The sequence below is a fragment of the Agrobacterium sp. CNPSo 2736 genome, from assembly GCF_004005385.1.
GTDB classification, from domain to species: Bacteria; Pseudomonadota; Alphaproteobacteria; order Rhizobiales; family Rhizobiaceae; genus Agrobacterium; species Agrobacterium leguminum.
The window spans coordinates 1-115,343 of the sequence record NZ_RZTX01000008.1; the positions used below are offsets into that span (position 1 = coordinate 1).

The following is a 115,343-nucleotide window of genomic DNA, read 5'->3' on the forward strand; positions in this document are numbered from 1 at the left end:
GTTATTATGATCGATCGCCATCAATTTTCATCGCTTTTTTCAGCCCACTTCTCAATCAGATTCCTTCTCGCTCCACCAATAAATAATCCACACCCCATATAAAAACCTATATAACATTATCCAGTTACAAGCGGCTCGAATTGCCTGTCCGCAAAACAAACAAAAATCCGCCAATTAAACTCCCTCCCTCTGTCCTTAATGGTTCGCTTACAATATTTTATATGTTTTACATCACTCCAGCATAAAATATATGTTTAATAATGACCCTTCCGTGTGCCTCAAGTCAATGGCGCGCTGCGATCAATCGGTCGCTCACGTCTATAAGCGGTATTTCATTCCATCATTAAAGTATAAAAATAATAATATATGTATTTGTTGGATTTATGTTAGTAAAATATTCCAAGCATAAATGCCCTGCAAACATGATTGCCGCGCTTCCTGTCGAACGTTCGAAAACTGTTTTGCCAGACGGTGCGATTGTCGAGATCGTTGTGTGGTAGGTGCTCGAACCCGGTAGCCCCACCTGTTCAAGTATCGACTGTTTTATGGCAAGGACGGCAGGCGTATCGTCGGTTTCGACAACGAACGCGGCAAAGGCGATCCATCGAAACATGGGCCTTTAAGCCAGCCGATTACCATTCAAGAACTTGTCGAGTTCAGCGGTCCGGGATCTGGATAACTGAACTTCCTCAGCAAACTCAGGCCAACGGTCTACGGCCGCTCTCACCTGTTCTATAACTTCCCGCGCATCCTGATCTGAAATCGAGGCCCCTCTGGAGACCGCCAGAAGGTGAGACACGCCGGGATTCCTGCCTTCCCCGGCTATTGCGGCGCTGTGCTCTCCACCTGGTCCCGACGAAAAAGTGAGATCGTATGCGGGTGCCAGAGACCAGCGACCATTCCCGTCCATAAGGAAGGCGTGGTTCTTCGCATGGTCGTCGCGATTTCTGGCATAGACATTGAACACCATGTTTCGGAACACCTTCAGGACTTCCGTAGCGTCGCGGGTCATTATGTGAGTAAGCTTGTGCAGTTGCTCATAGTTCACACTCGCTTCACGATGGCTGGCATTCAGCAGGCCGCTTGCCGTGTGCATGTGGAGCCTGCCGACAGGGGTCCTGTCAAAACGTTTCGTCGCAAAAAGCCGTCGTCCTTTCCTGGTCGCCAGCAACAGGGTGTCGGCCATCGTCAGTCCTGCAGCGACGGCCATAAGCGAATAGGCTTTTTCTTCCGCACCGATCTCCCGCGGATCATCGGAACTCGGCGCCTTGACCATCCACCTTTCAAACCCCGGATCCAACCGTTGGCCATAATCCAGAACGCACCTGTTTTCCGCCTGGTTGAAGCCGATCATAATCTTCGGCCGCGCACCAGCGGATCCACCCTGCGCGCCCTGCAAGCTGTCAATATCAGCCACGTCCATTTCAGCCTGCACCAACTCGACCTGATCAGCGAACCAGTCGAGATCGGTGACGGCCTGAGGCTCCTGGTCGTCTGGCAATTCAGGAACATATGAGAGCGCGCCCATTCCCGTTCTGCCCACTGCCGTCAGACGGTCGAGCGGGGTAAGCCGGGTATAGTCGATGCCCGCCCGCTGAAGACGGCGGTCCAGCAACAAACGACCCCAACCATCCGGCAGGCTGTCGTTGAACAGCCCGTGAAGCCCGTCAAATGGATCGCGAGGCGCTGCAATCAATCCAGTGGAGGCCATCATATGGAATGGTGAAACCAAAAGGGGCGCAGCCAGAAACTCCGCCGCGTACTCGAAATACGCCCTCCGTTCCCTGCCGCTCCAGGCAAGCGTCCCGAGCTTTCTCTCATTCCCTTCGAGCTCCAGATAAACGCTCATCTTCTGGATTGACGTGAACTTCATTTACGGCGCACACGCTGCTTGAGAGGACGATCAATGACATCATCGATATTCTGTGGCGGCCGACCTGGAAACAGCCGTTCGAATTCTGCTTCCGCCTCAAGAGCAAAGGCAATTTTCACCAGACTTTCGAGGGAAATTTTGCCGGTTTCCTCAAATAGCCTCAGCGATCCGTAGGAGACATTCGATCTCGCAGCCAATTCGCGCTGGGTCAATCCTTGCTGAATCCGTCGGCGCTTCATTCTGTCCGCCAGGTCCCGGATAACCTCCATAGGAGAAGACATCTTAAATGCCAACATATTATCACCCATGCGTAAATAATACCACTTAATGCCAATATAATAGCACTTAAAAGAAATCGCAACTCACATGCATGCTCAGAAAACTCGGCTTTATAACTCGTGGCGTATTTCCGTATTGATGCCACGGGCGATGGCAATTGATAGCGAACATACAGGTGAAGCAAGGGGTGGCCGTACCGACCATCTACCTCACAGCGAAACTGTCTGGAACTCTCGTGGCCAGCTTCAGGGACAGTGCCCTGACGACCGGTTGCCAAGGTAAATGGAAGCGGTTATAAGGATTTTTTAATTTCCTTATAACGACTGCGCCGGTTATCGTGATTCCGGTTATAAGGAAAATAACAAAACCTTATAATGACGCAAGTCGCCGCAAGGATCGCATGTCTTGAAACAGATTGACCTCTCATACAGGACACTATTCGCGGAACTGGCGCAGCGATCGTTCGATGCGCAGTTCTCCACCGACTTCCCTCATAATGGACGGTTCGTGAACGTCCCAGTTAAAGGCAAGAGCTATTGGTACTTCGAGTATCCGACCCCCGATGGTGACAAGCGGCGCTATGTAGGGCCGGAGGCAGACGCGGAAATAACCGCGAGGGTACACGCCCACAGGGAAGTCAAAGACGACCTCAGGGAGCGGCGTCGGCTCGTTAACGCCCTTACGCGAACTGGTGGCATGGCGGCGCCTGAACGTTTTGCCGGCGAAGTAACGAAAGCTCTTGCAGACGCCGGATTGTTTCGCCTTCGAGCGCTTATCATAGGCTCGGTTGCGTTCAACTGCTATTCAGGGCTTCTCGGGGTTCGCCTCCCAAATGCCGCGCTCCAGACGGGCGACGCCGACTACGCCCAGGATTTTGCAATAAGCTCAGAGGTCGGGGACAGCCTGCCACCAATCCTCGACGTCTTGCATACCGTTGATCCGTCCTTCAGGGCGGTACCACATCAGGTGGACAAGGCGCGTGTGGTCGCCTTCATCAACTCGGACAACTACCGCGTGGAGTTCCTGACGGGGAACCGCGAATCTAACGACCATACGGGCAAGCCGTCACCCATGCCTGCTCTTGGCGGCGCGTCGGCGGAAAACCTTCGCTTTCTGAACTATCTGATCTACGAGCCCGTCAGAACGGTGCTGCTGTACAGGGAAGGCGTCAGCGTCAACGTCCCCACTCCCGAACGCTATGCCGTTCACAAGTTGATTGTCGCGTCTCGCAGGCGCAACGATGCCCTGGGCAGAGCAAAGCGTGACAAGGATCTTCAACAGGCATTCCTGTTGTCAGAGGCCCTGGTGGAAACCCGGCAAGGATATTCGCTGGCCGACGCCTGGAACGAGGCGTGGGAACGCGGTCCCGCATGGCAGGAAGCGATCACTTCAGGACTTGCCATGATGCCGGATAAAGCCAGATTGCCTTTGGCAGTCGCGCTTGGCGTTTCTGCCGCTGATTTGGGAAAAAGATGAGGGCCAACCTTGGTGCAAATCCTCGAACTTCCCGTCCCGCCAAACGGGTTCTATCGACTTCACAACGGCAGTTGCGGTCTCGTCACCTGTTGAACATCCATACCTGCACCTGTTCAGTAACGGGGCATCGTCCCGCTAGCGTGCTAATTGCAAGGTCAGCAGGACACCGACCAGTACAAGAATGTCAGCGGCGCGATCGGCCTCAGTGGCGGTGGGCTGAATTCCGTCGGTTTTTCCTATGAGAAAAAGGACAAGCAGGGCGAGACCCGCACGACGCTTGATGCCTCCGGTGATCTGAACGCCACCATTCGCGATGCGGACAAGGCGGCAGCCGAGCAGATTCTCGCCTCCATCAACAAGGATGCATCGAAGTATCAGGAAATCATCAAGGACAGCTACACCAAACTGTCGGGTGAACTCGATGTTGAAGCCCTGCGGAATCTGAAACGTAATCTCGATTTTGCTCTTCGATACAGCCAGGCGCAGGATGCCGCCGTCCCAGGCTGGATTGCGGCAAAAGAACCGCAGGCTATCGAACAGTATCGTGAGGCAATCCTCTATGGCGGGCGACACCTACCGAAGCCGAAGACCCCTCGTGGCCCGCGCCAATGCGAGAGCGTATCGGCGAGCTTGGGGCGAACGCGTTGCCACCCGGCCAGCCACTATTTTGGCTGGCTTCCGATACCGGGTATCACTCGACTCGGAATATTGACCTTTGCGTCAGTGGCTACGAACCGGTAGGACGGTTGGTGGCAAGTTGGCGCCTTGTTGTGAAACCCTGCGTGTCGGTCATGCAGGACATTTCCAAGCATTGTGATTTCGCGAGAGAGCCACTTGAAGACGCAACAACACAGAGATTACAAGATGCACATGAAACCTGCCGTCGTTTTTTCTTGGTGTGCCGCAATTCTCGCAGCCACCCCCACATATGCTCTTAACGATCAACAAGATCATTTTGGGAGTGCGGTTGTCAGAACCGTAATCGGCGGGAATACTGATGCACCGCCAATGCAAAACGGCGCGTTGATTGCCTTCAAGATTGATCTGCCCACCGACAGAATTGAGTACATCGCTGATGGTCTTCACCGCTTCTCGTTCGGATGTGAAAACCATGGCGAAAAATTTTACTTCACACTCTATCGTCGCACACGGGGGTTGTCTCCAACAGTTCCGGGGGCGGTCACGATCTCTACCGCTTCAAGCTCCATTACCGGGGAGGCTCAAGTCGCGTCGGGAATGGTCGGTAGTTTAGATTTTCCCGACGTTCTAAAGTTACTGCAAGCACTGGCCAAATCTCCAAGCGACATCCGTTTCGATGTCGACGGCGAAATCTATAATTTTCCGACGCATGAGGTTCCAAGCGAAATATACGCCCGCATTCTCAAACAGTGCAGCTTGCCAAACTCATGATTGATTGCTGCCGTTCACGATTTCGTCCCGGGTAGGTAATCATGGGCTCTGCGAAGTCCAGATCCTCACTCGCAGCGGTCACGACTGGAAGCATCGTTTTCCGACCATAAAGACGGCGGCAGAGAGATTGCCCGCTCCCACAACCAACATGACGGCGAAGCCGTCGTCATGGCCACCAAGGGTCGATCAGACTTCCGTCTGCGGCAGGAAGCGCTCGGCCGCCGATCCGGCAAAGCCAACTCGAACGCCGCTATTTTCACGGCCCTTGATCTTCTCTTTTTCGACGGTCGCGATCTGACCTCAATGCCACTGTCATCGCGCCGGCATTTGCTCGAAAAGTTTTTGCACACCAAGGTGCTCGGCATCATGTTTTCCGAGGCCATCGATGCGGACGGTGAGCACTACTCGCTTCCATCCGCGAATTCGGTCTCGAAGGCATCGTCACAAAGCATCGAGGCAGTCACGATCGCTCCGGCCGCTTGGGCGACTGGCTCAAGAACAAATGCGCCCAGAGCGATAGCGTCTTCATCGTCGGCTATGAATCATCCTCAAGCCTGGTCGGAGGGATCGGAACGCTTCTGCTGGCAGCAAATAACGGTGATGAGATCGTCTATGCCGATTCAGTCGGAACAGGCTTCAGGGAAGCGCAGGCCACCAATCTCCGCGTCACCCTCGACAGGCTGAAGCGTAAGCGATCGCCCCTCGCCTGCAACGGCTCCCGTAAGGATATTGTCTGGGCACTGCCAACCATCCTCGCCGAAATCCATTGTCGCGGCTGGACACATGAGGGAAAACTACGGCACGCCTCTTTCAAGGGCGTTCGCGATGTGCAGGATAACACCGATGTCTTTCGGATCGAAGACGTTCTTTAGTTGCTAAGAAGTGAGACGACGAAATATGAAACTCAGAGCCGCAAAACGTCGTCCATGTCTCGTTATGCTTTTTCTGTTTCTACCGGTTGGAACAATAGCTGCTCAGGAACTGACGGAAGGACAGCGTGAGGAAGCTGCGTTGCTCGACGTCTTTCAGGCCAAAGGCTTTTCAGGTGGTGAGGCGGCTCACATGCGAGATATTGGAATCTTGATGTTCATGAACCGTTTCTGCGGAGAGGACCACACATCGGCAGCCTATGTCAGAAGAATTTTCAAGAACGAGAATGATTTTAAAGTATACGGCGACAGGGCGGACGACTATTGGACGAGCGCCGACCAATATGCGTCTTTGCTCGTCAGATATGCGGACAGTGGTCGACGACAGGAAATCTGCGCGATGCTCCCGAAGCCCGCAAAATGAAGCTGTATGTACATGAATTCGAAATGCGCCGAACAAGCAGCTTACACGGAGTTTCTGGCCGAGGTCTCTCCATTCCTTGATCCTCACACGGTGCGAGATGCTGCCATTTTCGATTACGGGCAATGGGAATTGCCATTTGAAGCAGTTTTAATTGCCATTATGGACAAGCCGAGAAATCAGGTGAGGTTTGATTTCACCCGCGCCGCTGTGTTGGCTGAAGCCGCAAATATAGTGATCGAAGGAGTATTAGATCCGGCGACCTGGCAAAAATTTGTGTCGTGGAACGAGAAGCGGTGACAATCGCCGCGGCGCCGTGGAGGCGGCGCGTCTGCGGCCGGAGTGAGCGCCAGCGACGGGGACCGACGGAGGAAACCAGCGCTCCCAAGTAGCGCCGTAGGGTTTTCCGGAACCGGCGGAACCCTTTATAAAAATCAGTCATATCCTAAAAACGCGGTCCCGTATCATTTGGGAAGCTTTGTCGCCGCACCTCGTAGGATTCTTTCCGCTGCCTTGACTACACTTTCGTCTTGATCTTTGGCCTGTGTCTTCAACCATTCAACTGTGGTCTTTTCCAAATAGAGAGAAAGGCGCTCCAGTCCTTCGGGAAGGTGCGCCTTTCTTGTGCCAGGACGTGATGCCCCAAACTCGATCAAATCAGGATATATCAATACGGCAATGCCACATGCGGCCGTGCCCAGACGATCGCGAATTGCTTCAAAACTCCGAGTACCCAATTGCTGAGTATTCGTAAGCCAACCATTCCGGCGAGCGCGCGCGTTGCTCTTCTTGTCCAGGACGCAATATCGAAGCAAGAGAAGGCTCTTGCAGCGGGAGCCACTTCACGACCAAATATCAGACCAAATGATCTTTACTTTCAGATCATATGGCCTATATTGCGAATGTCAGGAGGCCACTATGCAAATCGCCGCTAAGCCCCGCAAACCCGCGGAACTCAATGCCGTTGCACTCAAGGCCTATGCCAAGGTCACCGATGCGTGGTCGCTGAGCCTCAGGGAAGCAGCGGGCCTCGCCGACATGTCGGAGAGCACATGGAAGCGCGCGCGCAAACCGGGGTTTACCGGCGAATTGACGAAGGACCAGTTGCTGCGCCTCAGTGCCCTGATCGGGATCTACAAGTCGCTCGAACTCTACTTCTCTGAGCAACTCTCCAGAAGCTGGTTCACGCGCCCGAACATGGGCCCTCTTTTCAGCGGCGCGCGGCCGGTCGACACCGCCATCGATGGCGGCCTTCCGCAAATTCTGGCGATCCGAACCTATCTCGACGCGCTGCGGGGCGGCGCATGAGGAAAACCGAACTGTCGGTTCGAGGACTGGTCCGCCTGCTACCCGCAACCTACCACAAGCCGCCGGCGCTTCGCGGTCTGGTCGACAGCGACGAGGAACTGGAGGTCCTGGCCGAGATCGAAGGGTTGACCAGCGCCCGGTTGCTCGCCGAGCGCGGCCGCAATCCGCATCTCGATCCGCGAGAGCTTGCCTGGCGGCGGCGCAACCGTGATCTCAGGATCTACGGCGACACGCACGTCAATGCGGCCTTCACCTATACGCGGGTAGGCGGCAACCGCTTCAACTCCGAAGATCGCGGTGCATGGTATTGTGCCTGGGACGTGATGGTATCGGTCGCGGAGGTCGCATGGCACAGAACCCGCGAACTCCGTTTCACCGGCTCGTTCCATGACAGCGCCCGCTATGTCGAACTGATCTCCGACTTTATCGGAGAATTCGATGACCTGACCGATGAACCCGAACACGCCGCGCTCAACCCAGACCCAGAGGTCGGCTATCTCGAGGGACAGGAACTGGCTGCCCGGTTGCGAAGAGATGGAAGCCGCGGCCTCATCTATCCCTCCGTCCGTGCGCTCGGCGGAAACTGCCTGGTTTGTTTCGATCCGGGGGCTGTCCAGAACGTCCGGCCCGGCGCGTCCTGGGATCTTATCTGGCAAGGCACGCCGGACTATTCGATCGTCGCCATCTCGTAACAGCGACGACGCACAAGTTTCTGCGAGATGGTCGACTGCCGGTTACAACATCACCCACTCATCTTCGGCAATGAACCCACCAATCTGGCGTTTCCAGAGGCGCGCAAACAGTCCGTCCTGTGTTGATTATCGCACGAATTTGACCCACTTTTTCATTTCGGAGCGATCCGCCCACACCGCCAAAAAGAGGCTTCCAGCCAACACCAAGGAGCTTGTATCATTGAAGATCGACAGCGATGTCCTCGCGCATTTTCAGGCGGGCGGTCAGGGCTGGCAAGAACGCATCAACGACACCTTGCGAGCCGCAATGAATGTGTCCAATTAAGCCCTTGAGGGGATGGAACCCATGACCCTGGCGGGGCCATCCGATTACGGGTCGATCGGAAAGACGAAGCCGGCCTTGACGCGGTCCATGACGACCATCGTCTTGAACCCCTTGATATCGTGGTTCTCGTAAAAGAACCGGCGGGTGAAGACCTCGTAGTCCTCCATGTCCTTGGCCGTGATCACCAGGATGAAATCGGCATCGCCCGTTACGTAATAACCGATCATGACTTCCCGCGTGGCGCGAATGGCGGCTTTGAAACGGTCGACAATATCGGCCCTTTCCCGCTCCAACGAGACGAGAACGATCATGGTGATGCCACGTCCGACGGCCTTGGGCGAAACGATTGCCACATCGGCTTCGATCACCCCCTCATCACGCAGGCGCTTCAACCGACGCTGGCACGCGGTTGGCGACAGGTTGACGATTTTCGCCAGCTCTTCCGATGTCAGGCGATTGTTCTTCTGCACGGCGTCAAGCAGCGCCCGGTCGGCTCGGTCAATCTGGGTCATGCGGGATTCCTGCATTTGGATGTCGAATTAAGCATTATTCCTGCGTCGAAGCGCGCTTAAACGCCGCCGATCAATCATGCAGCGCAGTTAAGCTTCTGGCAAATGAAAAGGGAACTTGCCGATGGAAGCTATCGCCAGCGCAGCGCTTAAAAACCTTCACCGACCGGAGCTGATCGAGCATCGTGCCTTTCTGGATGGGCAATGGGTGGCGCGTAAGGAGACGCTGGGCGTTGTCGATCCGGCAAGCGGAGATCACCTGCTCGATGTCTCTTCCTGCTCCCTGAACGACGTGGACGCCGCAGTCGAGGCCGCCGGCAGAGCATTTCTCCGGTGGCGGGACATGCTGCCCGTCAAACGCGGCGATATCCTGCGGACATGGGGCCGGCTGATGCGTGACAATGCCCGCGACCTCGCGACCATCATCAGCGCCGAACAGGGAAAGCCGCTTGCGGAATCGCTCGGCGAAATTTCCTATGCTGCCGCCTTTCTCGACTGGTTTGCGAGCGAAGGCGAAAGATCCTATGGCGAGACAATTCCAAGCCACCTCAAAGGCGGCAATCTTTCCGTGCGGATGCAGCCGATCGGCGTCACGGTGGCCATCACGCCCTGGAATTTCCCCTCAGCCATGATCGCCCGCAAGGCCGGCGCGGCCCTTGCTGCCGGTTGCACGATGATCGTCAAACCGGCACCGGAAACGCCGCTTTCGGCCCTGGCACTGGCAAAACTGGCGCAGGAGGCGGGCATGCCGGCCGGCGTGTTACAGGTTCTGCCGGGTGAAGCCGCACCGCTCGCGCGCCGCCTGCTGGAGCATACCGAGGTACGGGCATTTTCCTTCACCGGCTCGACGGAGGTGGGACGGCTCCTCCTCACGCAATCGGCGGCGACCATCAAAAAAGCCTCGCTGGAACTTGGCGGCCACGCACCCTTCATCGTCTTCGCCGATGCGGACCTTTCCCAGACCGTGAAGGGCTGCCTCGCCGCCAAATTCGCCACATCGGGACAGGATTGCCTCGCGGCAAACCGCATCTATGTTCAACGCGGGCTTTATGACCGTTTCATTGAGCGGTTTGCCGATGCGACCTCCAGACTGACCGTCGGCCATGGCCTTGAACCCGGTATCGACATCGGGCCGATGACCCGCCCATCCGTCGCCGAGAAGTGCCGTCAGCAGATTGCGCAGGCGCTCTCTTCCGGCGCGCGTCTCGTCTGCGGCGGGCAGGACAGCCCGCTCGGCGGCAATTTCGTCACCCCCACCGTGCTGGCCGATGTGACCGAGGACATGCTGATCGGGCGCGAAGAAACCTTCGGTCCGGTCGCCGCCATTCTGCCCTTCGCTGACGAGCGGGAGGTGGTCCGCCGCGCCAATGCCACGGAGATGGGGCTTGCGGCCTATGTCTACACCAACGATCTCGGCCGGGCGATGCGCCTGACGGACCAGCTGGAATACGGCATGGTTGCCGTCAACACGCCGAAATTCACCGGCGCGCCCATTCCATTCGGTGGCTGGAAACAATCCGGCCTTGGTCGCGAGGGCTCGCGTCATGGCCTCATGGAATATCTCGAACCCAAATATGTCTGCTTCGGCAACCTGGCTGCCTGAAAGGAACTCGCCTATGACCATCGACATCAAAAATATCGCGGAAATGGATCGAAATGCGGTTCTGCATCCCTTCACGCAGCTGAAGGATTTCGCCAGCGGCAAACTCGGTGAACCGACCATCGTCGAAACCGGCAAGGGCATCCGCATTCAGGACGCGCATGGCAAGCAGCTGATCGATGGCTTTGCCGGTCTTTATTGCGTCAATGTCGGTTATGGCCGCACCGAAGTGGCGGAAGCCATCTCCCGTCAGGCCTATCGGCTTGCCTATTACCATTCTTACGCCGCCCACACGACGGACGAACTGGCGATCCTTTCCGACCGGCTGGTGAAGATGGCACCCGGCAAGATGAGCAAGGTCTTTTACGGCATGTCGGGCTCGGACGCCAATGAGACCCAGGCGAAGCTCGTCTGGTATTACAACAACCTGCGCGGCAAGCCGCAGAAGAAAAAAATCATCTCCCGCGAAAGGGGATATCACGGCTGCAGCGTGGTTTCCGGCTCCATGACCGGCATGAGTTTTTATCACGACCACATGGACCTGCCCCGCGCCGGCGTGCTGCACACCGGCGTTCCGCACCATTACTGGGGCGCGGAGGCCGGTGAAACCGAGCTGGAATTCTCCAAGCGGCGCGCCGACGAACTGGAAGCGCTCATCCTGCGCGAAGGCCCTGACACGGTAGGCGCCTTCATTGCCGAACCGGTGCTCGGCACGGGCGGCATCACGCCGCCGCCGGAAGGCTACTGGCCGGCGATACAGGATGTTCTCAAAAAATACGATGTCCTGTTGATTGCCGATGAGGTGATTACCGGCTTCGGGCGTACAGGCTCCATGTTCGGCTCGCAGCATTACGGTATCGAGCCGGATTTGATCACCGTCGCCAAGGGTCTGACATCGGCCTATTTCCCGCTCTCCGGCGCCATCGTGGGGGAGAAAGTCTACAGGGTGATGGAGGAAGGGGCCGATCGCGTCGGCGCATTCTCCCACGGCTACACCTATTCCGGCCACCCGATCGGCGCGGCTGCGGCAAATGCCGTGCTGGACATCGTCGAAAAGGAAGACCTGCCCGGCAATGCGCGGGCCGTCGGCAGCTATTTTCAGGAGCAGTTGAAGGCGAAGTTCGCGCAGCTTCCAATCGTTGGAGAGGTGCGCGGCGTAGGCCTGATGGGCGCCATCGAATTCGTGGCGGATCGTGAAAAGAAGACGCGTTTTGCCCCTCATCTCACGGTCGGTGCGCGCGTTTCGAAGGCTGCCCGCAACGGCGGCCTTATTGCGCGCGCCATGCCGCATGGCGATATTCTGGGCTTTGCACCGCCGCTCGTCACAACGAAGGCGGAGGTGGATGAAATCATCGCCATCGCCGAAGCGGCCGTGCGCAGCGTCATGGACGATCTGGTGCGGGCTGGCGAGAAAATCTGATCGCCAGCCTTGGCGTTTAACGGTCACAGCTGCTGCCCATTCTGACAGCAATGACATGACAACTGCGCCTATTTGCGGCGCAGTTGTCATCTGCGCTGCATAAGGCTTCATCTTTTCGCAGAAGCATGCATAATGTCATGAAATTACCTTCGTCGAAAACGAGACAATTTCATGCGTCGTCAAGCCAATCCGCTCAGCTCCGATCCGGTTTCCGCAAGCAAACCGGTGGCGTGGCGGCCGACTCTCGCCAAGCAGAAAGGCGAAACGAAACATTCCGCACTGACGGAACGCATCATTGCCGATATCGACGCCGGCGTCCTGAAGCCGATGGACCGTATGCCGACCCACCGCGATCTCGCCCGCGAACTCGGCCTTTCGGTCCAGACCGTCAGCCTCTCCTACAAGGAGGCCGAGCGGCTGGGTTATCTCAGCGGCGAAATCGGCCGCGGCACCTTTGTGAAGACGCGGGTGACGGACCGCGCGGGCCGTATGATGCTCGATCACAGCCCGACCGAGGTACTCGATCTCTCCATCATTCGCGGCGTTTATCTCGACGACCATGAAAACGCCTCGCGCGCTATCCTCCGCGAATTGGCCGATGGCGACAATTCGGGCTTCATGCGCCCCTGCCGGCCGGTAGCGGGCCTCGACAGCCATCGAGAAACCGCCCGGATCTGGCTTGGCATGATGGGCGTGACCGCCGGCGCGGAGCGTATTCTCGTCACCAATGGTGCTGCGCACGGCATTTTCCTTGCCCTGAGCTGCATTATCCGCTCGAACGACGTGGTCCTCTGCGAGAACCTCACCGACCACGGCATTATCGGCCTGTCGAACATTCTGGGCTTCAGCCTCAAGGGCCTGCCGACCGACGAAGAAGGCATTCTGCCGGACGCGCTGGAGGCCGCCTGTGCAGCCGGTGGCGTCAGGGCGGTGGTGCTCATTCCCACCCTCAACAATCCCACCGGACATGTTTCCGGTGCTGCACGCAGACGGGCGATTGCCGCGATTGCTGAACGGTACGGCGTCTTTGTCATCGAGGACGAAGTCTATCGCCCGATCATCGAGGATGACCTGCCATCCATCACCGAAATGCTGCCCGATCTGGGCTTTTTCGTCACCAGCTTTACCAAGACGGTCCTGACCGGGCTGCGCGTCGGTTATCTCGTCGTGCCGCCCGCCTACTCCATCCGGGCCGCCTCCATCCTGCGTGTATCGAGCTGGAGCGGAACCTATCTCACGGCCGAAATCGCCACGCGCTGGGTCGAAAACGGCACCGCGCGGCGGCTGCTGGATGTCCAGCGCACCGAAGTGCGTGCGCGGCAAAAGATCGCCACGGACATATTGGGCGACCATATCGCCTCCAGCCACCCCCTCTCCTTCTGCGCCTGGCTGAAGGTTCCACCGCGCTGGACGGAAGACGGCCTGGTGCGCGCGCTCACAAACCAGAACGTCGCGGTCACGCCGTCGGAACCATTCATTGCCGGCCCCGGCCATGGCGGCGGCATCCGCATATGCCTCGGCGGTCGCCTCAATCACTCAAGCCTCGTCAAAGCCTTGACCACCGTGCGGCAGACCTTCGAGCAACTGCCGCCGGTCTACGATATCGGTTCAATCGGCTGAGGCAGCTGCCCGAAAATCATTGAATCATTACAATATAATAATTGACATGATTTTACTTCGCTCTCAACATGACAATCATGAAGAGCGAAAACCTGTCCATATCTGCCGATAAAAACCTGCTTCCGGTCTCACTGGCCGCGATAGAGCGGGCGGCGGTGCGGCTTGCCGGACAGGTGGAGCGAACACCGCTTGTTCGCTCGGACAATCTGTCAGAACGCTGTGGTCATCCCGTTCATCTCAAACTTGAAACCCTTCAGCCCATCGGCGCCTTCAAACTGCGCGGCGCGATGAACGCTATCCTCTCGCTTGACGAGGAGGCACGCAGGCGCGGCCTCGTCACCGCCTCGACAGGCAATCACGGCCGGGCCGTGGCCTATGCGGCCCGCAAGCTCGGAATTCCCGCCACGATCTGCATGTCGGCGCTCGTACCGGCGAACAAGGTTGAGGCGATCCGCGCGCTCAGTGCGGAGATCCGGATCGTCGGCAGGTCACAGGATGACGCGCAGGAGGAAGCGGAGCGCCTGACTGCAAGCCGTGGCCTGACCGCTATCCCTCCGTTCGATGATGCTGACGTCGTGGCCGGTCAAGGCACGATCGGTCTCGAGGTTGTCGAAGACATGCCGGGACTGGCGACGGTGCTCGTTCCTCTTTCCGGCGGCGGGCTTGCGGGCGGCATCGCCGTTGCGGTGAAGGCGCTGAAACCACGGGTACGGGTCATCGGCATTTCCATGGAGCGGGGTGCGGCCATGCAGGCGTCGGTCGCAGCCGGCCGGCCCGTCGCCGTCCGGGAGGAAGAAACGCTGGCGGATTCGCTGGGCGGCGGGATTGGACTGGAGAACCGCGTGACATTCGCGCTTTGCCAGCAACTCCTCGATGAGATCGTGCTGGTTTCCGAAGACGAGATCGCAGCCGGCATCCGCCATGCGGCGCGCGAAGAAGGCTTGACGGTGGAGGGCGCGGGCGCCGTTGGTTTCGCTGCCATCCTGTCCGGCAAGATCGACATCAGCGGCCCGACCGCCATCATCGTGTCGGGCGGAAATATCGATCCGGCGGTGCACAGGGCGATCATCGACGGGGGAGCCGCATGAGCCGCATCACCATCCTGACCGAAAAAGACCTGCGGGCTGTCGTGAAGCTCGACCTTTCCGCTGTCGATTGCGTGGAGCGGGCCTTTGCGGCGCTCGCAACGCAAGCCGTTGCCATGCCGCCGATCCTGCGGCTCGATATTCCGGAGTTTCGTGGCGAAGTGGATGTGAAGACGGCCTATGTGCCGGGCTTTGACGGTTTCGCCATCAAGGTCAGCCCCGGTTTCTTCGACAATCCGAAACTCGGTCTGCCCAGCCTCAATGGCCTGATGATCCTCTTCAGCGCAAAGACCGGACTGGTGGAGACCCTTCTCCTCGATAACGGCTATCTTACCGATGTACGAACCGCCGCGGCCGGTGCTGTCGCGGCGCGGCATCTGGCCCGCAAGGACGCGTCCGTCGCCGCGATCTTCGGGGCGGGCATGCAGGCGCGTTTGCAGCTTGAAGCCCTGATGCTGGTGCGCCCGATCAGATCGGCGCGGATATGGGCGCGCGACCATGACAAGGCCAAGAGACTTGCGGGCGATTTCGCCAGCGAACACGGCATAGAAGTCACCGCCATGGCCGATCCACAGGCTACAGCGCAGGGCGCCGATATCATCGTGACAACGACACCCGCCGAAAAGCCGATCCTGTTTGCCGACTGGCTGGAAGAAGGCCAGCATCTGACAGCCATGGGATCGGATGCCGAACACAAGAACGAGATCGATCCGACCGTATTCGCCAGAGCGCGCTATGTCGCAGACCGCATCTCGCAAACCCGCATTCTCGGTGAGTTGCATCATGCCATCGCCGCAGGCCACGCCGCATCGGATCAACACTTCGCCGAACTTGGGGACGTCATTGCCGGCAAGGTGCAGGGCCGTGTTTCGAACAAGGACATCACCTTTGCCGATTTGACCGGCACCGGCGTGCAGGACACGGCCATCGCCAATCTCGCCTTTGCCCGCGCAAGGGAAGCCAAGAGCGGTCAAACCATCGAAAACAGCATAAAAATGGGAGACGCAGCGTGAGCGTAACGCTGAACTTTACGCGCGAGGAATATGCCGCGCGCCTGTCCAAAACCCGCAATGCCATGGAAAAGGCGGGCATCGACCTTCTGGTCGTCACCGACCCGTCCAACATGCATTGGCTGACAGGTTATGACGGCTGGTCCTTCTATGTGCATCAATGCGTGCTGGTGCCGCCGGAGGGCGAGCCGATCTGGTACGGTCGCAAGCAGGATGCCAACGGCGCCAGGCGCACAGCCTATCTCGCCCACGACAATATCGTCGGCTATCCGGATCATTACGTTCAATCGACCGAACGGCACCCGATGGATCTGTTGTCTGAGATCATCGAAGAGCGCGGCTGGTCCGGCCTGACGGTCGGCGTCGAGATGGATAATTATTATTTCTCGGCCGCCGCCTTCGCGTCTCTGCAGAAACATCTGCCGAACGCCCGTTTCAAGGATGCCGCCGGTCTCGTGAACTGGCAGCGCGCGGTGAAGAGCCCGACCGAACTCGACTATATGCGCAAGGCCGGCAAGATCGTCGAGCTGATGCACAAGCGTATCGTCGATGTCGTTGAGCCGGGCATGCGCAAATGCGATCTCGTGGCCGAAATATACGATGCCGGTATTCGTGGAACCGCCGAATTCGGCGGCGACTATCCCGCCATCGTGCCGCTGCTTCCTTCGGGTGCAGACGCGTCCGCGCCACACCTGACATGGGACGACAAGCCGATGCGCTCAGGCGAAGGGACTTTCTTCGAAATCGCCGGCGCTTATCGCCGTTATCATTGCCCGCTGTCGCGCACCGTCTTTCTCGGCAAGCCGACACAGGCGTTTCTCGATGCGGAAAAGGCAACGCTTGAAGGCATGGAAGCCGGTCTTTCCGCAGCGAAGCCGGGCAACAGCTGCGAGGACATCGCCAATGCCTTTTTCGCCGTCCTGAAAAAATACGGGATCATCAAGGACAACCGCACCGGCTATCCGATCGGCCTCTCCTATCCGCCGGACTGGGGCGAGCGCACCATGAGCCTTCGCCCGGGCGACCGCACGGAGCTGAAACCCGGCATGACATTCCATTTCATGACCGGACTGTGGCTAGAAGACATGGGCCTCGAAATCACCGAAAGCATCGCCATCACTGAAACCGGTGTCGAATGCCTTTCCAATGTGCCGCGGCAACTCTTCGTGAAAGGCTGAGACGATGTTGAAGACCGCGCTTCGCCCCTCACCGATCACGCCCACCGTCGATTTTGACGCGAAGGGCGTGCAGCACGGTCATCTGCGGCTGCCATACAGCCGCGATGACAGCGCCTGGGGCTCGGTGATGATCCCGATCTGCGTCATCGCCAATGGCGAAGGGCCGACAGCGCTTTTGACCGGCGCCAATCATGGCGACGAATATGAGGGACCGGCAGCACTCTTCGAACTCGCCCACACGCTCGATCCGGCAGACGTGAACGGGCGCGTCATCATCGTGCCGGCGCTCAACTATCCGGCCTTTCGAGCGGGAACACGCACCTCGCCCATCGACCGGGGAAACCTGAACCGCAGTTTTCCCGGCCGCCCTGACGGCACGGTGACGGAGAAGATCGCCGACTACGTGACCCGCCATCTGATACCGCTTGCGGAAATCGTTCTCGATTTCCATTCCGGCGGCAGGACGCTTGATTTCCTGCCTTATGCCGCAGCCCACGAATTGCCCGACAAGACGCAGGAGGCCCGGTGTTTTGAAGGGGTGGCGGCTTTTGCTGCCCCCTATTCGATGAAGATGCTGGAAATCGATGCCGTCGGTATGCTCGACACGACAGTGGAGGAGATGGGCAAGGTCTTCGTCACCACCGAACTCGGCGGAGCCGGCACGGCGAGCGCAAAATCGATCGACATTGCCCGGAAAGGCACCGTCAATCTGCTGCGCCATGCCGGCATCCTCGCCGGCGCACCGGCGCCTGCTCCAAGCCGCTGGCTGGACATGCCATCCAGCGATTGCTTCACCTTTGCCGAAGACGACGGGCTTGTCGCCTTTGTCCGCGATCTGGGAGATGCGGTCACGGCGGGTGAAACAATCGCCCGGGTTTATCCCGTCGGCAAAACCGGCCTCGCGCCGGTCGATTACCGCGCCTCCATCAATGGCGTGCTTGCCGCGCGCCATGTTCCAGGCCTCATCAAGGCCGGCGACTGCCTTTCCGTCATCGCCACGGTCACGGAGAATACCTAGCCAAAAATCATCGTGAGATCCGAAAACGGACCACGTAACCCAACCAGAGGAGTAAGAACATGCGTATGACCAGACTTGCCGGGCTTTCCGCCCTCGCGCTTACCATCGGCGTGACATCCGCCAGCGCCCTGACTGTCGAGGAAGTCAAAAGCCAGGGCTATATCCGCGCCGCCACGGCCAATGAAGTGCCCTATTCCTACATGCAGCCCGACGGCACCTCCGCCGGTATCGGTCCCGATGTGGCCAATGCGGTTCTGAAATCGATGGGCATCGAGGAGGTCAACTGGACGGTGACGCCCTTCAGCACGCTGATCCCCGGCCTCAAGGCCCGTCGCTTCGATTTTGCGGCCGCCGAACAGAACATCTCGCCCGAGCGCTGCAAGCAGGTCGCCTTCACCGAACCGAACTCGTCCTATGGCGAAGGCCTGCTGGTGAAGAAGGGCAATCCGAAAAAGCTCACCACCTATGCCGATATCGCCAAGGACCCCTCGCTGAAGGTGGCCGTCGTGTCGGGCGCCAACAATGTCGACTTCCTGCGGGCGGTCGGCGTCAAGGAAGAACAGATCGTTTTCATCCCGGCCAACGCCGATGCCATTCCGACCGTCCAGAGCCGCGCCGATGCTTATGCAGCGACGGAGCTGACGGTTTCGGAACTCGCCAAGGGGCAGGCCAATGTCGAGCAGGTCAAGCCTTTCACCGACCCCGTCGTGAAGGATGCGCCAGTGCGCAATTACGGCGGTTTCGCTTTCCGGCCGGAAGACAAGGAGCTGCGTGACGCCTTCAACGCAGCACTCGTCGAATTCCGCAAGACCGACGATTACAAGAAAATCCTCGCCAAATACGGCCTGTCCGAACAGAGTATTGCGGCGGCGGCCGAAAAGAAGGTCGCCGATCTCTGCGCCGGCAAATAATGCCAGCCGGCGCCCGGCCATAACCGGGCGCCGTTCCTCGGGAATTCGGGAAAACGCCAGATGGACATGACCGCCTATCTGCCGATGTTGTGGCAAGGCGCCATCGTCACCATGACGATTACGCTCGCAGCCCTTGTCGTCGGCACGGTGCTCGCCTTTTTCTTCGGCATTCTGCGCGTCGAGGGTGGACCGATCCTGTCGACCGTCGCGCTTTGTTACACGGAAGTGTTCCGCGGCACCTCGCTGCTGGTGCAGCTTTTCTGGTTCTATTACGCGCTGCCGCTGGTCGGGCTGAGTTTCGATCCGATCACCACCGGCGTGCTGGTGCTTGCCGCCCATGCCGGCGGTTACGGGGCGGAAATCGTTCGCGGCGCGCTGTCCTCCGTCTCGGTACAGCAGCTGGAAGCCGCACGAGCGCTGAACTTCACGCGGAAGCAGACGCTGTTTCGCATCTCGCTGCCGCAGGCCGTTGTCGAGATGATGCCGGCCTTCGGCAATCTCGCCATCGAAACGCTGAAGCTTTCCTCGCTCGTGTCGCTGATCTCGATTGCCGACCTCACCTTTGCGGCACAGTCGATCCGCAACCTGACGCTGGACAGCGCCAGCATCTATTCGATCACGCTGCTTTGTTATTTCGCGATGTCGCTGATCCTGATGGTCGTCATCCGGGTGATCGAACGCTTCGTGCGGCGCGGCAACGTCTTCCCGCGCACCCGCCATTCGTAAGGATATCGGCTCATGATGTATGGTTACGAATGGGACACGACCACCTGGCTCACCTACACGACCTCCATCCTGCCCATCATCCTGATCGGGCTTACGGTGACGCTGAAGGCCGCCGCCGCCGGTTTTGCCATTGCGCTGGTTCTGGGGCTCGTCTTCGCGCTGCTGCGCCGCAGCCGCGTCAGGATGATCTCCTGGCCGACCGCGCTGATTATCGAATTCCTGCGCGATACGCCGCTTCTGGTGCAGCTGTTCTTTCTCTATTACGTGCTTCCGGATTTCGGCATTGTCCTGCCGGCGTTTCTGACCGGCGCGCTGGCGCTCGGCCTGCAATATGCCGCCTATACGTCCGAGGTCTATCGCGGTGGCATCGAGGCGGTGCATTACGGCCAGTGGGAAGCGGCGACGGCGCTCAATCTCACGCGCATGCAGACCTATCGGGATATCATCATCCCGCAGGCCATTCCGCGCATCGTTCCGGCCATGGGCAATTATCTTGTCGCCATGATCAAGGAAACGCCGGTGCTTTCCGTCGTCACTGTTCTGGAAATGATGGGGCTTGCCAACATGATCGGCGAGCGCACCTTCGAATATCTGGTGCCGCTGACGCTTGTGGGCCTGATCTTCCTCCTTCTGACCATAATCTGCTCGGCAGGCCTCAGCCGCCTGCAAAGGGCGCTTCCAAAAGCAGGAATACCCTTGCGATGACCAACAACACCAACCAGCCGCTGATCGAATTTTCCGATGTCACCAAACGCTTCGGCATTCTGACGGTGCTCGACCAGTTTAATTTCAGCGTGGCGAAGGGCGAAAAAGTCACCCTCATCGGCCCTTCCGGCTCCGGCAAGTCAACCGTCCTGCGCATTCTCATGACGCTGGAGCCGTTCCAGGAGGGAAAGCTGACCCTTGCGGACATGCCCTACCATGAGCCAGGCGGCAAAGGACCTTTCAAGGCCTCGGAAAAACATCTGCGCCAGATCCGCAACCACGTCGGCATGGTCTTCCAGAGCTTCAATCTCTTTCCCCATATGACCGTCCTTCGCAACATTGTGGAAGCGCCGGTGCGGGTTCTGGGCATCAGCCGCGCAGAGGCGGAGGCGCGCGCAGTCGAATTGCTGAAGATGGTCGGGCTGGCGGACAAGAAGGATCATTATCCGGTGCAGCTTTCCGGCGGACAGCAGCAGCGTGTCGCCATTGCCCGTTCGCTTGCCATGCGTCCGCGTGTTCTGCTTTTCGATGAGCCGACCTCGGCGCTCGACCCGCAACTGGTCGGCGAAGTGCTGTCCGTCATCCGCGACCTGGCCCATGAGCATGACCTGACGATGCTTCTTGTCACCCATGAAATGCGTTTTGCCCGGGAAGTCTCGGACCGCGTCTGTTTCTTCGACAAGGGCCGCATCTGCGAACAGGGGAAACCGGACGAGATTTTCGGCCAGCCGAAAGAAGACCGCACACGCGAATTTCTCGCTTCCGTCTTACGGTGACCCTCGTGCAATCAGTCAGCGGCGGAGGACAGAACCTTTCCGTCCCTGCCCTGCACGATACCATGCGACGGAACCGGTGGAGCATCGGCAGCAGGCAGGGGCGCGATTATCAACCACGCACCGGGATAGTCCTTGCGAAGATGCCGGGGATTATAACGAATATTGCTTCCGGCGGCATGGTGAAGCGTCCCGAGCGTTGCGTCTTTCGACAGGACACCTCTTTTGATCTCGTGGAGTTTTCGCTCGCCATCAAGGGCAAACGTTGCTTCGGAAAGATCGAAACTGTCGATGTGAACGGTCTGGTCCTGAGCCGTATCGAGAACCCATTTATCGGAATCGACGAAGCCATCGGTATAGACGTTGCCGGTGGAGGTGCGCAGGGACGTGCCTTTCGGCACGGTGATGCCGTCAACAACATTGCCATCGGAAAGAGTGCAGTTGCTGAAAGCGGAGATGCCGCCATCGGGCGAAAGATCGAACTCCACCGGTTGCGTCGCGTCGCAGCGCCAGCCGCTCTGGTTGGTCACGCCGTTGCCGGTAATCCGCATGGTCTGCGGGGTAAAGCCCACCGTTTCGTAATTCTCGTTGGTTTTTATCGCGATATAACGGGCGATTTCGACGGCATCGATATCCGCCACCCGCACCGGATGCGGAAACACGGCCCGGTCGAAGGCTTCCCTGTCGTTGGCAATGGCCAGTTCGAGTTTCGTGCCCTTGGGCATGTCGATCTGGCCAAGACGCGCCGGCTCTAGCAGTTCCGGCCGATGGCTTGCCGCCCTCTCTTTGTCATAGGCGCGCATCTGCAGATAAAAATCACCGAACCGAAAGAGGGTGAAAAGCGCGACGGCGGTTACCAGCCCATAGGGCAGGATCATCGGGCGCTTCCAGCGGCCTGCCACATATCGTACGAACAGCGAGAGCGTCCAGACGATCCATATGAGGGTCGTGATGAGCAAGAAGGCAAGAAGAAGCAGCGCTTCGACGGACGGGAGGGCGACAGGGATCATGCAAACCAATGGTCTTGGGCGGATCGTTTTGATCCTGAAGAGACATCAGTGCTTTAGCCCACAAGCGGTTGTCTTTTCAACTCGGCGATGGCGGGCAAACATAGCAATGGCTGCCCGGGCGACAGATGGCCGCCGCCCGGTCAGTCCACTTATGGGGCGTCAGGCGCCAAGGACGAAACGGGAGAATGCCAGGGCATTGCGGGCATCCTCGTCCATTTTCGCGAGGTCGGCGCCGCCGCTGAGATCGCGCCACACCTTGATGTCGGAGCCGATCGTGCCGCCGGTCTTGACGAAAGGCTCCATGACGACCGCGCCGGTGTAATTGATATCGCGAAGGGCGAGGCCGATTTCGTGCCAGGGCATCCTGCCCTTGCCCGGTACGCGGCGATTGCTCTCGCCGGTATGGAAATGCCCCAGCAACGGGCCGGCCGTGCGGATGGCCTCGCCAAAACTGTCTTCCTCGATATTCATGTGGAAAGTATCCAGCATGACTTTCACGTTGTCCTTGCCGACATCCTTGACGAAAGCGACGCCTTCGGCCGCCGTGTTGAGAACGTGGTTTTCGAAGCGGTTGAGAACTTCGATGCAAAGGTTGATGCCGAGGTCATTGGCGAAATCGGCAATGCCGTGAATGCCTTCCACGCCGCGCGCATAGTCACCCGCCTTGTCGACCGGCTGCGAATAGTCGATCGGCCAGTAGGAGTGCAACGCGCCGCCAATCGTATGGATGTCGAGCTTGGCGACATTGGCAAGGGTGCGTTCAAAGAACGCCTTGCCGGCTGCGCGAACCGCAGCATCCTCAGACGACAGGTTCTTCGTTTTCGAAGGGCCGATGCCGGCGGTGAGGATGATGCCGTTATCCTTCGCGCTCTGCCTGATGACGGCGAGTTCGGCGTCACTGTATTCATTGATGTGGTGGGCGGCGACTTCGATGATATCGAAACCGAGCCTGGCGACCTTCTCGATATAGGGGCCGAACTTGGCGCTCCACTCATGTTCCCAGTAAGAGTAATAGATGCCGTGTTTCATGGGGGTCTCTTTCGCTTTTCTGTTTCGCTTGACTTTGGGTGGGAGGCGCAGCCCTTCAGGCAGGTTCAGGACGCGGCAGTGCTTCCCGGATTTCCGATGCGGAGGTCCGGCTCCGTGCTTGTGGATGTGATGAAGCGGCCATTGGGGAGATCGTTTTCCTCCACCTTCCGGTTGATCTCGCCCTCGCCGAGACCGAAGCTCCGCCAGCGGTCCCGCAGTCTTGCACGCAGGTCGTCCTCGTCGACATCGACGAAAATCGTGAGATCGAAGATCGGCTTGAGGCGATCCCATGGCGACTGGCCGGCGAGGAGATAGTTACCCTCGCAGACGATGATATCGACGGATTGCGGGATCAGACGGCCACCGGCGCGGGCGATCTCGATGGCGCGGTCGAAGACGGGAACGGCAACGACATCGTCCTCATTGGCCTTCAGACGCTCAAGCATGTGGCGCAGGCCGTGGGCATCGAACGTATCGATGGCGCCCTTGAAGGGACGGCGCTTCATCTCTTCCAGAACGGCATCGTCATAATGAAAGCCATCCATCGGGAACAGTGCGGCGGACACGCCTTCGCCTGCGTTCAACGCATCGACCACGCATTCAGCGATGGTTGATTTTCCCGATCCGGGCGCACCGGCAATCGCAATCATCACACGCCGGCCCTTTGACCCTTCCAGTCGCTGGAGGGCAAGGCCCGCAATCTCGCGGGCATTATCGTCAATAGTGTTCAAGGTGCTTGCCCCGATAATGAGTACTTTCAGAAAATGCGGTACTGGTTTGCCTTGTCGCGCAGGAATGACAGTCCCCTGTCGAGAACCTCATCGGCGCTGGGCGCAACCGGCCGCCAGGTCGAAATCGCGCCCGCCATCTCCCTGGGCATCGCGGCGAAGCTTTCAAGCGTCAGCACGCCCTTGAAGCCGATGGCTGCGAGCGCTGAAAACACCTCGTCCCACGCAACATTGCCGCAGCCCGGCGTGCCGCGGTCGCTTTCCGACATATGCATGTATCTCAGATGGTTGCGGGCGGCGATGATGCCATTGGCGATGCCCTTTTCCTCCATATTCATGTGGAAGGTATCGAGATGGATGAAGACGTTGTCGGCGCCGATGCGCTCCACCAGCGCCACCGCCTGTTCGGCGGAATTGAGCAGATGGTTCTCGTAGCGGTTGACGGTCTCGATGCCGAATTGCAGGCCGTGTGTTTTTGCGTGGCCGGCAGCCCGCGAAAGCGCCCTTGTCAGGTTGTCATATTCACCCTGTGTCGGCGGAAATCCGGTTCGCTCATTGGTGCCGCCGTAGGTAACACCCGTCAGCGCTTCCGCGCCCATATCGGCGGCCTTGTCGAGCGCAGCGCTCAGGTGATCGATTGCCGCGTCGGGACGCACGGACGCCCAGGCGGGCTCCGGCAGCACCAGCGAGCATACGGCGCGCAAGCCGTATTTCTCCAGCAGGGCGCGCGTGTGTTTTGCATCGACGGCAGGGATATCGATAAGCGGGATTTCGATGAAATCCTGACCGTAGTCCGCGGCAGCGGCGATGGCCCGTCTGGCGTTTTCGTGGTCCCAGTTCAGGGACCACATCATTGCGTGAACACCGAAGCCTTTCACGTCATACCTTCTTTCTGAGAGATGCGAAGTAGCTTGAAAACAGGCCGCGCGCCGCCATGACGACAATCATCAGCACGCCCCAGAGCGCCGTTGCCAGATGCTGGTTGGCGCCAAGAAGATTGAGGCCGGATGACAGCAGTTGCAGAACGATGAGCGCGACAAAGACGGGCAGCACCCGACCGAAACCGCCGAACGGATTGATGCCGCCGAGAAAGGCCGCCAGCACCGTGATCAGCAGATAGGATTCCCCGTGGCCGACACGGACGGAGTTGAAACGCGCAAGCATGATGATGCCGGCAACCGCACACATCAGGCCCGAGAGCGTGTAGACGAGAACCTGAATCTTGCGCGTATTGAGGCCGGAATAACGCGCGGCTTCGATGTTCGAGCCGATCATCAACAGGCCGAAGCCGAGCTTGGTTCGTGTCAGCAGCACATGCCAGAGGCCGACGCAGACGATGAAGATCAGAAGCGGGATCGGCAAACCGAGAAGCGTGCCGTGACCGAGCGGCGCCATATAGGCGGGGAAACCGGAGACGTCTCCGCCACGGGTGAGAAATTCGCCAAGGCCGCGCAGAAAGATCATCATCGACAGCGTCACCAGAATGGGGTGCGCGCGGGTGTAGGCAATCGCCGCTCCCGTCATCGCTCCGGCAGCGCCGCCGGTGGCGAGTGCAGCAAGGCAGGCGAACAGGAATGCGCTCGGCGGCGCATCCACCCCGCCATGGGCCTGCAACACCCAGGCTGCGGCGAGACCCGACAGATTGGCGGCGAAGGTGACGGACAGATTGATGCCGCCCGTCAGAAGCGGCAGCAGCATCGCCAGTGTCAAGAGACCGAGTTCCGGCAGCTGGAAGGCGACCGAACCGAATGTCGCGAGCGAGAGAAAGTTATCGGCAAAGGTTCCGAAAATGAGCATGACAGCGATGAAAGCAATCACCGGCCCGGCCATGTCGGCACCGAAAATCGCGTTGAATTTCCGAACGAGACTGTTCATCGCTGTGCGCTCCCCTTCTTCGCGGATGTCCGTAAGGCGCTCGGCAGGAGCTTGTCGAACCGGGTGGAAGAGAGCGTGATGGCGATGAGGATGATGGCCCCGACGATCATCTTAAAGGCAAAGGGAGAAACGCCCATCAGATTGAGGCCGTTCTGGGTGATCGACACCATCAGCACCCCAAGCACACAGCCGATGACCGACCCCTTGCCGCCGCCAAGCCGCGCGCCGCCGAGAACGGTTGCGGCAAGAACATCCAGCTCGCGGCCATAAAGCGCGTTCGGCACCGCCTCCTGCGCATAGTGCGCCTGCATGAGCCCGGCAATGCCCGCCATCAGGCCAAGCCAGCCGAAGGAAATGTAGTGCATGGCGCCAATATTGATTCCGAAGCGGCGTGCGCCTTCCGGATTGTCGCCGAATGCATAAAGTTTGCGCCCGACAGTGGTGCGCGAAATCATGAACCAGGTGGCGAGGCAGCAGAAGATCATGACCACGACCGGCAGCGTCAGCTCGACCCAGGAACCATCGGACATCTCACGCTCGTAAAACACCACGCGCGTCGACAGCCATTCCGGCAGGTCGTAGATCGACACGCCCTTGGTGAAGAACATCAACAGCCCGAAGAAGATGTTGAAGGTGGAGATGGTCGCGACGATGGAAATGATGTTGAGCCGCCAGACGAGGAAGGCGTTGACGAAGCCGAGACCGAGGCCAACCGCGCCGGCAATGATGAAACCTTCCGCCCAGTTGCCGCCGCCGAGCGCATTGAGCGCCAGCACCGTCGCATATTGGACGACGGAGGCCGCGACCGCGAAGGAAATGTCGATACCGCCCGAGATCAGCACCACGAGCAGGCCGACCGCAAAGATGATGTTGACCGCCGAGACATTCAGCACATCGAAGGCATTGGAGATGGTGAGGAACCGGTCGGTGGCGAATGACAGTCCCGTGCAGAGCAGCACCATGACGACAAGCAGCGTGAATTCGGTTGTATGTCCGAGGATGAGCCTACGCATAGATGGCGGCCTCCAGTTCGGTCAGCGACAGGCGTCGCGGATCATAGGTGGCGTGGAACCGGCCTTCGACCATGTGGATGACCCTGTCTGTATTGAAATAAACTTCCGGCGGCTCGTCGGAGATCACGATGATCGAAAGACCTTCTGCGGCGAGCTTGCGGACGATTTCGAAGATGCCGGCGCGGGCGCCGACATCGACCCCCACGGTCGGCGCGTCGAGGATGAGGATTTTCGGCCCAATCGCCAGCCACTTGGCAATCGCCACGCGCTGCTGGTTGCCACCCGAAAGCGTGCGGATCGGATCTTCCGGCAGCCCGATCTTGACGCCGAGCGCCGAAATCCAGCGGGAAACGACATCCGCCTTTTTAGACGGTGAGATGAGGCCGCCGCTCAGCAGCCGGTCGAGCGAGGCCATGACCAGATTGTCGGCAATGGACTGCGGCTGGTTGAGACCAAGCGAAAGCCGGTCTTCGGAAAGATAGGCGACGCCCGCCCGGATCGCATCGCGGTTGGAATGAAAATCCACCGTCTTGCCGTCAATCAGGATTTCACCCGATTGCGGCCGATGCATGCCGAACAGTGTCAAAGCCAGTTCCGTGCGGCCGGCTCCCAGAAGTCCGGTTATGCCAAGCGTTTCGCCCCGCCGCAGATCGAACGAAACATCCTCGAACTCGCCGGCCCGGCTCAGCCCGCGCACCGAGAGAACGACGGGCTTGTCATCGTGATCGGCGGCGATGACGGCGCTGTCGAAATTGCGGCCGGTCATCAGCTCAGTCACCCGAGACTGGGTCATGCCTTCAACGGGAAAGACGCCGACAAGCGAGCCGTCTCGCAGCACGGTGATGCGGTCTGAAATCTCAAGCACTTCCGCAAGGCGGTGCGAGACGAAAACAACCGCGACACCGGAGGCCGACAGGTTGCGGACGATGTCGATCAGATAGTCGGTTTCCGACTGCGTGAGCGACGCGGTCGGTTCATCCATGAAAACCAGCCGCGCTTCCCCGACCAGCGCGCGGGCAATCGCCACGATCTGACGCTGGGCGATGGGCAGTTCCTTGAGCGGCTTATCAATATCGATCTCGACGCCGAGCCGGGCCAGCGCCTTTTCGGCAGCCTGTTCGATGGCGCGCTTGTCGACCAGCCCGTATTTTCCATTCACCGCGTACTGGAAGCCGATATTTTCAGCCACCGTCATTTCATCGAACAGCGCCAGATCCTGCCAGATCACCTGAATGCCAAGCGATTGCGCAAGCGTCGGGTTCATCGCGGTGATCTGCTTGCCGTCGAAATAAAGTTCAGCATCGCTTTCGGGCGTATAGACGCCCGTGATGACCTTGATCAGCGTGCTTTTACCGCAGCCGTTTTCGCCGGCAAGGCAATGCACTTCACCCGGATTGACCTCGAAAGAAACACCCTTCAGCGCGCGGACGCCGCCGAAGGTGACTTTGACATTTTTGAGGGACAGGAGCGGTTCTGCGCTCATGATAACGTAAATCTCCTTCGCCGCGGCAGCATTGCAGACGTGGCGCTCGGCATGTTTTCCAGATGAGGCGTCGCGCGAGTATGACACCTCGCGCGACGCCCTTGGCCTTGGGGAGGATCAGAGGCCCATGGAAACGAGCTTGTCGATGCTTTCCTTGTCGATCTTCAAAAGCTGGTCGACGACGATGGTGTTACCCTCGGGATTGATGGTGCCGAGACCTTCGATATTGTCGCCGGCCTTGGGTGTCTCGCCCTTGGCGATACGGTCGGCGAGCGTGATGAAGACCTCACCGGCCTGCTTCGGGTTCCACATAAAGCCGCCCGTCAGCGCGCCCGACTTGATGAGCTTGGCGCCCTGCCCCGGCGAGAACGGGCCGATGACGAAGACCTTGCCATCCTTGCGCCGCTCTTCCACGGCGCGTCCGGCACCGATCGGCCCCTGCGAACCGAAGGCGAGGAAACCGCTCAGGTCGGCATTGGCGGACATCAGGTCAAGCGCCGTCGAACGGCTCTTGTCGAGGTCCTCCGCTACGCCGTAGCGATCGCCAACGAGCTTCATGTCCGGATAATTGGCCTTGATGTAAGCGATGGCGGCATCCGCCCAGGCATTGTGAAGCGGAACCGTAAGCGAACCGACGAAGACGGCATAGGAGCCCTTGCCGCCCATCTTTTCCGCCAGCAGCTTGCCATGCGCTTCGCCGAAACCCTTGGCGGATGCCAGTTCGAAATCCCAGTCGGCGCCGAGTTGCTTGGGCGATTCGTGGGTGATGACCTTGATACCGGCGGCCTGGGCCTTTTTTAGCACCGGCTCCAGCACCTTCGCATCATTGGGCACCACGCCGATGAAATCGACCTTCTGGGCAATCAGGTCCTCGATGGCGCGGACCTGCAGGGCGGGATCGGCGCTGGTCGGGCCGACCATGAAACCGTCGACGCCGAGCTTCTTGCTCTGCTCCTTGATACCGGCCTCCATGGCATTGAACCACGGAATGCCGCCGATCTTGACGACGACGCCCACCTTCGGCCCTTCGGCGAAGGCTGCGGACGAAAGCAGCGCAAGCGACAGGCCGACCGCTGCAGCAATAATTTTCTTCATCATGTTCCTCCTCAAAAAAACAGGCAAACGAAACCCGCCGCAGCCATTTCTTCATCTGGCGCGTTCAAAATTTCTCATCTCGCTTATTCGAGACTCTCCCTTGCCACTCCCACAGCAACCATCTTGCACAATCGATATTGCCAAGTTGCACAATCGATGGTGCAATAACCATATCATGAAGCTCCCTTCCGTCAAGGGGACGCGTGCTCTAATAATCGGAATCAGTTGGGGAGATCACAGTGACGGGCATAAGTTCCAAGAAAGCCACCATTTATGACTTGTCGATATTGTCGGGTGCATCAGCTTCGACAGTGAGCGCCGTGTTGAACGGATCGTGGCGCAAGCGCCGGATTTCCGAGGAGACTGCCGACAGGATTCTCTCGCTCGCCAAGGCGCATCGTTACACTACCAACCTGCAGGCGCGCGGTTTGCGGAGTTCGAAATCCGGCCTCGTCGGGCTTCTGGTGCCCGTTTATGACAACCGGTTTTTCTCCTCGATGGCGCAGACATTCGAGGGGCAGGCGCGCAAACGCGGCCTGTCGCCCATGGTGGTCTCCGGGCGACGCGATCCCGAGGAGGAACGGCGCACCGTCGAGACCCTGATCGCCTATTCCATCGATGCGCTCTTCATTGCCGGCGTGACCGATCCAGATGGCGTGCACCAGGTCTGCGCCCGCGCGGCGCTGCCGCATGTCAATATCGACCTGCCCGGCAAATTTGCCTCCTCGGTCATTTCCGACAACAGGCACGGCGCGGAAATACTGACATCGGCGATCCTTGCCCATGCGGATAAAAACGGGCCTCTCGGTCCCGATGACGTCATCCTGTTCGGCGGTCATGACGACCACGCCAGCCGCGAGCGTATCGACGGCTTCCATGCCGCCAAGGCCGCCTATTTCGGGGCGGAGAGCGGAGACGATATCGAGATCACCGGTTATTCACCGCATATGACAGAGCTGGCATTCGAACGTTTCTTCGAGCGCAGGGGCCGCCTGCCCCGCTGTTTCTTCGTCAATTCATCGATAAATTTCGAAGGCCTGCTTCGTTTCATGGGGCGTCATGACGGTGAGGCCTTCGGCGACATCGTTGTCGGCTGCTTCGACTACGACCCGTTCGCGTCATTCCTTCCCTTCCCGGTCTATATGATCAAGCCCGATATCGCGCAGATGCTCGAAAAGGGTTTCGAACTGCTGGAAGAGAACCGGACCGAGCCGGAAGTCACCATCATCGAACCGAAGCTCATCCCCCCGCGAACCGCTCTCGAAGGCCCGCTCGACGACATATGGGACCCGGTTGCATTGCGGCGCATGGCGAAGTGAACGCGCAAAATCCCGATTGACCTCAAGCGCGCTTGAGGTCGTACCGATTGCATGGTGCTTCACCATTGCAACGGGATAATGATGATCGAAAAACTCATGAGGATGCTGGAAGACGGACGGGACAGCCCGCTCCTGCGCTTTTCAATCGCAAAGACGCTCAAGGCGGCCGGGCAGTTCGAAGACGCCGCTTTTCATCTCCAGGAGGCCGTCCGGCAGGATCCCGACTATTCGGCGGTCTGGGCCGAACTCGGCGAATGTCGTGCACGGCTGGGAGATGACGACGGCGCCATTGCGGCATGGGTGGAAGGCATCGCGGTGGCCGTGAGGCGTGGCGACATTCAGGCAAAGAGGCAGATGGAGGTTCGGCTGCGACGTTTGCGGTCACGCGCCCTGAAGGGCGTCAGTTGATGAGACGCGCATCACGGGCGCAACTCGGCCGCGTCGCTGCCAGCACAATCGAGCCAATACGCTAAAAATTCACCGGGAGGTTAGCCAGACTTCATAAAACTGGATATGATCGCTGGGAAAATCACGGGAGGCGGCTGTCGAGGGCCGGTGGTTTATGGGTTTTTCCGATCACATCAAGGAAATTGAGCGCGTCCGACGGGGCGGGAATACCGGCCGCGACGCGGTGGTGCTCGAATCCTGGCGGCGTTGTCTCGATACCTATCAGCTTGATCCGGCCAAGGCCCGCGAAGCGGTGATCGTTTCCGAGACATGCCTACGTGAACATCGCCAGCGGGCGGAAGACCTTGTGCACATCGCCCGTTCCGGCCTGGAGCGGCTATACCAGCAGGTGGCCGAGCAGAATTACGTTCTTCTTCTTTCGGATCAGCAAGGGGTGACGGTCGAGTTTCTGGGCGACCCGTCATTCAACAACAATCTGCGCAAGGCCGGGCTTTACCTGGGCTCGGAATGGTCGGAACCGCGCGCCGGCACCTGCGCCGTCGGCGCCTGCATCGCCACCGGCGAAGCGCTGACGATCCACCAGACCGATCATTTTGATGTGACGCATACGCCGCTTTCCTGTACCGCCGCCCCGATCTACGATACCCAGGGCGCACTCACCGCCGTACTCGATATTTCACTCCTAAGTTCGCCTATCCTCAAGACCAGCCAGAACATGGCGCGTCATCTGGTTTCATCGACCGTGCGAAGGATCGAACTGGCAAATCTGATGGCCAGCAGCCGTCATGATCTCGTGCTGCGCTTTGCTGGCGCGCCCGAATTTCTGGACGTCGACCCCGAAGCGGCTCTGTCCGTCGATGGCTCCGGCCGGATAACGGGCATGACGCATGCCGCCGCACGCCTTCTCGCCGCATCGCACGGGCTTGACTGGCGCATGCCGGAACGTCTCCTCGGAGAGCGAGTTGAGGAGTTTTTCGAGGCCGGCTTTGATGAGCTTGCCTCTCTCACCCGGTCAAGCCTGCCGCGGGAGCGGCGCATTGTCGTGAAGGATGGCACGGTGCTTTATGCGCATGCGATCGAACCGCAACAACGCCGGTCGACCGTGCCGCTTGCCCGTCCAAAGCCCCGGCCCGTCATGAAAGAGATCGGCGGCGATGGGCCGGCGGTTCGAAACCTCAGACGCAAGGTGGAAAAACTGGCGCCCGCGAAACTGCCGATCCTTCTGCAGGGCCAGACCGGAACCGGCAAGGAACATCTCGCACGCATCATCCATGACGCCAGCGGTGTTACAGGCCGCTTCGTCGCCGTCAACTGCGCCGCCATTCCCGAACAGCTGATCGAAAGCGAATTGTTTGGCTATCTGCCTGGGGCCTTCACGGGCGCGTTGGCGAAGGGACGCAAAGGGCTGGTGGAAGAAGCGCAGGGCGGGACGCTTTTCCTCGACGAAATCGGCGACATGCCGTTTGCGGCGCAAAGCCGGCTGTTACGCGTATTGGCCGAAGGCGAAATCCTGCCTGTCGGTGGCGCCACGCCTCAGAAGGTGGATTTCAGGGTGATTTCCGCATCGCACCGCCCGTTGAGCGACATGGTGCGGACAGGAGATTTCCGCGAAGACCTCTATTACCGCCTGAATGCGGCTGTGTTGACCTTGCCCGCACTAAACGAGCGCGATGATTTCCCCTGGCTTCTCGATAAGATTCTGGAAAAACATGGGCTGCCCGGTCGTCCTCTCACACTTTCCAACGCAGCGAGGATGTCGATCCTTGGCCATCGCTGGCCCGGCAATATCCGCGAGCTGGACAATGCGATAGCCTTTGCCGCCGCCCTTTGCGACGACGGGGTGATTACGGTGGAAGACCTTCCCGATCATCTTGCCGCCACCGCATCAGCCCCGATGATTGACAGTCGCGGGGCCGATCTCGGCGCGCTTCTGGCGGCCTGCAACGGCAATGTGTCGGAGGCCGCACGCCGGCTCGGCATCGATCGCACGACGATGCACCGGCGAATGCGACGCCTCGGCATCGGAAAACCTCACTAACAGGTGAGGCATATGCCACGGCTGTTGCGCCACAGCTGTGGCGTCATACAAAACCGGCATTCTCGTAGAACCCCGCAATTTCAGGCTTCCAGCACGGCAAACCGTGCTGGCACGGGCATTGCACCTTCTCTGGCATCAGGAGCCATCGAGGAGAAAACATGCGCGCGCTCAGATTTCATGCAGCCAGGGACCTGCGGGTTGAAGACATTCCCGAGCCGAAACGGCCTGGGCCGGGGCAGGTTCTCGTCCGCAACCGGTTCGTCGGCATCTGCGGCACCGATCTGCATGAATATAGTTACGGTCCGATCTTCATCCCCACCGAACCGCACCCCTTTACCGGCGCACATGGCCCGCAAATTCTCGGTCACGAATTCGGCGGTGTCGTGGAGGCCATCGGCGAAGGCGTCACCTCGGTCGGCGTCGGTGATCGCGTCTCGATCCAGCCGCTCATCATGCCGCGATCCGGTGACTATTTCGCCGACCGTGGCCTCTTCCATATGAGCACGCAGCTGGCGCTGGTCGGTCTCAGCTGGGAAGGCGGCGGCATGGCGCAGGCAGCACTCGTCAACGAATATAACGTTCAGAAGATTCCCGACGAGATGACAGATGAAGAGGCCGCACTCGTTGAACCCTCAGCGGTTGCTGTCTATGCCTGCGACCGCGGCGGCGTCACCGCCGGCAACAGCGTTCTGGTCACGGGCGCCGGCCCGATCGGCATGCTCACGCTTCTGGCCGCGCGTGCGGCCGGCGCTGCCCAGCTCTTCGTGTCCGATCTCAATGATGCCCGCCTTGAGCTTGCCCGCAGCATCGTCCCCGACGTCATCACTATCAACCCAAAGCGCGACAATGTCGGTGATGTCGTGCGCGCGGCAACGGAAGGCAAGGTCGGCTGCGATGTCGCCATTGAATGCGTAGGCAATGAACATGCGCTCAAGGCCTGCGTCGATGCGGTGCGCAAACAGGGCGTCGTCGTACAGACCGGGCTGCATCCGCATGAAAACCCGATCGACTGGTTCCAGGTGACATTCCGCGACCTGGAGATCAAGGGCTCATGGGCCTATCCGACCCATTATTGGCCGCGGGTCATCCGACTCATCGCCTCCGGCCTGCTGCCGGCGACGAAGATCGTTACCAAGCGGATCACGCTCGATACGGCCGTGTCTGAGGGCTTCGATGCCCTGCTCGATCCCGCCGGCACTCATCTGAAGATCCTGATCGATCTTTCGAAATAGGCTTTCCGCCTCCGCATGCCGGGAAGAGGAGCCCGGTATGCGGGAGCCGTTGGCTTTCGGGGCGGCGACTTCGCCGCTCCACGATCAGACCAAGCACCATGGAGGAGATGAATATGCTTGATGTCAGTCCCGCCACCAAAATCGACACGGTTCTTTCCAAGCTCGGCAATGCGCTGGAAAATGGAGACATAGACACCGCCGTCAACCTGTTTCAGGCCGATTGTTACTGGCGCGATCTCGTAACCTTCACCTGGAACCTGAAAACGCTGGAAGGGCGAGACCAGATCCGCGACATGCTGACGAGCCAACTTTCCGCCATCAAACCCTCGGGCTTGGTGCAGGATGTGAAGGAGCAAGCCTCGGAAGGCGATGGCGTCACCGAAGGTTGGTTCGAGTTCGAGACCGGAGTTGCCCGTGGTTACGGCCATATCCGCCTCAAGGATGGGCTGATCTGGACCCTGCTTACCACCATGAGTGAACTGAAAGGCCATGAAGAGCCGAAGGGTATCCGGCGGCCCATGGGCGCAGAACACGGCCACGACCGCAACCGCCGGACCTGGAAGGAAAAACGCGAGGCCGAAGCCGCCGAACTCGGCTATTCGGAGCAGCCCTACGTCGTCATCATCGGCGGCGGACAGGGTGGTATCGCGCTTGGCGCGCGTCTTCGCCAGCTTGGTGTGCCGGCGATCATCATCGAAAAGAATGAGCGACCCGGCGACAGCTGGCGCAAGCGCTACAAATCGCTCTGCCTGCATGACCCCGTCTGGTACGATCACCTGCCCTACATTCCCTTCCCGGAAAACTGGCCGGTCTTCACGCCGAAGGACAAGGTGGGAGACTGGCTGGAAATGTATACAAAGGTCATGGAGCTGAATTATTGGGGCTCCACCACCTGTAAGTCGGCCCAATATGACGAAGCGACGGGCGAATGGACGGTGGTTGTCGACCGCGCCGGCAAAGAGGTCGTGCTACGGCCGAAACAGCTGGTACTGGCGACCGGCATGTCGGGCAAGGCGAATATCCCGAAATTTCCCGGACAGGATGTCTTCAAGGGCGAACAGCAGCACTCCTCTCAGCATCCAGGCCCCGACGCCTATGCCGGCAAGAAGGTCGTGGTAATCGGCTCCAACAACTCGGCGCATGATATCTGCGCAGCGCTCTGGGAGGCGGGCGCCGATGTCACCATGCTGCAGCGGTCCTCCACCCATATCGTCAAATCGGACTCGCTGATGGATATCGGCCTCGGCGATCTCTATTCCGAGCGGGCAGTGGCAAACGGCATGACAACGCGCAAGGCCGACCTCATCTTCGCCTCCCTGCCCTACAGGATCATGCATGAGTTTCAGGTTCCGATTTACGACCGCATTCGCGAACAGGACGCCGATTTTTATGCCGCCCTGGAGAAAGCCGGCTTCATGCTCGATTTCGGCGATGACGAATCGGGCCTGTTTATGAAATATCTGCGGCGTGGATCGGGTTATTACATTGATGTCGGGGCCTGTGACCTCGTGATCGACGGCTCGATCAAGCTCAAATCCGGTGTCGACGTCTCGCATCTGACGGAGAACGCCGTGGTGCTGAAGGATGGCACGGAGCTACCCGCCGATCTGGTGGTCTATGCGACCGGCTATGGTTCGATGAATGGCTGGGCGGCTGATCTCATTTCGCGCGAGGTGTCGGAAAAGGTGGGCAAATGCTGGGGCCTCGGCTCCGACACCACCAAGGATCCCGGCCCTTGGGAGGGCGAGCAGCGCAACATGTGGAAACCGACCCAACAGCAGGCGCTGTGGTTCCACGGCGGTAACCTGCACCAATCGCGGCACTATTCGCAATATCTGTCGCTACAGCTCAAGGCGCGGCAGGTAGGGTTGAAGACGCCCGTCTATGGCCTTCAAAAGCCGCATCATCTGTCCTGATCAGAGCCCGGGGGCGCAGGCCGATCTCGGCGCCCCCGGGCGACAGGCATGTCTTCCGTCTAAGTCTTCTCTACGTTTCCAAGCTCGCTCAATATGGCAATCAGCTGCGGCGCCGTTTCGCGGATTTCCTTGAGATGGATCGCGCTCAGATGCGCCATGACCTGCTCGGCCTTTTCCGTCAGCTGTAACGTCTGACGGCGGCGATCGGCAGGGTCTGGTTCGCGCGTGATGAGGCCGCCGCTTAACAGACGACCGGCGAGCTCGGTTGCCGAATGGGGCGCGATCAGCAACCGTTCCGCAAGTACCCCTACCGTCATGACCTCGCCCTCCGGCAAGCCCTTGATGGCTAGAAGCGCCTGATGCTGCTGCGGCGGCAGGCCCGCCGCCTGCGCGGCCGAGGTGCTGAAATCCATGAATTTCTTGAGTGTGTGGCGAAAGACGGCAAGCGCCTCATATTCCGATTGGGTCGGCAATGTCATATTTCGCAAGCCCTTATCCTGGTCGCCTCTCATTCTTCTTTAGCCCGACTATCCGCGAATGAAAATCGCCGGATATTTTGAGAGATTACAAATCCATTGATTTATATCGTATTACGATATATTTATCGCGCCACTATTTTCGTGCACCCAAGGATAAGCCGTTGACCCAAGCCTCTTCACCCTCCAGATCAAGTCAATTCGACAGCGGTTTTCCAAGGCGGCAAGCCGGAGATTTCACGACGGACAAACGCGTGCTGCTGCTGATCGCCATGGCATGCATCGTCGGCTCGCTCGGGGCCCTTGCCGCATGGCTTCTGGTCAGCCTCATCCAGCTTGTCACCAACATTGTCTGGCTTGGCAGGTTCAGCACGCACGAGGTCAGTTTCGCAGACATACATCCTTCCCTGTGGATGGTCGTGGCGCCGGTCCTCGGCGGTATCGTCATCGGGCTGATGGCCCGTTTCGGTTCGGAAAAAATCCGGGGGCACGGCATTCCGGAAGCGATTGAGGCCATTCTCATCGGCGGCAGCCGCATGTCGCCGAAAGTGGCGCTCCTGAAGCCTCTCTCGTCCGCCATTTCGATCGGTAGCGGCGGGCCCTTCGGCGCGGAAGGCCCGATCATCATGACGGGCGGCGCGATCGGCTCTCTCTTTGCGCAATGTTTCCACATGAGCAGCGCGGAACGCAAAACCCTGCTCGTGGCAGGCGCCGCCGCCGGCATGACGGCGATTTTCGGTTCGCCGATCGCCGCTGTCATGCTCGCGGTCGAACTCCTGCTATTCGAGTGGAAGCCGAGAAGCTTCATACCGGTTGCAGTCGCCGCTGCGGTTTCGATTACCTGGCGGCCGTTCTATTTCGGCACCGGTCCGCTATTTCCCACGGATTTCGCTTATGATCTGCCATGGTGGGGGCTTGCGCCCTGCGTCCTGATCGGCGTGCTCGCCGGCCTGCAGTCCGGATTGATGACTATATTGCTCTACAAGATCGAAGATCTTTTCGAAAAGCTCCCCATCCACTGGATGTGGTGGCCGGCGCTCGGCGGCCTCGCCGTCGGCCTCGGCGGCCTGATGGAGCCAAGAGCGCTCGGCGTCGGTTACGACATCATTGCCGACCTTCTCAATAACCATATTGCCGCTCAGGCCGTCCTCACCATTCTTCTGGTCAAGTCGGGAATATGGCTCATCGCCCTGTCCTCGGGCACATCCGGCGGCGTGCTCGCGCCGCTTCTCATCCTCGGCGGATCGGCGGGTTATCTGACAGGGACATTCCTGCCCGGCGAGCCCGCCCTCTGGGCGTTGCTCGGCATGGCCGCCATGATGGGTGGGACAATGCGCGCACCGCTGACCGGCATCTTCTTCGCGATTGAGATCACTGGCGATCTCAGCACCGCGATCCCGCTCATGATAGCCACCGTGGCCGCCTATTCCGTCACCGTCCTTTTGATGCGGCGCTCGATCCTCACGGAAAAGATCGCCCGGCGCGGCCAGCACATCACACGCGAATATGCGATCGATTCCTTTGAGCTCACCCGTGCGTCCGAGATCATGATCCGCAAGGTCGACACGCTGCCTGCCGGGATGATGGTATCGCAGGCGATTTCCTTCTTCACCGGCTCGCAGGAAACGCACCGGACATATCCGGTGGTACAGCCCGAGGGAACGCTGGTGGGGCTTGTGTCGCGGGCAGACATTCTCTCCTGGCAACAGGAGCAGCATGGCGGCGAAGAAACATTGGCCGACAGGCTGGCTGACCGTGAAATCCCGGTTGCGCACGAAAACGACCCCGTTGGGTTGATCGCCGACCTGATGCTTAGCGCCGACACGGGCAGGATCGCCATTGTAGACAAATCCTCGAATAGTCTCGTCGGTCTCGTTACGCGCAAGGACCTGCTTCATCTGCGCCAGGCGCAGCAGAGGTCTGAGCAGGAACGGCAACCCTTCATCGGAACGGCAATGACAAATCGCCGCCAGCCTGCGACGACGCCCTGAAACAGGGCAGACCTTTCCGCTCGCCCGCATGGCACCCGAAAGCGCCGACCCGCCTCGATGAGACGGGCCGGGCATTTTTACGGCTGCGGCTTATCGGATCGCCAGAACCGATAAAGCTCGGCGACATTTCCGCTTGTCATGAGCGGCATTGCCGCCTTCAGCCGCGCCGCCGGCCAATCCCACCATTTCATCTCGAGCAGCATGGCGATGCTGTCGTCATCGAACCGCTTGCGGATCGTTTTTGCGGGATTGCCGCCGACGATGGCATAGGGTTCGACATTCTTCGTCACCAGCGCCCGCGTTCCGATCACGGCGCCATCGCCGACCGTGATGCCGGGCATGATGATCGCTTCCGAGCCTATCCAGACATCGTTGCCGATGACGGTATCGCCCGCCGGCAGATAACCGTTGCCGGCATTCTCGAATTCCGGCACCTCCGGCATGAAGAAGAACGGGAAGGTGCTGATCCACTCGTTGCGATGGCCCTGATTGCCGGCCATGATGAAGGCGGCGCCCGAACCGATCGAGCAGAAGCTTCCGATCACCAGCCTGTCCGCACCTTCATCCGGCAGCAGATAACGGGCGCAATCCTCAAAGCTGTGGCGGTGATAATAGCCGGAATAATAGCTGTATTTCCCGACCACGAGGTTCGGGCTCCTGACCTGCTTGTCAAGCGTGATGCCCCGGAACGGGCTTTCGAAGTAATTTTCCATTGGAGTAATCTCACTGCATATGTTCGCATTCGCTTGCCTTCAGACAAGCCGACGCCGAGCGCCAAGCCTGTCGGCTTTTCGCTCGATGCTCCTCGCGCGGCGGCGGGAGCTAGATGCAGGTGATACTCGATGCTTTTATCATTCCGTCTGGTTATCGCAAAAAGGGGAAAAGGCCAAGCCGAGACATGTCGCCAGTCTCCCACGGCTTAATCGGAGTACCGCAGGCCCATAAAAAACAGCGGGGATTTCTCCCCGCTGTCCGCGTTCATTCGGCATTTTCAGTGCATCGCCAGCGCGGAGCCTGTAGCCCACGCACTGCGATAATCACGGCCTCAGTAATGGACCGACTGCGAATCGATCGGCGTTACCTTCGGCGGGGCGAACTTCGTCAGGTCGATCCCTTCGACGGCAGAGCGATATTCCTCGATGCTCGGCGTGCGGCCGAGGATGGCCGAGAGCACCACGACCGGAGTGGAGGCCAGAAGCGATTCACCCTTCTTTTCAGCCGTATCTTCCACCACGCGACCCTGGAACAGGCGTGTGGAGGTTGCCAGAACGGTGTCGCCCTTTTCGGCCTTTTCCTGATTGCCCATGCACAGGTTGCAGCCCGGGCGTTCGAGATAGAGAATGTTCTCGTATTCCGTCCGGTTGGTGGTTTTCGGCTTCAGATCATCGAACTCGAAGCCCGAATATTTCTGCAGGATTTCCCAGTCGCCTTCCGCCTTCAGCTCATCGATGATGTTGTAGGTCGGCGCGGCGACGACGAGCGGCGCCTTGAACTCGACCTTGCCTTCGGACTTCTCGATGTTCTTCAGCATCTGGGCGACGATCTTCATATCGCCCTTGTGCACCATGCACGAACCGACGAAACCGAGATCGACCTTCTTGGTGCCGCCGTAATAGGAGACCGGGCGGATCGTATCGTGGGTGTAGCGACGGGACACGTCGTTGTTGTTGACGTCAGGGTCGGCGATCATCGGCTCGTCGATCACGTCCAGATCCACGACGACTTCGGCGAAATATTTCGCATTGTCATCGGGCTTCAGCGCCGGCTTTTCGCCCGAGCGGATTTCGGCAATGCGCTGATCCGCCTTGGCAATCAGTCCCTTGAGCGTCTGGGCGGGGTTGTCCATGCCCTTGTCGATCATGATCTGGATGCGCGACTTGGCGATCTCCAGCGACTCGATCAGCGTTTCGTCCTGCGAGATGCAGATCGACGCCTTGGCCTTCATTTCGGCCGTCCAGTCGGTGAAGGTGAAGGCCTGATCGGCGAGCAGCGTGCCAATATGCACTTCGATGATGCGGCCCTGGAAAACGTTGTCGCCGTGCTGCTTCAGCATCTGCGCCTGCGTGGCGTGCACCACGTCGCGGAAGTCCATATAGGGCTGCATCGTGCCCTTGAAGGTGACCTTGACCGACTGCGGGATCGGCATGGTCGCCTCGCCCGTTGCCAGCGCCAGTGCGACGGTGCCGGAGTCAGCGCCGAAGGCAACACCCTTGGACATGCGGGTGTGGCTGTCGCCGCCGATGATGATCGCCCAGTCATCCACGGTGATGTCGTTCAGCACCTTGTGGATCACGTCCGTCATCGAGTGATAGGCGCCCTTCGGATCGCGCGCGGTGATGACGCCGAAATTGTTCATGAAGGACATGAGCTTCGGAATATTCGCCTGCGCCTTCTTGTCCCAGACGGACGCCGTGTGGCAACCGGACTGATAGGCGCCATCCACCAGCGGCGAAATGACGGTGGCCGCCATCGCTTCCAGTTCCTGCGCGGTCATCAGGCCGGTCGTATCCTGCGAGCCGACGATGTTGACCTTGACGCGAACGTCCGAGCCGGCATGAAGCACCTTGCCGGGGGTGACGCCGACGGCGTTGCGGTTGAAAATCTTCTCGACGGCGGTGAGACCCTGGCCTTCGATGGAAATTTCCTTGTTGGGTGCGAAGACCGGAGTGGTCTCGACACCGAGCGTTTCAGCCGCGAATGTCTGGAGCTTCTTGCCGAAGACGATAGCGTAAGAGCTGCCGGCCTTCATGAACTCCATCTTCTGGGGCGTGAAGGAAGAGGCGATATCCACCAGTTCCGTGCCGGCCTCGTCGCGAAGCTTGCGGTTCCTGGCGTCGATCTTGAGGACGGTGCCGGTCTCGACCGAATATTTCTGCTCGAGGATCGGGTTGCCATCGTTGTTGAGGATCGGCTTGCCGTCTTCGCCGAGCTTCTTCACCCAGTTCTTCAGGTTGATGCCGATGCCGCCCGTCACATCGACGGTGGTGGCGAAAATCGGCGAGATGCCGTTGGTGCCTGCGACGATTGGGGCGTAATTGACGAAGGGCACATAGGGGCTGGCCTGCTTGCCGGTCCACAGCGCCACGTTGTTGACGCCCGACATGCGCGACGAGCCGACGCCCATCGTGCCCTTTTCGGCGATCATCATCACCCGCTTGTCCGGATGCTGCTTCTGCAGCGCGACGATTTCCGCCTGCGCTTCCGGCGAGATCATACACTGGCCGTGCAGCTGGCGGTCCGAGCGCGAATGCGCCTGATTGCCGGGAGACAGGAGGTCGGTGGAAATATCGCCTTCGGCGGCAATGAAGGTGACGATCTTGATCTCGTCTTCGACATCCGGAAGCTTGGTGAAGAATTCAGCCTTGGCGTAGCTTTCCAGCACGGCCTTGGCGATGGCGTTGCCGGCCTTGTAGGCGTCGCGCAGGCGGAACATGTCGGCATCGTAAAGGAAGACCTGCGTCTTCAGCACTTCGCCGGCCTCAGTGGCAATCGCAGCATCGTTACCGAGCGCGATATCGAGCAGCACCTTGATCGACGGGCCGCCCTTCATGTGCGACAGCAGCTCCAGCGCGAAGGAAGGCGTGATCTCCGGCACGACGACTTCGCCGAGGATGATCTGCTTCAGGAAGGCCGCCTTGACGCCGGCGGCGCTCGTGGTGCCCGGCAGGGTGTTGTAGATGAAGAATTTCAGGGCATCAGCGCGGTGCTCGCTGCCCGCATCCTTGATCAGTTCGATAATCTCGGCCGTCAGTGCACCGTCATCGATCGGCTTAGGCGCGAGACCCTGTGGTTCTCTGCTTTTGATTTCAGCCAGGTAATCCAAGTAAAGGTTCATCGCAATCCCAACGTCATGATGTCTATGGGGCCGAACACAGCGTCACCGAACGGTACTGTTGATCGGCCCGGGTTTCTATCGATTTCGAGTACGCCAACCGGGGCCGGCTGACAAGATGTCGCATTTCAGTAAAAAACTCGTAGACGGGATTTAGCGTCGATCCTGTGCTTTGCAATCCCGCCGCGATACTTTTGATTGTGGCGCCCACTGCATTTCAGCCAGTGGTTTTTCAGGCATTCCCCATTAAGGATTTATTAACCAAGTTGATACGAATATTAGATTATTCTAATTACCCGTTATTGGCGTAATTCATGTTGCGCACCGAAAAATCAGCAGCGCAGCAGCTTGGGGAGGCAGCATGAAGTTTGCAGCATCAGGCTATCTATTATCGTTTGCGGCACTGGTTCTCACGCCGGCATCGGGCGTCGCGCAGGTCGCCACGACGAATTTCAACGTCCAGATCACCATTCAGGCGGCGTGCCAGATCAATTCCGCCGGCAACCTCAATTTCGGCACCAATGGTGTGATCGGCAGCAATATCGATGCGACCAGCGATATCATCGTGCAATGCACGGCCAGCACACCCTTCAGCCTGGGTCTCAGCGCCGGCGCCGGCTCTGGAGCGACGGTCGCCAACCGTCTGATGACATCACCTGCGGGTGCGACCATTTCCTACTCGCTTTATACGACTGCGGCACATAGCACGGTGTGGGGGAACACCGTGGGAACGGACCGGCAAACGGGAACCGGAACCGGGGCGCCGCAGACATTCACTGTCTTTGGGCGCGTTCCCGCCCAAACGACACCCGCGGTCGGCGTCTACACCGATACGGTGACGGCCACGCTCAACTACTGATCGCCACAGGGAGGATCGCGCATGCGTGTTTTTACCTTAGCGGCTGCGTTTTTTGCCGGTTTGAGTGTTTCACCTTCACAGTCTGCCTCGCTACGGGTCGCACCCGTGCTTCTGGATCTTAAAGCGCCCACCGCGGCCTCCAGCCTCCGCATCTGGAACGATGCGAAAACCCCGATCAACGTTCAGGTCAGGATATTCCGCTGGACCCAGCAGAATGGGCAGGACGTCTATACGGCGGCGCAGGACGTCGTCGCCAGCCCGCCGATGACGCAACTGAAGGGAGGCGCGGAAAACCTCATCCGCATCGTCCGGCTTTCCAAGGCGCCGCTCAGGGCCGAAGAGAGTTATCGCGTCATCGTCGATGAATTGCCGCCGGCGGGAAGACCGCAATCCGGCACGGTCAATCTGGTGGTGCGCCACTCCATACCCGTTTTCTTCTCACCCGCCTCCACAGGCGATGCGGAACCGGCCTGGAAGGTAACGCCGCAGGGCAATGGCTACCGGGTTTCGGTGTCCAACACGGGCGCAAAGCGGATAAGGATCGCCAACCTGATGCTTTCCGGCAGCAACGGGCAGGCGATTGCCCGGCAGCAGGGGCTGGTGGGATATGTGCTTGGCGGATCCGCCGCAAGCTTTGTGGTTCCGGCAACGGGCGGCAAGAAAGGCGGCGGCACGCTGAAGATTTCGGCAGACAGCGAAGGCGGCCCCGTCAATGCGACGGCGCGCGTCTCGGGCGGCTGATCTCGCCGTTTTGACGATTGCCGCTCTGACGGTCTTTTCATCGAGCAGTTTCTCCGTGGCGCAGGATATTCCCCCTGCGGCGCAACCGGCCTCTTTTGCCGCAAAAGAAGCGGGACAGCTGCAGCTCGAAGTCTACATCAACGATGTTTCGACAGAACTGATCGCCACATTTCGTCAAAACGACGCCGGATCGTTTCTCATCGAGCCGGAACAGCTCACGAATATCGGGATTTCCCCGGTTGAAAGCGCTGCCGGCGATGATGGCTGGATCGATATTTCCCGGCTGCCGGATGTGGTGGCGCGTTACGATGAAGGCAGCCAGTCCATGCATTTCACCCTGCCGATGGCGGCGCGGGCGAACAGGGTGATCGACGCCTCCGGCAAGATTGCGCAGGAAGAAGACGAAGAGACCCGGGAAAAGGCCACGAGCGATTTTGGAGGTCTGGTGAATTACACGATCTACGGTTCCTCCGGCGGCAACAAATGGTCGGATATCGCCGATTTCAACGGTGTCTCGGCCCTTTTGGAAAGCAGGGCCTTCGGTCCGCTCGGCGTGCTGTCCTCATCGCAGGTTCTGAGCACGTCGCGCCTGTCGGAGTTCGATACCCAGCGCCTCGATACCACCTGGAGCTATTCGGACGAGGACACCCTGACGAGCTATCGGGCCGGCGACCTCATCACCGGCGGGCTGAGCTGGACACGCCCGACGCGGCTGGGCGGCCTGCAGATACGCCGTAATTTCGACCTGCGGCCGGATATCGTCACCATGCCGATGCCGGAATTCGCCGGCTCCGCCGCCGTGCCCTCCACCGTCGACGTCTATGTCAACAATGTCCGCCGCCTGTCGCAGGATGTTCCCGAAGGGCCGTTCTCCATCACCAATCTCCCTTTCATCAGCGGCGCGGGCAATGCGCGGCTGGTGGTGCGGGATGCGCTGGGGCGCGAAACCGTGTCCGAAACGCCCTTTTATGCGTCACCGGACCTGCTGGCGCAGGGTCTCATCGATTTTTCGGCCGAGCTTGGTTTTGCCCGACGAAACTACGGAACCTCGTCTTTCGACTACGATGACAAACCGCTGGGGTCTGCGACGCTGCGTTATGGCGTGTCGGACAGTCTGACGCTGGAAGGCCATGCGGAAGGCGGCGAGAATTTCTACAATATCGGCTTTGGCGGCGTCTTCACCCTTGGAGCGCAGGGATTGGCGGCGGTTTCGGGCGCATCGAGCCGCTTTGGCGCGGAAAGCGGTTATCAGCTTTCCGCAAGCGTCGAAGCGGAATTGCTGGGGGTAAAATTTCACGCGCGGTCGCAAAGGACATTCGGCGATTATCACGATATGGCCTCCGTCTCCGCCGACCTGTCCGATATCCGCACGGTATCCGGGCTGCTGAGCGCGCGGCCGCCGCGTGCCCTCGACCAGATTTCCGTTTCCACCCAGCTCGGTTTTGATGAGACCAGCCTCAATTTCTCCTATACCGAACTCGAAACCTTCGATGAAAGACGATCCCGGCTGCTCGGCCTTTCCGCCACGCGGCCGTTCGGCGAGAACGGCAATATCTTCATCACCGCCTACAAGGATCTCGAGGACAACAAATCCTACGGCATCTTCGCGGGCCTCTCCTGGTCGTTCGGTGGCGGCGTCTCCGGCTCGGCCGGCATGTCGTCGGATGCGGATGGATATTCGCTGACGGCCGAGGTCGGAAAATCCGAAGAGCAGGCCGAGGGAAGTTATGGCTGGCGCCTGCGCGGCTCGACCGGCGGCAACGATATCGCCTCCGTTTCCGGCAGTTACCGCGGCAGCGCCGCACGCGTTTCGGCCGGCGTCGATCAATTCAACAGCACGACGCAGGCCTATGCGCAGATAGAGGGATCGATAGCGCTCGCCGGCGGCGATGTCTTTGTCGGCAACCGGATCGATGACGCTTTCGCCGTGGTGGATGCGGGCGCGCCGGGCGTCGATATCCTTTTGGAAAACCGCCCCATCGGCCAGACCAACCGCCGCGGCAAGATATTGCTTCCGAACCTGCGTTCCTATGACATCAACAACATCACGCTCGACCCGAGCAATCTTCCGGTCGACGCCCGCATCGACCGGACGAAACAGACCGTCAGGCCGACGCAACAGGCCGGCGCGGTGGTCAATTTCAAGGTGGAAACCGAGGGTCAGGTGGCGCTGGTGACGCTGAAAGACGAGAGCGGCGAATTCATCGAAACCGGATCGACCGGCAAAATCGACGGCAAGCGCGATTTCATCGTCGGTTATGACGGACAGGCCTATCTCGACAATATCAGCGAAACGCATCGGCTCCGTATCATGCAGCCGACGAAGGGCGAATGCGAAGCGCAGATCACCCTCCCCTCTGCCGGCACGACGCGCGCAACTTTCGAAACCCTATGCAGGAGCATCCAATGAAGGTCCTGACCCGTGCCGCCCTTGCCATCGCCGCTTTCCTCCCGGCTTCACCGGTACTGGCGCAAAGCTGCACCTTCAGCATGTCGGACATGAATTTCGGCTTCGTCAATCTCGCAGGCGGCAGCGCCGTGGACACGACGGCGACATTGTCAGTCACCTGTTCCAACCCCCTGTCGCTGGCGCTTTCCATCCGCATCTGCCCCAATATCAATGCCGGAAGCGGCGGGCAGTCGGGCGGCATCCGTCGCATGCTTCAGGGCAGCAACATCCTCAATTACCAGCTTTACCAGAACTCGGCGCGGACAACCTCATGGGGATCGGTCACGCAACCCGCACTCGGCTCGCCTCCGCCAATCGACATGGCGCTGCCGCTCCTGATCAACACCACAAGCCGCACGGTCTATGGCCGGATCAACGCCGGTCAGGCCTCGGCAGCGCGCGGCCTTTACCTCTCCAGCTTCACCGGCGCGGAAACGAGCTTCACCTATACGAGCTTTACCCTGCTTGCACCGAGCTGCTCTTCCGTGACCCAGAACCCCACGCAGGTGCCGTTCAACGTGTCGGCCGCAGTGGCGCCCACATGCATCATCTCGGCCCAGAACATCGATTTCGGCAGTCACGGCGTGCTGAACACGGCAGTCAATGCGACCGGAGCGATCAATCTGACCTGCACCACCAATCTGAACTACAGTGTGGCGCTCAATGGCGGCCTGAGCAACAGCCCGCCAGCCGCGCGCCAGATGGTGCAGGCGGGCGCATCGATAACCTATGGTCTCTACCGCGACGCGAACCGCACGAATGTCTGGGGAAGCGCGGCAGGCGAGATCGCCACCGGCACCGGAACGGGCGGCCTGCAGACGCTGACCGTCTATGGCCGCGTCCCGGCGCAGAACACGCCAGCGCCGGGAAACTACTCCGATACGGTCGTCGTGACGGTGAATTACTGAGCGCCCGAACGCATCTCTGACGTCCCAAGTTCAAGCCGCCGATCAATGCCGATGGCGGCGAGAAACGCCTCATCATGGCTGACGACCAGCAAGGCGCCGTCATAGGCCTGAAGGCCAGCCTCCACGGCCGCGATGGAATCGATATCCAGATGGTTGGTCGGTTCATCGAGGATCAGCAATTGCGGAGGCTGCGGGCCTCCCAGAACACAGGCGAGACCGGCCCTGAGCATCTGCCCGCCCGAGAGCGTTGCAACGATCTGCAAGGCGGCATCGGCACGAAACATGAAGCGCGCAAGCGCGGAGCGACAGGCATTCTCGCCGGCCTGCGGGTTAAGCCGAAGAAAGTTGTCGCGGATGGACAGGCTCGCCTCGAGCAGGCTGACCTGCTGATCGAGAAACACGGACTTCACCCCGACATGCACCGCACCTTCGAATGGCGGCAATTCCCCGGTCATCACCGAAAGCAGCGTCGTTTTTCCAGACCCGTTAGGACCGGTGACGGCAACGCGTTGCGGCCCGGTGATCTCGAAGGACAGATCGCGAAGCACGGGGTGTTCGGCCCGATACCCCGCGGTCAGGTTCTGCAGGCTGAGCACGGTCTTTGTCGCGTGCAGCCCGCTGGGCGGCAATGTGACACTGACGCCCTGCAGGATTTCGATCCGCTCACGCGCCGTCTTCAGGTCTTCGGTCGCCTCGGCCGTCAGGCGGCTGGCAAGATTGGCGTTGTCGCCGCTCGTCTTTTCGGCACGCCTCTTCATCGCACCGACAAGGATACGCGGCATGTCCCCCCTCGCCGCTTTTGCAGCACCCCTGCTATCGCGGCGGGCCTTGCGCTCCAGCGCTTCCTGCGACCGGCGTTTTACCTCGGAAAGACGCTTTTCCGCATTCGCGAAGTCCTGTTCGGCGGCAGCCAGTTCCAGCGCTTTTTGTGCGCGGTAGTGGCTCCAGTTGCCGCCGTAACGGGTAGCACCGAGCGTGGTCATTTCCACGATCGCGTCGAGGGTTTCGAGAAGCTCCCGATCATGGCTGACGACGATCGCTCCGCCGCGCCAGCCCGCCAGAAAATCGGCAACGAAAATGCGTCCGTCCCGGTCGAGATTGTTCGTCGGTTCGTCGAGGATCAGGAAATCGGGCGCGGCATGAATTTGAGCCGCAAGTGCGGCCCGCGTGCGCTGTCCGCCGGAAAGCGCCGAAAGCGGTGTAGAGGGCAAGGCGTCCAACCCGACCTGCGCGAGCGCCCCGGCAATTTTCTCCTCCAGCGTCCAGTCGATGTCTTCTAGGTCTTCCAGAGTGGCCGTTCCTGCCTGCGCACGGGCAAGCACGTCCAGCGCATCGCGCGCTTCGAACAGGTCGGCGACGGTCTCGTCGGACACGACCTGTACGCTCTGGCGCAGAAGATTGACGCTGCCCGAGACGGAAACCGTGCCCGCGGACGGCGACAGTTCGCCGGCGATCAATTTCAGAAGCGTCGTCTTGCCGACGCCGTTGCGCCCGACTAGGCCGGTGCGTTCGGGTCCGAAGCGAAGATTGATGTTAGAAAAGAGCGGATGACCGTCAGGTGTCGACCACGAGAGGTCCGAGAGAGTGATGGAATGCGGCATGGACATGGGTTCCCCTGATGACAAGGCGTTGCGGCTTTGTGATCGGGTGGAAATCCATGGTTCACCGTCCTGTTGGTGTTGCGCAGAACACGCCCTTACGCGAAAAAAGCGGCGTGTTCGTGGCGCGGGTTCAATGTTCGGGAAGGGAACGCCGGGAGGATACCCCCGGCGTCCGTTTTCTCAGGCCACCAGGCCCTTGGTCAGCTCCAGCGCCTGCCGTTCGAACAGCCGGCGGTAGATGCCGTCATTGAGGCGGATCAGCGCCTGATGGTCACCCTCTTCGACAATCCTGCCCCTGTCGAAGACCAGCAGCCGGTCCAGCGCCCTGACCGTGGAGAGCCGATGGGCGATGACGAGCGTGGTGCGGCCCACCATCAGCCGTTCCATCGCCTGCTGGATCTGCACTTCGCTTTCGCTGTCGAGGCTGGAAGTGGCCTCGTCCAGTATGAGCACCGGCGCATCCGCAAGGAATGCACGGGCGATGGCGACACGCTGACGCTCACCGCCGGACAGCTTGACACCGCGTTCACCCACCATCGTCTCATAACCCTTGGGAAGGGACATGATGAAATCATGGGCGCTGGCCTGTTTCGCCGCCTGCTCGATCTGACGCCGCGTGGCGTCCGGCCGGCCATAGGCGATGTTTTCCGCCAGCGTGCGGTGGAACAGGATGGGCTCCTGCTGCACGATGGCGATCTGGCCGCGCAGGCTCGATTGCGTGACGCCTGCGATATTCTGGCCGTCGATGCGGATCGCGCCCGACTTGATGTCGTAAAGCCGCTGGATGAGCTTGACGAAGGTTGTCTTGCCCGAACCGGAATGGCCGACCAGACCCACCCGCTCACCCGCCTTGATGGTGACCGAAAAGTCATCGTAAAGCGGCGTGGGATGCGCGCCATACTGGAAGGTAACGTGATCGAAGACGATCTCGCCCTTTCCAATCCTGATCGGCCCTGCATCCGGCCAGTCCTCAATGCCGAGCGGCATCTTGTCCAGCAGCACCAGTTCCTCCATGTCGTTGACGGCGCGTTGCAGGTTGCGGATATCCTGCCCCACATCGCGCAGATAACCCTGCAACACGAAGAACATCGCCAGTACGAAGGTAATGTCGCCCGGCGTCGCAAGCCCCTTTTGCCACATGATGAGACCCGTACCCAGAATGCCGGCCTGCATGGAGACCATCATGAAGCTCTGGATCGTGCCGTTCAGCGTGCCACGCTTCCATGTCCTGCGCGTGCGGTTATCCCACTTCACCAGCACATGGCCCAGCCGCGTTTCCTCGCGGGTCTCGGCACCAAAGGCCTTGACCACCGAATTGCAGCTGATGGCATCCGCCAGCGCGCCGCCAAGTCTGGTATCCCAGGCATTGGCAAGCCTTGCCGCCGGCGACACATACCCCATGGAAAGGCCGACGGTGACGCCGATATAGATCAGCGATCCGAGACCGACGATCAGGCCCATGACCGGCCAGTAGCTGCCGAGCACGATGGTGGCGCCCACCAGCATGACGATGGAAGGCAAAAGCGCGACGAGCAGCAGGTCGTTTAGCGAATCCAGCGCCCACATGCCGCGCGTGATCTTGCGAACCGTGGAGCCGGCGAAGCTGTTGGCATGCCAGTCGGTGGAGAAACGCTGCACCTTGTGGAAGCCGTTATTGGCGACATCCGCCATGATTTTCAGCGTCAGCCGGATGATGCCGTTGAAGATGAACCAGCGCAGCACCACGCTCACCAGCCCCAGCGCCACCACGATGACGAAGGCGCGCAGCGCCTTATCCGCCCCGTTGCCGGCCCCGGCGCCATCGGCAATGGCATCGACGATCTGGCCGGAAAAGACCGGCACCATCACTTCGGCCAGCGTGCTGGCAATCACCAGAACGATGATGAAACCCACCAGCGCCGGCCGATGACGCCAATGGTTGAAAACAAAGCCGAGCACATGTCGATAGGCATCGGCGCGGAAATCGAGCTTCTTGCGTGTCATTTTTGCCAGCCCAGCGCCCTATAATCGGCGACCGGTCCTCAAAACGGAAGTTGGATGGCACAGCCCGGGCGGGAGACGAAGTGATCCCGTCAGATCAATCGGGCTATGGGGGAAGTAAAACCGCATGTCGGGCGCGCGATGGGCGGGCCGCGAATGGATATGACCTAGTGTCGGGTCATTCCCTGCGGGAGGGTTTCGAAGAATGCTGGTGTCATGCAACGCCTCCCTTGGTTCGATCTGACGCGGTAATGAGATTTGTAACTCAGCGGTTGAAGCTTGCCAAGCGGGTTTTTGCAACCGGCTGGTGAGTGATGCGGAAAGGCCACACCGGCTGGGTGCGACGATATAAACCTTGACCGATGCGACAGGAGCATCGGCCAAGGTTCTGTCAGGCCATCATTTCCGTCCGCAACCGGCAGGATGTGCGGCGGAAAATCGCGATGGTATCTGCCGTTACCGGTCAGTCCATCTGCACATTCGCATCCTTGACCACCGGTCCCCACTTGGCGATTTCCGCCGCAACGTGGGTTTTCAGCTCATCCGGCGAAGAGGCGACGATCTTGGCGCTGAATTCCGCCATGCGTCCGGCAACCCCCGGATCGGCAAGCGCCTTCTTGGCGGCGGCATTCAGCTTGTCGACCACCTCAGCCGGTGTGCCGGCAGGCGCAAAGAGTGCATTCCAGGTGTAGGTCTCATAACCCGGCACCGTCTCGGCGATTGTCGGCAGATCCGGGAAGGACGAGGCGCGCTCCTTGGTCGTGACGCCGAGCGCCCGCAACGTGCCGGATTTGATATGTCCGGACGAAGACGGCAGATTGTCGAACATGATGGAAATCTGGTTGCCGAGCAGATCGTTAAGCGCCGGGCCTGCGCCCTTGTAGGGAACATGCTGCATGCTGACACCGGCCATGCTCTTGAACAGCTCGCCGGAAAGATGCAGCGGGGTGCCATTGCCGGAAGAGGCATAGGCGTGTTTATCCGGCTCGGCCTTCAAGAGAGCAATCAGTTCCGCCACGCTGTTGACGTTGAGCTTCGGATTGACGACCAGCACATTCGGCACCACCACGAGCAGCGAAACCGGCGTGAAATCCTTTTCCGGATCGTAAGGCTTGGTCTTGAGAATGAGCGGGTTGAGGGCGTGGGTGGCCACCGTGCCCATCAGGATCGTATAGCCGTCGGGATCGGCGCGGGCGACGCGATCAGCGCCGAGATTGCCGCCGGCCCCGGCGACATTTTCAACGACGATCTGCTGGCCGAGCTCATCACCCATCTTCTGTGCGATAACACGCGCGACCACATCGGTGGAGCCGCCCGCCGCGAAAGGAACGACCAGAGTAATCGTTCGATCGGGGAAGCCCTGCGCGACCGCAGCCGTTCCCAGCATGCCGAAAGAAACCGCCGCAGCGGCAAGTTTCAGCACCATGCGCCGTTTTGAAGACCGGTAAATCATGAACCCTCCTGTAACATGGCCTCCTCGCCATGGGTGCATAGTAGCTAAAATGCACCTCAGGGCAACCCGCAGGCGGCCGGCCGCTCCCGGCAGGTTTCAGGAGAAAGGATCGTTATGATTTCAGGCGCTCTTCGACGACCCGCCAGTTGACCAGCTTGTCGAGCACGGCGCGAATATGTTCGGCCTTGCGATTTTCATAATCGACGTAATAGGCATGCTCCCATATGTCGATGCCGAGATAGGCCGGGCGACCGACAGCGACGGGATTTTTGCCGTCCTCATATCCGATCAGTGCGAGCCGGTCGTCGTCGCCGCGCGTCAACCAGACCCAGCCGGTGCCAAAGACCGTATCGGAAACATCGACCGCGCGTTTGATGAAACCATCATAGCCACCGAAGGTCTCGTCTACCGAAGCGGCGAGATCGCCCGTCGGCCGGTTCGGCCCGCCCGGTACGAACTGATCCCAATAGGCAACATGGTTCCACGCCTGTGCGGCATTGTTGAAGATCTTGACGTCCGCCGCCTCTTTCGATTTGGCGGATTGCGTCACGATATCCGCCAGCTCCATGTCGGCATAGGGCGTGCCGGCGGCAAGCGCGTTCAGCTTGTCGTAATAGGCCTTGTGGTGTTTTCCATAATGAAGACCCACCGTTTTCGCCGAAATCACTGGCGCGAGATCGGCCTCGGCGAAAGGAAGTTTGGGCTGCGTCAAGGGCAGCGCGGCACGCGCGACGTGCGGGCGGGGAAAGATTGCAGCGGCGGCGGTTGCTGCGCTGGCGGTGAGAATGGTGCGTCTGGTGATGTCCATCGTATCCTCCTTATGAACGGTGATACGGCACTAACCCCGAACTGCCGTCCGGGTTTCCTCACATTGAATGCAATTCTGTCTAAGGCCGTGCGGATTTGCAGCAGGGACGCTGTATTCACACCCTTCCCAAGGGCGAACGGACCTCACCGGCCCATATGGAAAAGGCCCTCCCGACGCGGAGAGGGCCTTGCCCGATCAGTATCGATAATAATCGCGACGGTCGCGGTAGTCGCGATAATCTCTGCGGTCGCGCCACTCACGCCATTCCCGTCTGGCCTGACGCTCGCGCCATTCACGGCGAGCTTCCCAGCGGTCGCGCCGGTCCCAGCCGCGCTCATAACGCGGTCCGTTCGGACGGCAATAGCCGCGCGGGGTCAAATGGAACCCGCGTCCGCAGGCATAATCCACCTTTTGAATGTGGGATGCCGAAGGTGCGGACGGTTGACCGACAGGCATGGCGTTGGCGCCGGTGCCGAACAGGGCGCCGAGAATTAGTCCGGCGGTTAGAATCATCTTGCGCATCTTATCTCCCTCCTTGTGGGATGAGGGGATTTAGCGCCCGGCCGGGTGAACTGCGGCTGAATGAATCGTGATCTTTTCGTGGCAGCAGGCCACAGTTGCGCCGAACATTCCGGCCGCCGGAGGGAACCCTGCGCAGCTTTGGACATTTACCGGTGCAAGCCAAAAAATGGGAGAGCACCAATGGATTGGAACCGCGTTGAAGGCAACTGGAAGCAGATGAAGGGCAAGGTCAAGGAGCAGTGGGGCAAACTCACCGACGACGACCTCGACGTCATCAACGGCAAGCGCGACCAGCTCGAAGGCAAGATTCAGGAGCGCTACGGTTACGAAAAGGACCGGGCCAGGAAAGATATCGACGACTGGTATGGCCGTCAGCCCTGGTAAGACGAGACCCCGCTTCGGCGGGGTTTTTCTTTGCGAAAAATTCTTCGGTCAGCTGGCAAGGGCCAGAACAAACGCGATGACGATCAGCAAAGGCCCCATCCACCTGAAGTGACGAACAACTGGCGGCTGATTGACCGTGTTTTTTGACAGCGGCAGATAACCGAAGCCGACACATGTCATCCACAGGCCGGCACAAAACATGATGAATTCGTCGATATAGGCTGCGATCATCGCTCCCCTCCCTCCAATGCTATCGCGATCACTCTATCTGCCCGGCAACGCCTTTAGTAGGGCCTGCTTTCGAACGGCAATCAGGACAGGGCGTGCCGGCGATGCCTGTCGGCAGCAACCGTCACGAAAGCGTTATGGAAAGACATTAGAACCGCCGCCGGCCCGTTCAAAAAATGCACGGCTGTGCAACGACCGGCCAGAGCCTTCCCCGCATCTTTCCGGGGCCAGCGCTCAGCAGTTCCACTCGCGCCGAAAACATCGGAGACATAGATGAAACGCCGCACCTTTATGATGTCCGCCGCAGGCGCCGCCGCCGGTCTCGCCCTTGCACCGCGCATGAGCTTCGCCGCTCCGGGCACGATCGACTGGTACACCAGTTCGGATACAAATATCCTCGATTTCTGGTCCAATACGATCAAGCCCGCTTTTGAAGCCGCCAATCCCGGCCTGAAGCTCAACCTCGTCGATGCCGGCGACAGCGCCGGCATCACCGCCATCGGCGAACGCGCCATCGCCGCAAAACAGACGGGCACCGATCCGCAGGCCGATTATTTCGAAACGGCCGATCCGCTGCTTCCCACCGGCGGCATCGATGCCGGCATCTATATGAACATGGCGAAAGCCGGCCTCTCCAACTATTCGCGCGTCAATCCGCTCGCCATCCGCAGCGAATACAGCCTGCCCTATCGCGGCAGCCAGGTTCTGCTCGCCTATGACACCAGCAAGCTCAAGCCGGCGGATGCACCTAAGACCTGGGACGAGCTCGTCAAATGGATCAAGGCCAATCCCGGCCAGTTCGTCTATAACCGTCCCGACAAGGGCGGCTCCGGCGGTAACTTCGTCCGCCGCGCCATCCATCAGGCCAACGGTCTCGACCCCAAGGCCTTCACGGTCGACAATTACACCCAGGAAGCCGGCGACAAGGCTCTCGGCAAGGCATGGGCGCTGCTCAAGGACATCGCACCGTCGCTCTATGACAAAGGCGCATATTCTTCCGGCAACACGCAGTCGCTGCAGCTGCTTTCGCAGGGCGTGGTCACCATGACCCCTGTCTGGTCCGATCAGGTGCTGAAGGCCATCGATCAGGGCGTTCTGCCGCAAGAAACCGGCCTCGTCCAGCTTCAGGATCTGGCGCTTTGCGGTGACTTCTCGCGCGCCGTGGTGCTTGCCAACGGCGCCAATCGCGATGCTGCCCTGAAGCTCGCCAATTTCGTGCTGTCGGAAGAAATCCAGGGCGCGATCCTCACCGAACTCGGCGGTTTCCCTGGCGTTTCCTGGGACCATGTGTCGGCCGACCTGCGCAAGCGTTTCGCCGACATCATCCCGCAGACCATTCCGACCTTCCCGGCCGGCAAATGGGAAACCGCCATCAATGATGGCTGGTATCGCAACGTCGCTCCCAACGTCGACCGCAAGTCGTGACCGAGATTGCAGAAGGAGCGGTTCGCCCGCTCATCGACAATACGGCAGGCAGGAGGCCAGTCGGCCTCCTGCTCGTCGCCATCCCCGTGTTCCTGATGATCTGGCTCGTCATCTGGCCTGCCATCAACGCCATCGGCCGCACCGTCTGGCGCACGGGAGCGAGCGGTGAAACGAGTTTCGATCTTTCGAGCTACGGCTTCTTTTTCTCGGACCGCTACAGCCTCGACAATCTTGCCGTGACGTTGTGGACGACAATGGTCTGCGCGATCCTCCTGCTCGTAATCTGCCTGCCGATCGCGCTCTACCTGCGCTTTTCGCAAGGCCGCCTTTCGGCTTATGTGCAGGCGCTCGCCATCTTCCCGATGTTCGTGCCCTCCATCATCCTCGCCTTCGCCTTCATCCGCGTTCTCGGGCCGAACGGCATGGTGGACATATTGCTCAATGCGGTCGACCTGCCGAAAATCCGCACGCCGTATCTCACCCCGTGGGGACCGGTCATCGGTCTTGTCTGGGACAATATTCCGCTGACCGTTCTCATCCTGCTCGCGGGCCTCGGCAGCGTCGCCAACCAGTCGGTGGAAGCGGCGCGGGATGTGGGCGCAAATGCGCTTCAGGTCTTCTGGCACATCATCCTGCCGCGCATTTCCAATTCCATTCTCGTGGCGCTTTCATTTTCGGTGCTCGGCATTTTTTCCTCCTTCACCCTGCCCTATCTTCTCGGGCCGGCCTCTCCCGAAATGCTCGGCCCCTTCATGCAGCGCACGCTGCGCGAAGTGCAGGACCCCATCGGCGCCATGACCCAGGCCGTCATCGCTTTCGGTTTCTGCATCGCATTCGGCCTGTTCTACGTGCGTTCGGTCGCGCGCAACCAGGGGAAATGACATGACAACGCTGACGCGGGCGCGAGCCCGCATGGATTGGCCCGGCATATTTTTCGCCACCCTTCTCACCGTCGCCATCGTCGGGCCGCTGCTTGTGGTGGGCACCTGGGCATTCACCGAGGTCTGGCGTTTTCCCAACGTCATTCCCCAGCAGTTCGGTTTCCGCTTCTGGGGCCAGACGCTCGGCCGCGCCGATGTGTGGAATGCGCTGATGCTGAGCCTGCGGCTGACGACGGTGGTAACGCTGCTTTCGGCAGCGATCTGCCTTCCCGCCGCCTATGCCTTTGCGCGCATGAGCTTTCCCGGCCGCAACCTGCTGTTCTTCTCCTTTCTTGCCGGCCACGCCTTCCCGAAATTCGGGCTTCTGGTGGCGATTGCCGCCATTTTCCTGCAGCTCAACCTCATCGGCACCTTCTGGGGCGTCGTTCTCATCCAGCTCGTCGGCACGCTGATGTTCATGATCTGGATTCCCGTGGCGGCATTTCAGGCCGTCGACCGGCGCATGGAAGAGGCGGCCCGCGATGTCGGCGCCAGTCCGCTCAGGGTCTTCTGGTCGATTACGCTGCCGCAGGCGGGACCGACCATCGCCGCGGCCGTGCTGCTGAGCTTCGTCGGCACTTTTTACGAGACGGAAGGCGCATGGCTGATCGGTGCGCCCGGCATCCGCACCATGCCGGTGCTGATGATCAGCTACATCAACAACCAGATGGTCATCCAGTATGGCGCGGTCCTGTCCGTGCTGCTCTGGGTGCCGTCCTTCATTGCCCTCATGTTCGCCCGCCGCGTCATCGGTGGCGGCGCATTCGCCCGCGGTTTCGGCGGTTAGGAAATCATCATGTCCGTACTTCACATCCGCCACGTCACGAAAACCTATTCCGGCGGGACAAAGGCAGTCGACAGCTTCTCGCTCGATGTCGCCGATGGTGAACTCGTCTGCCTTCTCGGCCCCTCCGGTTCGGGCAAGTCGACGCTGCTGCGCATGGTCGGCGGTTTCGAGCAGCCGACGGGCGGGCAGATCACCATCGATGGCGAAGATGTCACCCACCTGCCGCCAGAGCGGCGGCCGACCGGCATGGTGTTTCAGAGCCACGCGCTCTGGAGCCACATGAACGTCTTCAAAAACCTCGCTTTCGGCCTCAGGCTGCGCCGCATGCCGGCTGCCGTCATCAGAGAGAAAGTGGAGGCCGTGCTCGAACTCGTCGGGCTTTCCGGTTATGGCGAGCGCGCCACCGGCCAGCTTTCCGGCGGCCAGCAGCAGCGCGTGGCGCTCGCGCGCTCGCTGGTTCTCGAACCGAAAATACTCCTGCTCGACGAACCCTTCGCCAGCCTCGATCAGCATCTGCGCGAGCGGCTGCGGGAAGAGGTGCGCGATATTCAGCAGCGTCTCGGCATCACCACGCTGTTCGTCACCCACGGGCAGGACGAGGCCCTTTCCATGGCCGACCGCATCGTCGTGATGGCGAACGGCAAGACTGAACAGATCGACCGGCCGAATGTGATCTATCGCGAACCGCAGACCCCGTTCGTCGCCGGCTTCATCGGCACCATGAACCTGATAGAGGGCGCGGTTTCAGACGGAAACTTCATGCGCGCCGACTTCACCCTGCCGCTTCCGGTCTCCGACGGACCGGCCATTCTCGCCGTTCGCCCGGAAGCCATCGATCTGACGATTTCCGAAACGCCGGAAGCAAGTGTGCACCGGGTGACGGACTATGGCACCCATGGCCTTGTCGACCTTGATCTTGCCGATGGTACAAGGATCAAATCCATGGTCGCCCACCCGGATATGTTCCAGACGGGACAGGGCGTACAGATTTCGCCCCGTGCCGTCACCGCCTATCGCGACAACCGCCCAATCTACCGGAGCTGACATGAACCAGCCGATCCTTATCGACCGCGACGGCCACAGAACATGGCTCAAATGGCATCGCGCCCGGCGTCGTGCCGAAGATCCGGTCTTTACTGGCGAGCGTATCATCGAGGCGATGCGGCTCGGTGCAAGCATCGAGGTCGATCTCGTCATCCATGCCGATCACGGCTGCGCCGTTTTGCATGACCGGACGCTGGAACGGGAGACCACCGGCACCGGCCGGGTGCGCGATACATCCGCAGCCACCCTGCGCCAGCTTCATTTGCGCGACAATGACGGCCACCCCATCGATGCGAAGGTAATGCTGCTCGAAGACCTTTGCGCCCTGCTTGCCGAGGGCGCCGTTCATCCCGACGCCCTGCTCCAGCTTGATTTCAAGGAAGACCGGCAGGCGCTTACCCCGCAGGTGGTCAGCGGCTTCGGGGCGAGCGTTTCGCCAATAGCAAAGTCGGTGATCCTGTCGGGCGGCGATTTCGACGCCATCGCCACGCTGGCCGGCTCAGCCCCCGGCCTTCGCACCGGATATGATCCCTGCCATCGCGGCACGCTAGCCGCACTGAAGGCAAGCGGAAACTATCCGGGCTTCATCGAAGACGCCCTTGCCACAGCACCCGATGCGGACATGATCTACCTCGCCTACGAGATCGTGCTTGCCGCCGAGGATGCGGGCGTCGATATCATCGCCCCCATCCATGCCACCGGCCGCCGGGTCGATGCCTGGACGATCAACAGCGTCACGCCGCAATCCATAGAACAGGTGAAACGCCTCTTGCGGCTTAAGGTGGACCAGATCACCACCGACGATCCGGAAGGGCTCGCCGAGGTTTTCAGCCGATGACAGTCAATTACAGCACCATTCTCGACCATATGGTCGCCACCGCCCGCGAAGCCGGCGCATTGACGCTCGACCATTTCAGGCGCTTCCGCGAGATCGAGATCGGCGTCAAGGGACCGGGGGACTTCGTTTCCGATGCGGACAGGGATTCCGAAACGCTGATCCGCGAGCGCCTGCTCGGGCAATATCCCTGGGGACTGACCGGCGAGGAATTCGCGCCCGTCGAAGGGGCGGATCGGGATCACCGCTGGCTGGTCGACCCCATCGACGGCACCACCAATTTCATCTTCGGCCAGCACTATACCATCACCATCGCGCTTCGCCGCGGGAATGAAACGATCTGCGGGCTGGTCTACAATCCCGTTTCCGACGAAATGTTCACCGCGATCAAGGGGGACGGCGCCTATCTCAACGGCGAGCGCCTGCGGGTCAATGCCAGCACCGATGTCGCCCTGATGTGCGTCGGCACCGGCCTGCCAACACCCAATCTCCAGCTTTATCCCGGCGCCTATCAGCGCCTCGACGCCATTCGTGCGCCCATCGGCGCGGTCCGCGTGGTCGGCAGCGCCGCCAATTCCTGCGCTTACGTCGCATGCGGCCGGCTGACCGGCTATTACGAGGAAACGGGCTTCGTGGACACGGCAGCCGGCATTCTGCTGGTGCAGGAGGCTGGCGGCATCGTGACCGACTGGTGGGGCCGCGGACCGGAGTTCTATGAAAAGACCGGTACGCTGATCGTCGCCAATGCCGCGACCCATTCCTATCTCATGGAGCACCTGCGCGGCGTTCCGCCCAAGAACCCCGCATAACGGCTTCCTCTTCGGAGCATCCACGCCGCAGCAATCATCTCAGGCCACCTGCACCAGGTGGCCGGGCGATACGGTCCTGTAGTTCCGCGTCGGTGCTTCATATCCTATTGCCCGTATCGGGCTCTTCAGCTCGTCATTGGATATGCCGCGCCTTATCCCGCGCCTTGCCGGGTCCGGCACCGGCACGGCGGCCATCAGCTTTTTCGTATAGGGATGCTGCGGATTGTCGAAAACCGCCGCACGCGGGCCGATTTCCACGATCTCGCCAAGATACATCACCGCCACACGATGGCTGACACGTTCCACCACCGCCATGTCATGGCTGATGAACAGGAAGGCCAGATTGAGGCTCTGTTGCAGGTCGAGCAGCAGGTTGCAAACCTGCGCCTTGATCGAAACATCGAGCGCCGAGACGCTTTCATCGGCGACGATAACCTTCGGATCGAGCGCAAGCGCACGGGCAATGGCGATGCGCTGGCGCTGACCGCCCGAAAATTCGTGGGGGTAGCGGCTGGCCATATCGGCAGACAGGCCCACCTTTTCGAGAAGATCGGCAGTCTTTTCCTTCGCCTGTCTGGTGTTGCCCAGTTTGTGCTTGATGAAGGGCTCTGAAATCGCCGTGCCCACCGTCATGCGTGGATTGAGCGACGAGAACGGGTCCTGAAAGATCATCTGCACGGATTTGCGCATATTGCGCAGGCCGACCGTATCGAGCCGCATCACGTCATAACCGTCGAGCGACACGTCGCCGGCCGTCGGCTCCACAAGCCGCATGATCGAGCGGCCGGTGGTGGATTTTCCGCAGCCGGATTCACCCACCAGCGACAGCGTTTCCCCCTGAAACAGATCGAAGGAGACGTTTTCCACCGCATGGACTGCGCCCGTCTGGCGTGCCAGCAGGCCGGAGCGGATGGCAAAACGCGTCACAAGGTTCCTGACCGACAGAACCGGCGTCTGCCCGCTCGCAACCGTCCCCGCCACCTCCTGCGGCTCGCTCGAAAGGCCGGTTTTCATGTCGAGCACCGGAAACCGTGTCGGCCATTGCCGGTCGCGCATCGAGCCGAGCTTCGGCACCGCCGAAAGCAGCGCCCGTGTATAGGGATGTTTGCCACACCGGAAGATGTCCTCGGTCGGTCCGGTCTCGACCTCATCGCCGCGATACATCACGATCGTCCGGTCGGCGATTTCAGCCACGACGCCCATGTCATGGGTGATGAAGAGAACGGACATGCCCTCCTCTTCCTGCAGCAGCTTGATCAGATCGAGTATCTGGCCCTGAATGGTGACGTCGAGCGCCGTCGTCGGCTCGTCGGCGATCAGCAGTTTCGGCCGTGAGGCGAGCGCCATGGCGATCATCACCCGCTGGCGCATGCCGCCGGAAAACTGGTGCGGATATTCGTCGAAACGACCGGAGGCGTTGGGAATGCGAACCTTTTCCAGAAGCCGCACCGTCTCCGCCCGCGCCTCCTGCTTCGAAAGCCCCTTGTGCCGGATGAGCACTTCGGAAATCTGGCGGCCGATGGTGAAGATCGGATTGAGCGAGGTCATCGGCTCCTGAAAGATCATCGAGATATCGTTGCCGCGCACGCCGCGCATTTCTCTTTCGGAAAGCGCAAGAAGATCGCGCCCGTTGAGCAGCACTTCACCCTCGATCCGGCTGGAGGCCGGGGCAAGCAGGCGCATGAGAGACAGCGACGTCACCGATTTACCGGAGCCGGATTCGCCGACAATCGCGACGGTTTCGCTGGGCGCGACATCGAAGGACACGTTGCGCACGACGCTCTTCCATGCGCCATCAACGAGGAAGGAGGTGGTGAGGTTACGGACGGAAAGGACGGGGTTTGTCTCCATGGTGTCACCGCCCTACCGCATAGGCCTGCATCAGCCGCGGTGTTGCAGCGGCACGCAGCAGACCATCCGCATCGCGACGCGCGGCGGTGAGCCGCCCGACCGACCATGCATCGGCAACCGTGACGCGGTGCCCGCGGCGGCGAAGCTCCTGCAAGGTCGCTTCGCCCACGGTGCTCTCCACGGTGATTTCACCCGGCGAACTGGTGCGCGGATAAAACGAACCCGGAAAATGCGCGGTATGGAACAGCGGCATGTCGATGGCGGCCTGCAGGTTCTTGCCGTGATGGGCATAACGCAGGAAGAAGGGCAGTTGCCACTGGTCCTGCTGATCGCCGCCCGGCGTGCCGAACACCATGGAGGGACGCCCCTGATGAAGCGCAAGCGAAGGCGTCAGCGTGGTGCGCGGGCGTTTGCCCGGTGCAAGTGAGGTCGGCAGGCCTTCCTTCAGCCAGAACATCTGGGCGCGGGAATTGAGCGCGAAGCCGAGGCCGGGCACGATGGGCGAGGATTGCAGCCAGCCGCCGGAGGGCGTGGTGGAGACCATGTTGCCCCAGCGGTCGATGACATCGATATGCACCGTGTCGCCGCGCTTCTCCGTCAGATGCGACATGGTCGGCTCGTAGACCGTGCCGGTGCCGCTCATCTCGGCCAGCATGGCCATGGTCGCGTCCACCTGCTTTTCGTAACCCGGCACGGTGCCGGGGCGCAGCTCCAGCGAGGCCTCGCCGCTTATCAGCGCACGGCGTCCGGCATTGTAGCCTTCCGACAGGAGATATTCCGTCGGGATCTGGCCGAATTCAGGATCACCGTAATAGACCTCGCGGTCGGCATAAGCGAGCTTCATGGCTTCGACGATGGTGTGGATGAAATCGGGACCGGAGGGGTCCATGGCCGCAATGTCGAAGCCTTTCAGAAGCGCAAGTGATTGCAGCAGAACCGGACCCTGCCCCCAGGCGGGCGTCTTGGCAATCGTCCAGTCGTGATAGTCGAGCGTCTGCGGCGCTTCCACGGCCGCGCTCCAGTCCGCCATATCCTGCGCCGTCAGCACGCCCCTGTGCTTAGCACCGCTGGCATCCATGACTTCCGCCGTCCTCACGTAACTGTCGATAGCTTCCGCTACGAAACCCCGATAAAAAGCGTCGCGTGCCGCCTCGATCTGGTTTTCGCGGCCGGAGCGCGCTTCGGCTTCGGTGACGATCCGCTGATAGGTCGCGGCCAGAACCGGATTTCGGAAGTTGGCGTGAGGCTCGGGTGCCGCGCCGCCCGGCAGCCATGTCTCATGGGATGTCGGCCATTCCTTCTCGAAGAAATCGGCCAGACCCTTGATGGTGGCGGAGACACGCGGCAATGTCGGATGCCCGTGTTCGGCATAATAGATGGCGGGTTCCAGCACCTCGCGCACGCTCATCGTGCCATAGTCGCGCAGCATCAGCATCCAGCCATCGAAAGCGCCGGGAATGACGGTGGCGAGCAGCCCGTCGCCGGGGATCAGCTTCAGCCCTTCCGACGTGTAATGTTCAATCGTCGCACCGCTCGGGGCCGGGCCCTGTGCGCAGATGACTTCGACCTTGTCCTTCTGCTTCGAATAAAACACGGCGGGCATATCTCCGCCCGGACCGCAAAGATGCGGCTCGACAATCTGCAGGACGAAACCGGTGGCGACGGCAGCGTCGAAAGCATTGCCGCCTTTTTCGAGGATCGCCATGCCGACGGCCGACGCGATCCAGTGCGTCGAGGTGACGACGCCGAAGGTGCCAAGGATTTCAGGGCGTGTGGTGAATTCATTCATTCGGATATTTCCTTGTAAAAGATCATGCTTCGCGCGGATCGAGCGCATCGCGCAGACCGTCGCCCAGAAGATTGAAGCCGATGACGACGAGGAAGATGGCGATGCCGGGCCACATCGTCATCCACGGCGCCTGGCTCAAGAAATTCTTCGCGGTATTCAGCATCGAACCCCAGGAGGGCGCCGGCGCCTGCTGGCCGAGACCGAGGAAAGAAAGGCTCGCCTCCGCGATGATGGCGGTCGCGACCGTCAGGGTCGCCTGCACGATGATGGGGGCGAAGACATTCGGCAGGATGTAACGTGTCATGATATCGATGTGGTTGAGGCCGATGGACCTTGCGCCTTCGACATAGTCTTCGGTCTTGACCGCCAGCACCTGCCCGCGCGTCAGCCGCACGAAAATCGGCATGGCGGAAAGGCCGATGGCGATCATCGCATTGGTGAGGCTCGGACCGAGGAAGGCGGCAAGCGCAATCGCCATGATGAGAAACGGCATGGCCAGCAACGCTTCGGTGATGCGGGATATGACCATATCCACCCAGCCGCCGAAATAACCTGAAATCAGGCCAAAGGGCACGCCGATCACCACCGCGATCATGACCGAGACGACGCCCGCCATCAGCGAGGCGCGCGCGCCATAGATCATGCGGGAAAGGATGTCTCGGCCGAGATCGTCGGTGCCGAGCCAATGGGCGGCCGAGGGCGCCTTGCGGATGGCAGACCAGCTGGTCGCCACCGGATCGGCAATCGGCAGGATCGGCGCGGCGATGGCAAGTACGGCGAAAAACAGCACGATAACCATGCCGACAAGCGCCGACTTGTTGCGCTTCATCTTCTTCCAGGCGCGGCTTTCCTGCCGCGTCGCCGCTACGGAGAGGTTTTGATCGAGAACGGTCATGATATCGGGGCCTCAGATCGTCGCCCTGAGGCGAGGGTTGAGCAGGACATAGGCAATATCGGCCAGAAGATTCATGAGAATGAAGCCGACGGCGGTGCAAAGAACGATGCCCTGCACGACGGCGTAATCGCGGGTGAACACCGCATCGACCGTCATCTTGCCGAAGCCGGGAATGGTGAAAATCTGCTCCGTCAGCACCGCCCCGGCCAGCAATTCGCCGAAGAGCAGCGCCAGCAGCGTGATGACGGGCAGAAGCGCGTTGCGGAAACTATGCGACAGGATGATCTCGCGCGGCGAAAGACCCTTGGCGCGGGCGGTGCGGATATAATCGGAACTGAGCACCGCCACCATCGCCGAACGCGTATGGCGCATCAGCGTTGCCGCAAGCGCATTGCCCAGCACGAAGGCCGGCATGATCATGGTTTCAATGGAACGCACGGGATCGACAAAGATCGATTCATAACCGGATGCCGGCAACCAGCCGAGTTTGACCGAAACCAGCAGGATCAGCATGATGCCGAGCCAGAAATTCGGGATGGAGAGGCCGGAAAGCGCCACGATATTGGCCGTGTAGTCGATCCACGTATTCTTCTTGACGGCGGCCAGAATACCGATGGGAATGCCGATGACCATGGCAAAGAACATCGCCATGACGGCCAGCTGAATGGTGACCGGCAGCTTCTGGCCGATCAGTTCCAGCACCGGCTGGTTGGTGCGCAGCGAGATGCCGAAATCACCCGTCACCACACCGCCCAGCCAGTTGAGATACTGAAGTGGAACGGGGTCGTTGAGGCGATATTTCTCCCGCAGGAATTCAATCGTCGCCGGATCGCGCTCCTCGCCAGCCATGGCGAGCACCGGATCGCCCGGCAGGAGTTTTTGCAGCGAGAAGACGAAGATGGAGATGATCAGAAGCGTCGGGATCGCGACCAGCAGTCGCTTGCCGATATAAACAGGCATGGCATGGCCCTCGTTCGTGCCAATTCGTGAGGGCCGCACGGTAAGGCCGTGCGGCGCATGCGAAGCGTTCAGTCCTTGGAGACGCCGAGAAGGCGGATCATGCCATCCGGCGACGGCGCCCAGCCCTTGACCTTGTTGGAAATGGCATAGGCATAGGGCTGGTGACCGAGATAGATGATCGGCATGTCATCGTTGAGGATGACGCTTGCGGCATCGTATTTTTCCTTGCGCACCGCATCTTCGGTCGAGGCGCGGGCCTCATTCAGCAGCCTGTCGACCTCGGGATTGCAATATTTCACATCGTTGATGCCGCCCTTGCAGGTGACGAACTGGTGCAAATTGCCATCGGGATCGATACGTCCCGACCAGTCGGAGCGGCTGAGCTGGTAATTGCCGGCCGTCTGCTCGGACAGAAGCGTCGCAAATTCCGTGGCCTTCAGGGTGACGTTGAAGCCGGCCTCGGCCACCATCGACTGGATGACCTGCATCATCTGCGTCTGCGTGGTGTTGTTGGCGTGCTGAAGCTCGATGTCGAGCTTTTCGTAACCCGCCTCCTTCATCAGCTCTTTGGCCTTGTCGATATCGCGCGCCGGCACGGCCAAGTTCTGGTTGAACCACGGGCTTGTGGGCGGAAAAGCCTGATTGCCTGCCTTTGATGTACCCTCGAAGACGATCTGGCCGATCGCTTCCCGGTCTATCGCATAGGAAAAGGCCTGGCGCAGGCGCTTGTCCTTGCCGAGCGGATTATCCGCACGCGAACCATTGTTGATATTGACATACATGGCCATGTAGCCCGGTCCGATGACATCCGCATAGGTCAGATTGGCGTCGTTCCTGACGGACTCGGCATCGGAGGCCGAGATGCGCTCGGCGATATCGAGGTCTCCCGAGCGAAGATTGGCAAGCTTCACGGTCGTATCGGGGATCGGCAGATAAACGACCCTGTCGACCAGAATTTTGTCCTTGTCCCAATAATCGGCGAATTTCTCGAGCACGATACGGTCCTGCTGGATGCGCTCGACGAATTTGAACGGCCCGGCGCAGACCGGCTTCGAACCGAAATTCGCGCCCAGTTCCTTGGCCGCCTTCGGCGCGACGATCATTCCGGCGCGGTCGGAAAGCTGCGCCAGCAGCGTGACGTCAGGCGTCTTCAGGGTGAATTTGACGTCAAGCGGCCCGGTGGCCTCGACCTTTTCGACCGAGGAAAGCTCGCTCTTGCGGCGGGATTCCGGCAGGGTCATGTTGCGCTCGATGGTGGCGACGACAGCCGCCGCATCCAGTGTCTCGCCGTCGTGGAATTTCACGCCGTCGCGGATTTTCATCGTCAGCACCTTGCCGCCCTCGGACCAGGCCCATTCTGTGGCAAGCTGGGGAACGATCTTCATGTCCTGCGAAATGTCGACGAGCTTGTCGCACATGGCGGTATAAACGATACGCCCGACGAAGGTGCGCGATTGCGCAGGGTCGAGAACGTCGGCGTCATCGTTAAGGCCGATGCGCAATTCGGACGAGATGGCCGGCGTGGACAGGAATGCACCGGCCAATAAGGCCGCGGTCAATGTCTTGATTTTCTTCATGTTCTATCCTCTGGTCAGGTTATCTTTGTTTTTTCATTGGCCGGCCCTGAAAGGCCGGCAGGTCTGCTCTGCGGCTTACGAGGCCGGCGTGAGCGGATTATCGGCATCGCCCGTGCTGCGGGCGGCAATGTCTTCTCCGGTTTTCTCCTCCAGAAAGCCGAGCGAGGTGGCCCGGATCAGCCTTTCCTGATGCATGAGCAGGTGCTGGCGCATCGCTTCGCCGGCTCTTGCAGGGTCGCGATCGGCGATGGCATCGACGATCGCTATGTGCTGCTCGAAGGACGCCTTGCCGTTCGTGCCGCTGCGGCGCGCCAGTTCTCGTATCGACTGCCATGCATCGTCCTGGCGAATGCGGTTGACGACATCGAAGATGGACAGGAACAATTTATTGCCGGCGCTCTGGGCGATCTGGCGGTGAAGCGAACCATCCCACAACTCCTTGGCGTCGGCATCCGTGCTCTGACCGGTCTTCTGGACGAGGGCGCGCATGCGTTCCACCTCGGCGGGTTTGGCGCGCATGGCCGCAAGCTGCGCCAGCTGCGGCTCGATGCGCAGACGAACTTCCATGATTTCCATGATATCCGTGCCGGCGACCAGTTCCGTCACTTGGGCGGACCAATCGTCCGGCTTTTCACCCACAAAGGTTCCCGCCCCCTGCCGTCGCCAGATCAGACCTTCGGCTTCCAGAACCTCAAGAGCGCGACGGACCGCACGCCGGCCGACATTGAAGGTTTCCGCGAATGCCCGCTCCGTCGGCAGGCGACGGTCTTTCGCAAGATCCTGCGCCTGAATGTACTCCCGCAACTTCGCCAGCGCGTAGTTGGAGTTGTCGTTGGGGTTCACCGTCACGTCGCACCATTTACTGAACCAATCTTACATTGGTTCATTTGGTGAGAAATTCTTGCCGCCGTCAAGCTTATTTTTAAGCGGCAATAACTGGCGCTCAAAATATGGGCATGTGGCGTTTTTTTGAAGTTGAACGGAGGGCGATGGGCGGTTAGGCGTCATGGACGCACCCCGCCCCTCCTAAAGATCGATGGAGAGCCTGATACGCCCCGACAGGCGCTCGCCGGGGGCAACAGTCCCGAGCCCCCGCCCTTCCCGCTGCGCCTGCGGCAAACCAAGCGCTCCGGCGGCCATGGAAACGGGCTCAAGACAGAGATAGCGCTCCATGCGGTGCACGGCGAGATGGCCGAAAACGGGATCGGCTTCGAGCCGTAGTGAAAACCTGTCGAAGTCGACCTGCGCGCTTGACCAATCGGTGAAATGCAATGTGTATCCCGTTGCGGCGGGAATGGCGGGTTTCGGACGAGGTGCCGGCGGCTGGCCGGTTGGCACGTTCTGCGCATCCAGAGGATATTGCAGTTTGGCGTCCGTCCGCGCGTCGCAACCGAGCCCGGCCGCCAGATAAGGATGCCAGCCCAGCGACATCGGCGCCGGCACACTCGCGCGATTGGTTATCGACAGTTCCACGGTAAGGCTGTCGTCTTCAAGCAGGAAAAACTGCTCGGCGCGGAAGGAAAACGGCCACTCTCCGTCAGCCTCGTAGTCCAGTACCAGTGAGACCCGATCCGAAGACAGATCTGAAATCTCCCACGGCCGGCGGTGAGCCGGGCCATGCATGGCGTCAGGCGCAAGCACCGGATGCGGCAGCAGGTCATGGCGGATACCCGCATGGGCGAAGGACCCGCCATAGAGCCGGTTGTGATAGGGAAACAGCGGATATGCGCCGGCCCTCGGCCAGTTGAACGGCTCGAACTCCTGCTCCGTTGTGGGCGCTAGAATATCGCCGTAGTCCGAGTGCCGAAGATGGGTCATCCTGCCACCCCAGGCGGGGCGCAGGCGGGCGGAGAGCCGCCCGCAGGCAATCGCAACCGTTTCAGGCGAAGGCATAGGAGCCGTCAGGCCGTTTCGGCACCCGTCTTTGCCAGTGAACATAGCCATCTTCCTGCATGGCTTTTTCATCCATGTCCACACCCCAGCCGGGGCGGTCGGGTCTCAGCTCCAGATATCCGTCCTTCGGCAGATAGGGGTCGACGACATAACGGGTTTCGTCCTCGCGTTTTTCAAGATCGGTGCCGCCATAAACGTAGCATTGCCCTTTCGGCAGCCGGTATTCGAGAATGCGGAAATTCTGCTGGGCGGCGGAGAAGTGCACATTAACGGCGGTGGCGAGCGGGCCCATCGGGTTATGCGGCGCGATGCTGACGAAATGGGCTTCCGCGAGCGTGGCGATACGGCGCATCTCCGAAATGCCGCCGACGACGCAGATGTCGGGCTGGATGATATCCGCACCCTTCACTTGAAGAAGACGCAGGAACTCATTGCGATTATAGAGACTTTCACCCGTCGCCAGCGTGCAGTTCAGCCCCTGTTTCAGGTCTCTCCACATCTCGATATTTTCGGGACGCAAAGGCTCTTCGAAGAACAGCGGATCGTAAGGGGCAAGCGCATTGCCAAGCTGGCGGGCGGCCGCTGGCTCGAAAATCTTGGCATGGGCGTCGAAGGCGATGTCATAGTCGGGCCGCACAGTCTCGCGAAGCGAGCGGAAATATTCGGCGGAACTGCGCACCACCTCTCCCCAGCGATGGGCGTGAATATCGAGGCGCCACGGGCTGAGCTTGAAGGCCGTGAAGCCCCAATCCTCGTTGAGACGGTCGAACTCCTCCTTTGCCGCCGGCGCATCCGGGGCCGTATAGACACCGGCATAGACCTTGATACGGTCGCGTACTTCACCGCCCAGCAGCTTGTAGACGGGCACGCCCGCCGCCTTGGCGGCGAGGTCCCATATGCAATGGTCTAATGCCGAGATGGCGGACAGACCGAGCGCTCCGGGTGGAAAGCGGTTCTGCTGGAGCAGGAGGTTGTAGAGATACTCAACCCGCGTCGGGTCCTGCCCGGCAAGGAAGCTATAGAGGTAGTCCAGCACCGGCGGCAGGGCGAGATCGGGGCCGTGATTGTAACATTCACCCCAGCCGGTCAAACCGTCATCGGTATCGAGAGCGACGATGACGCGGGGGCGGTCCTTGTCGCGGGTGACGAATACCCGCATGCGATCGATTTTCATGCTTCAGTCTTCCTCATGAATTGCAGCGTGCAGCAGGCCCGGCACTATCGCGCGACGGCCCCGTTCTTGACTTCGGATGGTTCGACGTAGCGGAATCTGCGGGTGCGGTCCCGGTCGCGCGGGTCCGGGCGCGGAATGGCGGAAAGAAGCGCCTGCGTATAGGGATGATCCGGCGCGTTGCAGACCTTTTCGGCGTCTCCCACCTCCACCAGCTTGCCGCGATACATCACGCCGACGCGGTCGCACATGTATCTGATCACGCCGATATCGTGGCTGATGAAGATGTAAGCGAGGCCAAGCTCGTCCTGCAGCCGCATCAAGAGATCCAGCACCTGGAACCGCACCGAGACATCCAGCGCCGAGGTTGCCTCATCCGCCACGATGATACGCGGCTTCAGCGTGATGGCGCGGGCGATGCCGATGCGCTGGCGCTGGCCGCCGGAAAAGGCGTGCGGGTAACGCTCACGCCCGGCCGGATCGAGACCCACCTGCTCCATCAGGGCGCAGACACGCTCATCCAACTCCCTCCCCCTGGCAATGCCGTTGACCAGCAAGGGCTCGCCGATGACCTGCGCCACCGTCATGCGCGGATTGAGCGAGCCGAACGGGTCCTGGAAGACCATGCGCAGTTCACGCCGTGCGGCTTTCAGCTCCGCACCTTCGATCCTGGCCAGATCGACCACGCTGCCATCCGCCCGGCGATAGAGCATCGCGCCGCCGGTCGGATCGTAAAGGCGCATGATGGAGCGGCCCATCGTGGTTTTGCCGGAACCGCTTTCGCCAACAATGCCGAGCGTCTCGCCCGGCAATAGCTTGATCGACACGCCATCCAGCGCCTTCATCTCACCGAAATGCATGGAAAGGTCGTTCACTTCGAGCACCGGCGCGGCCGTGAGATCGAGCGGAGGCCGCGCAAGCCGGATTTCCGCCTTCTGCTCCAGCTTCAGCACGGAGCCGATCAGCATGCGGGTATAGGCATCCTGCGGGCTGTGGAATATCTCATCGACAGTGCCATATTCCTTGGCGACGCCGTGATGCATGACCAGCACGTCATCGGCAATCTGCGCCACCACGCCCATGTCATGGGTGATGAACAGCACCGCCATGCCGTGCGCCTTTTGCAGTCGCGATATCAGGTCGAGGATTTCGGCCTGCGTCGTCACATCGAGCGCCGTCGTCGGTTCGTCGGCGATCAACAGTTGCGGTTTGCAGGCCAGCGCCATGGCGATCATGGCACGCTGGCGCATGCCGCCCGAATACTGGAAGGCGTAGCGATCCAGTGCCTTTTCAGGGTTGGGAATTTCCACCTGCCGCAGCAACTCGATGGCCTCGGCCCGCGCCTGTGCCTTGCTCATCTTCAGATGCAGGCGCAGGACCTCGGTGATCTGGTCGCCGACCGTGTGCACGGGTGAAAGCGACGACATCGGCTCCTGAAAAATCATCGCGATATCAGCGCCGCGCACCGAGCGGATCGCCCGGCTGCGCGGATCGAGTTTTGCCAGATCCAGAGAGGTGCCGTCGGCGCGGTTGAGGATGATCGACCCGGACGCGATGCGGCCGGGGCTGTCGATGATCTGCAGGATCGAACGGGCGGTGACGGATTTGCCGGAACCGCTTTCGCCGACGACGCAGAGGGTCTTGCCGGGATCGATGGAAAAAGACAGATCGTTGACCGCCCGGAAAACGCCGTTTCTGACCGGAAATTCAGTGACCAGATTGCGGACTTCAAGCAGCGGCTTGGCTGGCTTCATGGAGAGAATGTCGCTCATCCGGGGCCTCACTTATTATAGGGATCGGCTGCGTCGCGCAGGCCGTCGCCGAGCAGATTGAGCGCCATGACGGCAATGACGACCGCCACACCGGGCAGGAACAGCCAGGGTGCAGTCGCAATCGAGCGGATATTCTGCGCCTCGCGAAGCAGCACGCCCCAGGAAATGGTGGGCGGCTGAAGGCCGAGACCGAGGAAGGACAGCGATGTTTCCGCAAGGATCATCGCCGGAACCGCAAGCGTGACCGAGGCGATGATGTGGCTCGAAAAACTGGGCAGCATATGGCGGAAGATGATGCGCCCTTCCGGCACGCCATCCAGCCGGGCCGCGGCCACGAATTCTTCGGTCCTGAGCGACAGGAACCGGCCGCGCACGACGCGGGCAAGCTGCGCCCAGCCGGTCAGGGACAGGATGATGGTGATCATCATATATTGCAGCGTGGCAGGCCAACCCTGCGGCAGGGCGGCGGCCAGCGCCAGCCAGATGGGAATGGTGGGCAGCGACAGCACGAAGTCGATCACACGCTGCATGACGAAATCGATGCGGCCGCCGTAATATCCTGAAATGCCTCCCAGAACGACGCCGAGCAGCAACGAGAAGAACACGCCGACAAGACCGATCGACAGGGAGACCTGCGCCCCCTGCACCACGCGGCTGAAGACATCGCGCCCGAGACGATCCGCGCCGAAAAGGAAGAGCGGGCGCGTTTTATCGGTGGATGCCAGCAGGTGGATATTTGTGTTGAACAGGCCGAATACGGAATATTCGTAACCGCGACCGAAAAGCTGGACCGGGATTTTCTTAGCCGTATCTTCGACGAAGACCGCCGCCAGCGTTTCAGGATTGCGGGTCAGCTTCAGCGGATAATAATGCAGCCCGAGCGAGAAACCCTCGGTCGTATCGATGAAGTGGACGCGTTGCGGCGGATGGAAGGTGGCGCGGGCGTTCTGCAACACCGGATCGTTGATGGCGAAGAAGCCGGGCACCAGCGCGACGATATACATGGCGATGGTGATGAACAGGGCGGCCATGGCCAGCTTGTGGCGCTTGAAGGCCCACCAGATGAGCTGCCACTGCGAGGCGACGGCGGCGCGGTCCTGCCGGGCATTGGTGGTCATGGTGATATCGCTCATGGCGCCCTCCTATTCGAGCCGGATGCGCGGATCGACCAGCGCAAGCAGGATGTCGCTGATAAGCGATCCGATCAGCGTCAGCGCGCAGATCAGCAGCACGAAAGCGCCGGCGAGATACATGTCCTGCGCCATCAGCGACTGCAAAAGCAGCGGCGCGGCCGTCGGCAGATTGAGCACGATGGCGACCACCACGGAGCCCGAAATGAGATTGGGCAGCAGCCATGCGATGGTGGAAATGAACGGATTGAGCGCAATTCTGAGCGGGTATTTCGTCAGCAGCTTGAACTCCGACAATCCCTTCGCCCGCGCCGTGGTCACATAGGGCTTGGGCAATTCGTCCAGCATATTGGCGCGCATGACGCGGATGAGGCTTGCGGTGGAGGAGACAGCAAGGATGGCGACCGGCAGCCAGATATGGGCCATGAGGTCGATCATCTTGGCAATGCTCCAGGACGCCGTTTCATATTCCGCGGAAAACAGCCCGCCGACATCGGCCCCGAACTCCACCGCCGCGACATACATCAGCACCAGCGCCAGCAGGAACGAGGGTATGGAAAGGCCGAAAAAAGAAAAGGCAGTGAAGAGATAATCGCCAATCGAATATTTGCGCACGGCGGAGAAGACGCCGATGGGAAGCGCGATGGCCCAGGTTGCGAGAAGGCTGGCAATGGCCAGAACCAGCGTCAGCGCCATGCGCTCCCAGATAAGGCCTGAAACCGGCTGCTGCCACTCGAACGAAATGCCGAAATCGCCTCGGCTGACGATGCCCCATATCCATTTCAGATATTGCACGATCATCGGGTCATCGAGGCCGAAACGTTCGCGCAGCTGCGCCGCCGTATTGTGGTCGATGACTTCGTTGGAAGCGGCCAGTGTGGCGATATAGGTCGTCACATAATCGCCGGGCGGCAGCTGGATCAGGACGAAGGCAAGGAAACTGACGGCAAACAGGGACGGTATCATCCACAGCAGGCGTTTTACGATAAAAAGCAGCATGTCGTTCTCGCAATCACATTGTGCCGCACGCGCCGCGCTCCACTAAGGAGACGGCTGTGGGTGGTCGAAACAACCTGAGAGGCGTCGCCGCGTTACGGCAGCGACGCCCATGTGGCGGTGTCAGCTTGTGAAGGTGAACTGTTGCGGCAGCGCCGGGCCGGGATTGGGCCAGGTCCAGCTGTCGGGTTCCGTTTCCGGCACATTGCGCAGATTGTTGCGGATGATGCCGAAACCGCCCACCGCAAGGCAGAGGCCGATTGTCTCGAATTCTTCCGCCGCAATGTCGAAGATTTGCTTCATCTTCTCGCCGCGCTTGGCAAGGTCGGCCGTCGAGCGCGCCTCATCGAACAGCTTGAAGCGCTGCTTCTGGCTTTCCGGCGGCTCTTCGCCCTTCTGGCCATTCGAGGTGTACCAGAGCGCCCACGGAATGGCGTAACGCGACCCCTGCGGATGGAAGGCGAAGAAATCGCGCGGATCGAGCATCGGGTCGAGACCGCCGGGACCCGGCCAGACGGCGGCATCATGGGCGTTGTCATCGCCGCGTGTATAATAGAGCGCGCGTTCGATGGTGTTGACCTTGATGTCAACGCCGATCTGCGCCCACTGCGCCTTCACCAGCTCCAGCGCATCGACCAGATCGGGATAAAGCGTCGGGATGACGTCGATAGAGAAGAAAACGGGCTGGCCGTCAGGCCGCAACCGCATGCCGTTACCATTCTTCTTGTCGTAACCGGCCTTGTCGAGAAGCTCGTTCGCCTTGTCCGCATCGTATTCGGTGAATTGCCGCGCCAGCTTTTCATTGTACCAGGGATGTGTCGGACGCGGCCCGGCCTGATAGCCCTCGCTCTGACCGAAATAGACGATGTCGATGATTTCCTGCCGGTTGAGCGCGATGGACAGCGCCTGACGGAACGACTTGTCGGCGAACATCTTGCGCATCGCCGGGTCTTTATGGGTGATGTTCAGGTAAATCTGGCACTGCTGCGCGGCAGACGGCACCAAAGTCAGCAGGCGATAGTCACCCTTTTTCATGTTCTGCGACAGGGTCGGCTTGTTGGCGAGTACGCTGATATGGCGCTCCTGAATGTCGATCTTGCCGGAAATGACGTTCAGCATCAGCGATTCGACATCCTGCGAAATGCCGAAATTGATTTCGTCGATATAGGGCAACTGGTTGCCTTCGGTATCGACCTGCCAGAAGTAAGGGTTGCGGGTCATGACCACGCGTGTCGCGCCGCCGGAATAAGGTTCCTTCACCACCCACGGGTCCAGCGTCGGCTTGTCGACATTCGACCAGCGGGACGGAATTTCGATATCGCCGCATTTGGCGCGGAACAGCTCCGTCCAGCTGGAGACGCCCGCCGCCTTCACATCGGCATCCAGCGCCGTGTTATATTTCGGCAGGAACTTGCTGCAATAATGCTTCGGAAACAGCGTCGGATGCTGGCCGAGCGGCGTGGCGAGGTTTTCGAGATAAAGCGCATTCGGCGCGGCGAATTTGAACTTTACCGTGAAATCGTCGACTTTTTCGACATCGACTGCCTTGCCGGCCACGGAAAGCTGCGCTGGCGTCGCGCTGTAAAGCTCCTTGTTCTTGATGCAGTCCTCGATGGCGAACACCACGTCATCGGCGGTGAAGGGGTGGCCGTCCGACCATTTTGCGCCCTCCAGCAAATGGAAGGTGAATTGCGAGGCATCGTCGTTGACTTCCCATTTCACCGCAAGGTTCGGCAGAACCTCGGTGAAATCCATGTTCCAGCGAACCAGCCCCTGATTGCCGACCATGCGCAGGATGCCGTTATGGTCCGACGAACCGCGCAGACCACGACGCAATGTGCCGCCATAGGTGCCGATTTTCTCGTGCGGCGTCACCACCATCGGATTTTTCGGCAGGCGTTCGGCCAAAGGCGGCAATTTGCCGTCCTTTACCAGCGCCTCCAGTTCCGGCGCCTGCTTGCCGGCAGCAGCCCGCGCCGAGGTCCCGATGACGGAAAGGGCGGCCACGCCACCAACACCCGCCATAAAGGTTCGGCGCGTTACGCCCAGTGAAAATGCTTCGCCATCGCGCATCGACAATCCTCCCAAAAAATCACCGGCAGCGAGACGGCTTTCACCGAACCGCGACGGCCCTCCCGGCCAGCCAGCACGCCGATCCTCCATCGGCAGGGGCAGACCATATGGGCGTTTTCAGATGATTACAAGTATTGACAGATTTTTACATCTTTTTTATTTGTAGGCCGGCTTTCAGGATCAGGCTTGAAGAAAAAATCGGTAGGACAGCCTCACAAAAACCCCGGTATTTCTGTTGCGATTGAAATGCAGGAAACCCATTAACTTCAGCGATTTGCAACGGAAGGGCTGCTGATGGACAATCACACTGCATCTGCCGCCGCTCGAGGCGAGACTCGGCTGAGCGACATCATCTACGAAAAAATCGTCGGCATGATTTCGGACGGGCGGTTTCCCGTGAACGAGCGGCTGCCATCGGAACAGAATCTGGCGTCGCTGTTCGGCGCGTCGCGGCCGGTTGTGCGGGAAGCGCTGGAGCGGCTTCGGAACGACGAGCTTATCGTTTCGCAAAAGGGATCCGGCTCCTATGTACGCCAGCAGCCGGATTCTTCCGTGTTGCAACAGGTGCCGGTCGGCTCTCTGGCCGACGTGCAGCGTTTTTTTGAGTTCAGGGCAGGATTGGAGGCTTCCGCGGCTGAGCTTGCGGCGCGCAACTGGCAGGCCGCGGACAGGTTGCGGATCGAGCAGGCGATTGCCGCGCTGGAACAGTGTCTAGAACGCAACGATCTCGGCGCTGAGGAAGACTTCGCCCTGCACGAAGCCATCGCGAAGGCGAGCCATAACCAGTTCCACATCACGGTGCGGATCTGGTTCAAACCCCATTTCGCCATCGGCCAGTCGGTGACACGCAGCCTCAGCCTCAAGCGGACGCCGCAGCATGTGCGCGAAGTCCAGAACGAGCACACGGCAATCGTGGAAGCGATTTTTGCGCGACGCGAGCAGGCCGCGCATGACGCGATGAAAGACCACATATTGAAGGCGCGCGCCCGCATGTTTCAGGGCGTCGGCAGTTAGGCCGCACCCTGCAATGTCGAAAATAGAATCATAAAGGGCGGATGAGGGAGAGGAACCAGTGAGCCAGCCGCATATCATAGAACCGAAGCTCCGTTCCCTGATCGATACCCCGCTGAAGGTCGGCGAATCGCCTGCCTGGGACGAACGAACCGGCGATCTGTGGTTCGTCGATATTCTCGCGCCCGCCATTTTCCGCCTGCATCCCGGCGGAAAACTCGACAGATACGACATGCCCGCTGAGGTGGGCTGTCTCGGCCTTTGCGACAATGGGTTGATCGTGGCGGGCCTCAAGACCGGCGTGCATCTTCTTAATCCCGCGAGCGGCAAGCTCGATCTTCTGTGCGACCCGGACGGCGGGCGGCCCGACAGCCGCCTCAACGACGGAAAAGTTGGCCCGGACGGCCATTTCTGGGTGGGGACCCGCGACGAGGCCGCGACACAGACAGGCAATGCACGCCTCTATCGCATCGCCCCGGATGGCAGCATCGAACGCATCGTCGATGGCGACATGTTCACATCGAACGGGCTTGCCTGGAGCCCGGACGGCAGGCGCATGTACCATTCCGACAGCAGCGGCCTCATGTATCAGGCGTTCGATTTCGATGTCGCGACCGGCAGGCTGGGCCCGGCCGAACGCCTGCACGATTTCGCGCCGGATGAAGGCAGGCCGGACGGTGCGGCGACCGATTGCGAAGGTTGTTACTGGAGCGCCGGCGTTCAGGCGGGACGTCTCAACCGCTTTTCACCGGACGGCGAATTGTTCGAGGTCTACAGGCTGCCGTTCAAGGGGCCGACCATGCCGTGTTTCGGCGGTCCCGACCTCAAGACGATCTACCTCACAAGTCTCGTCACCGAGACGGACGGAATAACCACCGCAGGCACGGTTGTCGCATTCGATGCCCCGGTCGCCGGCACGCCCGTTCACAAATTCTCCATCTAAAGATGACTTTTGATCTTAAGGAACCCAGTTGATGACGACATTCGATTTTCGCCAGGCCCTGCAGGGCATCTCCGGCGTTCCGGTAACGGCTTACGATGCAAGCGGCGAAGTGCAGACCGGTGTCACCGCCGAGGTTTACGCCCGCGTCGCAAAGGCAGGCATCCACAATATCGTTGCGGCAGGCAATACCGGCGAATTCTACGCCTTGACGCCCGCGGAAATTCTGAAGGTTTATGAGGCTGCAATAAAAGGCGTCGGCGGCAAAGCCCCGGTTACGGCGGCGATCGGACGCTCGCAGCGCGAGGCCCTCTCCATGGCGCGTCAGGCAAAAGAAATGGGCGCATCCGCCGTCATGTCGCATCAGCCGGTCGATCCTTTTGCAGCCCCGCAATCGCAGATCGACTATTTTATCGGCCTTGCGGAGGGCAGCGAATTGCCGCTGGTCGCCTATGTCCGGGCGGACGGCTTTTCGGTCGATGACATGGTAAGGCTTGCCAGCCACCCGAATGTCGCCGGCATCAAGTTCGCGACGACCGACATCATGCTTCTGTCGCGCGCGATTGCCGCTTCCGATCCGAACGGCGCTCTATATGTCTGCGGACTGGCTGAAAGCTGGGCGCCTGCCTTCGCGGCGGTTGGCGCGCGTGGTTTCACATCCGGTCTCGTCAATGTCGCGCCGCAATTTTCCCTGCAGGTTCACGACGCCCTGACGGCCGGCGATTTCCCGACCGCACGGAAGATCATCGAAAAGATCGAATTGTTCGAACGGCTGCGGACACGATATCGCAACGGCGCCAACGTGACCGTGGTGAAGGAAGCAATGGAAATTCTGGGGATGAAGGTTGGCCCCGTTCGCGCCCCGGGACTTGCCCGTCTGGACAAAGAAGATCGCGCAACGCTTGAAGGACTGCTTGCCAGCTGGCTTTGATGGACGCCATACCGGCAAGCTGCACGTTTTCGCTTTGATCAGATCATATGCCGGCATGAGCCGGCATATGCTTTCCGGGCAGATGGATGCTCAGCCGAACAGCGCAAGGCTGCTTTTCACGGTAACCCATACGCCCCACAGAAGCGGAATACCGACAGCAACCCAGGCAAGTGCCGCCTTGGTGTCCAGCCCGCCACGCCCGATGCCAAAGGAGCCTGTCGGGCCGGCATTGGCGGCCGCCGTCTTTGCCTGCAGCGTCGCGACCTCCGCATCCGACATGAACCACCTGTCCGAAAGCGGCCGCACGAAGGCATTGGCCACGAGGCCGATCGCCAGCATGCCTGCCAGAATATACATGGTGCTGGTGTAGAGCGCGGGTCCTGGCGCCACGCCCGCCGCGATCTGCGCTTCGCGAATGTAGTTGACGACGACAGGTCCGGCGATGCCCGCAGTCGCCCACGCCGTCAGCAGGCGGCCGTGGATTGCGCCGACGAACTGCGTGCCGAAAATATCCGCAAGATAAGCGGGAATGGTCGCAAAACCACCGCCATACATCGACAGGATGATACCGAAGGCGAGAACGAAGAGCGCCTTGTTGCCCATCGTCGCAAGCGTCGGCGCCAGCGCATAAAGAATGATGCCGAGAATGAAGAAGCAGAAATAAGTGTTCTTGCGGCCGATCTTGTCGGACATCGACGCCCAGAAGAAGCGGCCGCCGATGTTGAAGAGCGAAAGAAGCCCGGTGAAACCGGCAGCAATCGCCGCAATCTGCGCCTTTTGCCCGGCATCGAGATCCGCAAAGCCAACGCCGGGTAAGCCGATCAGCGAGCCCGCGAAGATTTCCTGCAACATGGGCGAGGCCATGCCGATGACGCCGATACCCGCCGAAACGTTGAGGCACAGCACCGCCCAGATGAGCCAGAACTGCGGCGTCTTGTGCGCATCGCGCAGATGCACATGGCGATGGGTTATCATGGCGCTTTTGGCGGAAGGCGCGGTCCAGCCTTCCGGACGCCAGCCCGATGGCGGAATGCGGTAACCGAAAGCGCCCGCCATCATGAAGACGAAATAGATCAGGGCCATGACCACGAAAGTCTGCCAGACGCCCACCGAAACATCCGTCTTGAAGTTGTTCATCAGCAGATTGGCAAGCGGCGCACCGATCATCGCACCACCGCCAAATCCCATGATGGCCATGCCAGTCGCCATGCCGCGACGGTCCGGGAACCATTTGATCAGCGTCGATACGGGCGAAATATAGCCAAGGCCGAGACCGATACCACCGATGACGCCGGCGCCCAGCCACATCAGCCACAGCTGGTGCGTGATGACGCCGACTGCCGCCACCAGAATACCGCCGCACCAGCAGCAGGCGGAAACGAAGCCAGCCTTGCGCGGCCCCACTCTTTCCAGCCAGCCGCCCCAGATGGCCGCCGAGCAGCCGAGAAGAACGAAGAAAAGCGTATAGATCCAGCCGAGATCGGCCACGCGCCAGTTGCACTCAGTGGTGAACAGCGCACCCAGAAGGGTGAGGCTGGAGCAACTGGGGTCCGTGGCCGGCAGCGCCTTCGACAGCGGCAGCCAGAACACGCTGAAGCCATAGGCCATGCCGATGCATAGATGAATGGCAAGGGCCGCCGGCGGCACCAGCCAGCGATTGAAACCCGGTCTTGCGATTATTCGTTCGCGGTCCAAAAACCCGGCCTGCGCCGCCTCTCCCGCTGTCGCACCTGCTACTGCCATTGACATTACCTCCCTCGTGGATGTCTGGACATGTCACGTTCGCCCCGCCGGGCGAACACCGATATCGCCGAACGTCCCCCGTCCGGCCGAAAGTGTGATTTTGCGGTCGCGCCGCTCAAGCCCCTGTGCTTTCCGGGACGCTCGGTTCCGAAAGGGACTCACCCGCAATTGGTCCTTTGCCGCCCGGCGCGCCCTTGGCGTCCTCGCCGAGCCCCACGGCATCGGCCGCCGGATCGTCGGGCCGTTTGATCTTCTTCGAAGCGGCAAGCACAAGCGGCAGAAAATCACCGGCCCCGGCATCCACCATCTCGAAGAACCGGCGTCGCATGCGCGGTTCCCAGAATTTGTTGATGTGGGTGGCGACACCTTCGATGCGAATATCTTCCGGCTGCGACAGAAAGAACGTCGCGATCTGGTTCGCCATTCTCACCAGCTTTTCATCGGTGTGGTTGAGCAACATGACCTCTTCCCCCGCGCCGGCTGCCGGCCGACGCCTCTGTGTGTGACAAGGCCGGGCGCACCCGGCCCTCCTTATTCCGCCGCTTCGAGCTTGCCGCTGATCCGCCGCGAACGGCGGCCAAGCGCATCATATTCCTCCTGCCATTCCGTCGGCCCGTTGGAAGGCGATACCTGCACGGCGGTCACCTTGTATTCGGGACAGTTGGTCGCCCAGTCGGAGAAGTCGGTCGTGATGACATTCGCCTGCGTGCCAGGATGGTGGAAGGTCGTATAGACCACACCCGGCGCCACACGGTCGGTAATCAGCGCCCGCAGCGTCGTGTCGCCCGACCGGCTGGCGAGCTTGATCCAGTCGCCATCCTTCACGCCGCGCTGTTCGGCATCGTGCGGATGGATTTCGAGCCGATCCTCCTCATGCCAGACGACGTTTTCCGTGCGCCGTGTCTGCGCGCCGACATTGTATTGCGACAGGATGCGGCCGGTGGTGAGCAGCAGCGGGAACCGCGGCCCCGTGCGTTCGTCCGTCGCCACATATTCGGTGCGGATGAACTTGCCCTTGCCGCGCACGAAACCGTCCACATGCATGATCGGCGAACCATCCGGGAATTTCTCGTTGCAGGGCCACTGCACCGAGCCCTTCTCCTCCAGATAGTCATAGGAAACACCGGCGAAGCTCGGTGTCGTCGTCGCGATCTCGTCCATGATCTCGGAGGGATGCGCGTAATTCCATGCAAGCCCCATGGCCTGCGCCAGCTTCTGCGTCACTTCCCAGTCGGCATAACCGTTCTTCGGGGACATGACCTTGCGGACGCGGTTGATGCGGCGCTCGGCATTGGTGAAGGTGCCGTCCTTTTCGAGGAAGGTGGAGCCCGGCAGGAAGACGTGGGCGTAATTCGCCGTCTCGTTCAGGAAGAGATCGTGCACCACGACACATTCCATGGCGGCCAGACCGGCCGAAACGTGCTTCGTGTCCGGATCGGACTGGAGAATGTCCTCGCCCTGAATATAGATGCCCTTGAAGCTGCCATCCACGGCCGCATCGAGCATGTTGGGAATACGCAGCCCCGGCTCGTTGTTGAGCTTCACGCCCCAGAGTTTTTCGAAGATGTCGCGCGTGGCATCGTCGGAAATATGCCGGTAGCCCGGAAGCTCGTGCGGGAAAGACCCCATGTCGCAGGAGCCCTGAACATTGTTCTGACCGCGCAGCGGATTGACCCCTACACCGGGGCGGCCGATATTGCCGGTCGCCATGGCCAGATTGGCGATTGCCATGACCGTCGTAGACCCCTGGCTGTGTTCGGTGACACCGAGCCCGTAATAGATGGCGCCATTGCCACCCCTGGCATAAAGGCGGGCAGCCCCGCGCACCTCTTCCGCCGGCACGCCGGTGAAGCTTTCGGTTTCTTCCGGGCTATGCTGAGGTTCGGCGACGAAAGCGGCCCAATCCTCGAATTCCGACCAGTCGCAGCGCTCACGGATGAAGGCTTCGTTGAACAGCCCTTCCGTGACGATGACATGCGCAAGCGCCGTCAGCACCGCGACATTCGTTCCGGGCTTCAGCGGCAGGTGGAAGGACGCCTCCACATGCGGCGTGCGGACGAGATCGATACGGCGCGGATCGATGACGATGAGCTTCGCTCCCTGTCGCAGCCGCTTCTTCAGCCGCGATCCGAAAACAGGATGCCCATCGGTCGGATTGGCGCCGATCACCAGCACCACATCGGACTGCTCGACACTGTCGAAATTCTGCGTGCCGGCGGAAGTGCCGAACGCCTGACCGAGACCGTAGCCCGTCGGCGAATGGCAGACGCGGGCGCAAGTATCGACGTTGTTGTTGCCGAAACCGGCGCGGATGAGTTTCTGGACGAGGAAGGTTTCTTCGTTCGTGCAGCGGGACGAGGTGATGCCGCCGATGGCTTCCCGGCCATATTGGCCCTGAATACGCCGGAACTCCGACGCGACATGGGAGAAAGCCTCCTCCCACGTGACTTCCCGCCATGGATCGCTGATCTTTTCGCGGATCATCGGGTTGAGAATACGGTCCCTGTGGGTGGCATAACCATAAGCGAAGCGGCCTTTGACGCAGGAATGACCGCGATTGGCCTGCCCGTCCTTCCACGGCACCATGCGCACCAGCTCTTCACCGCGCATTTCCGCCTTGAAGGAGCAGCCAACGCCGCAATAGGCGCAGGTCGTGACCAGCGAATGCTCCGGCTGGCCGATCTCGATCACCGATTTTTCGGTGAGCGTCGCCGTCGGACAGGCCTGCACGCAGGCGCCGCAGGAAACGCAGTCGGAATCGAGGAACGCCTCATGCGCGCCGGGCGACACACGGCTTTCAAAACCGCGGCCTTCAATCGTCAGCGCGAAGGTGCCCTGCACTTCCTCGCAGGCGCGCACGCAACGGGAGCAGACGATGCATTTGGAAGGATCGTAGGTGAAATAGGGATTGCTTTCGTCCTTCGGCATCCAGCGGGCATTGAGATCGCCATCGCCGGTACGGGCCGTGACGTGGTTGTCGCCTTCGTAACCGTAACGCACATCGCGCAGGCCAACGGCGCCCGCCATATCCTGCAACTCGCAATCGCCATTTGCGGCGCAGGTCAGACAGTCGAGCGGATGATCGGAGATATAAAGCTCCATCACGCCCTTGCGGATCTGCTTCAGCCGCTCCGTCTGCGTGTGCACGACGAGACCGGGCGCGACTGGCGTGGTGCAGGAGGCGGGGGTGCCGTTGCGGCCCTCCACCTCGATCAGACAGAGGCGGCAGGAGCCGAAAGCATCCACCATGTCGGTGGCGCAGAGTTTTGGAACATCGATACCCGCTTCGCGCGAGGCGCGCATGATCGACGTTCCCGCAGGCACAGTCACCTGCCTGCCGTCGATGGTCAGCGTCACCATGTCCGTTGCGTGGGATTTGGGGGTTCCATAGTCGAATTCTGTCACAAGGGCCATGGTCTTACTCCGCCGCTTCAACACGTGGGGTGGGGGCAAAATCATCAGGGAAATGCCGGAGCGCGCTCATGACGGGATAGGGCGTGAAGCCGCCGAGCGCACAGAGCGAACCGAATTTCATGGTTTCGCAGAGGTCTGCGAGGAGTGCGGTGTTTTTTTCCCGCTCGATGCCGAGCGCAATCCTGTCCACCGTCTCGACACCGCGTGTGGAGCCGATGCGGCAGGGCGTGCATTTGCCGCAGCTTTCGACGGCGCAGAATTCCAGCGCGAACCGGGCCTGATGCAGCATATCGGCCGTGTCGTCGAAAACCACGATACCGGCATGCCCGATCAGGCCACCGGCGGCGGTGAAGGCCTCATAGTCGAAGATCGTGTCGAACAGCGAAACCGGGAAATAGGCCCCGAGCGGACCGCCGACCTGCACGGCCTTGACGGGGCGGCCGGTGATCGTGCCGCCGCCGATATCATTGACCAGCTGCCCGAGCGGCAGGCCGAAGGCGGTCTCGTAAAGCCCACCATGCCTGATGTTTCCGGCAAGCTGGATGGGGATGGTGCCATGCGAGCGGCCGACGCCGAAATCGCGATAAAACGCCGCGCCGCGATCCATGATGACCGGAATGGAGGCGAGCGAAATCACATTATTGACGACGGTGGGCCTGCCGAACAGGCCCTGCAAAGCAGGAAGCGGCGGCTTGGCGCGCACGGTGCCGCGCTTGCCTTCCAGACTGTTCAGAAGCGAGGTTTCCTCGCCGCAGACATAAGCGCCGGCACCCATGCGCACTTCGAGATCGAAGGCCCGCCCGGAACCAAGCACGGATGGGCCGATGATGCCTTCGCGGCGGGCGATTGCGATTGCCTGCTCCATGACCTTGATGGCGTAAGGATATTCCGAGCGCGTATAGATGAAACCTTTCGTTGCGCCGACGGCGAGGCCGGCAATCGCCATGCCTTCGATCAGCACGAAGGGATCGCCTTCCATGATCATGCGGTCGGCGAACGTGCCACTGTCACCTTCATCGGCATTGCAGACGATATATTTCTGATCCGCCACCGCGTCGGCGACGGTCTTCCATTTGATACCAGTCGGGAAACCGGCGCCACCGCGTCCGCGCAGGCCGCTTTCGGTCACTTGCGCAACGATATCGAGCGGCGCCATGGCGACGGCTTTTTCGAGGCCTTTCAAGCCCTGATAGGCGCGATAATCCGCAAGCGACAATGGATCGGTAACGCCGCAGCGGGCAAATGTCAGGCGCGTCTGGCTTTTCAGGAACGGGATGTCCTTCGTCGGCCCGAGACAGAGAGGATGCTCGCCGCCGGTGAGAAAACCCGCATCGAAAAGCGAGGCAACGTCGCTGGCCTTGACCGGCCCGTAGGCAATACGGCCGTGTTCGGTGCGCACTTCCACCAGCACTTCAAGCCAGAGCATGCCGCGTGAGCCATTGCGGACAATATGCACATCGAGATTGCGGCTGGCCGCCTCGCGGACGATCGCTTGGGCGACACGGTCTGCGCCGACGGCAAGCGCGGCGGAATCGCCCGGAACAAAAACGGTGACACTCATCGGCGCGCCTCCGCCAGAATGTCGCCAAGACAGTGCTCATCCAGTCGTGCGTGAAGCTCGCCATCCAGCATCAGTGCGGGCGCCTGCGCGCAAAGCCCGAGACAGAAGACCGGCTCCAGCGTGACGGAACCGTCGGCTGCCGTTTCGTGCCAGTCAAGGCCGAGCCGGTTCTTGATGGTTTCCGCAAGAGGCTCGCCACCCATCGACTGGCAAGCCTCGGCGCGACAGAGCTTTAAAACATGCCGGCCGGACGGGTGATCGCGAAAATCAGGATAGAAGGTCACGACGCCATGAACCTCGGCGCGCGATATATTCAGCGCGGATGCGACGATCTGCTTGGCGCTTTCCGGTATGTAGCCGAATTCTTCCTGCACCGCGTGCAGAATGGGCAGCAATGGCCCCTCCAGGTGGAGAAGTTCGTCAATGATAGCGGAAACACGGGCCGCCTCATCTGCGGCAACCGCACGGATATTCATAAGCCAGTCCTCCCAAACCGACAGGGGCAGGTATGGCGAGCGGCACGTGTTTCAGTCCCGGCGCAGCCCTGCATGGTTCGAGAGAATGGCGAGGTCGGCCGGATCAGGTCAATAATGTGTTTTCGTCAACCGATAGGAAATTCCTATCAAAAGCCATCGCCGCTGCGCGCTGACGCGCCTCATGAAGAAGCGCGGAAACGAGCGGCGTGTGTGGTTCGCGATAGGTCGCGATCAGCCCCACCAGATGTTCCGCATCCGGCTCGGTAATCGGTATCATTCTGATCTGCTTTGGAAAACCGAATGATTCCGCTATGTTACGCGGCATTATTGAAGCCCATTGTCCGGTTCGGATATGCGAAAACAGCACAATCATGGAGTTGGACTCCAATGTCGGCTTCACCTCTACGCCCGCTTCAGCCATGTGCTTGTTGATGATGCGGCGGTTCTGCATATCCGAAGTCAATAGGCATAACCTAAGACCTGAAACCTGCTTCCAGGTAACGCTTTCCTGATCGGCGAGCGGCGTTCCGGCTGCTGCAATCAGGTGATATCGCTCCGAATAAAGCGGTACCGTGGTCACTCGGCCAAGAGGTTCATTGTCGAGATAGCTGATTCCCGCATCGATCTCGAGGTTTTCGATCTGGCTCAGGACCTGAAGCGAGGTGCGTGACGTCACGGAAAAGGTCACATCGGGATGCCGCGCCTGAAAGGATTCCGTCAATCGCGGCACCATCGCAAGCGCCGTCGGAATGACCGCAAGGCGGATGTGGCCCGCCAGACCCTTGCGCGCCGCCCGCATTTCCTCACGCATGGTGCGCGTATCGGCGACGATGCGACGCGCCCATTCCAGAACACGCTGGCCCTCCGGTGTCAGCCCCTGATAACGTGCCGCACGCACCACAAGAACGACACCAAGCTGGTCCTCCAGCTGCCGGATCGCGGCCGAGAGACTGGGTTGGGAAACGCCGCACTCCTCCGCCGCGCGGCCAAAATGCCCTGCGCGCGCCAATGCAATGAAAAATTCCAGCTTGTCGATCATGCGTCCTCCCGCGTCGCTCGCGACCCTGCGGATGGTGCGAGCAGGAGAACACTAGAACGAGGCGGGGAAGCCCGCAAATGGATGCCGTTGTTTTCCTGAAAACCGTGCCGGGTGACAAGACTGGGTTCCGTGAGGCGCGGGCAGTCATGGGCGTCGACGTTAGGTCAACCACTCCAACCGCACTGGACGCAGCTCCATGACGGCATTGACCCATCCGTCGTTTCGCCTGGCCTGCCGCACAGCGCCGGGAAGCGAAACCAATCGTCATCGCCGCCTCGATGCCCTGCCCTCTCATTTTCTCGAGTTTGCGACGGCAGGCGAAAGGTATTCAGCTTCGGCCGCAAGAACCGTCACTCGCCAGTCGGCTTGATGAAGTCGGTCATCGCTGGCGCCTTGAGGACGAACTGGCGATCCGAGCTGATGTAATTATCGGCATGCAGGCGCGCAATCGGCTGATATCGGTCCGGATCGACATAACGCCCCTCCGCATCGAGGCAATCCTTGTGGACATGCATGTGCACTACCTCGCCCAGGACAAGGGTACGGCGCGGATAATCGATCAGGCGCTCCACACGGCATTCGAAGGCGCAGGGCGATTCCGCCGCAAAGCTCGCATCGATCTTGCTGCAGGGCGTAGCCGTCAGTCCGGCAATCGAAAGTTCATCAACTTCGCTGTCGAAGCCGAGGCCGCAGACGAGCATCTGTTCGGACAGAGCCATATCGACCATGTTGATGACGAATTCGCCGTTGCGACGAATATTGGCCATCGTATCCTTCTCCTCGCCCGTCACACGCGGCTGGATGCCGAGAACAACGATCGGCGGATCATGGGAGAAAACATTGAAAAAGCTCATCGGCGCGGCATTGTTGTGGCCAGCAGCCGAGCGCGTCGTGACAAGCGCTATCGGCCGTGGACCGATAAAATTGGTCAGCAAACGATAACGGCTCTGCGGCTCAAGCGCGGTAAAATCGAATTCCATGGGAGCACCTGATTTATTGTATACAATAATATTTCATACTGCAGACAATTACTCAATCACCCTGATCACGGGATAGCCAATTTTGCTGCATCACATTTGGGGAGCAAAGGAGAAGCAGCAAGCCCGCGCGCATTCTCCAACCAATGGATGGAGCCGCCATCCACGCATCGACTATATGCGCAAAAACTCCCCGGCCTGGAGGGTCCGGGGAGTAAACCTGACATCATGTCAGAAACTTTGACTGGAGCTAGTTACTCACCCGTTCGGAAACGGGGTGGATCTGAGTTGTCTAACCCTACTATGCTTTTTGTAGACTATTAGAACGAACGCTGCAGGCGAACGAAACCGGTCCACTGGTCGCCAGCGCCGCTGCCGATGCCGCTACGAACGCGCTCATCGCCGTCAACGCTCTGGTAGTTAACCGAAACGAGCGTGGAGAGGCCGGAAGTGATCTTGTAGCCAACTGCTACACCAGCGCGCCATGCATCGCGGTTGCCGGTGAAGTCACCATCGGTGCCGATATCAAGCGTACGGAAGTACTGAACACCGGGAGTGATGGTCAGCTTATCGGTTGCCTTGACGGCGTATTCAGCAGCAACTGACCACTCGGACTCTTCGTAGTATGCGTTGGCGCCAGAAGCCCATACACCGGCGAGGCCGAACGTACCCGGGCCAACTTCAGCCGTTACGATGGCGCGGATCGCACCGTTTTCAGCGTCGGTGTCATAACCACCAAGCAGGTTGGCCTTAACGCCGCCGAACTTGGCACCAATGATGGCGCTGACGCCAACATTGTTGTCGCCCTGGCGGTTCTGCGTCGTCCAGTTGAGCTGGTTTACGCCCAGATTGTTGCGCTGGATCGTCGTTCCGCTGATCGAGTTACCGGCGATAACACCTTCCAGTTCTTCAACGGCAACACCAGCATAGAAGGAACCAGCGTCGTAGGTGTAACGGATAGCGTTCAGACGGGTCTGGTTCGAGCTGAGGTTATCGACTTCACCAGAGAGACCGTCATCCCACCAGTTATAGTAGAAACCGACCTTCAGGCCGCTGATTTCGATGAAAGCCTGATCAAGAACGACAGCGCGGCTGCTGTCCTGGTCGGCCTGGCCGCGGAAACCGAAGTAGCCGCGCAGAGCGCCGAGCTCGGTGTCCGAACGCGTGTCGACGTTGAACTGGGCGCGGGTGAAGGAATCCCAGTCGGACGTGCCGGACTGGTCACGACCGAAGTCGGTCTGGAAACGAACGTAACCGTCGAACTTCAGGCAGGTTTCGGTGCCGGGGATGTAGAAGAAGCCGGTGCCGAAAGCGTCGCAGACGCGAACGTATTCCATGGGCTCGGGCTCGGCAGCGACGATGGCGTCGGCGGCCTGTGCGCCGGATACTGCTGCGAGAGCCGCAGCGGAGCCGATCAGAAGGCTCTTGATGTTCATTTGTAATCTCCAGTCAAAAATTTTTCAACGAATGCGCAAATTTGAGGGCTGGTCTTTTCCCTGCCGCCCGCTTCCCTGCGCTGATTCAGCAAATGACAGAAGTTGCCGCAGACTCGCAATTTAAATCGACGAAATACAAATACAGACAAAGTACGCAATTCAGTTTCGTAGTAAAATTACAACAATTCAATAGTTTAAAATATAATATTTCTTATTATTATTTCAAAATAATAGAATTAATTACTTTTAAATATTATCTTCAATTACTAAATTATAAGACACAAAAACAACAAACGCTCCCGTTCCGTCCGGATCGGGAGGCGTCAGCACTCGCGGGCATGGAGAAGCAAAGTGGTTTTCATCGAGGAACAGGGAAGGACGCAGGCGGCAAAACGTACGCCCGGCCTCTCCCGGAAAGCCATATCTGGCCGATCTGAAACAACCGGTCGCCCGGGCAGCCTACACGCGGTCTTCGGGTAAGCCGGTCGCGAATATCGTCGTCTTCGCCAGCATGTCTTCTATCGCCTCTGCCGGCACCGGGCGGCTGAAGTAATAACCCTGACCGTAGGGGCAGCCGGCATCACGCAGAAATGTCGCCTGCTCGCCGGCTTCCACACCTTCGGCAATGACATCGATGCCGAGAGACCCGGCAAGCTGGATCATAATCGAGACGATGGCGCTGTCCTTGGTCTTTTCCGGCAGGTGGGTGAGAAACGAGCGGTCTATCTTCATGCAGGACAGCGGGAATGTCTTGAGCATGCCGAGGCAGGAGTAACCGATACCGAAATCATCCAGCGCCAGGCTGACACCCATCTGTTTGATGGCCCGCATGATCCGCACCGATGTTTCGACATCCTGAATGATGAGCGTCTCGGTGATTTCGATTTCCAGCAGGGACGGCGCAAGGCCGGTTTCCTTGAGCACCGACCTTATCTGCTGCACCAGCCCGCCCTGAAACTGTCGCGGAGAGATATTGACCGCCATTTTTACGGGCGACAGGCCGGCGGCGGCCCATGCCTGCGCCTGACGACAGGCCTTTTTGAGAATGCTTTCTCCGAGTTCGACGATCAGGCCGGTTTCCTCCGCAAGCCCGATGAATTCCGCAGGACCAAGCAGACCTTCCGTGGGGTGCTGCCAGCGCACCAGCGCCTCCACGCCGCTGATCCTGCCGCTGAAAAGATCGACCTGCGGCTGGAAGTGCAGCACGAACTCGTCCCTCTTTACAGCCTTTCGCAATTCCTCGATGCGGGTGAACTTCTTCCTCAGATCATCCGCCATATTCGGGGTGAAGGTGGCAATGCTGTCGCGCCCGGTATGTTTGGCCTCATACATGGCGAGATCGGCCGCCGCGACGATTTCCGCGGTGGTTTCCCCATGCTCCGGGAAAAAGGCCATGCCGATGCTGCATGTGACCTTGATATCGTAATTGCCGATACGCAATGGCTGCGAGACAGCGGCGCGGATGCGCTGCAGGCGGTTTTCGACATCGTCCCTGCGCTCTTCCAGAATGATGACGAACTCGTCGCCGCCCACCCTGAGAACGAGATCGTTCTTCCGGAGGCTTTTCGCAATGCGCTCGGCGGTTTTCGACAGCAACGCGTCACCGATGCTGTGGCCGAGCGTATCGTTGATCTGCTTGAAATTATCGAGATCGAGAAAACCGATACCGACCCTTCGGTTCGCCTTTGCCGCAGTCGCCAGTATTTCCGGCAGTCTCGTATCGAGGAAACGTCGGTTCGGCAGCCGGGTCAGCATGTCGTGATCCGCCAGGAAGGCGATATGTTCCGCCGCCCTTTTGCGGTCGATGGCCAAACCCGCCATGCGCGCTGCCGCGCCGATGAATTCCACCAGCGCCGCCTCCGGCTGGCGGCCGGCCAGCATGCACCAGACGAAACCATGCGCCTTGCCTTCGCTGGCGGGAATATCGAAACTAAACGCAATATTCTCTGCCGGATGGACAAGGCTCTCAGGATCGCTGACGCTGGAAACAAGCGCGGCCAGCCCCACCTGCTGCGCCAGTGCCGGCGAGGCATAAACGGAAGGCTCCCCTTCCGCCGCATCGAACACCCGCACCGCGCAAGCCAGTCCGGTCGCGAGATTTTCGATGGCCTTGACGAACTCCTCGAGAAAATCCTCGATACGCGCCGCCGCGACGATCATTTCCAGAATATGCGCCTGCGCCTGAAGCAGTCTTTCCGAAGCCTTTTTCTGGGTTATATCCCGCGAGGCGCCGACCACGCCGATGATGTTGCCGGCCTTGTCCTTCAGCGGCACACGCGACATCATGAGCCAGCGGTCGATATCGCCGCGCATGGCGCGTTCCTCGTAACCGAGATCCGGTTCGCCGGTGCGCATCACCCGCGCCTCGGTATCGGGAATGCCGGCACGCCGCGCCGCTTCACCGTTAATATCGTAGTCGGTGAGCCCGATCAGTTGCTCGACCGTGTCAAAACCGTTTTCGGTGACGATGGCGCGATTGGCGAAAAGAAAGCGCCCTTCCAGATCCTTGGCATAGATAAAATCCGGCACGTGGTCGATCATCGCTTCCAGAAGCGCGTGCCGGTCGGAAGGATTGGTGTTTTCGCTCATGTCAGGAGTGGCGGATGGCGTGACATCGCGCTTTTTTCGCGACATCCGGTTCTCTTCGGGTGTCTTCGGGCCTTTGGAACGCACCTCTCCGCCTCATCATTTTATAAGGAAGCAGAATAGTAGGATTATACGTATTATATAAATATGAACAACGGCGGGAGATTGCCGGGAAACCCGCCTTTTGCAGCAGCCTGCCTGAAGCCCTGCCGGCCTCAATCGAAACGGCGCAACCGAAGCTGCGCCGTCAAAACGACAGGCGGCAATTCGTTGCCCGTCACACCACCGGCGTCGGCAGTTCTTTGCCGGCAAAATGGGCATCGAGATTGGCGAGAACGAGATCAGCCATGGCGCGGCGCGTCTGGTGCGTGCCGCTGCCGACATGCGGAGCGAGCGTGACGTTGTCGAAGGCAAAAAGCGCTTCCGGCACGCGCGGCTCATCCTCGAAGACATCCAGCGCAGCACCACCGATCGTGCCGCTCGAAAGCGCTTCGACCAGCGCCTTTTCATCCACCAGCGAGCCGCGCGCCACGTTGACGAGCACGCCCTGGGGACCGAGGGCCTTCAGCACATCCGCATTGACGATATGGCGCGTTTCGGCGGTTGCGGCGGCGGCGATGATGAGCACGTCGCAATTGGCGGCCAGCGCCTCGATGGTGTCGTAATAATCATAGGCGACATCGCGGCGGTTTCTGGCGGTGTAGGAAATCCGCGCATCGAAACCTTCAAGCCGCTTTGCGATTGCCTGGCCGATGCGGCCGAGGCCGAAAATACCGTAACGGCGGCCGGCGACGCGGGTGGAAAGCCCCATATCGCCCTTCAGCCATTGGCCGGTGCGCACATGCTGGTCCGCCTGCGGCAGCTTGCGCGCCTGCGCCAGAACGAGACCGAGCGCGAGGTCGGCAACATCGGCTGTCAGCACGTCAGGCGTATTGGAGACGCGGAAACCGCGTTGTTTGGCATCAGTCAGATCGACCTTGTCGAAACCGACGCCGTTGATGGCGACAATTTCAAGATTGGGAAGTGCGGCACCAATATCCGCCGGCAGGCCGATATGGCCGCCGGTGACGACGCCGCGGATTGAAGCACCCTTGTCAGCAAGGAACGCCGCCTTGTCAGCAGCCTCGAACAGGCGATGCACGGTGAAGCGCTGCGCGAGTTCTTCTTCCAGTGCCGGGATGAGCGGGCACAATTGCACGATTTCAGTGGTCATGAAGTTTCCTTTGCGCCGGTGAACTACTTCACATCGGCCTTGACGAATTGCCGGAGTTCCGGCGTTTGCGGGTTGGCGAAGAGTTCGGAGGAACGGCCCTGCTCCCAGATCTTGCCCTTGTGCATGAAGATGGTTTCGGTCGCGACGCGGCGCGCAAAGGCCATTTCATGGGTGACGAGGATCATGGTCATGCCGTCTTTGGCGAGGTTTTCCATCACGGTCAGCACTTCCTCGGTCAATTCAGGATCGAGCGCCGAGGTCACCTCGTCAAACAGCATCACCTTCGGCCGCATGGCGAGCGAACGGGCAATCGCCACGCGCTGCTGCTGTCCGCCGGACAGCTGGTCAGGATAGGAATCGAACTTCTCGGACAGGCCGACGAGTTGCAGAACTTCGCGGGCAATATCCTTCGTTTCCGATTTCGCCACATCCTTGACGATGCGCGGCGCAAGCATGATGTTTTCGCCGACCGTCAGATGCGGGAAGAGATTGTAGCTCTGGAACACGATGCCGACATCGGTGCGCAGCTTGCGCAGCGCCTTGGCATCTTCGCCAATCGCATGACCTGCAATTTCGATGCGGCCCGAATTGATCTTCTCCAGCCCGTTCATGCAGCGCAGCAGCGTGCTTTTGCCCGAGCCGGAGCGGCCGATGAGGGCAAAGACTTCACCGCGGCCGACCGTCAGCGACACGCCTTTGAGGACTTCCAGAGCGCCAAAGCTCTTGTGAACGTTTTCAACGATTACTTCCGGCATGAAGCCTCCTTTCCAGCCAACGCGAGAGCTGGGACAACGGGTAGCAGACGACGAAATAAAGCACGGCCACGGCGACGAAGACGCGGAACGGCTGGAACGTGGCATTGTTGATGAGCTGCCCCGCTCTCGCCAGTTCGACGAAACCGATGATCGATGCGATGGACGTATTCTTGACGACCTGAACGGCAAAACCGACGGTCGGCGGTAGCGAAATGCGGATCGCCTGCGGCAGGATGACGTAGCGATATTGCTGGGCGCGGGTCAGCGCCAGCGATTCCGACGCTTCCCATTGCTGCTTCGGCACCGCCTGGATGCAGCCGCGCCAGATTTCCGCGAGGTAACCCGATGTATAGATCGTCATCGAGGCGCCGGCGGCAAAGAGCGGCGGCAGTTCCAGTCCGGCAAGGCTGAGGCCGTAATAGGACAGGAACAGGATCATCAGCACCGGAATGCCCTGGATCACCTGGATATAGGTGCCGGCGGCAATGCGCAGCGCCTTGAAATTCGAGGTGCGGGCGAGCGCCACGAAGAAGCCGACGATGCCGCCGCCGATAAGCGCAATGATCGTCAGAAGCACGGTCCATTGCAGGGCGGTCAGCAGGAAGCCGAATTCGTTCCAGCCGAAAGTTCGAAGAGTCATGACTGCACCTCCGGCATGGCGGTCATAGTCTTGCGGGCAACGCGACGGCCAAATAGCCACATGCCGACAAGGGCAAGGATGAGCCGCAGCGAAAGCGCCAGCGCAAGATAGATGAGCGTGACGACGATATAGACCTCGAAGGAGCGATAGGTCTGCGATTCCACGAAGGCTGCGGCGGCCGCAAGCTCATGGGTGGAAATGGCCGAACATATGCTCGATGCCAGCATCATCAGCACGAACTGGCTGCACAGCGAGGGATAGACCTTGGCGATGGCCGGCACGATGATGACGTGGCGATAGATCTGGTACTTGGTGAAACCAAGCGCTTCGCCCGCCTCGATCTGCGACTTGTGCACCGCCTCGATGCCGGCGCGGATGATTTCCGTCGAATAGGCAGCAAGGTTGATCGTCATGCCGATCAGCGCCGCCGTATCCGCCCCTACCCTGAAGCCGAGGCCCGGCAGACCGAAATAGACGATGAATAGCTGCACCAGAAACGGCGTATTGCGGATGACTTCCACATAACCGTCCACGATGATGCGGACGATGCCGCCATTGATGGACCGCAGCGAAGCCAAAAGAATGCCGAAAGCGCAGCCGAGCACGATGGACAGGACCGACAGCTTGATCGTCAGCCATATGCCGTTCAGAATCTCGTTCTGATACTGGGCGAGCGCGCCGAATTGGAATGTATAGGACATGCGTCACTCCGTTGACATTTCCCGGCCCGCCGGAAATTTTTCTCCGGCGGGCGCGTTGAAAGGCTCAATCAGAAGCTTGGCAATTGCGGCAGAGGACGACCGGTCCACTTCACCGAGATACGGTCGAGATCGCCCGACATCTTCATGAGGTAGATGGACGTGTTCAGCCACTGGCGCAGCTCGAAATCCTCAAGCTTCGTCGCCATGGAATTGCCCTGCTGGAAGAAGGTGAAACCAACCTGCAGACCGGCTTCCGGGCGCTGTTTGATGATCGCTTCGCCAACCGTGGACGGCAGGGCGACAGCATCTACCTGACCGGCAAGCAGTGCCTGGGCACTGGTGGAATCGTCTTCGTAAACGACGATTTCGAGACCTTCGACATTGGCCTTGCGCAGCGCGGTTTCCTGCGAGGAACCGCGATTGACCGAAACGCGCTTGCCCTTGAGGCTGTCGAGATTTTCGAACTTCTGGTCCTTGCCGGAAATAATGTCCATGTTGAAGGCGCTGTAAGGCTGCGTGAACATCACGGTCTTGGCGCGCTCGCCGGTCGGCGCAAGCGTCGCAACAAGGAAGTCGACCTTGCCGGTCTGAAGGGCGGGGATGCGGGCGGGCGGTGTCAGCGGCACCAGTTCCACCGGCAGCGACAGGTAAGAGCCGATGAGATTGGCGACATCGACGTCGTAACCGGAAGGATTGCCCTTCTCATCCACCATGCCCATCGGCGGCGCACCGGTCAGAACACCGATCTTGACCTTGCCGCGCGCAGTGATCTCGCTGATCGAGACGGCATGGGCGGACGTGGTTGCGGCGAGCGTTGCTGCCGCAACACCGACGGCAACGGTCATGTTCTTCAGAAATCTGGATATGCTCATGGTTTCTCCTCCAACCTTATAAGTGGCTGCCCAGAATGGAACAGCGGCCTTGCGCAAACCGAAAAATGTTCTCGATAACATTTTAACGCGATTGACTAAAAACTCCTCCCAAGAAGGCGCGAAAGCACAAAACCAGATGAATCTCCTATGAAATTCAATGTTTTCGGCTGGTTATCGATTTTCCTCTGGTCGACACCGCTTCACGTTCTTGGCAGGATCAATAATGCATGTTATCGGTATCATTGCAAGTCCGATCTACAGAACTGTTTGGGTCGGCAATCATTCGGGAGGAAACATGTATACACGCTCGGCAATTTTCGAAGGCAGGATTCACCCCGGCCGGGAGGAGGAGTTTTTCCGCATCGTCGAGGAGAAACTGCTGCCGGTCTGGAAACGCATGCCGAATGCGCAGGCCGTGCGGGTGATGCGCACCGAGCGTACCGACCCGGACGCCGCCTCGATCATCATGGTGCAGGAAATCGACTATCCGTCGATGGAGGCGGTGGAGGAAGCGCTGGTTTCCCCCGTCCGGCTGGAAGGCCGGGTGCTGACGGACGAGATGATGAGCATGTGCGACGGGCGCTTTTATCATCTGGTCTATAGCCGCGTCGCATAAATCCGGTGCACGCCGCATCGATATGCAATCATACGGCGTGCTTTCCCTTATTGTCTTCGTGTATGTCTTGTCCTGAACCGGTTCGAATTTAGGGAGACATGCTTTGGTGGAGCGCACGCCCTTGGCCGCAGCGTTAGTCACGTCAAAAAAAGCAACCATGAGCGATGTCTCGAAACTCGCGGGCGTCTCCAAGATGACCGTTTCGCGAGTGCTGGCCGATCCCGCCCTGGTGTCGGAAGAGACACGCCAGAAGGTGATGAAGGCCATCGAGAAGCTGGGCTATGTGCCAGACCGGATCGCCGGTTCGCTATCCTCCCGCCGCACCAATTTCATCACCGCCATCCTGCCGACGCTCACCAACTCCAACTTCGCCGATAGCGCTCAGGGGCTTGCCAATGCGCTGCGCGCCGCCGACTACCAGTTGTTGATCGGCTACACCATGTACGATCTGCAGGAGGAAGAACGCGTCATCCGCACCATGATGGAGCGCCGACCCGATGCCATCGTGGTCGCCGGCACGGTGCATACTAAAATGGCGAGCGAGGTGCTGATGCGCGCCGGCATTCCCATCGTGGAAATCTGGGATGTTCCCGAACACCCAATCGACCATGCGGTTGGTTTCTCCAACTACGAAGTGGGAAGAACCGCCGCCAAGCATCTGATATCGCTTGGCTTCAAGCGAATCGGCGCGCTCGGATCGAGGGCCGATGGCGATGTTAAGGACTGGCGCGGCGAAAGCCGCCTGCTCGGTTTCGGCGCGGCCCTGCGGGAGGCCGGCATTGCCGACGATCTCATCATCCGCGAAGGCAGCGCTCCGGTCTCCTATGACCACGGGGCAAAGACCCTCGGCTCGCTGCTGGCCAAGGCGCCAGATGTCGAGGCCATCTTCGCCGTATCAGATATTTCCGCCGTCGGCGCGCTGATGGAATGTCATCGAAGGGGAATCAGTGTCCCTGACCGTATTTCCCTCCTCGGATTCGGCGACTTCGATATCGGCCGGCAATGTTATCCGGCGATTTCAACGATCCGCGTCGACGCCCAGATGATCGGCCGCAGGGCGGGCGAGTTGCTGCTTTCGATACTGGAGGCGGAAAAGGATGCCATTGTTCCCGAGGGCGCAAGGGTGGATGTCGGGTTCGAGCTGATCGTGCGGGAGACGACGAAACGGCTGGGTGGATAAGGCTTTAGCAATAGTGGAACGAGCGGATGTCGCTTGTTTCTTCTCCCCGAGGGGGAGAAGTCCGCGGCAGCGGGATGAGGGGGCAAGCTCTCATTCTGTCGCTGGCGTTACCCCCTCATCCGACCCTTCGGGCCACCTTCTCCCCGGCGGGGAGAAGAAACGGGCCGCACCGCCGGGCATATCTAAAAATCCCACCCCAGCGAAATTTTCGACCCGTAACGCCCTTATTTACCGCGCACCCCAGGTATCCGTCAGACGATACCCTTCCGGCCACGGATCGGACGGATCGAGCATGTGCTGGTGAATACCGGTGATCCAGCCTCGGCCGGAAATTTCCGGCAGGATGGCCGGACGGTCGCCGACCGTTGTGGTTCCAAGAATACGGCCGGTGAAGGTGGAGCCGATCAGCGACACCGCCGTCAGTGTTTCGCCTTCCTTCATCTCGCCGCGCGCATGCAGCACCGCCATGCGGGCTGAAAGCGCCGTGCCGGTCGGCGAGCGGTCCACCTTGCCCGGCTGGATGGCAACGGCCGCCCCTGCCCTGAGGCCTTCGGCCGTGCGCTCCACCTTGCCCGCAAACAGGCAGAAGGAAAAATGCCGCCAGTCCGGGTTTTCGGGATGGTCGAAACCCAAAGCCTTATTGGCGGCGTTGGTGATGCGCACGCCGAGGCGGGCAATCTCGTGCGCCTCTTCCGGCTTCAGGCTAAAACCCATCGCCTCGGCATCGACGATGACGAAGCTGTCGCCACCATAGGCCGTGTCCACTTTCAGCGTACCGAGGCCTTCGACTTCGAGTTCGACATCGAGCTTTGCGGCAAAGCTCGGCAGGTTCTGCACGAAAATGCGCTCGGCCTTGCCGTTGCGGCATTCGGCGCGCACCTTCACCAGCCCGCCCGGCGCTTCCAGCAGCATATGGGTTTCCGGCTCCTGCATCGGCACGATGCCGCCATCCAGAAGCACGGTGGAAACGCAGATGGAGTTGGAGCCGGACATGGGCGGCGTGTCTTCCGGTTCCATGATGATGAAGGCGGCATCCGCATCCGGATGTTTCGGCGGCACCAGCAGGTTGACGTGGCGGAACACGCCGCCGCGCGGCTCGTTGAGCACGAAATTGCGCAGGGTCTCATCGCGGGCGATGAAGCGGCTCTGTTCCCAGATCGTTTCGCCCGGCGGCGGCCTGACACCGCCGACGATCACATCCCCCACCTCGCCTTCCGCATGGGCGGAAATGACATGAACGGTCTTGATACTGCGCATTCAAAACTCCTTAGGAAAGCCATGAAGGAAGAAGGGATGGGGCACGGCCGGTCAGCGCGCTTTCAACGCAATCGGCAAGGCTGCCGAAGCGCACGGCGCGGCCGCTGAGGCCGGGTCCGTAATGAGCGTATTTGCCAGAATTGGTCATCAGGACACGGGTCTTCGTCGGGAAAACCGGCTCGGAAATGGAGCACCAGCAAAGATCAGGCAGCACCTGCACGCCGCTGTCGCGCAGGCTTTGCAAAGTGCCGTCCTGCCCGGCCGCATCGATGACCTGCTGGCCGGCTGTGACGATCACCGCAACATCCGCGTGACGCCGGCGGCCGGCAAATTCAGCCGCAAGCGCGTGGCACTCCTCCAGCGAGGCATGCGGACTGCCAATGGCGACAAGTTGCACCTCTTCCGGTCCTTCATTGAGAAGCGACCAGCCGGCGGCCATATCGGAGGGTGAAACAGTAACGGTATCGGCCGTTTCGAGAGGCGAAAGACCGGCTTCCGGCGTTACGCCCTCTATATGAAGCATGGGCGCAGCGGATGTGGTGCCGAAAGCGGCGCAAAGCGCCTTTAGATCATCCCGTGACGGCTTCGCAGGGCCAAGGCCGCGCAGCAGCGGAATGCAATCCGGCGCGGCCTTGCCCGCCAGATAGCCGATGAGCGGCCAGAAGGCATCATCCACGCCCTGCGGCAACGCCACATTGACGATGCGCTGAGGACGGCGATTTTCCTCCAGATAGACGCCGGCAAGCGGCGCCCTGCCCGTCAGCGCGATGCAGAGATCGAGAAAATCCGGATGTTTCGCCGTGCGCGCGCCAAGAACAGTATTGGCGAAGATCACCGCGTTCGACTCGGCCCAGGCGATCATGTCGCCGGCCTGCGGCGCGCTGTCGAGCAGGTAAGGCGAACAGGTGAAGGTGGGCCGACAGCCCATGCGCACATAGGCATCCGCCAGCCTTGCGGCCGGGTCGCCGAAATCCTCCGGCATGCCCTGCGAACGCCAATGCGCCTTGTCCACCGAAATGGCGTTCATGGTCGTCGGCACCCGTACCTGCGCCCCCATCTCCGCCATTTTTTCCGCGAAGGTGAGATTGGCGGGGCTGGCATAGATGCAACCGTCAACATGGCCCTGCGTGACATCGACAAGCGCCGATGCCCCCTGCTGGGCGGCCATGGCGACGGTGATGCGCATGGCCTGCTGCACGGCGATGCCATCGCGTCCTTCGAGCATGGCCCGGTCGTCATCCCCAAGATCGAGATGCGCCGTCGCCGGCGGCGTGAGGGCAAGGGAAACGCCATCGGCTTCGATGGCCGTCTCATCGATATGGACATGAACGGCTTTGGAAAACCGGGCGAAATTTTCCGCGTCGAGGCGCAGCACCGGCAAAGGCTTGCCGAACATTTCGGCGGCGATCAGCGCGCCCAGCGTCAGCACGTCCTCGGCCTCGCAGAAGACCAGCGCCGAAGGCGCACGGCCCGTCAGGATAAGATCGAGCAAGACACCTGAACCGGTGCAGGAACCGCGGCTGGTGGGCATGAACAGCACGCCGCCGGTGAGACAGGTGCCATGCAGCGGGTGGTGCACGTCGATGACCCGGCCGGTGGCGGGATCGACGCCGCCCCAGAAACTCAGCGCTTCGGTGGTGGAGATCGCCGTCCCTTCAGCCGAACCGGCCAAAATGCTGCGGGCTTCAGGAACGGCTGCTGTCGAGAGGGAAGAAGACATCGGAAATCCCCGTCAGAAACGTTGCGGCGAAAATGCCCTTGTATCGATGGCGGGTTTTTGCCCCGTCAGAAGATCGGCGACGATGCGGGCCGTGCCCGCCGATTGCGTCAACCCAAGATGCCCATGGCCGAAAGCATAGACCACCCGCGCCGTGTGCCGTGCTTGCCCGATGGCCGGCAGGCTGTCCGGCAGCGAGGGGCGAAAGCCCATCCACTGCTTGCCGCCTTCGGTTTTCAGGCCAGGCAGGAAGGCTTTCGCCTTGGTCAGCAGGGCCTCGGAACGGGCGAAATTGGCCGGAAGCTCCAGCCCGCCCAGTTCTACCGCGCCACCGACACGGATGCCGGAGGAAAGCCGCGTGACGACGAAACCATGGCCGCCGAAAGTCACCTGCGTGCGCAGATCGAAGGCGCCAGACGGCAGGGTTGTATTATACCCCCGTTCCGTTTCCAGCGGAATTTTTTCCCCGAGCGAACGGGCGATGCGATGCGAAAAGGCGCCGGCTGCCAGCACCACCCTGGCGGCCTTGCGCGTGCGGCCGTCATGGCTCACCACCTCGACGCCGTCTTCCAGCGGCCTGAGCGAAGCGATATCGAGGCATTCGATACGGCCGCCAATGGTGCGGAAATGGTCGGCCAGCGCCAGCGTATAGAGCTTGGGGTCGGCGATGGAATACCAGCCGGGCGTGAACGTGCCACAGGTGAAACGCGGCGCGATGCCGGGCTGTATCTCGGCCATCTGTTCGGCATTGAGATGCCGGAACTCGATGCCGTGCCGCTCACGCGCCTTCCAGCCGGGAAGCGAGGCTTCGAATTCCGCCTCGCTTTCATAGACCTGGAGATTGCCCTCCTTGCGCAGCATGGCGATGGTGTTGGTCTTTTTCAGGAACGGCTCCAGCTCGGCCTTGGCGAGATCCATCAGCGCGGTCTGTGCCGCGGTGGAATGTTCCACCTTCGACGCCGCACAGGCCCGCCAGAAGCGGAACATCCACGGCGCGATCTTCAGCGCATAGGCCGGCGGCACGCTGAGCGGACCGAGCGGATCGAGCAGCCACTTCGGCGCCTTCCAGAGAATACCCGGCGATGCGAGCGGCAGAATATCGGTGAAGGCGAAGGCACCGGCATTGCCGGCGGACGCGCCCGCCGCCGGTCCCTCGCGGTCGATGACCGTGACCGAGAGGCCACGGCCCTGCGCCGCGATTGCCGCCGAGAGGCCGACGACGCCGGCCCCGATGACGATGACATCATGTGCAGGCATTACCGCACGCTCGCCAGGAACTTCTGGGTTTCAGCATGCTGCGGCGCGCCGAACAGCTGGTCCGGTGTGCCGATTTCCGCCATCACGCCCTGATGGAAGAAGGCGACGCGGTTTGAGACATCGCGGGCAAAGGCCATTTCATGGGTGACGCAGATCATCGTCATACCCTCATCCGCCAGCATCTTCAGCGTATCGAGCACTTCGCCCACCAGCATCGGGTCGAGCGCTGACGTGACTTCGTCGAACAGCATATATTCCGGCGACATGGCAAGCGCGCGGGCAATCGCCATACGCTGCTGCTGGCCGCCAGACATGCGGTTCGGATAGACCTTCAGCTTTTCGGCAAGGCCCACATGGGTCAATTGCTTCACCGCGATTTCCTCGGCCTGCTCCTTGGAGATGCCAAGAACCTTGCGCGGCGCCAGCATGACGTTTTCGAGCACCGTCAGATGCGGAAAGGCATTCCATTGCTGGAAGACGATGCCGACCTTGCGGCGCAGCTTGTTGAGGTCGGTCGATTTGGCATGCACTTCCGTGCCGTCGATGACGATCTTGCCGCTGTCGATCGGCTCCAGGCCGTTGATGCAGGTCAGCAGCGTCGACTTGCCAGAACCGGAGCCGCCGATGATGGTGACGACCTCGCCCTTGTTGACGGTGAGGTTGATCCCTTTCAGAACCTCCAGCGGGCCGAAGGATTTGCGGACGTTTTCGATCTCAATCATTGGGGGACCACCGTCTTTCGAGATACCCGCCGAAACGGGCGATGGGGAAGCTGATAAGGAAGTAGATGGCGCCGCAGATCATCAGGATGGTCAGCGGTTCCTGCAGGCGGGTAACGAGGATCTGCGAGGCACGCAAAAGCTCGATAAGTCCAAGCCAAAGCACCAGGGCCGAATCCTTCATGACACCGAGCGTCAGTCCGATCCAGGACGGCAGCGACACGCGGGTGGCGAGCGGCAGCACGATGTAGCGCATGTCCTGCGACCATGTCATGCCGAGTGAGCGGCAGGCACGGCGCGTATTGGACGGCACGGCATCGATGCCGCCGCGCACGATCTCGGTGCAATAGGCTGCCGTATAAAGCGACAGCACCACGCAGGAGGTGGTGAATGGCGGCCAGCCGAGCTTGGCGATCGACTGGAAGGCATTGCCGAGAACCAGCTGGATGAGCAGCGGCACGGAGCGGAAAATATCCAGCACGAAGGTCAGCGGCAGCGACCAATAGGGACCGAACTGGAAACGGATGATACCGAAGATGATCCCCATCAGGGTGCCTGCCGTGACGGCGACGGCGGTGACGGCAAGCGTCATGCCGGCACCCTTGGCCAAGAAGGCGAGATCACTCCAGGTGAGAGCGGTTTCAAACATGGCGCACCTCTCTCAGTAACGGAACAGACGCCAGGCCAGCAATCTGGCGGCGAGCGTGACGATCTTGGCGATCACGTAATAGATGACCGCGGCGAGCGCGAAGAATTCAAAGGTGCGGAACGAGCGCGCATTGAGCGCCTGCGTGACGCCGGCGAGATCCGTGTTCATGCCGACCGTGACACCGAGCGAGGTCATGAGGATCGCCCAGACCATCTGGTTGGTGGCCGGCAGGAAAGCCACGCGCAGCATCTGCGGCAGGATGATCAGCCGGAAGGTCTGCATCGAGGTCATGCCAAGCGAACGGCCCGACCGCGTCTGCGTATCCGGTATGGCTTTCAGCGCGCCGCGGAAATTCTCTGCCAGATAACCGGCATTGTTAAACGCGATACCGACCAGAAGCGCGGTATAGGGGCTGAGGTGGATGCCGAAATTGCCAAGCCCGAAATGGGCCATGTAAATCTGGAACAGTGCCGGCGTGTTGCGGGCAACCTCCACCCAGACGGAGGCCAAAGCGCCGAGAACGCGGTTGCCGGACAGCCGGAACAGCGTCAGCAGGATGGCGAAGGTAAGACCGATCACCATCGACAGAAGGGCGATCTGCAGCGTTACCACCGCACCGTCCAGAAGCTGCGGCAAAGCCTTCAGCGCCTGATTCCAGTGGAATGTATAGTTGAACATTAAGCGTCCCGCCTTTTCAGAAACGATCAACGGCGCGATCATTTTGACCGCGCCGTTTACGAAAAGTCCTGATTAGCGATAAACGCCGTTGACGGTGAGCGAGGGAACTTCGCCGCCAACCCATTTTTCATAGAGTTCGGCGTAACGGCCGGTGCGAACCTGCTGGTTGATGAAGAGGTTCAGGTAGTTGATGAAGCCATACTCGTCACGGTTGGTGAAGAGCGCGACGTAATCGATATCATAGGGCGCCTTGCCGACGACCGAGATACCGGCAAACTTGCCGCCCTTGACGTTGGACTGCGCAACCGTGGAGGTGGAAACGGTGGCGTCGATCTGGCCCTGGCTCAGCGCGAGGAAAACGTCGGCCTGCGTCTGATAAGGACGGAACTCGCCGGTTCCCCACTCCTTGACCGACTTTTCAAGCGCGATGGCTTCGAACGTGCCGGCGGTTGCTCCGACCGTCTTGCCCTTCATGTCCTCGAAGGACTTGATGCCCGACTTGTCGTTGGCGGTGACAGCCATTTCGAAAGCGAAGTAAGGCACGGTCATGCCGACCGTCTTGGCGCGCTCCAGCGTATCGGAGGTCGAGGCAACACCGACATCGACGCGGCCCGACATCAGTGCCGGAATACGCTCGGGGAACGGCGTTTCGACGATTTCAGCCGTGACGCCGAGCGCCTTGGCGAGATCGTTGCAATAGTCGACGTCGAAGCCGATCGGGTTGTTGGCGTCATCACGCGCGCCCATGGGCGGGAAGTCGAGCACGACGGCGCAACGCAGCGTACCGGACGAGATGATGTCGTCCAGCTTGTCGGCCTTGGCCGGGGTGATAGCGGAAGTGGCGGCCAAGAGGCCGGCGAAAATGACCGATTTTTTCATTCTTGATTTGCTCCCAGAATTGGTCTGCCGTTGAAGGCGCGGTCACTATTTCCCCATGGAAGCGATAAATCAACATAAAAATACAATGAGTATACAAAAAGAATTTTGTGCGCATGCGAACTGATGAGGTGTCGCGGATGATTAGGCCAGCCGGCGCGCGGCGAGCGGACAAGGTGGGGGAAACATCCAGCATCCCTCATTCCTGTGCTTGTCACAGGAATCTAGCCGGCCCAAGTCTTTAGGCTGAAAGAGGCTTTCCGACGCGCAGACGCGCGTCGACTGGATTCCTGTGACAAGTACAGGAATGAGAGCTTTAAGGTATCCTCGTATTTGAGAGGGTGGCCTTCTGCTCTGACTGAGCTTCATCGAAAAGACACGTTGCAATACTCACACCTTTGTATACTTTATGTATTCAAAATGTGCGAGCCCTATCGGAGGACTATGATGAGCGACACGACCACCTTGACCATTGAGGCACTTTTCCAGCGGGTCGAGTCGATTTTTTTGAGGGCCGGGCTGAATGATGTACAGTCGGGCGCATTGGCGCGCGTCATTACTGCCGGTGAGCGGGACGCCTGCAAGTCCCACGGCATCTACCGTATCGAAGGCGCGCTCCGCACCGTCAAGGCCGGCAAGGTGAAGCCCGATGCGATACCTGAAGTGGCTAAAGACGACGGCACGGCCATCGTCAAGGTCAATGCCCATGGCGGCTTCGCCAACCCCGCCTTCGAACTTGGTCTGCCGGTTCTGGTGGAGCGGGCGAGACGCTCGGGCATCGCAGCGCTCGTCGTCAATGACTGCACGCATTTCTCGGCGCTCTGGCCGGAAGTCGAAGGGCTGACCGAAAACGGTCTCGCCGGGCTGGTCATGTGCCCGAGCTATTCCACCGTCGCGCCCACCGGCGGAACCAAGCCTCTGCTTGGCACCAACCCCTTCGCCTTCGGCTGGCCGCGCAAGGGCACCTCCCCTTATGTCTTCGATTTCGCGACGTCGGTTGCGGCCCGCGGTGAAATCGAACTGCACCGGCGGGCCGGAAAGCCCCTGCCTGAAGGCTGGGCTCTGGATGCCAACGGCAAGCCGACGACCGACCCGGAGGCGGCCCTTGCCGGTTCCATGCTGCCCTTTGGCGGCCACAAGGGATCGGCCATCGGCACCATGATCGAGCTTCTCGCCGGCATCATGATCGGCGATCTCACCAGCCCCGAAGCGCTCGAATTTCTCGGCACCACCACGCTTGCGCCAACCCATGGAGAATTGATCGTCGCCTTTTCACCCGAAGCTTTCGCCAAGGGCCGTCCGGGCGACCCTTTCCTGCGCGCCGAAGTGCTGTTCGACGCTATCATCGGCCAAGGCGCCCGCCTGCCCTCCGGTCGCCGTTTTGCGGCCCGCGCCAAATCCGCAAGCGAAGGCATCACGCTTACCGCCGCCGAAATGGCCGGGCTCGACCGGCTGCTGGAAAAGGGGCTGGACGCGGTTTCCTGACCGTGTCGGAGAACAATATACATAAGGCCCGCGGCCGGTGCAGAGTTGACGGCGGAATCCGCAAACCTCTCCTCCGTCATCCTCGGGCCTGTCCCGAGGATCTGCAACGTATTGATTTTATTCACCGTGATTAGATCCTCGGCACAAGGCCGAGGATGACGCCGAGAGAATATCCACTCTTCATCACCAGCATCGTGGGGATTGTAGCCGGCAGAAAATTTAAACCGGACAGCCGTGGGACAAGTCCGGAGATGACGTCGAAGCCAAGAAACGCTCAAACGTCATCACATGCAAAAAAGGCCCGCAATTGCGGGCCTTTTTTTCACACCAGCAATATCTCAGGCAGCCTTGCAGGCCTGCACAGCGCCCGGAAGCTTGCTCCAGTCGGCATACCAGCTGTTGAACAGCTTGAACTGCGCCTCGACATAACCGCGCTGGCTGTCGGTCAGGGCGTCGGTTTCGTTGAAGTGCAGCGTGTATTCCTTGTCGCCCTTCAGCACCATCATGTGCTTGAAATAGAGAACCAGATCCGGGCCTTCATCGAAGGACGAGAGAACGGCGAGCGCCTGTTCCAGCTCCAGCGCGCGGGCGCGGGCGTCCGCATCACCCTTGGCGGCGGCCTGCGACAGCTTGCAGAGGTGAATGACTTCCTTCGGCAGGACATTGCCGATGCCGGTGATGGCGCCGGTGGCGCCGCAATTGACGAAGCCGTGGAAGACGGCGGTGTCGACGCCGATCATCAGGGTCACGTCGTCATCGCGGCTAGTGATGTTCTCGGCCGCATAACGCATATCCGCCGGGCCGCCGAATTCCTTGAAGCCGACGAGGTTCTTGTGCTCGGCGCGCAGCGCGAAGAAGAGATCGGCGCGGGTGGCGAAGCCGTAATAGGGGCTGTTGTAGATGACGGCCGGGATTTCCGGTGCAGCCGAGAGGATGGCCTTGAAATGCGCCTTCTGGGCGGCGATGACCGAACCGCGCGACAGGACGCGCGGAATGACCATCAGGCCCTTGGCGCCAACCTTCTGGGCGTGGGCTGCATGGGCAACGGCAGATGCCGTGTTGACCGCGCCGGTGCCGACGATGACCGGAATACCGGCTTTCACCAGGCGCTCCACGCCTTCCATGCGCTGCTCGTCCGTCAGGAGCGGCCAGTCGCCCATGGAACCGCAATAAACAACGGCCGACATGCCATCGGCGATCAGTTCCTTGCCCTTGCGAACAAGCGCATCGAAATCGGGGGTGCGATCATCCTTGCAGGGGGTCATCAAGGCGGGAATCACGCCGGAAAAAATGCTGGCCGTCATTTCAAGCTCCTAAGGGACATGTTTTTCAGGAATGGACGCACCTCCGCGCCACCCTTTCGACAAGGATATTACAATCTTGTATTTTATTTGTCGACAAGAAATCGACAAGCTACAGATTTATTTCCAGACGCTCGTTTCGCACCAGCAGCTTCTGCACCTGCCGCACGATCTGCTCGGCATGCTCGCGGGCCAGTTTCTCGGAAAGAACGGTATCACGCGCAGCAATCGCCGCGATGATCTCATCATGATCGTCAACGAAGCGCTTCGGAAGCCGATCGTCATAGGACTGATAATAAAGCCGGAGGATGCGTCGTCCCTCATCCAGCAGCCGCTTGAACAAGCTGGTAAAATAGGGGTTGCGTCCGGCTTCGGCGATGGAAAGGTGAAGTGCGGCATTGGTGGAGATCATTGCCAGCGCATCCTGCTCCTCCACCGCAATGGCGAATTCCGCATTGTGGGCGCGAATGCCGGCCAGATCTTCCGGACGGTGATATTGCGCGGCAAGCTGCGTCGTTACCCGATACATCAACACCAGCGCATCGAAATAGGTGTGCATGTTGAGGAAATCGATATTCGACACCATGGTCGAACGGTTCGGCAACGTATCGATCAGCCCCTCGCCCGAAAGCCGCACCAGCGCCTCGCGGATCGGCGTGCGCGACATCTTGAACCTTTCGGCAAGCTGCACCTCATCGATGGGGCTGCCCGGCGGCAGAACCAGATCGAGAATCTCGTCGCGCAGCAGATCATAGACCATCTTCACGCCGGAGCCGCGCTTGCGCTCGGCAGAAGCAATTATATCCGTCATCACCAAATCCCTCTTGTCGACATAAAGAGTACTATTATATTTTTTCGCAATCAACGACGCGTTGCAGCGCTGCCGCCCCGAATGGCGGAATAATTGTTCAAAAACAACAAAAAGCCGTCGCGAAAATTACCCGCGACGGCTTTTGATCATTCAGTTTGTGGCGTGTACGCTGTTTATGGGGCATCGCCGACTAAAGAAGGCGATTTAACCAAGGATTGAGGAGCACGCCGCGCCTCAAACCAGCATCAATTGCGCAGGCCGGTGGCAACGACGGAAATCTTGAAAGCGCCGTCCAGCGTCGGGTCGAAGGAAGCGCCCATCACCACATCGGTTTCCTCGCTGACCGCCTCGCGCACCAGCGTCATTGCCTCATCGATCTCGTAAAGCGTCAGGTCGTTGCCGCCGGAAATGGAAACCAATGCGCCGCGCGCTTCCTTCAGCGACGGTTCTCCGAGCAGCGGGTTGGCGATGGCTGCGGCCGCCGCTTCCGAGGCGCGCTTTTCGCCCTTGGCCTGCGCCGTGCCCATCAGCGCCCGGCCGCCATTCTTCATGACATAGCGCACATCGGCGAAATCGAGATTGACCAGGCCTTCGCGCAGGATGAGATCGGTGATGCAGCGCACGCCAAGCGACAGAACCTTGTCCGCCGTTTTCAGCGCATTTTCGAAGGTCGTGCCGGCATCGGCAATGCGCAGCAGGTTCTGGTTGGGGATGACGATGACGGTATCGGCCGTGTTGAGCAGGTTGGCGAAGCCGTATTCGGCGGCCCGCATGCGGCGCGCGCCCTCGAAGCTGAAGGGAAGCGTGACGACACCGACGGTGAGGATGTTCTTCGCCCGGCAGGCTTCGGCAATGACGGGGGCAGCGCCCGTGCCGGTGCCGCCGCCCATGCCGGCGGTGATGAAACACATGTCGTAGCCGCTCAGGTGATCCATGATCTCATCGAGGGAATCGATCGCCGCCTGCCGGCCAACCTCGGGATCAGCGCCCGCCCCAAGCCCGCCGGTCAGTTCGGAGCTGAGCTGCACGAGCCGCGGCGCGTTGGTCTTCTTCAGCGCCTGCGCATCCGTATTGGCGGCGATGAAATCGACGCCGCCGATGCCCTCGGCAATCATGTTGTTGATCGCGTTGCCGCCACCGCCACCGACGCCGACGACGGCGATATTGGGCGTGTTGCGGGCAATGGTGGCGCGCGGAGACTGGGTCATCGTCTTATTCTCTTTCTAAACTCATAGGGTCCCGCGCCGTTTTTTTGACCGCGGCACGCGAATGATCGGCAAGGTTCCAGCGCTTCCTCCCAGATGGGAAAGAGGCTGTAACGCTTTGAATTTTCATGCCGGCCTTTCACCCGATAATGGCGAAAGAACGGTGTTCCAGGGGGCGAAAGATGCTCCACGGCGACGTTCTCCGACCCCTTCCCCGGATGAAAACCGAACCGAATCAACTGCTTCGCTCTTGAAAGGTGATAGCCGAAAAGGCACACCGTTTACACTCCATTCACTATGTTTATCTCACTTTGGAACGAGTTACGCCGAGAAGTGTTTGCTTGCCGACCGCGCTGGAGCGGCGGGAGATGAAACGGAACCGGCCCTCCCCGCTCCAGGTTTAGTGGATGCATCGGAGACCCGAAAACTGCGTTGCACTTTTCGGTCCGATGCTCTGGAGCACACAGAATGGAGACAGGCATATGTTGGCAGACGTCTTGCAGAACGAACCGGGTTTCCGCACGGAACAGCCGCGTGTGCTGATCGTGGAAGACGAATTCCTCATCGCCATGGATATAGAGGATTCCATTTTGCAGGCGGAAGAAGAGGCGGATGTCATCGGCATCGCCAACCGGCTGGAAGATGCCGTGGCGCTTGGCAGCCGTGCCGATATCGCCTTTGTCGACGTCAATCTTGCCGACGGACAGACCGGCCCGGAGATCGGACGGCGGCTTTCCGAAGATCATGGCGTGGTGGTGATCTTCATGACGGCAAACCCCGAAGTCGTCGTCAACCTCGGCATCGGCGCCGGCGTGATCGCCAAGCCCGTGCCGCAGGACGCCGTGGAGCAGTGCCTTGCCTACGCCCTTGCCAGACGCGCAGGCACCCATGCCGTGACGCCCATCGGCATGATGGCTTTCGACTGAGATATTCCTGAAGACAAAGGAAGATGCTGAAAACAAAAAAGCCTGCCGCGGGAGGAGGTGCGGCAGGCTTTTTGAAAAGATGAACAGCGATATGGGAGGAGGAAAACCGCTGTCCCCGGGGCAATCCTTTGGGAGGAGGAGTAGGATCACCCGCATTACCAAAAGGATGTGGGAGGAGGTACATCCCTTTCGATGATTGGAAGATAGCATTTTTCTGCGTATTTGACAGGCACAAGCTTGCAGCACAGATATGCATTCACTGCATGGCGATATTCATCGCGCGACATCGGGAAAACCCCACCCTTCGGCTCCGACTTCCACGTCGCCGGATTATCCCGCGGATATTCGCGGTAAAAGCATCCCATATCCCCAAAACAAAAACGCCCGCGGAGCGGGCGTTTGGGCATTCAAAAGCGGCGATATCGCCTTGATTACCTGCCAACGGCGGCGCGGGCGACGCTGGTGATCTGGCTGCGATCGATACCGAGATCGTGCAGTTCACGGGTGCTCATACGGCCGAGTTCGTTGATGGTCTGACGGTATTTGCGCCAGTTATTGAAGCTGCGTGCTACGTTCATGACATTACCCTTTCTGAGGTTTAGGTGACGTCAGTAACGTTTTCGCTCCGGCGTCCTTTGATGCCCCCTATATGCGCTTTTCGATGACGAATTAACAGGCAGAATAAGGCAATCCACCCATGCGCCAGACGCAAGGGTTCCCCATGACGGTTTGCGACGAAAAAGAAACGTGACTAAAATTCAGACGGTTCGCCGGGCTTGGAACCGCCCCCCGCCGCTCAGAACTTGTAGCGGACGCCGAATACGTTGGCGTTTGTGGCGCCTTTCATGTTGCCCAGTGTTTTGCCACCGCCGGAACGGTGGTGAAGACGCCAGAAGAATTCCGTCGAGGAATCCTCGCTGAAGGACACGTTGATTTCCGGTCCCAGATAAAACAGGACATTGGCATTGCCGTCGTCCTTGATTTCCTGTTCCCGCTCGCGGCCCGGCTGCGCATCCGTGACGAGGCTGAGGCCGGCGGTAAAGCTTGGCGTGATGAACAGCCGTTCTCCGAGCCTGATCTGCTCGTAACGCGCGACCGGACCCGCCCAGACTTCACCGGTAAAGCCCTTACCAAATCTGGCGGCGACGCCGATTTCGCCGCCGAGTTTCACGTTGCCGATGTGGTAGGGGTAGAACTGATAGCCGCCGCCCAGAATGGCATTGCGCTCATATTCCACCGGAATGAGGGCCGTACTTTTCAGCATGTCCTCTTTCGTCAGGGCGCCGCCGAAACCGAATATCGCTTCGCTCGTTTCCGACGTCATATCTTCTGACGCAAGAGAGGGCGTTGCCGCCAGTGCGATCATGGCTGCCAGTGACAGACGTGCTGCAATATTCATTTTGCTACTCCTGAACAAAGCCCGCTTACCCAGCCGTCCTCATAGGCATATTCACGGAAGGCGAAAATACCGTTACCGAACACAATTTATTCAACTTGCGCGGAAATAGGCGAAATAAGCGCACGATCCCGCTGCTGTCAGCGCAGGAACCGCCTGAAACGGCGAAGCGCGAAAACGAAAAGCGCGGAGCCGATGGCCAGCAGCGCCAGCAATTGCGGCCAGACGACATCCAGCCCCGCCCCCCTGAAAAGCACCGATTGCGCCAGTATGACGAAATGGGTGTTGGGTGCGAGAAGCATGATGTACTGGATGATATCAGGCATGCTTTCACGCGGCGTCATGGCGCCGGAGAGCACCTGCAACGGCAGCAGGAACAGGATCAGCAGCATGCCGAATTGCGGCATGGAACCGGCCACCGTCGCAAGAAAGATGCCCATCGACGTCATGGCGAAGAGCTGCAACGCCGTTCCGAGCAGGAAGAGCAAAAGCGAGCCTTCGATTGGAATGGCGAGCAGGCCCCTGACGACGACAAACAGCGAAAAAGCAGACGCCACCAGCACGACAAGGCCCATGGACCAGACCTTGCTGAGCATGATTTCCAGCGGCGTGACCGGCATGACCAGCAGATGCTCGACCGTGCCATGCTCGCGCTCGCGAATGAGCGCCGCCCCCGTCAGCACGATCGACAGCATGGTGATGGCGGTGATGATGTTGTTGATCGACCCGAACCACGACTTGTCCAGTTCCGGGTTGAAACGAGATCGCAGGGTAAGGTCCACCGGCACCGAAGTCGCACCGCGATAACGGTTGATATATTCCTGAACTTCGCTCGTCACGATGCTCTGCACATAACCGCCGCCACTGAAAGCCTGGCTCATGCGGGTGGCGTCGATATTGAGCTGGATGGCCGGCTGCTGCCCGGCCATCAGCCGGCGCTGGAAATCCGGCGGGATGTTGAGCGCGAAGGTATCGAGGCCCGCATCCATGCGCTTGTCCATTTCAGCGATGGAAATCTGCTTCGGCGGGGAGAAATAGGGCGGATAAAAAGCCGTGCTGATGCGCCCGGAAAGCGGCGACTGATCTTCGTCGACGATGGCGATGGCGGCATTGTTCAGCGTCTCCGGCAGCGCGCTGGAGCCGGTATAGATCTGCAGCGTGAAGGCGTAGACGATGAGCAGCAGCAACATGCCGTCGCGCGCGAGGCCGCGCAGTTCCTTGATGCCGAGCTGGAAGATGTTGGACGAAAACAGCTTCATGACGCCTGTTTCCTCAAAAGTGCGGCGCCGGCAATGAGAAGCAGCGGAATGGCGATGAGAAGCGGCAGGAACGAGCCGGAGAGCCCGGCGAAATCCAGCCCCTTGGAGAAGGTGCCGCGCGAAATGGTCATGAAATAGGTGGCGGGATAAATGTTGCCGATAAAGGCGCCCGCCCCCTGCAGCGACGAAACGGGATCGATCATGCCCGAATATTGCGTTGCCGGAATGAGCGTCAGCAAAGCCGTGCCGAAGATCGCCGCGATCTGGCTCTTCATGAAGGACGACATGAGAAGGCCGACGGAGGTGGCGATGATGACATAGAGCAGCGCTCCCGTCGCATAGGCGAAATAACTTCCGGTGAAGGGCACCTGGAAGATGAAGATGGCGAAGGCCGTCAGAAGCAGGAAATTGAGCATGCCGAGGGCGACATAAGGAAGCTGCTTGCCGATCAGGAATTCCAGCCGCGTGGTCGGCGTCACGTAAAGATTGACGATGGAGCCGAGTTCCTTTTCCCTGACGACGCTGAGCGCCGCCAGCATGGCGGGAATGAGCATGAGCAGCAGCGGAATGACCGCCGGCACCATGGCGACGAGGCTCTTGACGTCCGGATTGTATCGATAGCGCGTTTCGATGCTGAATGTGCTCTGCGTCGCCGCGCTGCCGTAAATCTCGGCCGCCTTGCGCGCCAGCCATGTCTGGTGCATGCCCTGCACGTATCCGCGAACTGTCTCGGCCCGCTGCGGCATGGCGCCGTCGATCCACGCGCCCACCTCTACCGTCTTGCCGCGCAACACGTCGCGGCCGAAACCGGGGGGAATTTCAATGGCGAGGCTCAGTTCCCCGTCACGCATCCGCCGATCCATATCGGCATAATCGCGGATCGGTTCCTTCTCGATGAAATAACGGGAGCCGGCAATGTCGAGCACGTAATCGCGGCTGATGGTGGAATCGTCACGGTCCAGCACCGCGAAGGTCAGGTCCTCGACATCGAGATTGATACCGTATCCAATAACGAACATCAGGATGACGCTGCCGAGCACCGCCAGCGTGCCGCGAATGGGATCGCGCTGTAGTTCCAGCGCCTCGCGGCGGGTATAGCTGAACATGCGCCTGAAATCGAAAAACCGCTTACGATTGGGTGCAGCATGTTGCGTCGCCGGCACCTGCGCTGTCGCGACGGGCGCTGCCGCAGGCTCCGCCTTC

General features: G+C 60.1%; 104 protein-coding genes and 1 pseudogene (1 of these 105 running past the window's edge). 45 read left to right on the top strand and 60 right to left on the bottom strand.

The features are described from left to right. Positions 1 to 619: 619 nt before the first annotated feature. Entirely contained in the window at positions 620 to 1,873 is a 1,254-nt protein-coding gene (locus EM858_RS14735; RefSeq protein WP_127757067.1) for a type II toxin-antitoxin system HipA family toxin, read from the bottom strand. Next, a complete protein-coding gene (locus EM858_RS14740) occupies positions 1,870 to 2,181 on the bottom strand; it encodes a helix-turn-helix transcriptional regulator (RefSeq protein WP_245482999.1) in 312 nt (103 codons plus the stop codon). Before EM858_RS14740 ends, EM858_RS14735 begins: the two co-directional genes overlap by 4 nt. Positions 2,182 to 2,557: 376 nt before the next feature. Here EM858_RS14740 and EM858_RS14745 point away from each other — a divergent pair, with 376 nt between their 5' ends. The 9 genes and pseudogenes from EM858_RS14745 to EM858_RS27405 form a co-directional block, all read left to right on the top strand. Then, positions 2,558 to 3,628, top strand: a complete 1,071-nt coding sequence (locus EM858_RS14745; protein ID WP_127757068.1) for a GSU2403 family nucleotidyltransferase fold protein — start codon at positions 2,558 to 2,560, stop codon at positions 3,626 to 3,628. Positions 3,629 to 3,775: 147 nt separating this feature from the next. Further along, on the top strand, positions 3,776 to 4,369 hold the full coding sequence (locus EM858_RS14750) for a hypothetical protein (protein WP_205649549.1): 594 nt from the start codon (positions 3,776 to 3,778) through the stop codon (positions 4,367 to 4,369). 129 nt (positions 4,370 to 4,498) lie between these two features. Further along, entirely contained in the window at positions 4,499 to 5,038 is a 540-nt protein-coding gene (locus EM858_RS14755; RefSeq protein ID WP_127757069.1) for a hypothetical protein, read from the top strand. Positions 5,039 to 5,517: 479 nt separating this feature from the next. Next, entirely contained in the window at positions 5,518 to 5,910 is a 393-nt protein-coding gene (locus tag EM858_RS27400; RefSeq protein WP_164865441.1) for a hypothetical protein, read from the top strand. Positions 5,911 to 5,935: 25 nt separating this feature from the next. Further along, a complete protein-coding gene (locus tag EM858_RS14770; RefSeq protein ID WP_127757071.1) occupies positions 5,936 to 6,331 on the top strand; it encodes a hypothetical protein in 396 nt (131 codons plus the stop codon). Positions 6,332 to 6,337: 6 nt separating this feature from the next. Then, positions 6,338 to 6,628 (top strand): hypothetical protein, encoded by a 291-nt coding sequence (locus tag EM858_RS14775; protein ID WP_127757072.1) that lies wholly within the window; start codon positions 6,338 to 6,340, stop codon positions 6,626 to 6,628. 618 nt (positions 6,629 to 7,246) lie between these two features. Beyond that, entirely contained in the window at positions 7,247 to 7,636 is a 390-nt protein-coding gene (locus tag EM858_RS14780; protein ID WP_080818879.1) for an antitoxin Xre-like helix-turn-helix domain-containing protein, read from the top strand. Then, on the top strand, positions 7,633 to 8,328 hold the full coding sequence (locus EM858_RS14785) for an RES family NAD+ phosphorylase (protein WP_080818880.1): 696 nt from the start codon (positions 7,633 to 7,635) through the stop codon (positions 8,326 to 8,328). Before EM858_RS14780 ends, EM858_RS14785 begins: the two co-directional genes overlap by 4 nt. Positions 8,329 to 8,509: 181 nt before the next feature. Continuing rightward, a pseudogene (locus EM858_RS27405) lies at positions 8,510 to 8,653 on the top strand (BrnA antitoxin family protein); the annotation flags it as partial. 44 nt (positions 8,654 to 8,697) lie between these two features. On the opposite strand, the gene EM858_RS14795 reads toward EM858_RS27405, so the two are convergent. Continuing rightward, the gene (locus EM858_RS14795; protein WP_127757074.1) at positions 8,698 to 9,165 is read right to left on the bottom strand and encodes an Lrp/AsnC family transcriptional regulator; all 468 of its coding nucleotides are present in this window, start codon (positions 9,163 to 9,165) and stop codon (positions 8,698 to 8,700) included. 121 nt (positions 9,166 to 9,286) lie between these two features. Between EM858_RS14795 and EM858_RS14800 the strand changes: the two genes are divergently transcribed. The 11 genes from EM858_RS14800 to ehuA all read left to right on the top strand — a co-directional run bounded on the left by EM858_RS14800 (position 9,287) and on the right by ehuA (position 21,211). After that, the gene (locus EM858_RS14800) at positions 9,287 to 10,765 is read left to right on the top strand and encodes an NAD-dependent succinate-semialdehyde dehydrogenase (RefSeq protein ID WP_127757075.1); all 1,479 of its coding nucleotides are present in this window, start codon (positions 9,287 to 9,289) and stop codon (positions 10,763 to 10,765) included. 13 nt (positions 10,766 to 10,778) lie between these two features. Further along, entirely contained in the window at positions 10,779 to 12,182 is a 1,404-nt protein-coding gene (locus EM858_RS14805) for an aspartate aminotransferase family protein (protein WP_127757076.1), read from the top strand. Between the two features lie 171 nt (positions 12,183 to 12,353). Next, a complete protein-coding gene (locus tag EM858_RS14810; RefSeq protein WP_127757077.1) occupies positions 12,354 to 13,802 on the top strand; it encodes a PLP-dependent aminotransferase family protein in 1,449 nt (482 codons plus the stop codon). A gap of 68 nt (positions 13,803 to 13,870) precedes the next feature. Continuing rightward, positions 13,871 to 14,890 carry a hydroxyectoine utilization dehydratase EutB gene (gene eutB / locus EM858_RS14815; protein ID WP_164865442.1) on the top strand — a complete coding sequence of 340 codons (1,020 nt, stop codon included), beginning with the start codon at positions 13,871 to 13,873 and terminating at the stop codon, positions 14,888 to 14,890. Next, entirely contained in the window at positions 14,887 to 15,900 is a 1,014-nt protein-coding gene (eutC, locus tag EM858_RS14820) for an ectoine utilization protein EutC (protein ID WP_127757078.1), read from the top strand. Before eutB ends, eutC begins: the two co-directional genes overlap by 4 nt. After that, positions 15,897 to 17,075, top strand: a complete 1,179-nt coding sequence (gene doeA, locus EM858_RS14825) for an ectoine hydrolase DoeA (RefSeq protein ID WP_127757079.1) — start codon at positions 15,897 to 15,899, stop codon at positions 17,073 to 17,075. Before eutC ends, doeA begins: the two co-directional genes overlap by 4 nt. 4 nt (positions 17,076 to 17,079) lie before the next feature. Next, entirely contained in the window at positions 17,080 to 18,093 is a 1,014-nt protein-coding gene (gene doeB / locus EM858_RS14830; RefSeq protein WP_127757080.1) for a N(2)-acetyl-L-2,4-diaminobutanoate deacetylase DoeB, read from the top strand. A 59-nt stretch (positions 18,094 to 18,152) separates the two neighbouring features. Beyond that, complete coding sequence (gene ehuB, locus EM858_RS14835) at positions 18,153 to 19,004, top strand: ectoine/hydroxyectoine ABC transporter substrate-binding protein EhuB (RefSeq protein ID WP_127757081.1); 852 nt, start codon at positions 18,153 to 18,155, stop codon at positions 19,002 to 19,004. 60 nt (positions 19,005 to 19,064) lie between these two features. Continuing rightward, a complete protein-coding gene (ehuC, locus tag EM858_RS14840; RefSeq protein ID WP_127757082.1) occupies positions 19,065 to 19,730 on the top strand; it encodes an ectoine/hydroxyectoine ABC transporter permease subunit EhuC in 666 nt (221 codons plus the stop codon). A 12-nt stretch (positions 19,731 to 19,742) separates the two neighbouring features. After that, positions 19,743 to 20,435: an ectoine/hydroxyectoine ABC transporter permease subunit EhuD gene (gene ehuD, locus EM858_RS14845; protein ID WP_127757083.1), complete on the top strand. Its 693-nt coding sequence runs from the start codon at positions 19,743 to 19,745 to the stop codon at positions 20,433 to 20,435. Beyond that, entirely contained in the window at positions 20,432 to 21,211 is a 780-nt protein-coding gene (gene ehuA, locus EM858_RS14850; RefSeq protein ID WP_127757084.1) for an ectoine/hydroxyectoine ABC transporter ATP-binding protein EhuA, read from the top strand. The genes ehuD and ehuA overlap by 4 nt, the downstream gene beginning before the upstream one ends. An 11-nt stretch (positions 21,212 to 21,222) precedes the next feature. On the opposite strand, the gene EM858_RS14855 is transcribed toward ehuA, so the two are convergent. The 8 genes from EM858_RS14855 to EM858_RS14890 all read right to left on the bottom strand — a co-directional run bounded on the left by EM858_RS14855 (position 21,223) and on the right by EM858_RS14890 (position 29,441). Beyond that, positions 21,223 to 22,218: a hypothetical protein gene (locus tag EM858_RS14855; protein ID WP_127757085.1), complete on the bottom strand. Its 996-nt coding sequence runs from the start codon at positions 22,216 to 22,218 to the stop codon at positions 21,223 to 21,225. 159 nt (positions 22,219 to 22,377) lie between these two features. After that, a complete protein-coding gene (locus EM858_RS14860; RefSeq protein WP_127757086.1) occupies positions 22,378 to 23,247 on the bottom strand; it encodes a sugar phosphate isomerase/epimerase family protein in 870 nt (289 codons plus the stop codon). A 65-nt stretch (positions 23,248 to 23,312) separates the two neighbouring features. Further along, positions 23,313 to 23,978: a nucleoside triphosphate hydrolase gene (locus tag EM858_RS14865; RefSeq protein ID WP_127757087.1), complete on the bottom strand. Its 666-nt coding sequence runs from the start codon at positions 23,976 to 23,978 to the stop codon at positions 23,313 to 23,315. A 26-nt stretch (positions 23,979 to 24,004) separates the two neighbouring features. Beyond that, complete coding sequence (locus tag EM858_RS14870) at positions 24,005 to 24,853, bottom strand: sugar phosphate isomerase/epimerase (RefSeq protein WP_127757088.1); 849 nt, start codon at positions 24,851 to 24,853, stop codon at positions 24,005 to 24,007. A gap of 1 nt (position 24,854) precedes the next feature. Further along, positions 24,855 to 25,850, bottom strand: a complete 996-nt coding sequence (locus EM858_RS14875) for an ABC transporter permease (RefSeq protein ID WP_080818895.1) — start codon at positions 25,848 to 25,850, stop codon at positions 24,855 to 24,857. Further along, the gene (locus EM858_RS14880) at positions 25,847 to 26,863 is read right to left on the bottom strand and encodes an ABC transporter permease (RefSeq protein WP_127757089.1); all 1,017 of its coding nucleotides are present in this window, start codon (positions 26,861 to 26,863) and stop codon (positions 25,847 to 25,849) included. The genes EM858_RS14875 and EM858_RS14880 overlap by 4 nt, the downstream gene beginning before the upstream one ends. Next, positions 26,856 to 28,346 (bottom strand): sugar ABC transporter ATP-binding protein, encoded by a 1,491-nt coding sequence (locus tag EM858_RS14885; protein ID WP_127757090.1) that lies wholly within the window; start codon positions 28,344 to 28,346, stop codon positions 26,856 to 26,858. Before EM858_RS14885 ends, EM858_RS14880 begins: the two co-directional genes overlap by 8 nt. Positions 28,347 to 28,463: 117 nt before the next feature. Next, positions 28,464 to 29,441, bottom strand: coding sequence for a substrate-binding domain-containing protein (locus EM858_RS14890; RefSeq protein WP_003521644.1), 978 nt, complete (start codon positions 29,439 to 29,441; stop codon positions 28,464 to 28,466). Positions 29,442 to 29,680: 239 nt separating this feature from the next. On the opposite strand from EM858_RS14890, the gene EM858_RS14895 reads away from it, so the two are divergent. The 5 genes from EM858_RS14895 to EM858_RS14915 all read left to right on the top strand — a co-directional run bounded on the left by EM858_RS14895 (position 29,681) and on the right by EM858_RS14915 (position 36,354). Continuing rightward, positions 29,681 to 30,760, top strand: a complete 1,080-nt coding sequence (locus tag EM858_RS14895; protein ID WP_127757092.1) for a LacI family DNA-binding transcriptional regulator — start codon at positions 29,681 to 29,683, stop codon at positions 30,758 to 30,760. Between the two features lie 81 nt (positions 30,761 to 30,841). Then, positions 30,842 to 31,168, top strand: coding sequence for a tetratricopeptide repeat protein (locus EM858_RS14900; protein ID WP_080820923.1), 327 nt, complete (start codon positions 30,842 to 30,844; stop codon positions 31,166 to 31,168). A gap of 154 nt (positions 31,169 to 31,322) precedes the next feature. Beyond that, positions 31,323 to 33,206: a sigma-54-dependent Fis family transcriptional regulator gene (locus tag EM858_RS14905; protein ID WP_080818898.1), complete on the top strand. Its 1,884-nt coding sequence runs from the start codon at positions 31,323 to 31,325 to the stop codon at positions 33,204 to 33,206. A 158-nt stretch (positions 33,207 to 33,364) separates the two neighbouring features. Further along, complete coding sequence (locus EM858_RS14910; protein ID WP_127757093.1) at positions 33,365 to 34,438, top strand: 2,3-butanediol dehydrogenase; 1,074 nt, start codon at positions 33,365 to 33,367, stop codon at positions 34,436 to 34,438. A 113-nt stretch (positions 34,439 to 34,551) separates the two neighbouring features. Next, a complete protein-coding gene (locus EM858_RS14915) occupies positions 34,552 to 36,354 on the top strand; it encodes an NAD(P)/FAD-dependent oxidoreductase (RefSeq protein WP_127757094.1) in 1,803 nt (600 codons plus the stop codon). A gap of 59 nt (positions 36,355 to 36,413) precedes the next feature. Here EM858_RS14915 and EM858_RS14920 read toward each other — a convergent pair whose 3' ends face one another. Beyond that, positions 36,414 to 36,833 carry a helix-turn-helix domain-containing protein gene (locus EM858_RS14920; RefSeq protein ID WP_127757095.1) on the bottom strand — a complete coding sequence of 140 codons (420 nt, stop codon included), beginning with the start codon at positions 36,831 to 36,833 and terminating at the stop codon, positions 36,414 to 36,416. A 269-nt stretch (positions 36,834 to 37,102) separates the two neighbouring features. Between EM858_RS14920 and EM858_RS14925 the strand changes: the two genes are divergently transcribed. After that, entirely contained in the window at positions 37,103 to 38,821 is a 1,719-nt protein-coding gene (locus EM858_RS14925) for a chloride channel protein (RefSeq protein WP_127757202.1), read from the top strand. Positions 38,822 to 38,898: 77 nt separating this feature from the next. On the opposite strand, the gene catB is transcribed toward EM858_RS14925, so the two are convergent. Both catB and EM858_RS14935 read right to left on the bottom strand, forming a co-directional pair. After that, positions 38,899 to 39,534: a type B chloramphenicol O-acetyltransferase gene (catB, locus tag EM858_RS14930; protein ID WP_127757096.1), complete on the bottom strand. Its 636-nt coding sequence runs from the start codon at positions 39,532 to 39,534 to the stop codon at positions 38,899 to 38,901. A 332-nt stretch (positions 39,535 to 39,866) separates the two neighbouring features. Further along, entirely contained in the window at positions 39,867 to 42,656 is a 2,790-nt protein-coding gene (locus tag EM858_RS14935) for a bifunctional aconitate hydratase 2/2-methylisocitrate dehydratase (RefSeq protein ID WP_080818901.1), read from the bottom strand. A gap of 358 nt (positions 42,657 to 43,014) precedes the next feature. Here EM858_RS14935 and EM858_RS14940 point away from each other — a divergent pair, with 358 nt between their 5' ends. The 4 genes from EM858_RS14940 to EM858_RS14955 are packed head-to-tail and all read left to right on the top strand — an operon-like array spanning position 43,015 to position 47,610. Continuing rightward, a complete protein-coding gene (locus EM858_RS14940; protein ID WP_080818902.1) occupies positions 43,015 to 43,512 on the top strand; it encodes a spore coat U domain-containing protein in 498 nt (165 codons plus the stop codon). Between the two features lie 21 nt (positions 43,513 to 43,533). After that, positions 43,534 to 44,253: a molecular chaperone gene (locus EM858_RS14945; protein ID WP_080818903.1), complete on the top strand. Its 720-nt coding sequence runs from the start codon at positions 43,534 to 43,536 to the stop codon at positions 44,251 to 44,253. Continuing rightward, complete coding sequence (locus tag EM858_RS14950) at positions 44,225 to 46,663, top strand: fimbria/pilus outer membrane usher protein (protein WP_127757097.1); 2,439 nt, start codon at positions 44,225 to 44,227, stop codon at positions 46,661 to 46,663. The genes EM858_RS14945 and EM858_RS14950 overlap by 29 nt, the downstream gene beginning before the upstream one ends. Next, positions 46,660 to 47,610: a spore coat U domain-containing protein gene (locus tag EM858_RS14955; protein ID WP_127757098.1), complete on the top strand. Its 951-nt coding sequence runs from the start codon at positions 46,660 to 46,662 to the stop codon at positions 47,608 to 47,610. Before EM858_RS14950 ends, EM858_RS14955 begins: the two co-directional genes overlap by 4 nt. Here EM858_RS14955 and EM858_RS14960 read toward each other — a convergent pair. The 5 genes from EM858_RS14960 to EM858_RS14980 all read right to left on the bottom strand — a co-directional run bounded on the left by EM858_RS14960 (position 47,604) and on the right by EM858_RS14980 (position 53,974). Continuing rightward, a complete protein-coding gene (locus EM858_RS14960) occupies positions 47,604 to 49,211 on the bottom strand; it encodes an ABC-F family ATP-binding cassette domain-containing protein (protein ID WP_127757099.1) in 1,608 nt (535 codons plus the stop codon). The genes EM858_RS14955 and EM858_RS14960 overlap by 7 nt on opposite strands. Positions 49,212 to 49,391: 180 nt before the next feature. After that, complete coding sequence (locus tag EM858_RS14965) at positions 49,392 to 51,194, bottom strand: ABC transporter ATP-binding protein (RefSeq protein ID WP_127757100.1); 1,803 nt, start codon at positions 51,192 to 51,194, stop codon at positions 49,392 to 49,394. Positions 51,195 to 51,654: 460 nt separating this feature from the next. Continuing rightward, positions 51,655 to 52,644 carry a tripartite tricarboxylate transporter substrate binding protein gene (locus tag EM858_RS14970; RefSeq protein ID WP_003521655.1) on the bottom strand — a complete coding sequence of 330 codons (990 nt, stop codon included), beginning with the start codon at positions 52,642 to 52,644 and terminating at the stop codon, positions 51,655 to 51,657. Positions 52,645 to 52,756: 112 nt separating this feature from the next. Then, on the bottom strand, positions 52,757 to 53,452 hold the full coding sequence (locus EM858_RS14975) for a superoxide dismutase (protein ID WP_127757101.1): 696 nt from the start codon (positions 53,450 to 53,452) through the stop codon (positions 52,757 to 52,759). A gap of 195 nt (positions 53,453 to 53,647) precedes the next feature. Next, the gene (locus tag EM858_RS14980) at positions 53,648 to 53,974 is read right to left on the bottom strand and encodes a hypothetical protein (RefSeq protein ID WP_020810616.1); all 327 of its coding nucleotides are present in this window, start codon (positions 53,972 to 53,974) and stop codon (positions 53,648 to 53,650) included. A 180-nt stretch (positions 53,975 to 54,154) separates the two neighbouring features. Between EM858_RS14980 and EM858_RS14985 the strand changes: the two genes are divergently transcribed. Continuing rightward, positions 54,155 to 54,358, top strand: a complete 204-nt coding sequence (locus EM858_RS14985) for a CsbD family protein (protein ID WP_080818909.1) — start codon at positions 54,155 to 54,157, stop codon at positions 54,356 to 54,358. Between the two features lie 48 nt (positions 54,359 to 54,406). Here the strand turns inward: EM858_RS14985 and EM858_RS14990 are convergent, their stop codons facing one another. Next, entirely contained in the window at positions 54,407 to 54,589 is a 183-nt protein-coding gene (locus tag EM858_RS14990; RefSeq protein ID WP_020810615.1) for a hypothetical protein, read from the bottom strand. 270 nt (positions 54,590 to 54,859) lie between these two features. Between EM858_RS14990 and EM858_RS14995 the strand changes: the two genes are divergently transcribed. The 6 genes from EM858_RS14995 to EM858_RS15020 are packed head-to-tail and all read left to right on the top strand — an operon-like array spanning position 54,860 to position 60,406. Beyond that, positions 54,860 to 56,011: an extracellular solute-binding protein gene (locus tag EM858_RS14995; protein WP_127757102.1), complete on the top strand. Its 1,152-nt coding sequence runs from the start codon at positions 54,860 to 54,862 to the stop codon at positions 56,009 to 56,011. Then, the gene (locus EM858_RS15000; RefSeq protein ID WP_127757103.1) at positions 56,008 to 56,892 is read left to right on the top strand and encodes an ABC transporter permease subunit; all 885 of its coding nucleotides are present in this window, start codon (positions 56,008 to 56,010) and stop codon (positions 56,890 to 56,892) included. Before EM858_RS14995 ends, EM858_RS15000 begins: the two co-directional genes overlap by 4 nt. A gap of 1 nt (position 56,893) precedes the next feature. Further along, the gene (locus EM858_RS15005; protein ID WP_127757104.1) at positions 56,894 to 57,718 is read left to right on the top strand and encodes an ABC transporter permease subunit; all 825 of its coding nucleotides are present in this window, start codon (positions 56,894 to 56,896) and stop codon (positions 57,716 to 57,718) included. 9 nt (positions 57,719 to 57,727) lie between these two features. After that, complete coding sequence (locus EM858_RS15010) at positions 57,728 to 58,762, top strand: ABC transporter ATP-binding protein (RefSeq protein ID WP_127757105.1); 1,035 nt, start codon at positions 57,728 to 57,730, stop codon at positions 58,760 to 58,762. Position 58,763: 1 nt separating this feature from the next. Continuing rightward, positions 58,764 to 59,600, top strand: a complete 837-nt coding sequence (locus EM858_RS15015) for a glycerophosphodiester phosphodiesterase family protein (RefSeq protein ID WP_127757106.1) — start codon at positions 58,764 to 58,766, stop codon at positions 59,598 to 59,600. Next, positions 59,597 to 60,406: an inositol monophosphatase gene (locus EM858_RS15020; RefSeq protein WP_127757107.1), complete on the top strand. Its 810-nt coding sequence runs from the start codon at positions 59,597 to 59,599 to the stop codon at positions 60,404 to 60,406. The genes EM858_RS15015 and EM858_RS15020 overlap by 4 nt, the downstream gene beginning before the upstream one ends. A gap of 39 nt (positions 60,407 to 60,445) precedes the next feature. Here the strand turns inward: EM858_RS15020 and EM858_RS15025 are convergent, their stop codons facing one another. From EM858_RS15025 to EM858_RS15080, 12 genes are all read right to left on the bottom strand, one after another. Further along, positions 60,446 to 62,257 (bottom strand): ABC transporter ATP-binding protein, encoded by a 1,812-nt coding sequence (locus EM858_RS15025; RefSeq protein ID WP_127757108.1) that lies wholly within the window; start codon positions 62,255 to 62,257, stop codon positions 60,446 to 60,448. Positions 62,258 to 62,261: 4 nt separating this feature from the next. Beyond that, complete coding sequence (locus tag EM858_RS15030) at positions 62,262 to 64,046, bottom strand: gamma-glutamyltransferase family protein (protein ID WP_127757109.1); 1,785 nt, start codon at positions 64,044 to 64,046, stop codon at positions 62,262 to 62,264. Between the two features lie 22 nt (positions 64,047 to 64,068). Beyond that, positions 64,069 to 64,941 (bottom strand): ABC transporter permease, encoded by an 873-nt coding sequence (locus EM858_RS15035; RefSeq protein ID WP_164865443.1) that lies wholly within the window; start codon positions 64,939 to 64,941, stop codon positions 64,069 to 64,071. Between the two features lie 12 nt (positions 64,942 to 64,953). Further along, positions 64,954 to 65,901, bottom strand: coding sequence for an ABC transporter permease (locus EM858_RS15040; RefSeq protein ID WP_006311351.1), 948 nt, complete (start codon positions 65,899 to 65,901; stop codon positions 64,954 to 64,956). Between the two features lie 68 nt (positions 65,902 to 65,969). After that, complete coding sequence (locus EM858_RS15045; protein ID WP_127757110.1) at positions 65,970 to 67,478, bottom strand: ABC transporter substrate-binding protein; 1,509 nt, start codon at positions 67,476 to 67,478, stop codon at positions 65,970 to 65,972. 75 nt (positions 67,479 to 67,553) lie between these two features. Next, a complete protein-coding gene (locus EM858_RS15050) occupies positions 67,554 to 68,327 on the bottom strand; it encodes a FadR/GntR family transcriptional regulator (protein WP_127757111.1) in 774 nt (257 codons plus the stop codon). Between the two features lie 177 nt (positions 68,328 to 68,504). Then, positions 68,505 to 69,371, bottom strand: a complete 867-nt coding sequence (locus EM858_RS15055) for an aldose 1-epimerase (protein WP_127757112.1) — start codon at positions 69,369 to 69,371, stop codon at positions 68,505 to 68,507. Further along, on the bottom strand, positions 69,358 to 70,545 hold the full coding sequence (locus EM858_RS15060; protein WP_127757113.1) for a galactarate dehydratase: 1,188 nt from the start codon (positions 70,543 to 70,545) through the stop codon (positions 69,358 to 69,360). The genes EM858_RS15055 and EM858_RS15060 overlap by 14 nt, the downstream gene beginning before the upstream one ends. 44 nt (positions 70,546 to 70,589) lie before the next feature. Then, positions 70,590 to 72,314 (bottom strand): ABC transporter ATP-binding protein, encoded by a 1,725-nt coding sequence (locus EM858_RS15065; protein ID WP_164865444.1) that lies wholly within the window; start codon positions 72,312 to 72,314, stop codon positions 70,590 to 70,592. An 8-nt stretch (positions 72,315 to 72,322) separates the two neighbouring features. Continuing rightward, entirely contained in the window at positions 72,323 to 73,447 is a 1,125-nt protein-coding gene (locus EM858_RS15070; RefSeq protein WP_127757114.1) for an ABC transporter permease, read from the bottom strand. 9 nt (positions 73,448 to 73,456) lie between these two features. After that, the gene (locus EM858_RS15075) at positions 73,457 to 74,443 is read right to left on the bottom strand and encodes an ABC transporter permease (protein ID WP_127757115.1); all 987 of its coding nucleotides are present in this window, start codon (positions 74,441 to 74,443) and stop codon (positions 73,457 to 73,459) included. 120 nt (positions 74,444 to 74,563) lie between these two features. Beyond that, on the bottom strand, positions 74,564 to 76,513 hold the full coding sequence (locus EM858_RS15080; protein WP_035260480.1) for an ABC transporter substrate-binding protein: 1,950 nt from the start codon (positions 76,511 to 76,513) through the stop codon (positions 74,564 to 74,566). A gap of 294 nt (positions 76,514 to 76,807) precedes the next feature. On the opposite strand from EM858_RS15080, the gene EM858_RS15085 reads away from it, so the two are divergent. Genes EM858_RS15085 through EM858_RS15095 form a run of 3 tightly spaced genes read left to right on the top strand, consistent with a single transcriptional unit; the run spans position 76,808 to position 79,395 of the window. Then, positions 76,808 to 77,527: a FadR/GntR family transcriptional regulator gene (locus EM858_RS15085; RefSeq protein ID WP_065657704.1), complete on the top strand. Its 720-nt coding sequence runs from the start codon at positions 76,808 to 76,810 to the stop codon at positions 77,525 to 77,527. 58 nt (positions 77,528 to 77,585) lie between these two features. Further along, complete coding sequence (locus EM858_RS15090; protein ID WP_127757116.1) at positions 77,586 to 78,467, top strand: SMP-30/gluconolactonase/LRE family protein; 882 nt, start codon at positions 77,586 to 77,588, stop codon at positions 78,465 to 78,467. Positions 78,468 to 78,498: 31 nt separating this feature from the next. Continuing rightward, positions 78,499 to 79,395, top strand: coding sequence for a dihydrodipicolinate synthase family protein (locus EM858_RS15095; protein WP_127757117.1), 897 nt, complete (start codon positions 78,499 to 78,501; stop codon positions 79,393 to 79,395). Positions 79,396 to 79,485: 90 nt separating this feature from the next. On the opposite strand, the gene EM858_RS15100 is transcribed toward EM858_RS15095, so the two are convergent. From EM858_RS15100 to EM858_RS15135, 8 genes are all read right to left on the bottom strand, one after another. Next, the gene (locus EM858_RS15100; protein WP_127757118.1) at positions 79,486 to 81,138 is read right to left on the bottom strand and encodes an OFA family MFS transporter; all 1,653 of its coding nucleotides are present in this window, start codon (positions 81,136 to 81,138) and stop codon (positions 79,486 to 79,488) included. Between the two features lie 115 nt (positions 81,139 to 81,253). After that, positions 81,254 to 81,598, bottom strand: coding sequence for a formate dehydrogenase subunit delta (locus tag EM858_RS15105; RefSeq protein WP_127757119.1), 345 nt, complete (start codon positions 81,596 to 81,598; stop codon positions 81,254 to 81,256). 71 nt (positions 81,599 to 81,669) lie between these two features. After that, positions 81,670 to 84,552: a formate dehydrogenase subunit alpha gene (fdhF, locus tag EM858_RS15110; RefSeq protein WP_127757120.1), complete on the bottom strand. Its 2,883-nt coding sequence runs from the start codon at positions 84,550 to 84,552 to the stop codon at positions 81,670 to 81,672. 4 nt (positions 84,553 to 84,556) lie between these two features. Continuing rightward, positions 84,557 to 86,113: an NADH-quinone oxidoreductase subunit NuoF gene (locus EM858_RS15115; protein WP_127757121.1), complete on the bottom strand. Its 1,557-nt coding sequence runs from the start codon at positions 86,111 to 86,113 to the stop codon at positions 84,557 to 84,559. Next, positions 86,110 to 86,589: a formate dehydrogenase subunit gamma gene (locus EM858_RS15120; protein WP_065657697.1), complete on the bottom strand. Its 480-nt coding sequence runs from the start codon at positions 86,587 to 86,589 to the stop codon at positions 86,110 to 86,112. The genes EM858_RS15115 and EM858_RS15120 overlap by 4 nt, the downstream gene beginning before the upstream one ends. A gap of 103 nt (positions 86,590 to 86,692) precedes the next feature. Then, complete coding sequence (locus tag EM858_RS15125) at positions 86,693 to 87,628, bottom strand: LysR family transcriptional regulator (RefSeq protein ID WP_003521693.1); 936 nt, start codon at positions 87,626 to 87,628, stop codon at positions 86,693 to 86,695. Between the two features lie 350 nt (positions 87,629 to 87,978). After that, on the bottom strand, positions 87,979 to 88,608 hold the full coding sequence (locus EM858_RS15130; RefSeq protein WP_127757122.1) for a flavin reductase family protein: 630 nt from the start codon (positions 88,606 to 88,608) through the stop codon (positions 87,979 to 87,981). 317 nt (positions 88,609 to 88,925) lie between these two features. Then, positions 88,926 to 90,041, bottom strand: coding sequence for a porin (locus EM858_RS15135; protein WP_127757123.1), 1,116 nt, complete (start codon positions 90,039 to 90,041; stop codon positions 88,926 to 88,928). Between the two features lie 41 nt (positions 90,042 to 90,082). Between EM858_RS15135 and EM858_RS15140 the strand changes: the two genes are divergently transcribed. Then, the gene (locus EM858_RS15140) at positions 90,083 to 90,478 is read left to right on the top strand and encodes a hypothetical protein (RefSeq protein ID WP_127757124.1); all 396 of its coding nucleotides are present in this window, start codon (positions 90,083 to 90,085) and stop codon (positions 90,476 to 90,478) included. 22 nt (positions 90,479 to 90,500) lie between these two features. Here the strand turns inward: EM858_RS15140 and EM858_RS15145 are convergent, their stop codons facing one another. From EM858_RS15145 to EM858_RS15170, 6 genes are all read right to left on the bottom strand, one after another. Beyond that, positions 90,501 to 92,675 carry a GGDEF and EAL domain-containing protein gene (locus EM858_RS15145; protein ID WP_127757125.1) on the bottom strand — a complete coding sequence of 725 codons (2,175 nt, stop codon included), beginning with the start codon at positions 92,673 to 92,675 and terminating at the stop codon, positions 90,501 to 90,503. 229 nt (positions 92,676 to 92,904) lie between these two features. Continuing rightward, positions 92,905 to 93,840 carry a 2-hydroxyacid dehydrogenase gene (locus tag EM858_RS15150; RefSeq protein ID WP_127757126.1) on the bottom strand — a complete coding sequence of 312 codons (936 nt, stop codon included), beginning with the start codon at positions 93,838 to 93,840 and terminating at the stop codon, positions 92,905 to 92,907. Positions 93,841 to 93,863: 23 nt separating this feature from the next. Then, positions 93,864 to 94,595 (bottom strand): amino acid ABC transporter ATP-binding protein, encoded by a 732-nt coding sequence (locus tag EM858_RS15155; protein ID WP_003521699.1) that lies wholly within the window; start codon positions 94,593 to 94,595, stop codon positions 93,864 to 93,866. Continuing rightward, complete coding sequence (locus tag EM858_RS15160; RefSeq protein ID WP_127757127.1) at positions 94,576 to 95,235, bottom strand: amino acid ABC transporter permease; 660 nt, start codon at positions 95,233 to 95,235, stop codon at positions 94,576 to 94,578. The genes EM858_RS15155 and EM858_RS15160 overlap by 20 nt, the downstream gene beginning before the upstream one ends. Further along, positions 95,232 to 95,936, bottom strand: a complete 705-nt coding sequence (locus EM858_RS15165; RefSeq protein ID WP_003505665.1) for an amino acid ABC transporter permease — start codon at positions 95,934 to 95,936, stop codon at positions 95,232 to 95,234. The genes EM858_RS15160 and EM858_RS15165 overlap by 4 nt, the downstream gene beginning before the upstream one ends. Before the next feature lie 68 nt (positions 95,937 to 96,004). Next, positions 96,005 to 96,808 (bottom strand): transporter substrate-binding domain-containing protein, encoded by an 804-nt coding sequence (locus tag EM858_RS15170; RefSeq protein WP_020811663.1) that lies wholly within the window; start codon positions 96,806 to 96,808, stop codon positions 96,005 to 96,007. Between the two features lie 295 nt (positions 96,809 to 97,103). Between EM858_RS15170 and EM858_RS15175 the strand changes: the two genes are divergently transcribed. Both EM858_RS15175 and EM858_RS15180 read left to right on the top strand, forming a co-directional pair. Beyond that, complete coding sequence (locus EM858_RS15175) at positions 97,104 to 97,424, top strand: hypothetical protein (RefSeq protein ID WP_003505663.1); 321 nt, start codon at positions 97,104 to 97,106, stop codon at positions 97,422 to 97,424. Between the two features lie 157 nt (positions 97,425 to 97,581). After that, positions 97,582 to 98,604: a LacI family DNA-binding transcriptional regulator gene (locus tag EM858_RS15180; RefSeq protein WP_127757128.1), complete on the top strand. Its 1,023-nt coding sequence runs from the start codon at positions 97,582 to 97,584 to the stop codon at positions 98,602 to 98,604. A 228-nt stretch (positions 98,605 to 98,832) separates the two neighbouring features. Here EM858_RS15180 and EM858_RS15185 read toward each other — a convergent pair whose 3' ends face one another. The 7 genes from EM858_RS15185 to EM858_RS15215 all read right to left on the bottom strand — a co-directional run bounded on the left by EM858_RS15185 (position 98,833) and on the right by EM858_RS15215 (position 105,760). Then, the gene (locus EM858_RS15185) at positions 98,833 to 99,861 is read right to left on the bottom strand and encodes a proline racemase family protein (protein WP_127757129.1); all 1,029 of its coding nucleotides are present in this window, start codon (positions 99,859 to 99,861) and stop codon (positions 98,833 to 98,835) included. Positions 99,862 to 99,871: 10 nt separating this feature from the next. Continuing rightward, entirely contained in the window at positions 99,872 to 101,581 is a 1,710-nt protein-coding gene (locus EM858_RS15190) for an aconitase X (RefSeq protein ID WP_127757130.1), read from the bottom strand. A 12-nt stretch (positions 101,582 to 101,593) separates the two neighbouring features. Then, positions 101,594 to 102,835, bottom strand: coding sequence for an FAD-binding oxidoreductase (locus tag EM858_RS15195; RefSeq protein ID WP_127757131.1), 1,242 nt, complete (start codon positions 102,833 to 102,835; stop codon positions 101,594 to 101,596). Continuing rightward, entirely contained in the window at positions 102,835 to 103,557 is a 723-nt protein-coding gene (locus tag EM858_RS15200; RefSeq protein WP_020811659.1) for an amino acid ABC transporter ATP-binding protein, read from the bottom strand. The genes EM858_RS15195 and EM858_RS15200 overlap by 1 nt, the downstream gene beginning before the upstream one ends. Continuing rightward, entirely contained in the window at positions 103,550 to 104,203 is a 654-nt protein-coding gene (locus EM858_RS15205) for an amino acid ABC transporter permease (protein ID WP_065116851.1), read from the bottom strand. Before EM858_RS15205 ends, EM858_RS15200 begins: the two co-directional genes overlap by 8 nt. 12 nt (positions 104,204 to 104,215) lie before the next feature. Further along, positions 104,216 to 104,881 (bottom strand): amino acid ABC transporter permease, encoded by a 666-nt coding sequence (locus tag EM858_RS15210; RefSeq protein ID WP_065116852.1) that lies wholly within the window; start codon positions 104,879 to 104,881, stop codon positions 104,216 to 104,218. Between the two features lie 72 nt (positions 104,882 to 104,953). Then, complete coding sequence (locus EM858_RS15215) at positions 104,954 to 105,760, bottom strand: transporter substrate-binding domain-containing protein (protein ID WP_080818943.1); 807 nt, start codon at positions 105,758 to 105,760, stop codon at positions 104,954 to 104,956. Positions 105,761 to 106,204: 444 nt separating this feature from the next. Here EM858_RS15215 and EM858_RS15225 point away from each other — a divergent pair, with 444 nt between their 5' ends. Beyond that, on the top strand, positions 106,205 to 107,242 hold the full coding sequence (locus EM858_RS15225) for an Ldh family oxidoreductase (RefSeq protein ID WP_127757132.1): 1,038 nt from the start codon (positions 106,205 to 106,207) through the stop codon (positions 107,240 to 107,242). 338 nt (positions 107,243 to 107,580) lie between these two features. Here EM858_RS15225 and EM858_RS15230 read toward each other — a convergent pair whose 3' ends face one another. The 3 genes from EM858_RS15230 to ftsZ all read right to left on the bottom strand — a co-directional run bounded on the left by EM858_RS15230 (position 107,581) and on the right by ftsZ (position 110,562). Then, complete coding sequence (locus tag EM858_RS15230; protein ID WP_003521712.1) at positions 107,581 to 108,546, bottom strand: dihydrodipicolinate synthase family protein; 966 nt, start codon at positions 108,544 to 108,546, stop codon at positions 107,581 to 107,583. 109 nt (positions 108,547 to 108,655) lie between these two features. Continuing rightward, complete coding sequence (locus EM858_RS15235) at positions 108,656 to 109,354, bottom strand: GntR family transcriptional regulator (protein ID WP_031234148.1); 699 nt, start codon at positions 109,352 to 109,354, stop codon at positions 108,656 to 108,658. A gap of 245 nt (positions 109,355 to 109,599) precedes the next feature. Next, positions 109,600 to 110,562 carry a cell division protein FtsZ gene (ftsZ, locus tag EM858_RS15240; protein WP_003521714.1) on the bottom strand — a complete coding sequence of 321 codons (963 nt, stop codon included), beginning with the start codon at positions 110,560 to 110,562 and terminating at the stop codon, positions 109,600 to 109,602. 479 nt (positions 110,563 to 111,041) lie between these two features. On the opposite strand from ftsZ, the gene EM858_RS15245 reads away from it, so the two are divergent. Further along, complete coding sequence (locus tag EM858_RS15245; RefSeq protein WP_080818946.1) at positions 111,042 to 111,485, top strand: response regulator; 444 nt, start codon at positions 111,042 to 111,044, stop codon at positions 111,483 to 111,485. A 431-nt stretch (positions 111,486 to 111,916) separates the two neighbouring features. Here the strand turns inward: EM858_RS15245 and EM858_RS15250 are convergent, their stop codons facing one another. The 4 genes from EM858_RS15250 to rbbA all read right to left on the bottom strand — a co-directional run. Then, a complete protein-coding gene (locus EM858_RS15250; RefSeq protein WP_003521716.1) occupies positions 111,917 to 112,063 on the bottom strand; it encodes a DUF1127 domain-containing protein in 147 nt (48 codons plus the stop codon). Between the two features lie 218 nt (positions 112,064 to 112,281). Then, positions 112,282 to 112,884: a hypothetical protein gene (locus EM858_RS15255; RefSeq protein WP_164865445.1), complete on the bottom strand. Its 603-nt coding sequence runs from the start codon at positions 112,882 to 112,884 to the stop codon at positions 112,282 to 112,284. A gap of 137 nt (positions 112,885 to 113,021) precedes the next feature. Beyond that, complete coding sequence (locus EM858_RS15260) at positions 113,022 to 114,134, bottom strand: ABC transporter permease (RefSeq protein ID WP_170985965.1); 1,113 nt, start codon at positions 114,132 to 114,134, stop codon at positions 113,022 to 113,024. A gap of 2 nt (positions 114,135 to 114,136) precedes the next feature. Further along, positions 114,137 to 115,343: the end of a ribosome-associated ATPase/putative transporter RbbA gene (gene rbbA, locus EM858_RS15265; protein ID WP_127757133.1), read on the bottom strand. 1,562 nt of this gene lie beyond the right edge of the window; the window shows 1,207 of its 2,769 coding nt (coding positions 1,563-2,769); the start codon falls outside the window, past its right edge — the gene reads right to left on this strand; the stop codon is at positions 114,137 to 114,139.

Coding starts and splice junctions, on each gene's coding strand:
- EM858_RS14740 (WP_245482999.1), bottom strand. CDS start 2,181: ATGGGTGATAATATGTTGGCATTTAAGATGTCTTCTCCTATGGAGGTT.
- EM858_RS15190 (WP_127757130.1), bottom strand. CDS start 101,581: ATGTCTTCTTCCCTCTCGACAGCAGCCGTTCCTGAAGCCCGCAGCATT.
- EM858_RS14860 (WP_127757086.1), bottom strand. CDS start 23,247: ATGAAACACGGCATCTATTACTCTTACTGGGAACATGAGTGGAGCGCC.
- EM858_RS14960 (WP_127757099.1), bottom strand. CDS start 49,211: ATGCCGCATTCCATCACTCTCTCGGACCTCTCGTGGTCGACACCTGAC.
- EM858_RS14955 (WP_127757098.1), top strand. CDS start 46,660: ATGAAGGTCCTGACCCGTGCCGCCCTTGCCATCGCCGCTTTCCTCCCG.
- EM858_RS15185 (WP_127757129.1), bottom strand. CDS start 99,861: ATGCGCAGTATCAAGACCGTTCATGTCATTTCCGCCCATGCGGAAGGC.
- EM858_RS15105 (WP_127757119.1), bottom strand. CDS start 81,598: ATGTTGCTCAACCACACCGATGAAAAGCTGGTGAGAATGGCGAACCAG.
- EM858_RS14965 (WP_127757100.1), bottom strand. CDS start 51,194: ATGACACGCAAGAAGCTCGATTTCCGCGCCGATGCCTATCGACATGTG.
- ftsZ (WP_003521714.1), bottom strand. CDS start 110,562: ATGACCCAGTCTCCGCGCGCCACCATTGCCCGCAACACGCCCAATATC.
- EM858_RS15010 (WP_127757105.1), top strand. CDS start 57,728: ATGTCCGTACTTCACATCCGCCACGTCACGAAAACCTATTCCGGCGGG.
- EM858_RS14940 (WP_080818902.1), top strand. CDS start 43,015: ATGAAGTTTGCAGCATCAGGCTATCTATTATCGTTTGCGGCACTGGTT.
- EM858_RS15065 (WP_164865444.1), bottom strand. CDS start 72,314: ATGAGCGACATTCTCTCCATGAAGCCAGCCAAGCCGCTGCTTGAAGTC.
- EM858_RS15055 (WP_127757112.1), bottom strand. CDS start 69,371: ATGCCTTCGCCTGAAACGGTTGCGATTGCCTGCGGGCGGCTCTCCGCC.
- EM858_RS15125 (WP_003521693.1), bottom strand. CDS start 87,628: ATGATCGACAAGCTGGAATTTTTCATTGCATTGGCGCGCGCAGGGCAT.
- EM858_RS15200 (WP_020811659.1), bottom strand. CDS start 103,557: ATGATTGAGATCGAAAACGTCCGCAAATCCTTCGGCCCGCTGGAGGTT.
- EM858_RS15255 (WP_164865445.1), bottom strand. CDS start 112,884: ATGAATATTGCAGCACGTCTGTCACTGGCAGCCATGATCGCACTGGCG.
- EM858_RS14945 (WP_080818903.1), top strand. CDS start 43,534: ATGCGTGTTTTTACCTTAGCGGCTGCGTTTTTTGCCGGTTTGAGTGTT.
- EM858_RS15195 (WP_127757131.1), bottom strand. CDS start 102,835: ATGCCTGCACATGATGTCATCGTCATCGGGGCCGGCGTCGTCGGCCTC.
- EM858_RS14905 (WP_080818898.1), top strand. CDS start 31,323: ATGGGTTTTTCCGATCACATCAAGGAAATTGAGCGCGTCCGACGGGGC.
- EM858_RS15030 (WP_127757109.1), bottom strand. CDS start 64,046: ATGAATGAATTCACCACACGCCCTGAAATCCTTGGCACCTTCGGCGTC.
- EM858_RS14975 (WP_127757101.1), bottom strand. CDS start 53,452: ATGGACATCACCAGACGCACCATTCTCACCGCCAGCGCAGCAACCGCC.
- EM858_RS15250 (WP_003521716.1), bottom strand. CDS start 112,063: ATGAACGTAGCACGCAGCTTCAATAACTGGCGCAAATACCGTCAGACC.
- EM858_RS14990 (WP_020810615.1), bottom strand. CDS start 54,589: ATGATCGCAGCCTATATCGACGAATTCATCATGTTTTGTGCCGGCCTG.
- EM858_RS14900 (WP_080820923.1), top strand. CDS start 30,842: ATGATCGAAAAACTCATGAGGATGCTGGAAGACGGACGGGACAGCCCG.
- EM858_RS15170 (WP_020811663.1), bottom strand. CDS start 96,808: ATGAGCATATCCAGATTTCTGAAGAACATGACCGTTGCCGTCGGTGTT.
- EM858_RS15060 (WP_127757113.1), bottom strand. CDS start 70,545: ATGAAAATCGATCGCATGCGGGTATTCGTCACCCGCGACAAGGACCGC.
- EM858_RS15035 (WP_164865443.1), bottom strand. CDS start 64,941: ATGACCGTTCTCGATCAAAACCTCTCCGTAGCGGCGACGCGGCAGGAA.
- EM858_RS15005 (WP_127757104.1), top strand. CDS start 56,894: ATGACAACGCTGACGCGGGCGCGAGCCCGCATGGATTGGCCCGGCATA.
- EM858_RS14925 (WP_127757202.1), top strand. CDS start 37,103: ATGGCATGCATCGTCGGCTCGCTCGGGGCCCTTGCCGCATGGCTTCTG.
- EM858_RS15120 (WP_065657697.1), bottom strand. CDS start 86,589: ATGAATATCCGTGCGGTTGCCGCAGATGAGGCGGCCCGTGTTTCCGCT.
- EM858_RS14780 (WP_080818879.1), top strand. CDS start 7,247: ATGCAAATCGCCGCTAAGCCCCGCAAACCCGCGGAACTCAATGCCGTT.
- EM858_RS14805 (WP_127757076.1), top strand. CDS start 10,779: ATGACCATCGACATCAAAAATATCGCGGAAATGGATCGAAATGCGGTT.
- EM858_RS14985 (WP_080818909.1), top strand. CDS start 54,155: ATGGATTGGAACCGCGTTGAAGGCAACTGGAAGCAGATGAAGGGCAAG.
- EM858_RS15080 (WP_035260480.1), bottom strand. CDS start 76,513: ATGCGCGATGGCGAAGCATTTTCACTGGGCGTAACGCGCCGAACCTTT.
- EM858_RS15040 (WP_006311351.1), bottom strand. CDS start 65,901: ATGCCTGTTTATATCGGCAAGCGACTGCTGGTCGCGATCCCGACGCTT.
- EM858_RS15160 (WP_127757127.1), bottom strand. CDS start 95,235: ATGACTCTTCGAACTTTCGGCTGGAACGAATTCGGCTTCCTGCTGACC.
- EM858_RS15245 (WP_080818946.1), top strand. CDS start 111,042: ATGTTGGCAGACGTCTTGCAGAACGAACCGGGTTTCCGCACGGAACAG.
- EM858_RS14980 (WP_020810616.1), bottom strand. CDS start 53,974: ATGCGCAAGATGATTCTAACCGCCGGACTAATTCTCGGCGCCCTGTTC.
- EM858_RS15135 (WP_127757123.1), bottom strand. CDS start 90,041: ATGAACATCAAGAGCCTTCTGATCGGCTCCGCTGCGGCTCTCGCAGCA.
- EM858_RS14885 (WP_127757090.1), bottom strand. CDS start 28,346: ATGAGCGCAGAACCGCTCCTGTCCCTCAAAAATGTCAAAGTCACCTTC.
- ehuD (WP_127757083.1), top strand. CDS start 19,743: ATGATGTATGGTTACGAATGGGACACGACCACCTGGCTCACCTACACG.
- EM858_RS15230 (WP_003521712.1), bottom strand. CDS start 108,546: ATGACGGCCAGCATTTTTTCCGGCGTGATTCCCGCCTTGATGACCCCC.
- EM858_RS15015 (WP_127757106.1), top strand. CDS start 58,764: ATGAACCAGCCGATCCTTATCGACCGCGACGGCCACAGAACATGGCTC.
- EM858_RS14880 (WP_127757089.1), bottom strand. CDS start 26,863: ATGCGTAGGCTCATCCTCGGACATACAACCGAATTCACGCTGCTTGTC.
- eutB (WP_164865442.1), top strand. CDS start 13,871: ATGACAATCATGAAGAGCGAAAACCTGTCCATATCTGCCGATAAAAAC.
- EM858_RS14875 (WP_080818895.1), bottom strand. CDS start 25,850: ATGAACAGTCTCGTTCGGAAATTCAACGCGATTTTCGGTGCCGACATG.
- EM858_RS14855 (WP_127757085.1), bottom strand. CDS start 22,218: ATGATCCCTGTCGCCCTCCCGTCCGTCGAAGCGCTGCTTCTTCTTGCC.
- EM858_RS15075 (WP_127757115.1), bottom strand. CDS start 74,443: ATGCTGCTTTTTATCGTAAAACGCCTGCTGTGGATGATACCGTCCCTG.
- EM858_RS15115 (WP_127757121.1), bottom strand. CDS start 86,113: ATGAGTGTCACCGTTTTTGTTCCGGGCGATTCCGCCGCGCTTGCCGTC.
- EM858_RS15155 (WP_003521699.1), bottom strand. CDS start 94,595: ATGCCGGAAGTAATCGTTGAAAACGTTCACAAGAGCTTTGGCGCTCTG.
- EM858_RS14775 (WP_127757072.1), top strand. CDS start 6,338: ATGTACATGAATTCGAAATGCGCCGAACAAGCAGCTTACACGGAGTTT.
- EM858_RS15045 (WP_127757110.1), bottom strand. CDS start 67,478: ATGAAGAAAATCAAGACATTGACCGCGGCCTTATTGGCCGGTGCATTC.
- EM858_RS14785 (WP_080818880.1), top strand. CDS start 7,633: ATGAGGAAAACCGAACTGTCGGTTCGAGGACTGGTCCGCCTGCTACCC.
- EM858_RS15100 (WP_127757118.1), bottom strand. CDS start 81,138: ATGGCAGTAGCAGGTGCGACAGCGGGAGAGGCGGCGCAGGCCGGGTTT.
- ehuC (WP_127757082.1), top strand. CDS start 19,065: ATGGACATGACCGCCTATCTGCCGATGTTGTGGCAAGGCGCCATCGTC.
- EM858_RS14915 (WP_127757094.1), top strand. CDS start 34,552: ATGCTTGATGTCAGTCCCGCCACCAAAATCGACACGGTTCTTTCCAAG.
- EM858_RS15215 (WP_080818943.1), bottom strand. CDS start 105,760: ATGAAAAAATCGGTCATTTTCGCCGGCCTCTTGGCCGCCACTTCCGCT.
- EM858_RS15225 (WP_127757132.1), top strand. CDS start 106,205: ATGAGCGACACGACCACCTTGACCATTGAGGCACTTTTCCAGCGGGTC.
- doeB (WP_127757080.1), top strand. CDS start 17,080: ATGTTGAAGACCGCGCTTCGCCCCTCACCGATCACGCCCACCGTCGAT.
- EM858_RS15150 (WP_127757126.1), bottom strand. CDS start 93,840: ATGACCACTGAAATCGTGCAATTGTGCCCGCTCATCCCGGCACTGGAA.
- EM858_RS14890 (WP_003521644.1), bottom strand. CDS start 29,441: ATGAAGAAAATTATTGCTGCAGCGGTCGGCCTGTCGCTTGCGCTGCTT.
- EM858_RS15175 (WP_003505663.1), top strand. CDS start 97,104: ATGTATACACGCTCGGCAATTTTCGAAGGCAGGATTCACCCCGGCCGG.
- EM858_RS14970 (WP_003521655.1), bottom strand. CDS start 52,644: ATGATTTACCGGTCTTCAAAACGGCGCATGGTGCTGAAACTTGCCGCT.
- EM858_RS15180 (WP_127757128.1), top strand. CDS start 97,582: ATGAGCGATGTCTCGAAACTCGCGGGCGTCTCCAAGATGACCGTTTCG.
- EM858_RS14935 (WP_080818901.1), bottom strand. CDS start 42,656: ATGAACCTTTACTTGGATTACCTGGCTGAAATCAAAAGCAGAGAACCA.
- EM858_RS15235 (WP_031234148.1), bottom strand. CDS start 109,354: ATGACGGATATAATTGCTTCTGCCGAGCGCAAGCGCGGCTCCGGCGTG.
- EM858_RS15070 (WP_127757114.1), bottom strand. CDS start 73,447: ATGAGCGATATCACCATGACCACCAATGCCCGGCAGGACCGCGCCGCC.
- EM858_RS14920 (WP_127757095.1), bottom strand. CDS start 36,833: ATGACATTGCCGACCCAATCGGAATATGAGGCGCTTGCCGTCTTTCGC.
- ehuA (WP_127757084.1), top strand. CDS start 20,432: ATGACCAACAACACCAACCAGCCGCTGATCGAATTTTCCGATGTCACC.
- EM858_RS14910 (WP_127757093.1), top strand. CDS start 33,365: ATGCGCGCGCTCAGATTTCATGCAGCCAGGGACCTGCGGGTTGAAGAC.
- EM858_RS14770 (WP_127757071.1), top strand. CDS start 5,936: ATGAAACTCAGAGCCGCAAAACGTCGTCCATGTCTCGTTATGCTTTTT.
- EM858_RS15205 (WP_065116851.1), bottom strand. CDS start 104,203: ATGTTTGAAACCGCTCTCACCTGGAGTGATCTCGCCTTCTTGGCCAAG.
- EM858_RS15025 (WP_127757108.1), bottom strand. CDS start 62,257: ATGGAGACAAACCCCGTCCTTTCCGTCCGTAACCTCACCACCTCCTTC.
- eutC (WP_127757078.1), top strand. CDS start 14,887: ATGAGCCGCATCACCATCCTGACCGAAAAAGACCTGCGGGCTGTCGTG.
- EM858_RS14950 (WP_127757097.1), top strand. CDS start 44,225: ATGCGACGGCGCGCGTCTCGGGCGGCTGATCTCGCCGTTTTGACGATT.
- EM858_RS15145 (WP_127757125.1), bottom strand. CDS start 92,675: ATGTCGCGAAAAAAGCGCGATGTCACGCCATCCGCCACTCCTGACATG.
- catB (WP_127757096.1), bottom strand. CDS start 39,534: ATGGAAAATTACTTCGAAAGCCCGTTCCGGGGCATCACGCTTGACAAG.
- EM858_RS15165 (WP_003505665.1), bottom strand. CDS start 95,936: ATGTCCTATACATTCCAATTCGGCGCGCTCGCCCAGTATCAGAACGAG.
- EM858_RS15095 (WP_127757117.1), top strand. CDS start 78,499: ATGACGACATTCGATTTTCGCCAGGCCCTGCAGGGCATCTCCGGCGTT.
- EM858_RS14755 (WP_127757069.1), top strand. CDS start 4,499: ATGAAACCTGCCGTCGTTTTTTCTTGGTGTGCCGCAATTCTCGCAGCC.
- EM858_RS14735 (WP_127757067.1), bottom strand. CDS start 1,873: ATGAAGTTCACGTCAATCCAGAAGATGAGCGTTTATCTGGAGCTCGAA.
- EM858_RS14795 (WP_127757074.1), bottom strand. CDS start 9,165: ATGACCCAGATTGACCGAGCCGACCGGGCGCTGCTTGACGCCGTGCAG.
- fdhF (WP_127757120.1), bottom strand. CDS start 84,552: ATGGCCCTTGTGACAGAATTCGACTATGGAACCCCCAAATCCCACGCA.
- EM858_RS14800 (WP_127757075.1), top strand. CDS start 9,287: ATGGAAGCTATCGCCAGCGCAGCGCTTAAAAACCTTCACCGACCGGAG.
- EM858_RS15130 (WP_127757122.1), bottom strand. CDS start 88,608: ATGGAATTCGATTTTACCGCGCTTGAGCCGCAGAGCCGTTATCGTTTG.
- ehuB (WP_127757081.1), top strand. CDS start 18,153: ATGCGTATGACCAGACTTGCCGGGCTTTCCGCCCTCGCGCTTACCATC.
- EM858_RS15020 (WP_127757107.1), top strand. CDS start 59,597: ATGACAGTCAATTACAGCACCATTCTCGACCATATGGTCGCCACCGCC.
- EM858_RS14995 (WP_127757102.1), top strand. CDS start 54,860: ATGAAACGCCGCACCTTTATGATGTCCGCCGCAGGCGCCGCCGCCGGT.
- EM858_RS14810 (WP_127757077.1), top strand. CDS start 12,354: ATGCGTCGTCAAGCCAATCCGCTCAGCTCCGATCCGGTTTCCGCAAGC.
- EM858_RS15085 (WP_065657704.1), top strand. CDS start 76,808: ATGGACAATCACACTGCATCTGCCGCCGCTCGAGGCGAGACTCGGCTG.
- EM858_RS15210 (WP_065116852.1), bottom strand. CDS start 104,881: ATGTTCAACTATACATTCCACTGGAATCAGGCGCTGAAGGCTTTGCCG.